Raw genomic sequence first — 115,343 nt, forward strand, 5'->3', positions numbered from 1 at the left:
GCAACTTCCTATTACGGTTAATCATTACCTGGTATTACTATTAAATGCACTCCTTCCATTCTTTGCTACCATCATGGCATACAAACTGGTGGATATATTAGGTGAGTACCTGCTGAAGATGGCAGAAAAAACGGAAAGCACAATGGATGATCAAATTGTGCCAGTACTTAAAAGAGTGTTAAAAATATTTGTAGTGGTCGTAGGCTTTCTGTTTATACTAAGTAAACTTCGATTTGATATCACGGCCCTTTTAGCAGGTATTTCCATCGGTGGTTTGGCAGTAGCACTAGCTGCTCAGGAAACTATTAAAAACTTTTTCGGATCCCTGATGATTTTCTTCGACAAGCCTTTTCAGATTGGCGACTGGATTACGGCTGGTGACATTGATGGAACAGTTGAAGAAGTTGGTTTTAGATCAACCCGAATAAGAACTTTTAGAGATTCTGTCATCACTGTACCAAATGGTTTCCTTACTGATCAGGCTATAGATAATCATGGCCTTCGCCATTATAGAAGATTTTATACTACCATTACAGTGACTTATGACACCCCTGTTCATGTAATGCAGGCGTTTGTGAAAGGCTTACGCCAGATTGTTGAAGACCATCCTAAAACCAGAAAAGACTTTTATAATATCTACTTCAATAATATGTCTGCTTACTCACTGGATGTGATGTTCTATGTGTTTTTGGAAGTACCTACCTGGCAAGAGGAGTTAATGCATAAAGAAGAACTTTTGGTAGAAATTATGAAATTAGCCAAAACATTAGGGGTACAATTTGCCTTTCCTACTCAAACATTGCATATGGAGAACTTCCCTGGAAAACCATCATTATCTCCGGAATATGAAGACTCCAGTAGCATTGAAAATAAGATTAAGACATATTTCAAAAACGAACAGTCAGAAAGTTCTTAATTTAATAAGTCGATAGAATTTATGAGCGATAATAAAAATTACCGTTTCGGCACCAAAGCTATTCATGCAGGGGTAACACCTGATCCTGCTACAGGAGCTATCATGACGCCCATATATCAGACTACTACATATGCCCAGTCTGCTCCTGGTGAACATAAAGGTTATGAATATAGTCGTTCACAAAACCCGACAAGAACAGCATTAGAAGAGAGTATGGCTGCTCTGGAAAACGGTAAATATGGATTTTGTTATGGCTCAGGATTAGGTGCTATCGATGCAGTCATCAAGATGCTAAATCCTGGTGATGAAGTTATCAGCACTAGTGATTTGTATGGTGGTTCTTACAGAATATTTACAAAGATATTCGAGAAGTACGGGATCAAGTTCAAGTTCATCGACATGAGTGAAGTTGAAAATATTGAAGCCTGTATCACCAAAAACACAAAGCTTATTTGGGTTGAAACGCCTACCAACCCAATGATGACTATAATTGATATTGAGGGAGCTGCCAAAATTGCCAAAGCCCATCATATCACCTTGTGCGTTGATAATACGTTTTCCACACCTTATCTGCAGAATCCGCTTGATTTAGGAGCAGACATCGTCATGCACAGCGTTACTAAATACATTGCTGGTCATTCCGATGTAGTTATGGGAGCTTTAGTAACCAATTCAGAAGAGATAGCTGAACAGCTAGGTTTTATACAGAAAGCAAGTGGTGCCATTCCGGGCCCTCAAGATTGCTTTCTTGTTTTAAGAGGTGTAAAAACCTTGCACCTACGTATGCAAAGACATTGTGAAAATGGTGCTAGTGTAGCTAATTTTCTGCAAAGTTGCGATGCTGTTGACAAGGTGTTATGGCCAGGTTTTAAAAACCATAAAAATCATGACATAGCTTCCAGACAAATGCATGGTTTTGGTGGAATGATTTCCTTTTCATTAAAGGAAGATACCAAGGAGGCCGCTATAAAAGTATTGAAGAAGTTTAAATTGTTTACTTTAGCTGAATCACTTGGTGGAGTAGAATCTTTATGTGGGCATCCTGCAAGTATGACACATGCCAGCATACCCAAAGCAGAAAGAGAAAAAGTTGGACTATCAGATTCACTCATTAGACTCAGTGTAGGCGTTGAAGATATTGAAGATCTTATCGTTGACCTAAAACAGGCGTTATCTTAAAATTTAAATAATGCAGCTTAAGTCTTATCAAAGTAAAAGAAAATACGACCCGATTCTTCCAGGATCAGAGGATTGGCCAGTAGTTCAAATTAGCAGAAATAGGAAAGAATTTATTCAGGAAGTAAGTGAAGCTGCTATTAGTAGAATAAAGGAATTAACTCGTAACAAAACCGCTCTTATTGAAGAGTTGGAAACTACTTTATACAAAGAAAAAGCCAGAATTAAGGAAAACCCTTGGAAGGTTGATCCTGATGATGATTATTCCTTTTGGAGCAAAGTGAAAGCTCAACTGGTTGACTTAAGTCAGAAAAGAAATAAGGATCAGGAAGAAGTTGATGAATTACTGGAACGTATTGTATTGCGCTATGCTACTGAGGTAGCAGGCAATTTTAATCCTAGCTCATATCGTTTTGCACGAGCAGTAGCCACTTTCGGATTTAGTCGATTGCTCAACGCAGCCCGGCTTAAGAAATTTGGGGCCTTCTGGAGAAATGAACTTACGCTGAATGATAAAATCCATATTAATGGAGAAGTAGAAAAATTAAGAGCAATGGCTAAAAAAGGAACTATCGTAATAGTGCCTACCCATTCCAGCAACCTTGATTCTATTCTGATTGGTTGGGTTATTTACACCCTTGGCTTACCACCTGTTATTTACGGTGCGGGGCTCAACCTTTTTAACATAAGCCTTATAGCTTATTTTATGAATAGCCTCGGTGCCTATAAGGTCGACAGAAGAAAGAAGAATGTAATTTACCTTGAAACACTAAAGGCCTATTCAGCATTAGCCCTTAAAAAAGGTTGCCAAAGCTTATTTTTCCCGGGTGGTACTCGTTCCAGAAGTGGTAAATTAGAAAAAGATTTAAAGCTTGGCCTTTTAGGAACTGCTGTTGAAGCTCAGCGCATTAACATTCAGGAAGATGGCGATAAAGCCGAAAAGATTTTCATTGTTCCTGTTAGCCTTAATTACCACTTTGTGCTGGAAGCTCCCAGCCTCATCAGGCAATATTTAGAAAGAAAAGGTCAGGAAAGATATTATGTAGAAAATGACGAATTCTCTTCCTCCTATAAAATCTTAACCTTCTTATTTAAGTTCTTTACAAAGGGTTCCGATATATCCGTTTCCATAGGTGAACCAATGGATGTTATGGGCAACCCTGTTGATGATGATGGTTACAGCCTGGATCCTAAAAACAGGAGAATTGACATCAAAGATTACTTTATTTCGCAGAATAAAGTAACCATTAACAAACAGCGTGAAGAAGAATATACTCGCATGCTTGCCGGGAAAATCACTCAACAGTACAGCAAAATTGCCCGGGTCTTTTCAAGCCATTTAGTGGCTTTTTGTGCTTTTGAAATTCTGGCAAAGCGCAATAAAAGATTAGATTTCTTCTCGCTGTTAAGGTTACCAGATGAAGATTTAATTATTCAATTTCCTGAATTTAAAAACACCTGTAAGCTAATCAGAGAAAAAATATTTGAGCGGGTAGAGCAAGAAAAAATGACTGTTGCCAACCACATGCTCGAAGATCTGGACAGTGTTATAGAACATGGCCTGCATAATTTAGGAATGTATCATGCTAAACGTCCGCTCATTAAAACTGATGATGGCAACATTACCACGATGGATATTAACCTATTGTATTTTTACAGAAACAGACTAGATGGATATGGCCTCGAAAAGTACATTTAAGAAACCTATCGGTGTAATTGGCGCGGGTAGTTTTGGGCTTTCTGTAGCCAATTTACTCGCTGAAAATAATCGTGTGTTATTATACGCCAGAAATCCTCAGGTAGTTGATGAAATAAATAAGCAGAAGGTATACGATGGTTTTGAAATAGATGACCAGATTGAAGCCATTAATGATATGAAGTTATTGGCTGAGCAATGTGATATAATTTTCCCTGTAGTCCCCTCCTCTAATTTTAGAGAGATGATACAGACGCTTTCACCCTATTTACATCCTTATCATATCTTAATTCATGGTACTAAAGGACTTGAATTAAGTCTGGGTGAAGGAAAGAGCCTTTCAGATTATGAAGTACTCGAAAGAAAGCATATCCGTACCATGAGTGAGGTTATTAGGGATGAAAGTGTGGTAGTAAGAGTAGGCTGTTTGGCAGGGCCAAATCTTGCAAGAGAAATTAGTCAAAAGCTACCTGCAGCAACAGTTATTGCCAGTCATTTTGATGAAGTCATTCAGATTGGTCAGCAGCTGTTAAGAAGCGATCGCTTTCAGGTATATGGCAATAAAGATTTAATAGGCGTTGAACTTTGTGGTGTATTAAAAAATATTATCGCTATTGCATCAGGTGCACTTGGTGGGCTTAAACTAGGCGAAAATGCCCGCTCTTTATTAATAAGCCGAGGCATTGCTGAAATTATTTTCCTGGGAAGAGCAATGGGTGGCAAAACACAGTCTTTCATTGGCTTAGCAGGTATTGGTGATTTAGTGGCTACCTCCCACTCTACTCTTAGTAGAAACTACACCGTAGGCCGCAGATTAGCTGAAGGAGAAAAGTTAGAAGATATTTTAGCCGATATGAAAGAGGTGGCTGAAGGTATCAATACCGTGAGGATAGCTTCCAAAATTGCAGAAAGTTTTAAAATCCGTGCTCCTATTACAGAAGCACTACATAGAGTTTTATTTGAGGGAACCACCATAGATGAAGCCTTACAATACTTAATGAAATATCCGCTGAATGCTGATGTTGATTTTATGTAAACCTTACAAAACCTCAGGAAATTGTCATTCAATTTCTCATTAAAAATTCTATCTTTGTGGTTCGCTAAAAATCTGAAAACCCAATTGGGCTACGGTTCATTTAGTTATGCTATTTTATATTTTAGCATAGGCGAATTTTAGGGTTAAAAATATTTTTGAGGTAAAAAAATCATTATAGCATGGGCAAAGTAATAGCAATTGCTAACCAAAAAGGTGGCGTAGGTAAAACAACATCAGCAATAAACCTTGCAGCAAGTTTAGCTGCTTTGGAATACAAAACGCTCATTGTTGATGCCGATCCACAGGCTAACTCTACCTCTGGTATTGGTTTTAATCCAAAAGAAATTGAGAGCAGCATTTACGAATGCATGGTTGACGAGGTTGATGCGCAAGACATCATCATTGAAACAGAGCTGGATTATCTTCATATTCTTCCCTCTCATATTAACCTGGTAGGTGCTGAAGTAGAAATGGTCAACATTGATGACAGAGAATCTCGCATGCGTACTGCTTTGAAAAAAGTGCGCAAAAAATACGACTTCATCATCATTGATTGTTCCCCTTCATTAGGTTTAATAACTATTAATGCGCTTACCGCGGCTGACTCAGTAATCATCCCTGTTCAGTGTGAATATTTCGCATTAGAAGGTTTAGGCAAATTGCTTAACACTATTAAGATTATCCAGACACGTTTGAATACTAAACTGGAAATTGAAGGAATTTTATTAACCATGTATGATGTTAGACTCAACCTTTCAAACCAAGTGGTGGATGAGGTAAAGCAACATTTTAATAAAATGGTATTTAGCACTTTAATACCAAGAAACATCAAGTTAAGTGAGTCACCAAGTTTTGGCCTACCTGCCATTGTGCACGATGCGGAAAGCAAAGGGGCCATTAGTTACTTAAACTTGGCGAAAGAAATAATAAATAATAACGGATTAGGAAAATAGCAGATGGCGGCAAAGAAGTCTAGAAAAGCATTAGGCAGAGGATTAGGGGCTCTTTTACAAGATTCAGAAACATCTAATAAGAAAGAGCAGAATGAAGAGTTAGTACCAGCTAGCGGAGATAAAGCTAGCATCAATGAAATTCCTGTTGAACAGATTGAGGTCAATCCGTTTCAGCCAAGAACTCACTTTGACAAAGAAGCACTTGAAGAGCTTGCCGAGTCAATCAGAATTCAAGGCATTATCCAACCTATTACTGTTAGAAAGCTATCTGATGACAGCTACCAGTTAATATCTGGTGAAAGAAGAACTCAGGCTTCTAAATTAGCTGGTTTAAAGGCAATTCCTGCTTACATCCGAACTGCTGATGATCAGCAAATGCTTGAAATGGCATTGATTGAAAATATTCAGCGTGAAAACCTGAATGCAATAGAGATTGCGCTAAGCTATCAGCGTTTACTTACTGAGTGTGACCTTAAGCAAGAACAATTAGGTGATCGTGTAGGAAAAAACAGAACTACTGTTAACAACTACCTTCGTCTATTAAAACTTCCACCGGATATTCAGTTGGGTCTTAAAGAGAAGAAAATAAGCATGGGACATGCCCGTGCCATTATTAATATCGATGATATTGATAAACAATTGAGTGTCTACAAAAAAACCGTTGCTGATGATTTATCAGTAAGGAAAGTAGAGGCACTTGTGCGTGATTTAGTTAGTGGAAAATCAGAAACTAAAGAAAAGAAAGAATCCAAAGAGTTGCCACATGAAGTTAAAAGTGTGCAAAACAAACTTTCTTCTCACTTCGGAACAAAAATTGGCTTAAAAATTGACGACAAGAACAAAGGAGAGATTAAAATCCCTTTCCTATCTAAAGACGATCTCAATCGTATTTTAGATATTTTGGACGTTGAGCTTTAAACATGCATTTATTTAGAACTGCCTTTATTTTACTTTTAATGAGTCTGACCATTTCTGTTCAGGCTCAAGATTCCGATACTTTAGCTGTAACCGAATCTGGTGATGTAAAACTCTTTGGTAAATCGGCTGATATTGAGTCTTTTAATGTAGAAGACACTACCCACTCACCCCGACTGGCAGCACTATATTCAGCCATCGTACCAGGCTTAGGCCAGTTTTACAATGAGAAATATTGGAAGATACCGTTGGTTTATGCTTTAGGAGCATTTACCGCTTATCAAATAAAGACTAACCATCAAAGGTATATGACGTTTAGGAATGTGCTCTTTAACATAAGAGATGGAAATCCTAATAACAATGATGACTTTGACATTTATACCCAAAGGGGATTTACTGAAGATGCAGTAAATAGAAGGGTTGATGCTTACAAAAGAGATAGAGATTACTGGATTATTTTGGCCGGTGTGTTTTATGTATTAAACATAGTAGATGCTACGGTAGATGCACACTTAAGAGAATTCAACATCAATGAAAACTTAAGCATGCGCGTTGAGTCAAGTTTCCAGTCAAATCCTTATCAGAATATGCAGGCTGGCCTGATGTTAAATTTTAGAGTAAAAGGAAAAAATACATATTAACAGATGAGAATACTTTTAATTGGTCATGGTAAAATGGGAAAAGCTATTGAACAATATGCTATTCAGCGTGACCATACCATAGCCGCAACTGTTGATCTTAACGATCCTTTAATGCCAACAATAGCTGAACAAGCAGATGTAGCTATTGAATTTACTCATCCTGATGCTGCTTTCGAAAACATAAAATTTTGTCTTGAAAATAAAATACCTGTCTTATCCGGAACTACAGGTTGGCTGGATAAAATGCCTGAAATTGAGAAAATCTGTAAAGAAAATGATGGTACTTTTCTTTATGCATCAAATTTCAGTCTGGGTGTAAACTTATTCTTTAAGCTCAATGAGCAACTAGCAGCGTTAATGAACAGGCAGGAAAAATACAAACCTGCTATCACTGAAGTACATCATACTGAAAAAAAAGATGCTCCTTCAGGCACTGCTATAACACTTGCCGAAGGTATTATTGAAGGATTTGACAAAGTGACTGAGTGGAAGCTGGGCAAATCAGAAAAGGAAAATGAACTTCCCATTTTTGCTGAAAGAATTGGTGAAGTACCTGGTACGCACAAGATTACTTATAAGTCTGATGTAGACATGATCAGCATTGAACATGAGGCATTCAGCAGAGATGGTTTTGTGGAAGGTGCAGTATTAGTTGCCGAGTGGTTACCTCAACAAAAAGGAATTAAAAAAATTGATGACTTTCTTAAACTATAGTCAGTTTAAGCAAAATATAAACGAGCATGCGATTACCGTTTTTTAACAAGAAAAAGAAGAAAGAAAAGAAAAAGGAATCATGGGGTGAAGCCCTACTTTTTGCAATAGTAGCAGCTACTATCATCCGTTGGGCAACAGTTGAAGCCTTCGTTATTCCTACCCCTTCAATGGAGGGCACTTTATTGGTAGGAGACTACCTTTTTGTAAGTAAACTTCATTACGGTCCAAGAACACCAATTACGCCATTGCAACTTCCTTTAACGCACAGGAGATTCTATTTTACAGAGAACGTGCCTTCCTATCTTGATTGGATTCAACTGCCACAGTACAGAATACCAGGTTTTAGTGAGGTAAAAAGAAATGATGCAGTAGTATTTAATTACCCTGAAGAGTTACAATATCCTCTGGATTTAAGAGAATATTATATCAAACGATGTGTTGCCATTCCTGGCGATAAACTACAGGTAAAAAATGCTGAACTCTACATAAATGATGAAAAAGCCTATGTACCTGAAGATATTCAGTTTAGCTATTTTATTAAAACTACTCAAACCATAAGGGACAGAGTTTTTGAAGATTATAACATCTGGGATAAAAATTATGTAGGTGGCCAGGGGTATACTGTTCATGCCAAGCCAAAAGATGTAGAAAAAATGAGATCGCTATCTTTTGTAGAGGATATCATCTTCTCTCCTACTCTCCGAAACGGTGAAATTGTTAGCCTGGACTCAACTGATTCAGAGCCATCTACTTTCCCTAAAACACCAGAAACAAGCTGGAATAAAGATTTCTACGGACCCATTGTAGTACCTACCGAAGGTCAAACCATACAAGTGAATCATGAAAACATGCTGATGTATGGCGATGTATTAAGATATTACGAGCATTTGGAAGATGTTAAAATCAGTGATGACAGATTATATATCAATGGCGAAGAAGTAAGTGAATACACCTTCAAACAGAATTACTACTTCATGATGGGTGATAACCGTCACAACTCATGGGATAGCCGCTATTGGGGATTTGTACCTGAAGATCATGTAGTGGGTAAAGCACTATTCATCTGGATGAGCCTAGACCCTAATAAGTCATTATTTAGTTTAGATAAGGTTAGATGGGACAGACTATTTAATGGTATAAACTAAAGTAGCCTTACAATTATTTAAAAGAGTGGAGCTTGCTTCACTCTTTTTTTGTTTATAAAAAGAACAATTACATCCTCTTACTTATTTCTATCTTTGTAGTAAGAAAATACTTATGCAGAAAAAGAAACAATCACCAATCAATCAAGACATAAAAGAATACACGGTTGAAGCTGACCATGAATTACTTAAATACTTACTTGATACATTTAAAAGTAAGAAAAGGCCTGTACTAAAATCTGTGCTTTCTGGAGGGCAAATCAGGGTTAATGGTGAGCTTACTACACAATTCAACCATCCCTTAAAAAAGGGTGATAAATTGAGTATCAACTGGGCCAAGCCAGGTAAAAAACTGAAGCTTAAAAAGCTTAATGTCATCTATGAAGATGCTCACCTTATTGTAATTGAGAAAGAAGCAGGACTCCTTTCAGTTGCTTCAGCGAAAGAAAAGAGCAAAACAGCCATCCAGATTCTGAAAGAACACATGGCTGCCACCAATCCTAACCAAAAAGTATTTATAGTACACAGGCTGGAAAGGGAAATGTCCGGCATATTGGTATTTGCCAAATCGCCTGAAGTGCAATCTACTTTACAAAACGACTGGAATAATTTTGTGGTAGATCGTAGATATGTTGCAGTTACGGAGGGAGTGGTAAAACAAGAAAGTGGTACGCTCAAAAACTACCTCACTGCAAATAAGAATAATCGAGTATTTGTAGGCAAAACAGCTGAAGGCTCAACATTAGCCGTAACAAATTACAAAGTACTAAAGCAGAACAAAGCTTATAGCATGCTGGAACTCAATACTGAAAGCGGATTTAAAAACCAGATTAGAGTTCAATTAGCCAATATTGGGCATCCTGTAACAGGAGACAAAAAATATGGCGCCAGAAAGAATCCTTTAGCACGTGTGGCAATTCATGCGCATCTATTAGAGATATTACACCCTATCACTGGTGATAAACTTAAATTTGAATTGGTGCCTCCATCAAGCTTCAGGAATTTAGTAACCAAAGCATAATGGCTCAGCCTGACACATATCATATCCTCACCTCTGCCAGACATGGAGAGACATTCGAGCAATATGTGAGACAGCATCATCCTGAACTAAAATGCACATATGCTCAATCTGAAGAAGAAGCCTTAAGTATATTGTCCGAGGTTAATGCCTTAGCTGGTTTTAACTTTTTACACAAAACAGATTTAAGTCACTTGAAATGGGTGCACAGCTTTGGTGCAGGAATCGATGCTTTTTTAAGGCACAACTTTTCAGCAGACTTGCTCTTCACAAAAACTGAAGGTGAGATGGGTAAGCGAATGGCTGAATATTGTCTCGCCCATGTGCTAACCTCACTACAAAAGATCAACTATTTTCAGCAGTTACAGCATAACAGAGAATGGATTCAGACAGAAACTGATGCATTATTTGAGCGAGACATCTACATACTAGGAACTGGCAATATTGGTAGTGCTATTGCGAAAATATTTAAGCCTTTGGCCAATAAAGTTGTTGGCATAAATACTCGAGCTAATTTGATCGATGGTTTTTCAGCATGCATTACCATTGAACAGTTAAAGCGCCTCAAATTAGACCAAGCTATTTTTATCAATACACTTCCCTTAACAGCTGCAACAAAAGACTTAATTGATGCATCCATTTTCAACAATAAAAAGGATTTGATTTTTATAAATGTTGGTCGTGGTGCAACACTTAACGAAGTTGATCTACTGCACGCCATCGAAAAAGGACAAGTTAAAAAGGCTATTCTTGATGTTTTCAGAAAAGAACCACTGCCAGAGGACTCTGAATTGTGGAATAATAAAGCCATTACAATAACACCTCATATTTCTGGTTTAACAAGCTTTGAAGATGTAATCAGCAGCTTTGAACAGGTTTATACAGCCATAAAAAAGGGAACCGAAGTTCCCTATCAAGTTGACATAAAAAGACAATATTGAGCCTGCAGCTAGAGTTTAGTTCTTCGTTGATAATCAAGAGTCTAACTACAAAAACGCTTAAAAATTAATTCATCAATTGTTCATTGCCAATTACCAATTGTTAATTGACTAGTTGTCTTTAACTTTTAACTGAATAACATTTTTAGGTTTGCTGTTCACATTCAAATCAGATTTTTCAGTTACCTCACCTATTTCACTATTCTGGGCTTTGTTGCTACTACTGTAATATTGCTTCGCCTCACTCATCCATTTATTTAGGTTTGATATTCTGGTGTCATAATCTGGGTGAGTTGACAAAAACTCAGGAGGAGCGCCTCCACCTTTGGCTTTCATACGCTGCCAGAAATCCGGAGCAGTTTCAGGATTGTAACCTGCCATCGCCATAAAGGTAAGTCCTAATCTATCTGCTTCTGATTCCTGTACTCTGCTAAACTTTAAAATTCCCAATGTACTGCCACCAGTATAAGCAGCCATTGCCAAGGCTTGCGTTTGCTCAGGTTGTTGCTGTAGTGCCACGCCTAAAGCAACACCACCTAATTGCTGTACCAGGGCCTGACTCATGCGTTCACCACCGTGGTTAGCCACAGCATGCGCTACTTCATGCCCCATTACAACCGCTACACCTGCTTCATTTTTACAAATAGGCAGAATACCTGTGTAAAAGGCTACTTTGCCTCCAGGCATGCACCAGGCATTTACTATATCATCTACAATGAGATTAAATTCCCACTTAAAGCCTTCGGTTAGGTCGGATCGCCCTTTCTGATCAAGGTATTTCTCTACAGAGTTTTTAATGTTGTTCCCTACTCTTTTAATCATTTGCACCTTCTCCTGATCATTAGAAAGTTTATTTTCTTTCAGTACCTGATCGTACGAATCAAAGCTGGAAGCCATTAATTGGTTATCACCGATTAAATCGAGTTGCTTTCTGTTAGTGAGTGGGGCTTTACTGCACCCAACGAAAATGATGGTAAGTATAAAAAATTGAATAAGTCTGTTCATAGTAAATTGTGTTTAAAAGTAAACAACCAAATATGTATTATTTGTTTAACAATTTACAGCTAATACTGAAAATTTCACGGCATTATTAGCCTTTTGTCTTCAACAGTAAATTTGGCAATAATACTTCTTAGATACTCGTCTGATCCTAATAAGTTTATCAAACTTAATAATTCAGAAATCTGAGACTTTAATTGTATATTCTTAATTTTCTCTCCATAGTTATAACAATATTTCCTTTGGACTTCATAATCATTAAACTTAAAAACCATGTTGATAAAAAATATTGCATGTTTATTTAAACTTGAATAGAAGGAATAAATAGTTTCTGAGTTAATAAATATCAGACTCGTTGCATTGATATTATCTTTAATATCATTCAAGTATTGTAAAGCGATCAATATTTTATAGATATTATAGCCTTCAATTAATGCATCAAAAAAGTTAAAATGTGACACCTCCTCATTTTCGTTTTGGGAATATAAATCATCATAAAGTGCTCCCAATAAAATAAAACATTCTTCTAAATTAGATGAATACCTATTATCTAGCAACGAATCATATTTCTGATTTAACTTATCTATTTTTTGTTTTTCGTATAAAAGAAGGTTTAGATCATTAATGCGCGAAAATTCTTCTTGTTGTTGTCTAAAATTAACATAAAGTAAAATGATCGTAGCAGCTGATAGCACAATACCTATTGGAGTATATATATTGCTAATATGGTTAAAGTAATCAGGATTAATTGTACCATCATATATAAACCATTGAACAGTAAATATTGAACCTACACCAATTACGAGAATTAAAATAACTATTAATCCCAGATACTTGTAAAGGAATTTATTGGTTGAAAATTTCATGTCAATTATTTACTCCTAAAGTATATTTTATTAATCTTAATTGAAAGCGAAGCATAAGATAAATAGAGTATTTAATACCAATTAAAGAACACTTATCTATTGCCAAAAAATGAAGTATTCAATGTTTATTTATCAATTTACTACAAATGGGTTTCTAGTGTAAAAAGAAAGGCTATTTTTGCGTAAAAGTTTTCAGCATGAAGATTTTAGCAATAGGAAGAAACTACGCAGACCACATTAAAGAACTCCACAACGAGCGTTCTGAGGAGCCTGTAATCTTCACTAAGCCTGATACGGCCCTGCTCAAAAACAACGACCCTTTTTACTACCCTGACTTTAGCAATGACATCCACCATGAGCTGGAAGTTATTATTAGGATTTGCAGAGAGGGAAAGCATATTGAAGAGGAACATGCACACAAATATTACGACAAAGTCGGTTTAGGTATCGATTTCACCGCTCGTGATTTGCAATCAAAAGCCAAAGAAAAAGGTTTACCATGGGCCATCGCCAAAGGCTTCAATGGATCTGCCCCTATTTCAGAGTGGAAAGAAAAGCAAGATATTGCTGACCTCAACAATCTTAATTTTAGCTTAAAAGTGAATGGTGAGGAGAAGCAAAATGGTAATACTTCCTTCATGCTTTTTTCGTTTGATTACATTGTGGCTTACCTCTCTAAATTTTTCACCCTTAAAACCGGAGACATTATTTATACAGGTACTCCCAAAGGAGTTGGGCCTGTAAAAATTGGAGACAAGCTGGAAGCATTTTTAGAACAAGAAAAACTACTTGATTTTGAGGTTAAATAAATTCTTAGCACTTTTTATATTATCACTATGCATTCAACAGACGGTTGCTCAAACCGTTGAAACCTACCTTTTCCCGGTTAATCCGGACAAAAAGAATTTCCTGGCCGGCACAATGGGCGAACTTCGCTCCTCTCACTTTCACGCTGGCATTGATATCAAAACTGGCGGACAAGAAGGCCTACCAATATTAGCTACTAAGTCAGGCTATATTACCAGAATTAAAGTTTCCACTGGTGGCTATGGCAATGCTCTTTACATGCTGCATCCTGATGGAAATACTTCAGTTTATGCGCACCTGAGAGAGTTTGCCCCTGAAATTGAGCAATGGGTAAAAGAAGCACAATACGAGCAAAAGACTTTCGAAATAGAGTTATTCCCCGAAAAAGATCAATTCTACTTTAAGCAGGGAGAAGAAATTGCCAAATCAGGTAATACGGGCGGATCAACAGGTCCACATTTGCATTTTGAAATTAGAGATCCTGAGCAGAAGGTGCTTAATCCGCTACACTACGGTTTTATGGAAGTCAAAGATGATATTCCTCCCATCGTTCAGGATTTAGCCATCAGACCAAGAAATGAAGCTTCAAGGATCAATGACCAATATAAAAGAACAAATGTAGACTTGATTAGGTCCGGTTTTAATTATCAGGCAAAAGATACTATTCATGCTTCAGGTGAAATAGGACTTGAATTATTGGCTCATGATAAGCTGAATGGTGCAGCCAATAAAAATGGTGTGAGTATTATTGAAATGAAAGTGAATGATAGTTTATACTTTCTACAAAGTATCGATAGCATGTCTTTTTCGCTGCAAAGACATATTTTGGTGCATTATCCGTATGATGTGAAAATAACCCAAGGCAGCCGATATCATAACTTATACATTGATAATGGGAATGCATTGGACTACTATAAGAATGTTGTAAACAGGGGTTGGCTAACTATTGAAAAAGATAGCATTTACCATGTGGAAATTAACATGTATGACCCTTATGAAAATCAGAGTACGCTTAGATTATTGATAAAAGGCAAAGAAGCAGATACGGTTTTATACAAAAACACAGCTTTTGAGCTGGATGAAATAGATTATGAAATTGAAAATGGCATCATTAAGTTTTATGCCCTTTCTGACTGCATTGAAAAGAATAATACTGAATTATCGGTAAGATTAGCTGATGGCATTGTAGGCCTGCAGCCTAGCTATTATTTACAAAAAACAGCCGTTTATTTATGGAATACCAATAAAGGCATGCCTGAGTCAGCTTTAAGCTGTGGGCCGGGTGTTGAGGTGAATGAAAAGATGATTCTTCCCGGAAAAAATACTAGCCTAACTGCTGAAAACTTCACCGTAGACTTTCATTCATACAGTCTTTTTGACACCATATTTGTCAGTACCGATTATCAGTTTGAAAGTACCGATTCGCTAGAAATATTCTCATTGCAGCCTCAAATATATCCATTGAAGAACAGCATAGATATTAGCCTTAATCCTCAATTGGTGTATCCAAATAAAGATAGAACTGCTGTATATGCAACGAGTGGTGAAGGTGATTTCGCTTATGAGGGTGGTGAATGGCAAAGTGATGGTACTATTGAATTCAGGACTCGAGATTTAGGAGATTATACTTTATTAACTGATACAATTCCACCATCAATTAACAGAATTAACCAAACCCTGTATTTCAAAATTGACGATGATTTATCAGGAATAAAAACCTACAATGCCTATTTAAATGGTGAGTGGATATTATTAAAATACGAGCCTAAGCAGAACTTAGTCTGGGTAGAATGGCTCAATAATGAACAAAACAAAAAAGGAGAATTTGAATTAATTGTAGAAGATCAGGCTGGAAATACCAACAGTATCAAATTCAATTTATAACCTTATAAAATTTACAAAATGGAACTAAATATAGGCGATAAAGCACCAGATTTCACCGCAAAAGATCAGGATGGAAACGACATCTCACTTGCTGATTTTAAAGGTAAAAAGGTAGTACTATACTTCTATCCTAAAGATAGTACACCTGGCTGTACAGCTCAAGCATGTAACTTAAGAGACAATTATCAAGACTTACTTGACAAAGGTTATGCAGTTATTGGAGTAAGTCAGGACAGTGAAAAATCGCACAAAAAATTCATAGAAAAGCAATCATTGCCTTTCCCTCTTATTGCTGATACCGATCATACAGTTCACAACTTATATGGCACATGGGGTGAGAAAAAAATGTATGGTAGAACATATATGGGAACATTTAGAACTACTTTTGTGATAGATGAAGAAGGCAAGATTGAGGACATCATTAAAAAAGTAAAAACAAAAGAACATACTGCTCAAATATTAAACTAATTATGGCAAGTCAGGCAAATATTCAGGAATTAGAAAAAGTAGCATCTCAGGTACGTAGAGATATTGTAAGAATGGTGCATGCCGTGCAATCAGGCCACCCAGGTGGTTCATTAGGTTGTACGGATTTTATGGTAGCATTATATTTCCATGTACTTAAGCATGATAAAAGCTTCAATCCTGATGGTAAAAATGAAGATCTATTCTTCCTATCTAACGGACATATTTCTCCTGTATGGTACAGCGTATTAGCTCATGCCGGATATTTTGAAGTAAGCGAATTAGCTACTTTCAGAAAAATCAATTCTCGTCTGCAGGGTCATCCTACGCCTGAAGAAGGTTTGCCAGGCATTAGAGTAGCTTCCGGCTCATTAGGCCAGGGCTTATCGGTGGCATTAGGCGCAGCACAAACTAAAAAGCTTAACAAAGATAATTCCCTGGTATTTGCACTTCTGGGTGATGGTGAATTGCAAGAAGGTCAGGTTTGGGAAGCAGCCATGTATGCCGCACACCATAACGTTGATAATATCATTGCTACAATCGACTTAAATGGTCAGCAGATTGATGGTTCGACTAAGCAGGTAATGGATTTAAAAGACATTAAAGCTAAGTGGCAAGCTTTTGGTTGGGATGTGATAGAAAGCGATGGCAACAACATGGACGAAATTGTTAAATGCCTTGAGCATGCCAAAAGCTTAACAGGCAAAGGCAAACCTATTGTTAACTTGATGAAAACTGAAATGGGTGCCGGTGTTGACTTCATGATGGGCTCTCACAAATGGCATGGTATTGCACCAAGCGATGAGCAGTTGGCAGATGCTTTAGATCAGTTGGAAGAAACAATTGGCGATTATTAAGTCTTTTTGAAAAGTTTTAAAACCATATTAATAGTAATTCTTGTCTTCATTGCTGGCAATTTGCGTGCTCAGGAAGTACAGCAAAGTCTACCAGAGAAGACAAGAATTCTTTTTCTCTTTGACGCATCAGGTAGCATGCTGGCTCCTTGGGGAAATCAGCTCAGAATAGATGCCGCAAAAGAAATTTTATCTGACTTGGTTGATTCATTACGGGTTAATAACAAGGTAGAAATAGCATTGAGAGCTTACGGACACCTCTCTCCTGCTAAAGAACAAAATTGTAAAGATACCAAGCTGGAAATACCGTTTTCAGCCAACAACCATGATGCCATCATACAGAGGTTAAAGTACATCTACCCTAAAGGAACCACTCCAATTGCTTATTCATTAGAAAGGGCAGCAAATGACTTCCCCGAGAATGATGAGTACAGAAACATTATGATCATCATTACTGATGGAATAGAGTCATGCGATGGTGATCCTTGCGATGTATCCTTAGCCTTGCAAAAGAAACGCATCTTTCTAAAACCTTTTGTAATTGGTTTGGGCATGAAAGAACAGTTTGCCAATCAATTCGACTGCATGGGTAAATATTTCAATGCAAAAGACATTGAAGCATTTAGAGCAGTATTGAATGGCATTCTGGATCAATCATTGAGCAAAACTACAGCCAGCGTTGAATTGCTTGATGAAAATGGCAGACCAAATGAAACGAATGTAAATGTCTCGTTTATCAATAATTTCACAGGCATTTCAGAATTTGATTTTGTTCATTGGAGAGATAGCCAAGGAAGACCAGACACCGTTGAGGTAGATCCTGTACTTACCTATGATGTAGTAGTGAATACGATTCCATCTGTGAGAAAAGAAAATATTTTTCTTAAAGGCGGTACTCATAATGTAATTAAAATTAAAAGCCCACAAGGTGGATTAAAGATCAATCAGGATAATAGTTTTGAGTACGATGAAGCAGTGATAGCACTCGTGCGAAAGGCGAATAATCCTGAGATAATTTATACGCAGCCTGTTAAATCAACTGTAAAGTATTTGATGGGTTCATATGATATTGAGCTACTGACCTTACCAAGAACCTACTTAAATGATGTGAAAATCAGGCAAGGAAAGCTCAATGAAATTGATATTCCCGCTCCTGGGCGATTGAATATAGCCTACAGCAGTAAAGGCGTTGGTAGCTTGTATCAGCTTGATGACCAAGGCATACAGCGTTTAATCAAAAGAATTGATCCGGATGGCGGTAAGATTAGCTTTGGCATTCAGCCAGGCAATTATAAGCTTGTTTACAGGTCGGATAAAGCATTAGGAAGTAAGTATACTCAAATAAAAACTTTTAGCATCACTTCAGGTGCTACCCAAACAATTAGAATTTATTAAACTAAATGGCAGCAACTAAATACACTTACACAGAGCAAAAAGATACCAGATCAGGTTTTGGAGATGGTTTGTTAGAAGTAGCTAAAAAGAACGAAAATGTGGTTGGCCTTTGTGCCGATCTTACTGGCTCCTTAAAGATGGGAGACTTCCAAAAGGAGTTTCCTGAAAGATTTTATCAAACAGGAATTGCGGAAGCCAATATGATGGGATTGGCCGCAGGTATGACTATTGGAGGAAAAATACCTTATACAGGTACTTTTGCCAATTTCTCTACTGGTAGGGTTTATGACCAAATCAGGCAATCAATAGCCTATTCAGAAAAAAATGTTAAAATATGTGCTTCACATGCTGGGCTTACTTTAGGAGAAGATGGTGCTACTCACCAAATCCTTGAAGACATTGGCATGATGCGCATGCTCCCAAACATGACGGTTATTAACCCATGCGACTATAACCAAACTAAAGCGGCCACCATTGCCATTGCAGATCATCATGGACCAGTTTACTTAAGATTTGGAAGACCAAAGGTTCCAATTTTCACAAGTGCTGATCAACCTTTTGAGATTGGTAAAGCCATAAAAATGATTGAAGGTAGTGATGTAACTATTTTTGCTACTGGTCATTTGGTTTGGGAAGCAGTAGAGGCAGAAGCCATCTTAAGAGAAAAAGGAATTAGTGTTGAATTAATCAATATTCATACAATAAAGCCGATAGATGCAGAAGCTATTATTGCATCTGCTAAAAAGACTGGTTGTGTAGTTACAGCTGAAGAACACCAGAAAAATGGTGGTTTAGGTGATGCAGTTGCCAATGTATTAGCTGAAAACCTACCTACTCCTCAACAATATGTAGCAGTAGATGACCAATTTGGAGAAAGTGGTAAACCGGCAGAATTAATGACCAAATATGGCTTAGATGCTCAGCACATTGTTATAGCTGCTGAGAAAGCTATTGAGAGAAAGAAATAAGGAATAATGTTAACTTAAAGGCATCTGGTATCTTTATCAGATGCCTTTTTTTGTTTCAAATTAACAATGAACTATGATTATTAGAATTGTCAGAATGACCTTTCGGGAGGATAAAATTTCAGAGTTCCTCGCCATATTTGACCAATATAAAGAGGCTATTAGAAAGCAACCTGGCTGTACACACCTAGAGCTATTGCAAGATTATAACCATACCAATGTATACAGCACTTACAGCTATTGGGACAATGAAGAGGCCTTAAACAATTATAGACATTCAGAAACTTTTGGGAAAGTATGGCCTGCAACAAAAAAGCTTTTCTCTGCAAAGCCAGAGGCTCATTCTTATTTAGTTAGGGCAAAAATAGACTAGACAACTTCACATTTCCATAACAAGCTCTTCCCATTTTTTATTTAGCTCTGTAATTTGAGTGTTTACTTTTTCAAATTGTTGATTTACTTCAAATAACTTGTCAGGATTACCATAAACAGAAGGTTTGGCCATCTCCTCTTCTATCTTTGATTTCTCAAATTCGAGCTTTTCAATTTGGCTTTCCAACTTATCTACCTCTTTTTGCTTCTGTTTAGTCTCTGCATCATCCTTTGGCTTTACATTCTTAGGCTTCTGGCTTTTTTCTGCGTCTTTATTTTTTACTTTGTCTCCTTCATTGGTGCTTTGTTGAGATAATCTTTGTTCATACCAATATTGAAACTCATCATAACCTCCGGGATACTCAACAACCTTGTGATCTTCAATAAACCAAATCTTATTAGCTACACCTCTTATGAAGTTTCTGTTGTGCGAAACAGTAATAAATGAACCTTCATAATGCTGCAAGGCCTGTATCAGGATATTTTCAGACTGCATATCAAGGTGGTTAGTAGGCTCATCAAGTAGCAAAAAGTTTGCATTGGAAATCATGGTTTTGCAAAGTGCTACACGCGATTTCTCCCCTCCTGACAATACTTTTATCTTTTTGTAAACTTCCTCATCCTGAAATAAGAAGTTACCTAATAAATTTCTTAGCTCCTGCTCTGTTCTATCACTACCCGCCTGCTTGAGCTCATCAAGAATTTCATTATTTATGTTTAAAGACTCCAATTGATGCTGAGCAAAAAAACCAAATTCAACATTATAGCCTTCTTCTCGCTTTCCTTCAATATGCTCATCACCTGCAATAATTCTTAATAAGGTAGATTTACCTTTACCATTAGCACCTATCAGAGCAATTTTATCTCCCCTTTCGATATGAGCAGTTGTATTTTCGAGAATCTGATTGTCTCCATAAGCCTTCGACAGTTGATCTAGTCTCACAATATGCCTACCAGACTTATTATTGATTTTAAAGCTAAAATTGATGGTAGCATTGTTATCCACCACAGCATCAACCTTATCCATTTTGTTGAGGGCCTTAACTCTCGACTGCACCTGTTTAGCCTTAGTTGCTTTAGAACGAAAGCGCTCTATAAATTTCTCAGTTTGCTTAATTTTCTGCTGTTGGTTTTCAAAGGCATTCTGTTGAAGTTCCGCTCTTAATGACTTTTCCTCCTGATAGAAAGAATATGATCCCGCATAATAGTTTAACTGAAATTGGTCTACCTCTACAGTTACCTCTATAGTTCTATCCAAAAACTCTCTATCATGAGAAACAATTATATATGCACCCTCATAGGTCTTTAAATAATTCTCAATCCATTGTATAGAAGGTAAGTCTAAATGGTTGGTAGGTTCATCAAGCATTAATAAAGAGGGTTTTTCAAGAAGAAGCTTAGCGAGCATTACTCTCATTCTCCAACCACCTGAAAATTGCTTCAATGGTTTCTGTAAGTCATCTGTAGAGAAGCCTATTCCTTCCAGAATCTCTTCCGCTTTAGCTTGAATGCTGTAGCCCTCTAGCATCTCAAACTGCTCCTGAGCTTTAGTTAATTTATCAACTAAGTCATCGGAATAGTTCTCTTCCATTTGCTTTAATATCTCATCAATCCTTTTTTGAAGCTTTAAAGCATCTTTAAATGCAGTCATTGCTACGCTCAAAATACTTTCATCAGTCTGATAAGACAGTAGATCCTGATTGAGGAAGCCTATGGTACAGTCCTTACTCTTCTGTACTTCCCCGCTATCTGGTGTAATATCACCATTTATTATTTTGAGCAAAGTAGATTTACCCTGTCCATTTAAACCTATTAAGCCTATTTTATCTTTTGGTTTAATGTGTAAGGAAGCTTCTGCAAATAAAGGTCTGTCGCCTATATAATAACTAAGATTGTTGATCGATAACATGCTGCAAAACTACGAGAGAGTGAACAGAAAAAAAATAAAAAGGCCATTCGTAAATAACGAATGGCCTTACTTTCAATTGATATTATATTTAACGAATTGCCAGGCGTACCTGCTTCTGCGTATTACCTTGTACTACTTCTACGATATAAATACCTGATTTTAAAGAAGTATTAACTGGCAGTGGTCTATTCCATAATTCATCAGGGCTAAACTGTCCTCTAAACATGCTTGCGCCTTGTAAATTGAAAACGTTAACGCTAATTGTTTGCTCTGGATGGAAACCATCAAGCTTCAAATATATCTGTCGCTCAGTTGTAGGATTAGGAACCACATTTAAGCTAGAAACTTTGTTGATTTCAATGGTAACTATTTTACTATACTCGTAGTCACCATCATAATCTACTTGTTTTAATCTGTAGTATGATTTACCACTTAATGGTGAATAGTCAGTGAAATCATAAACTACATTTGTCAGTGTAGTACCATTTCCTTCTACCAATCCAATCGACTCATAGTCGTCTCCATTATATGATCGTTGTATTTCAAAGAAATCATTATCTTTTTCAGAAGCAGTTTCCCACTCTAAATACACATAGCCATTGCTTAATTCAGCATCGAACCTTACCATTTCAACTGGTAATGGATTAGCTGCATCACCAGAGCCCACTACAAATATATTCTCACTAAAGGTAACAGCAGAAGTAGACTCAAAAGAACCTTGGTCTTTACTATTACCTCCACTAAAGCTTCCACCACCATAGTTGTCCCAACTTGAGCTTCCGCTATTCCATGCCATTACTTCGAGTTCTTGTCTATCTAGTGAGTTGCTAGAAACATCAGTTTCGGTACCCCAGCTTAAGCCTACATTGGCTGTCACTCCTGAAGGAGCAGCAGCGCCATCAGATACTATCCAGTATTCACCTTGCTGCAAAGTAGCTATATCTCCTGAAGTAGGATTCATATTAGAACATGTAGTGTTTGTTACAACGTCACGTCCCCAGAACTGCGCTTCCCAGGTTAACCCTCCTGTAGACACATTTCTAACTTTCGCAGGTCTCCAATAATTGGCATCACCAATTGGAAAGGTAAAGTTTCCTCCTGCAGAGTTTATTACTTTGGTAACTTTACCAGTTATGTAAGAATTGCTTCTTCCAGCTGCTGGAGAAACTGTGGCTGACGCACCAAGAATGACAGAATCCTGTTGATTGACCAAAAGTTTCCCATCATTTAAATCTAGACGAGTAATTATTTCTATATTTCCATCTAACATAAAATCCTGTGTTCCATTTCTATTGTCAATTGTTAGAATATTTAAAGAGTTAGACCCTGTTATTTCTCCAGAAATTGTTTGAATACTCGTATTACTATTTAATATTAAAGTTGAATTACCACTTAATATATTACCTGATATAAAGTTAAAATCTCCTTTAACAAAAGTTCTTGTACCATTTAAATTTAGAACACCACCATTAATATTAACATTTCCTCTCAAATCAGAGGCGGAATTGGTGCCAGATGCACTGTTTAAGCTCCCACCTAATAATTGTACATTATCAAAAACTCTTAATCTCGTTGTGTTACCTGAACTAACGTAAATATTACCATCATTTACAATTAAATCCCCTTGAATCTCGAGAAATTTATTAGCTAAAATCGTAGTCTCAGGGCCATCAACAATGAAATCCTCACAAACGGTAACATTATTATTCGGGAAATTTCTATCTCCAGATCCACTTAAAGTAAGGTTTCTTAAAGAAGAAATACCTGGTAATACATTATAACTACCAGTACCCGCATATTCTAATCCACCACCTGAACAGGAGAAGAAATCACCATAGTCAGCAGCTGGTAAAGGAGCACTAGAAGTATTACTCGTAATTTTAAGAGTTCCTGTACCCTCTAAAATACCTAGTCTATGACCATCAGTATTATCAACATTCAAAACTCCTCCATCCTCAATAATTGTTTTGTATAATCGAACACTATTAACATTGAAGTTAACCTCTGTTCCATTTGACACCACTAATACGGCTCCGCTTGGTGCAGTACCAGGTGTTGGCAATGACTCAACATAAGTTGCATCATCAGTAACGAGACCTCCTAGACCAGTTGAAGTATAAGTAGCAACATTGTCAGGAATTGCTAAATCTAAGCCTGCGAAATAGTCGCCAGCTATACTATTGCTGTTAACAGCATCAAAAACGACAGTATTGTTGAAGTTAACTTCATTGGCTCCCTCATCTACTAAATCGTCACTTGAGTATTTATTAATGTCATTAGTCGGATTATTAAAGTTCAATATTCGAGCCGCGATGTAATCTGCCTCAGAGTAACCTCCATCAGCTACACTTACTAAAGATTGATCATAAAATAATTGAATATCACCTTTAAAACCAGTTAAGCCTGTCGACTTAATTGTCCAATAATACTGAAGAACATTATTAATATCTCCACCTGCCAACACATCATTCCCATCATCAATTGTTGGATGGTATTCATTAGCCGGTTTTGCTGAAATACTTCCTACGCTAGAACCAGTAGTTCCTCCCGCAACACTCATATCTGCAATAACAGGAGTATAAAGTACTTCACCAATTGGAAATGTAAAAGTTTGGTTATAACCTGCATTAAATATTTTAGTCAAACCATTATCTGAGAATGAGCTATTGGTTTTAACCATATTTGTTACTGAGAAAGTACCTGTCGTGGTAACTTCGGCATTTTGACCCAGCGTAACGGATGAACTTCCAATATTGAAAACTCCACCATTCATTTTCAATTCACCGTTTATATCAAAATCATAGCCTCCTCCTTCAGGAATTACTATTCCTGCAGTGTTGGCAATAGTCACTATACCCAAGGAAGATGTACCAGACGATGAACGTTGTAACTGTTGCTGTGAAGTCCCTGAAAATTGTATTCCATTTCCAGATCCTAAATTAGAGTTATGCTCTCCATCTATTACAGCATTTCCCTTTATATCAATGGTAAAACCGTTATCGTTTATCAGTCCATCTGTGAAAGAAAATAAATTATTAACAGTCACGTCATTATCATTGATTTCAAGTGTACCTAATTCATTCTTTTCAAAGTCATAAAAGGTAGTCGTACCTGAACCTGCAATAGTCTGAGTAGTTGTTGAACCGAATATAGTGTTATTTGAAGACGGAATGAATGTACCATCATTATTCAAGTCTGCATTTAGTATTAAGTCGATTCCATTAGCATCAAATGAAGCGCCCGAATTTATGATTAGGTCACCATCAAGCTCTAAAGTATTTACCTGAATAACCGCAGTAGGGTTATTAGTTCCGTTTACTACTATCCCTGCTAATGGTACATTTGCATTGATACCAAAATTTGATTGGTTTGTAGGAGTATCACCATTACCAATATAAATTGGTTGTGTAACATTAGATGATGTTGGTAAAATCCTTAAAGCAGCCACACTTGGAGAAGCTGTATTTTGCCTTACTAATGTAAGTGTTCCACCTGTGTAGGTGAAACTACTTCCTAAGTTAGAGATTTCAAAAACTCCGCGAGAAGCCTCAGGTGTAACATTTTTCCCTACGACAACGGTACCACCAGTTTGTGAATAGCTTAATTTACCTTCAGTAGTTATTAAATTTCTCCTAATCTGTGAACCTACTGTAAGAAAGCCCCCTGAAACATTTAGTTGTGCATTACCAGAAGCAGAATACTCTATGTAATTATTTCCATTACCAACAGCATCATCCATATTGAGAGTACCTCCATCGATGGTTAAACTTCCATCTAGTCTAATACCAGAATCATCACCGCTAACATTTGCAGTACCCTGGGATATTTGCAAACCACCTGTTGCGGAAATATTATAGTCATCATCGCCTGTTGTTAAGTCAACATCGATATTGGCATTATTAAGAATAAGCGTTCCATTAATGATTTCCAGTGCTTTATCTACACCAACTCCTGAAGTTGGACCCATAAGATCAAAATCAGAATCTATCTGCATAGAATTAGCAACACTAGCACCCTTATTCATCTCGATTCTATAGAATTCAGGAACTAAACTTGAAGCATTGGTAAAGGTATTATTACCAGGATTGATGAATTCAAGTATGGCGTTATTGTTTGGTGCAGCCCCATTGTATAAATCAAAAGATGATTGCGATTCATTAAAATCTTCCATTACAATATTACCGCCTACTCTGATCCTATGCACATAACCGTTTTGGTTATCATTCTTCACAACTAGATTGGCTGGTCCATTTCCGTTACCATCTTCTAATCTCAAGTCTCCTTCAACGGTCAATGTAACTGCCCTGTCATCTCCTAGCTCAACTGTTGTACTATTATTTTCTTGCCAGGTAATCCTTAAATCTTCTTTAATAGTTACGTCATGATTCATTCTAAATCTAGGACCTCTATCCATCCTAACCCAACCGTTTATTGTAATAGGTACGGAAGTTTGTAGAATTCTATTATTATCACTTCCACCTCCCGCTTCAATTCTAAAGGTAGGATATTCTTCAAACTGAGAAGGTAAATTTACAGTTGAGTTATTATCAATCTTCCAAGTAAAATTACTATCTGTTTGTCTGGAAAAATCATTAATATCAGTCAAACTGGAGAAAGTTGGCTGACTTGCACTAGTAATTTCTAAATATATAGACCCTGTACCTGATACAGGACCTAAATCTAAAACGGCATCATTTTTTGTAACCCAAAGTCTTGGTAACCAGCCACCGCCACTATTACTGAATTCAACACGTGCAACAGAAATATCAATATTAGCATTTACCCAGCTATTCTGGTTTTCACTGCCATAATTATAAAGAAGAGCTATATCACCAGCCTGAGGATAGTCATTAACACCATCGTCTGTACCATCAGTATTAGTTGTCCACTTATTACCGTTATTCCAGTTTCTCCTACCTGTGTTCGTATTATAGAATACTTGAGGAGCTCCAACAAATTTAGATGGATCGCCAGCAGTATAAGCAGCATTAATTAAATCAAATCCTCCAGCAGGATTTCCAGACCCCTCATTACCCCAGAAGAAAATTCTTATATTATCAGCGCTGGCATTATCAATACCGGATGAACCTGGAGCACCTGCCTCAACTTCAGCTGTTCTAGTAAACGGAGTGTCCTCTAATACATATCCTGGCACATAATTACCTGGGAATCCATCAGCACCGCCATTAGGGTCATCTTTCTCAACAGCTCTAAACCATATTCTTTCTACTTTTGGCACAGAGCTGAAATTCTTATAATCAACTATCCAATATCTGTCAGCAATATCATTCCCAAGCGGATAAGGACCTGCGGTTGCCAGTTTTTTAGTAACAGGAATTACAGTTATATAGCCCTCATCTGATGCTGATGCTAATCTTATATTTACAGGTGTATACTCAGAAGTGGCATTGTCTCCAGTATTTCCAGTACCAACAGGAAATAAAAATACTGTAGGATTACTACCTGAATTGGCCTCATCACTATCAATAAAGCCTGGATTAGTGCCATCTGCGTTTACTTTTAAACTTAAGCCTCCATCTGAAGCGTTACCAGCTGTAATGAACATATCTTCTACACTAAACTGACTACTTCCATTTGGTCCATTAGCTTCTCCTGTTAACACCTCATTTAATACATCAATGGTTAAATTATTCGTACCAATATCAATTCTACCGTGTCTATATTCCAAATAATCTATTTTAACATCACTGACTAATTCTATTATTTCATCAGCACTATTAAGTTTAATACCTCCAAAACGAGAGGTGTCTGCGGTGATAAAAATAGTAGCAGCTCCCCCATCATCTCTTAATTTAAGCAGGTCGTTTTCTCCATTAGCATCTGAATCGGCTGTAACAGATGGATCAAAAACAGTTAATTCATCATAATTCACTAAAGTATCTGCATACATTCTAATACTGTGTGTTCCCTGATCAACTGTACCACTTAATACTTTAAGGAAATCTCCATCTACTCGAAGTAAATTATTATTATTTCCGTTTCGGTTAGTCTTTCCAGACTCAAACGACAAAGTCTTACCCGCTGGTCTGTCAACCACAAAATTCCAAAAGCGTTGCTCGTCTCCTGTTCCACCAGTTCTATTTAAAAAGGTTAAGGTTGCATTATCAGTACCAATAAATGAAGTTGTATTTCTTTTTCCACCCGCATATACATAGTCACCACCGGCCTCAATGGTGAAATCACTACCTATAGTTACATCATTACCATTATGGTCAAAAGTAACTCCTGATTCAATAGTGAAGTTATTTAAGATGGTCAAATCAGGATTTACGATAGTATTTGTGCCAGAAGTACGCGTAATAAGGTCAATTTCTGATGCATCACCCGCCTGATCTCTGGCTACTTCTAAATTCCAAAAAGGAACAGTAGTAGCAATGGTTGCTATATTGCCATTTCTATTTTCAACTCTTATAGTACCCCCGGTTACGCTGTAATTACCTTCAGCACTGTTAATAAATATGGCATTGCTTCTATTTCCATAGACAGTCAATGTTCCTCCACTCATGTTGAACACAGCATCTGGTAAATCAAGACTAAATAGGTCATAAGTACCACTTGTTTCTCCTGGTACACCTTCATTGGCTCTTACAAGCACATCACCACCAGACTGAGTGTAGGTATAAGTACCTGTTCCACCACCGGCTGATCTAAACTGAGATACATTTAAAGTACCTCCCTCAATTATAACTTCTCCTGCTGAGGCATTCCAGAAAATAAAGCCTGCACTAGCTCTTGTGCCAAAATATCCATCTGAAATCCTGAACCTCCCGTAAAGTGAAAGTGCCTGATTACCTCCTCCAGTATTAATGCCTGAAGCACTAACCGGAACCTGACTCAAGTTATCTGCAGTGGTGTATACACTTACATTGGCGCCATCTATCCATAGACCTCCATTTTGACCTATAGGATAATCACCATTTCCTCCAGCTACATTACCCTCAGATAAAGTTGGTATTTCTAAGCTCCCAGATAAATGAAGTGTTCCATTATAAATCCAAAGCGCCTTTCTTACTTCTGGGTTTTCTGCCGTAAAACCATTGTTAGATACTCTTCCAGCATTATTAGGACCATATAATCCGAAGTTTGCCAGATCATCAGAATTAATCTCTAATTCGTAAGTATTATCTGTTCCTTTATCTATTATTAAATTATAGAAATCAGTAGTTCCAAAAAGTGAAGCGATGTTATTTGTAGCCCCTTTGAATATAACTGTTGCAGCTCCGGTTGATGTAAACTGATTATAAACAGGAGCACTTTGATTTGTAAACCTTACAGAACCTTGATTAGTGAAATCTCCAAAGAATGTTACTTGATGAAAAATACTGTGGTAATTCCCTGCAGCTGGCATAGTTCCTGGTATAGAGAAGGAACCAACAGTATTACCTTGACCTACCGCAATACTTCCGTTAGAATCAACGAATGTATCACCCTGAACATTTAAATTTCTAATTGAGGTTGAAGAATTGTCATTAATTTTAAACACCCCGCTAGAAACTGTGAAATCACCGTTAATGTCCAAATCAGCAAGTAATACTAATTCGTCTGTAGGATTATCAAGAATTATATTGACATTATTGAAGAGTCTATTATCCGATACTGTTAATCCAGAGCCGTAATATTCAACGGTACCGCCAATAAAATTATCGGCAAAATTACTTGTGTTACCAGCAGGGAAATTACCAACTCCTCCTGAACCTGATAACCTTACAATGCCATTACCTGATATATCAACAAAATTGTGGCCAGATGTTGCTCCAATATCAAGAAGACCATTAACTTCTAAACTTGACACCACAATATCATCAACCGCTAGTGTAATATCTCTACCACTAAGAATAACTACGTTATCTGTTGCATCAGGAATACCTCCCCCTGAAGGAATTCTATCACTTCCCGAACCATCAGTTGTCCATGTCAAAGGATTAGTCCAATCACCTGTGGTATATGAATACCATGTTTGATTCGGTTGTCCATCTAATGGGCTATCGGTTGAATTAGTAGTACCTAACGTATAAATACCGTCAGTTAAATCAGCATCAGAAACAGTAAATTCTATCGAGCTGCCTAAAATAGCTTTGTCCGCATCTGCAATGGCAACTATATCATAAGTACCTGCATTTTCACGCAGTAACACATAATTATCTTTATCTCCTGAAGGAAAATCACCTGAGATACCTTCCTGAATATCGAAAGAAATTTTGGCACCTAATGAACCTCCCGATGTTTTGTCAAGATACCATGTTTTGGACCATCTTGCCTGAACACCTGTACCAAGATTTGCCGTAGAAATAGCGTTAGTGGTATTATCAGAGCCAAAAAGTATAAATTCACCATCTGTATCAAGTGATGCATCGGACTCTAACACAAATCCTTCTGACGAAGCCACTGTTAACTGAGCACTATTAAATTGACCAATACCTGTGACATTAAAATCATAATTTCCGTTCCCCGGAGTGTCACCAGCATAATAGTCATTATTGTCCATTGCAAATCCATATTTCGATGCCAAATAGTTATTCACGATAATTATTTCCGCATCAGATAAGGCGTCTGAAAAAATGATTATTTCTGCAAGATCTAAGGTGCTATAATCGGAGATAGCATCAATTAAACCGAAGGCTGAACCGGTGTATGAGCTAAGCTGCGCATTATTATTTCTTGAACCAATTTGAGAGCCATTTTGAAACATAGCTCTTTGTGCCGAAGCAAGATTGGCATCTAATCTAAAACTAAAAACCCCGAAATCAGGCGTAGTAGCATTTACCGTACTACCCGCTCCACCTGTGTAAGGTGCATTATGATCATTACCCCAATGTTGAGAATGTAATGCATTTGTATTAAAATATGGATGGAAATTTTGATTAGTTGTTCCGGTACTTCCACCCATAAATGCATTTCGTCCATTCGATCTTCGCGCAGCAACAGCGATAACTGTATAATTTGTATTCACTAACACACTACCATCGAAAGGAATGAAATCATCTGTTCCATCAAAACGAACAGATGAAAAAGAATAATTAGCATCTGCTGCATCTTTGTATGTAGGTCTTGACGAGCCCGTCTGAGAAATAATAATACCGTTTCCGGATTTATCAGCCCAGTTAGAAATAAAGTCATCATTGACCAAACCTAAATCAGTAGCATCAAACCACATCTCAAGTTTTGGCTGACCATTACTTCCGTCAATATTACCAACGCCTGCTGGACCAGTTTGCCCGAAAGCGACTGAACCAAATGTTAGTATACTAAAAAGTATTACAAAGAATTTATTGTTATAAAAATCGGTTGCCATGTTTTTCATATGCATACAGTTCTTTTAATCAACTTCAAAAATAACACCTCTTAACTTCATTTCCATCAGTAAATCACCTAAATATCAAATATTTAGAGGAAATTCATATAATTAGTTATCAAACAGTGATTTATGGGGATAAATTTTACCAGAATTCGGACTGAAAATGAGATTTAAAGGATTAACATCAATCAAAAATCTTCCGTTATTAAAATTAAGGCTTTATTTTGCACTGCATGACTAATGATTTAAAAGCATTTTTTGATTCACAAAATAAGTTCGAAGCTGGTTGCGATGAGGTGGGCAGAGGCTGTCTTGCCGGCCCTGTGGTAGCAGCAGCAGTAATTCTACCTAAAGCTTTTGAACATGAATATCTGACTGATTCCAAAAAGCTTAACCAAACAAAAAGGAAGCAACTTGTTAAGGAAATAAAAAAAGCAGCAATTGCATGGGAAATAGGCATTTGTGATCACGAAGAGATTGACGCTATTAACATCTTGAATGCCTCTTTCCTGGCAATGCATAAGGCCTTGGACAAGCTAAGCGTAAAACCAGATTTTATATTAGTGGATGGTAATAAATTCAAACCATACCCTGAGGTTAAACATGCCTGCATCATTAAAGGTGATAGTAAATACTTTAGTATTGCCGCAGCTTCTGTTTTAGCTAAAGAATATAGAGATGATTTGATGAGAGAGCTTGCTGAAAAATATCCTTACTACGGATGGGAAAAGAATGTTGGCTACCCTACCAAACAACACAGAGAAGGAATAAGAGAACACGGAGTATCCCCATTTCACAGAAGAACTTTTCAGCTATTACCTAAGCAACTTGAGTTGTTTGATAAAAATTAAGAAAACCTTGCCGCCATCAACAGACTCAATTCCTTATAGTTAAGATTAAACTTTTTAGCGATATGCATATTGGTAAGCGTACCTTTGTAGGTATAAACACCTTTCATAAACCATGAATTGGTAAAAACCATGTCTTCAATACCTCCCATATCACCAGCCTGCAGTAACATAGGCGTTAAGATATTACTTACCGCATTACTAGCCGTTCTCGATACTCTTGAGGCAATATTTGGCACACAATAATGAATAACATCAAACTTCTTGAAAATAGGCTCATCATGCGTTGTTATTTCTGATGTTTCAAAACAACCTCCCTGATCTATTGAAACATCTATAATCACTGCGTTTTTACGCATGTTCATCACCATTTCTTCAGTAACGATACACTTATTCCTACCTTTTTCAGCACGTATTGCACCAATCACAACATCAGCCTCAGTTAGTGATTCACTCAACATAACTGTATCAATTGTTGATGTGTGCACAGGCTGAGCTAGTGCATGCTTTATTCTTCTTAATTTATACAGGTGATTGTCATATATTTCAATGCTGGCACCTAAACCTAATGCAGCCCTGGCAGCGTATTCACCAACTGTACCTGCACCTAAGATAACAACTTTGGTAGGTCGCACCCCGGTAATACCTCCCAGAATCACTCCTTTTCCTCCATTTAAATTATTAAGTAATTCTGTAGCTATCTGGATGGCGGAAATACCGGCAATTTCACTCATAGCTCTTACAACGGGCATACCGCCTACTTTGTCTTCAATCAACTCAATGCCTATGGCATTAATCTTTCTCTCATTCAATTGACTGAAATAACTTTTAGTAAGTTGACCAATTTGGAGCGCAGAGATCATGAAACTGCCATGTCTCATCAATTTGATTTCTTCTGATGTGGGTGGTTCTATTTTAACTACAAAATTAGCATCAAATGCTTCTTTAGCCGAATAAACCACTTTAGCTCCCGCATCACTATATTCATTATCAGGAAAATTACTTGCTTTACCAGCCCCGCTTTCAATGATAATCTCATGGCCATTATTGGACAGTAAAGCCACTGCTCCTGGTGTCAGTGGTACTCTTTTCTCTTGAAGGGATATTTCTTTAGGAATGCCAATTTGAAGAGCTCCCTTCTTTCTTTCTACCGCTAACAACTCTTCTTGTGGATATAATGCCGACTTACGCGCTAATAATTCAAAACCTTTATGAGAAACTTCTTTAGCCATTTTTCCTTACTGTAAAATCTCTTGACTCTCCATTTTGAGTTATTGAAATATTAATACTCAAATATGCATCAGGTAATAGTGATGGAATCATTCCGGGCCACTCAATCAAACATAGATTCCCTGAATAAAAATAATCTTCTGCCCCTATGTCCAGAGCTTCCTCTTCTGACTCAATTCTATAAAAATCAAAATGATACACCTCTCCAATCTTTTCAGAAGCATATTCATTTACCAATGCGAATGTAGGACTACTAACATGATCATTCACCTCCAAAAATTTGCACAAAGCTGTTATGAAGGTCGTTTTACCTGCTCCCATTGGTGCATCAAAAAGCCAAATCTTGTAAGACTTGCCAAAAGAATAAATTTCTTCAGCAAGTGCATTAAGATCTGACAATGCAACTGTATTAAAATGCTTCTCTGAAACGGCTTCAGCTTCCATTTTTCGAAGATAATGAAATTATAGGAATTATCATTTCTTCCATTGACACTCCTCCATGCTGAAACGTATCTTTATAATAATTAACATAGTAGTTGTAATTATTCGGATAAGCGAAAAAGCTTTCACCTTTTGTAAAAACATAAGATGTGCTCACATTTATTTTAGGCAGATGAAAACGCTCTGGCTTAGGCACCTCAAGCACGTCATTATTAGCTTTATAGCCAAGGTTTTTACCTTGCTTATATCTTAGGTTACTATTTACGTTTCTGTCCCCCACTATTTTGAAAGGCTTCTTAACTCTAATAGTACCATGATCAGTTGTAATAACAACTTTCACCTTTTTTGAAGCTATTTTCTTTAATAAATCTAGCAAGGGCGAATGCATAAACCAGCTATTTGTTAATGATCTATAGGCTGATTCATCTGGAGCCAATTCCCTAATCATTTTCATATCAGTTCTGGCATGGGAAAGCATATCCACAAAGTTGTAAACTAAAACATTGAGAGGGTGATCCATCATGTTTGACACCTGATCAATTACCTGCTTACCCTGATTAACATTTACAATCTTATTATAAGTAAACTTATCCTCATAGCCATGTCTTCTTAACTGCCTGCTAACCCATTTATCTTCATTGTTATTTTTTCCATCTTCTTCGTCCTCATTTACCCAAAGGTCTGGATGTTTGGCTGCCATTTCATCAGGAAGCAAACCCGAAAAAATTGCGTTTCTAGCGTAAGCTGTTGTTGTTGGTAATATTGAATAATAATTATCCTCTTCATCCAGATTAAAATACTTCAGTATTTCAGGCTCCATCAATTTCCACTGATCAAATCTGAGGTTATCAATAACAATGAAGAATACTGGCTCATCTCCTAAATTCGGAAAAACCTTTGAACGCATCAATTCGTGACTCAATAGAGGCCTATCTTCAGTCTCATCATTAATCCACTGTTCATAATTATCATCTATAAATCGTGCAAAATTATTATTCCCTTCCAAATGCTGCATTGACAACACTTCTGCCATACTTTGATCCTCGGTCTGATCAATCTCTAAATCCCAGAATACAAGCTTCTTGTACATTTCAGCCCATTCCTTATAATCAAGATCGTCACCAAAGGCCATACTGATGTTTCTGAAGTCTTGTTGATAGGTTTGATTAGTCTTTTCGCTTACCAAACGCTTATTATCCAATATCTTTTTTACGGAAAGTAGAATTTGATTAGGATTTAAAGGCTTGATAAGGTAGTCTGCTATTTTTGAACCTATAGCTTCTTCCATAATAAACTCTTCTTCACTCTTGGTTATCATGACTACGGGTAAATTAGGTTTAGCGCTCTTTATTACGCTCAAACTTTCAAGACCACTCATACCCGGCATATTTTCATCTAAGAAAACAATATCGAATTGCTCTTCCATACATAAATCAACAGCTTCGGAGCCATTATTTACAGCCGTAATTTTATAACCTTTATTCTCTAAAAAAATGATGTGGGGTTTTAATAGGTCAATTTCATCATCGGCCCATAAAATGTGATAGTTTTGCATAAAATCGATTTCTGCCTTAAACTTATTTGATTTGAAAAAATTCAGAAAAATAAACGACCCAATTTACGGATTCATTTCCATAAAGAGTGATTTATTATTTAAGATATTGAATCATCCTTACTTTCAACGCTTACGCAGGATTCGGCAATTGGGTTTGAGTGAACTGGTTTATCCAGGAGCTACCCATACACGATTTCATCATGCTTTGGGGGCAACTCATCTGATGGGTATAGTATTAGATCAACTATTACAAAAAGGTATTGAAATATCAGAAGAGGAATATGAAGCTGCACAGGTAGCAATTTTATTGCATGACATTGGTCATGGACCATTCTCGCACGCTCTGGAATATAGTTTACTAACGGGTATCACTCATGAAAATATTTCATTACAGTTTATGAAAGAATTGAACCGACACTTTAACGGTGAGCTGTCAATGGCTATTTCAATGTTTAAAAACACCTATAAAAGGAAATTCTTTCATGAGTTAATTTCTAGCCAATTAGATGTAGATAGACTGGACTATTTAAATCGTGACTCCTTTTATACGGGCGTCTCAGAAGGTAATGTAAGTGTCGACAGAATTCTGTTTCATCTCAATATTATTGATGATCAGGTTGTAGTAGAAGAAAAGGCCATCTACAGTATTGAGAACTTCCTAAACTCAAGGAGGCTAATGTACTGGCAAGTTTATTTGCACAAAACTGCTTTAGGCGCGGAAAGGATGCTCGTTAATATTATGAACCGCGCAAAAGTTGTTCATGAAACAGAAGGTATATCGCCTGCTTTACGCTTCTTCTTAAATAAAGAATACAGTCTGGATGATTTGCAAGAAAACCCTGATGTGATTAAGCAATTTGCCGACCTTGATGATGCTGATATTTTACATGCCATAAAACTATGGGCTAATAATAATGACAAGGTGCTTAGTGCACTTTCTAAAAGTATGATCAACAGAGATTTATTTAAGATAAAACTAACAAATGAGCCACTTGAAAAATCAGCAATAAAAAAGATAAAACAACAAATAGCTGATCAATATGGCTTCCTAAATAAAGAAGCTGCTTATTTTTTTTCTCATGGCGAGGTAACTAATTCAGCATATATCGTTGGAGGAAAAAGTATTAAAATTTTAGATACTAAAGGAAAAGTGATGGACATTGCACAGGCGGCAGATTTACCGAATATCAAAGCTATGAGTAAAATAGTCAAAAAATATTATCTCTGCCTGCCGAAATCTTTATCTTTGTGACCGATTAAAATTAAATCTAATGGAGTTTAGCGTTAAACAGATTGCTGAGTTAATAGGTGGTAAAGTAGAGGGTAATGAAAACGGTAAGGTGACCGACCTCGGTAAAATTGAAGAAGGTAAACCAAATACCTTAAGCTTTCTGGCTAACGATAAATACGAAAATCACATCTACACCTCAGATGCCGCGGCTATTATTGTAGGTCAAGAATTTCAGCCCAAACAAGAAATTAAACCTGCTTTGATACGGGTAGAAAATCCTTATTCGTCTTTTACAGTTCTGTTAGAAGAATATAACAAGATAATCTCCTATGCTAAAAATGGTATTGAAGAACCTGCCTTCATAGGGCAAGACTCTAAAGTTGGTGAGGGTATTTACAGAGGAGCATTTAGCTATATAGGCAATAATTGCATCATAGGAAAAAACGTTAAGATTTATCCTCATGTTTATATCGGTGACAATGTTGAAGTAGGTGACAATACAATAATATTTGCTGGAGTAAAAATTTATGAAAACTGCAAAATAGGAAGTAATTGTAACTTACAAGCAGGGGCAGTAATAGGTAGCGATGGCTTTGGGTTTGCTCCCCAGTTAGATGGTACGTATAAAACAATTCCTCAATTAGGCAATGTTGTATTGGAAGACAATGTGAGTATTGGTGCTAATACAACCATTGACTGCGCCACTCTCGGATCCACTATTATTAGAAAAGGTGTCAAAATAGATAATCTGGTACAAATAGCTCACAATGTTGAAATTGATCAAAATACAGTTATTGCAGCCCAAACAGGAATATCAGGTTCTACGAAAGTAGGAAAAAATTGCATACTAGCTGGCCAGGTAGGTATTGTAGGTCATATTAACATCGCTGATAAGACTACCATTTCGGCTAAAGCGGGAATATCTAAATCTATTAAGACCCCAGAAACAATTCAATCGGGTCTAGTTGCCATGGATCATAGAAAATTTCTAAAAATTAACAGCATACAAAGGAATCTTCCGGATTTATTAGAACGTGTTAAGACATTGGAAGAAAAAATTATAAATTTGTCGTCCGACAAGTAAAAATACATGCATACCAAACAGCATACAATAAAAAGTCCGATCACCATTTCCGGAACCGGATTACATACAGGAGTAAAAGTTAACCTTACCTTTCGGCCTGACGATATTGATTCAGGTATACGCTTTAAACGTATTGACTTACCAGATCAGCCCATAATTGAAGCAGATGCCGATTTGGTTACAGATATATCCCGAGGTACAACACTATCAAAAGGTGAAGCCAAAGTTTCAACTGTTGAACATGTTTTAGCAGCTTTGGTGGGTTTGCAGATTGATAATGTAATGATTGAACTGGATGCTGCTGAAACTCCTATTATGGATGGTAGTTCTATTCTATTTATTGAAGCACTGGAAGAAGTAGGACTGCAAGAACAAAATGCGCTTAGAAACTTCTTTGAAGTACCTGAGGGTATTTTTTACTATGACGATGCCAAGAATGTAGAAATGGCGGCATTGCCGGTTGATGACTACAGAGTGACAGTAATGATCGACTATAATTCAAAAGTACTGGGTAGTCAGCATGCATCTCTAAACAATATTACAGATTTTAAAAGAGACATTGCCTCAAGCAGGACTTTCTGCTTTTTGCATGAATTACAATACCTATATAATAACAACCTTGTAAGAGGTGGAGATCTAAATAATGCCATTGTTGTAGTAGATAAACTTATTGAGCCAAAGGAGCTAGATGAATTAGCTGTTCTATTTAATAAGCCAAAGATTGAAGTTAAAGAAGAAGGAATACTTAACAATATTGATCTGAGGCATAAAAATGAACCTGCAAGACATAAGCTGTTAGATGTAGTAGGTGATTTGGCCTTAGTAGGTCGACCAATAAAAGCACAAATTCTTGCTGCAAGACCAGGCCATTCAACAAATGTTGAATTTGCTAAAAAGATCAAAAAAGTTATCAAGCAGACTGAAAAGGCTGCTCCAAAATACAATCCTCTTGAGGCACCTGTTATGGATATTGAGGGGATTTCGTCTATGCTGATGCACAGATATCCTTTCCAGTTAGTTGATAAGATTATTCACCAGGATCACAAAACTGTCATTGGTATTAAGAATGTAACAATTAACGAAAACTTTTTTCAAGGTCATTTCCCAAACAACCCAGTAATGCCTGGAGTTTTACAAATTGAAGCTATGGCTCAGACAGGAGGTATTCTGGTACTTAGTACAGTAGAAAATCCTTCTAATTACTGGACATACTTTTTAGGGATAGATAATTGTAAGTTTAGAAGAATGGTTAAACCAGGTGATACCATGGTTTTAAAGTGCGAACTTATGGCGCCCATTAAAAGAGGTATTGCAAAAATGATTGGTACAGCTTATGTAGGTAACCACATTGTAAGTGAAGCTACATTAACTGCCAGAATTGTTAAAAAAGAAGAAGTCTAGCTATATTACCTTTTGAAAGGAAATATACCTTCTTAAAAAGAAAAGCTTTCATAGCATGATCAATAAAAATATGTCATTTATTCATCCTGAGGCTAAAATTGGTAAGGATGTTACAATAGAACCTTTTTCATATATTGATAAGAACGTTGAAATTGGTGATGGCACCTGGATAGGACCTAACGTTACTATTAATGATGGGGCACGTATAGGTAAGAACTGTAAGATTTTCTCTGGCTCAACAATTTCGGCCATACCTCAGGATTTAAAATTTGAGGGGGAATCAACAACTACTGAAATTGGTGACGGTACTGTAATCCGTGAATATGTTAACATAAGTCGTGGTACAGTTGATAAAAAAACCACAAAAATCGGAAGTAACTGCCTGGTAATGGCCTATGTACACATAGCACATGACTGTATCATTGGTAATCATTGTATCTTAGTAAACTCCGTACAAGTTGGCGGACACGTCTCTATAGACGATTGGGCCATAATTGGTGGTGCTTCGGCCATACATCAGTTCGTGAAGATTGGCAGCCATGTAATGATTTCAGGTGGTTCTTTGGTCAGAAAAGATGTCCCTCCTTTTGTTAAGGCAGCCAGAGAGCCTCTTACCTATTGTGGTATTAACTCAGTAGGTTTAAGAAGAAGAGGATTTACAAATGAACGAATTAACGATATTCAAGAGATATATCGTAATTTATATTTAAGTGGACTCAATAATGCAAAAGCACTTGAGAAAATTGAAACATTAATTACCTCAAGTGAAGAAAGAGACACGATTACCTCTTTTGTGAGAAACTCTGAAAGAGGCATAATGAAAGGATACGGTAATTAATTCAGTTCATATATATGAAGCTTGAATTAAGATCACTTTCCAAAAAATTCAATAAAAATCATCTGTTTAAGAATCTCAATCTTTCCATTGCTGAAGGAGAGACGGTAGCCATAACAGGTGCTAATGGATCGGGCAAGTCTACTCTTTTAAAAATAATTTCAGGTTTAATAGCACCTCAAAAAGGTGAAATTATAATTAGTATAAACCAGCATACTATAAATAAAGAAGACTATCACAAGCATATTAATATATGTGCACCTTATGTTGACTTAATTGAGGATTTTACTTTAGAAGAGCATTTAAATTTTCATAGCCAATACAAAAAGCCAATTGATATAAATTTCTTACTAGAAGAGTTGAAAAATTGCGGTCTTGAACCCCATCGGCATAAGCTTGTGCGAGAATTTTCATCAGGAATGAAGCAACGTTTAAAATTAATTTTAACTTGCTGCTTCAATGGAGAAATACTTTTATTAGATGAGCCAGGTTCTCATTTAGATGAATCTGGAAAAAATTGGTATAAAAGAATCATTAATAAAAGGGTTAACAATAGCATAACACTCATTTTCTCCAATGATGTTAACGAATATATTAGTTTTACAGAAAAAATAGTTAACATTGAAGCTTTAAAACATTAGCTACACTATTGTTTTAAATAAAACTTTAATACTTTTACACCGAATAAATAAAACACTTAATTATGAAAAAACATCTTAGCCTCCTAAGTTATGCGCTTTTAGCTATCACAATTATTTTTGCATCATGTAAGCCAGATGATAATATTCCTTCTGAGGAAGAACAAAAACTTAATGATTTAGCGGGAAGTTATGCTCTAACGGGAGCTTCTGTTGATACAGAATCATTAGCTGGTATTATTTTTACTTTTACTACAGATGCGGATTATTCAATAACTGGGTATGAAGAATTTGTTGCTGCTAACTTAAATCATGATGATGTATTTGCTGCATCTGGTACTTTTTCATTAAACGACAACCTTGACGTAGCAACTTTAAGCCCTGGTGGTGAAGTAACTATCGTTAGTATTAATACAGAAACTGGAATGTTAGTACTACTATATTCATCACCTTTTCCTAAGTCGAGTGATGTAGCACAAGACATTACTTTAACTTTGACCAAACAATAAGAAATTATTTGTAAATAATATCAAAGCCGTCTTAATCAGACGGCTTTTTTTATGCTATTTTTTGTACAGTGAAAGGATTGCAAAAACAATTAGGCCAATATTCTCCTACCTCTATAGAAGAAATAAGTTATAAGCAGCGCATGCTTTATCTGTTAGAAGATTCTAAAGAAAGAGCCTTTATACGGGAAAATCTAAATGCTCATTTTACAGCCTCAGCATGGATTCTATCTTCCGATAAAAGTAAAGTATTATTGCTTCACCATACAAAACTAGACAAATGGCTACAACCTGGGGGGCATGCTGATGGTGAATTCGATTTATTGAAGGTTGCATTAAAAGAAACGCAAGAAGAAACTGGTTTAGTAGACTTACAGCTTCTTACTCCAGAAATATTTGATATAGACATACATATCATACCTCAAAGAGAAGAGGTACCTGAACATGAACATTTTGATGTTAGGTTTGCCTTTAACACCAAAAATGAAGGTGAAATTCAAATCAACAATGAGAGTAAAGCTTATAAATGGATTAAATTGCAAGAAATTAATCAAATAACTCAAGAGCAGTCTATTCTGAGAATGCAGCAAAAATCAAAAACCCTATAAAATGGAAGAAAGTATACTGATTTACGGAGCAAATGGATATACTGGTAAACTCATTAGCCAAGAAGCATTTAAACAGAAAATAAACGTTCACTTAGCTGGTAGAAATAAGTCTGCAATTCAAGAAATAGCAAAACAAACTGGTTTCGACTATTCAATAGTCTCGCTTGAGGAGAAAGATAAACTAAGGAACTTACTACAATCATTCCATACGGTTATACACTGCGCTGGGCCATTTACAGAAACAGCGAAACAAATGGTAGATGCGTGCATTGAAACAAAAACAAATTACCTCGACATTACAGGTGAAATTTGGGCTTTTGAGGAAGTTATGAATTATTCCAACCAGGCTAGTAAAGCAGAAATTAAATTAATTTCAGGGGTAGGATTTGACGTGGTTCCAACTGATTGCCTTGCAGCGATGTTAAAAGATAGAATGCCCGATGCAAATTCAATTGAAATGGCCTTTGTTGGAGATAAAACTGCAATGTCAAGAGGAACAGCAGTTACCATGGCTAAGAACATCTCTAAAGGAGGCTTTATTAGACAAGCCGGCAAGTTAAAAAATGTGCCTCTGGCCTATTCTGTAATAGAAATCGATTTTCCTCATAAGAAGCGTACCGTAATGTCTATCCCATGGGGAGATTTGATGACCACCTATCATCAAACGGAAATACCGAATATCACAATATACTCAGGCGCTAGCAAAAAGCTTATAAAGCGAATAAAACGATTCAGAGCTTTTAAATTTTTATTAGGCATTTCATGGATTCAGAAAAAGGTCCGAACAAAAATTGAGCAATCCATTACAGGACCTAATCAGAATAGTCTCAAAACCAGCCATACGTATATTGTTGGTACAGTAAAAAATAATAAAGATGAGGCACTCACCTTAAAAATGATTACCCCTGAAGCCTACAAGTTAACGGCTTTAACAGCACTTGAGGCTGCGAAAAGATTGATTAATGATAATTCCAGAGGTAAAACAGGCTACCTCACTCCTGCTCAAGCTTTTGGTAAAGATTTCATTCTAAGTTTTGAAGGAGTTGAACTTATTGAGTAAAGACATAAAAAAACCCCGGTGAACCAAACCGGGGTAAACTATCAACCTTAAAATTACGCCCATTTGAATAAATGAATCGTAAAGCTTGATACAAATGTAGGGCAGGTTTTTAAAACCTTTTTTTCGCATTATTGTATTTCCTTATTCATGTAAGGTTTTTCAATTATTTTAAACAATTATTGTACATACATATGATTTACCAATTCAAAAAAGTAATTCTAATTTTCACCCTAATTCTACTTGGTTGTTCAGCATCAGAAGAAGATTTAATTCAGGCAGCTAAGCGTAAAATGGACACTAAGGCTTATCCTGAGGCAATAGAATATGCTTCTCAAGCCCTATCTGAGAATAATACTAACCCAAACACTTTCAATTTGAGAGGTGTGGCTTACTTCTTGGAAAAGGATTATTCTAAGGCAATAAAGGATTTTTCATCTGCAATAAATTTAGACTCCACCAATTACAAGCCGTATTATAATAGAGGAAATGTATATCTAGAACAAAAAGAATACGAAAAGGCCTTATTTGATTACAACCGCGCCATTAGTCTTTTACCTAACAATGCAGATTTATATATCAACAGAGCAATAGTCTTATATGAGCTTAAGCAATTTGAAGAAGCACTTGCTGATAATGATTTTGCCATTAAGCTAAGTCCTGAAAATTATTTACCCTATTTAAACAAAGGTAAAACATTAGTGAAACTAGGTAACTTCAAGGAAGCCTCAGATATGTTAACCAATGTGGTAAAAATCAATGATGAGTTAGGCGAAGCTCATTATTGGTTAGGCTTCATCAGTATTAATACTGGCAAAAAAGACATTGGTTGCGATTATTTGATCAAGGCAAAAAACAGGGGATTTGAACAAGCTCAGGAGGCGATAGATAAATTTTGTACGAATTCGCTCTAGTAAATCTAACTTAACAACTTTTTTACCATTTAAATAAAAAAACCATCTTCTTGCGAAGATGGTTTTTTTGTAGCCCGTAGGGGAATCGAACCCCTGTTTCCAGGATGAAAACCTGACGTCCTAACCCCTAGACGAACGGGCCATAAAATATGGTAATCATTGTAAACCAATAAGTTGAAAAAGTAGCCCGTAGGGGAATCGAACCCCTGTTTCCAGGATGAAAACCTGACGTCCTAACCCCTAGACGAACGGGCCATTTTCAAATGGTGACGCAAATATAGAGGGTCAGTTTTTAAATGCAAAATTAACCCCAAAAAAAACATAGAAATATTTTCAGCGTTAAAGGAATGCTCACCTTATTTGATAATACTACCTAGGTGGTTTATATTTACTGAAATTTCTAAAACAACAACAAAACTAACTTCAACATGTCAAAAGTAAAAGTTGCTATTAATGGTTTTGGCCGTATTGGTAGGCTAACATTCAAAGCCCTTATGCAAAAAGATAATGTAGAGGTCGTAGCCATAAACGACCTTACTGACACCAAAACATTAGCACACCTGCTAAAATACGACTCTGTTCATGGTCGTTTTCCTGGTGAAGTATCTCATGATGATAATGCAATCATCGTAAATGGTAAGAGCATCAAAGTTCTAGCTGAGCGTGATCCTGCCAACCTTCCTTGGGGTGATCATGGTATTGAGATCGTACTTGAATCAACAGGTTTATTTGTTGATGAGGCGAGTGCAGGTAAGCATATACAAGCTGGCGCTAAGAAAGTAGTAATTTCTGCTCCAGCAAAAGGAAATATCCCTACAGTTGTATTAGGTGTTAATGATGATACAATGACAGGCGAAGAAACTATTCTTTCCAATGCGTCTTGTACAACCAACTGCCTTGCTCCTATGGCAAAGGTATTAGATGATACTTTTGGTATTGAGAAAGGCTATATCACCACGGTGCATGCTTACACTGCAGATCAGAGACTGCAGGATGCACCTCATAAAGATTTAAGAAGAGCTAGAGCTGCAGCTTATTCAATTGTACCAACTTCTACTGGTGCCGCGAAAGCTGTTGGTTTAGTATTACCTCACTTACAAGGTAAGTTAGACGGTATTGCTATGAGAGTTCCTATTCCTGATGGTTCTTTAACTGACTTCACACTTGAGGTGAAAAAAGAAACAACTGCTGAAGAAGTGAATGCCGCTATGAAAAAAGCAGCTGAAGGAAGTATGAAAGGAATTCTTGAATATGAGACGGATCCTATAGTTTCAATTGATATCGTAGGAAATACGCACTCTTGTATATTTGACTCTGCATTAACATCAGTTTCAGGTAAACTTGTAAAAGTAGTAGGATGGTACGATAACGAAGCAGGTTATTCAAATAGAGCTGCTGACTTAATCGCTAGAATAGCTTAATAAGTAAATTCTCCATATTTAGAAGCCCGGTTATTTTTTTGGAATAGCTGGGCTTTTTTTATAAACATTAACACCTCATTTTGATACTCACCGAAAATATTAGGCCACTTGTCTAGTAATTAGCTTGAAAATAAATTCAAATCAATTTCGATTTGTTTTAGTTAGTTTTATTGAACTATCTTATGTTTTATATGAAGATATGTAGTTTTCAAGCCCTATTAATAAGTCTTTTAGTTGCGTTAATGACATCTAATTTAAATGCTCAAGACCAAAATCAAGAGTTGAATGAATTATTTGAACTTGAACTTGAAGAGCTATTTAACCTAGAAGTAAGCGGTACCAGCCGAATACTAAAAAAGAGTGTTGCCAATGCTCCTTCTAAAATCATTACAGTTACAAGAAATCAAATTCGTAAAAGAGGTTATTCCTCATTGGTAGAAGTACTTGAAGATTTGCCTGCTTTTAAAATAGACCGTTTAGCCGATCCCCGTTACTATAATGATGTCTCTATTCGTGGTCTTCGCTATTCAGATAAATTTTTAATTCTAATTGACGGAGTAAGAGTTAGTTCACCAACCAATGAAATATTACCCATACTTGAAAACTATCCAGTTCATTTTGCCGAGCAAATAGAAGTCATTTATGGTCCATCATCTGCCCTATATGGTGCTGATGCCTTTTCAGGTGTAATTAATATAATTTCAAGAAAACCTGAGGAAGTAGACGGAACGGAAATTAGAGTTGAGGGTGGTCAGTATGGTTATGGTAATGCTAATTTAATAATGGGTAAAAAAATATCTCCTAAAACCAGTTTTATTGTCAGTGGGCAATTTATGTATGATCAACAGCCCGACCTATCAGACTACTATCCTAATGACTATCAATCTGGTGTGCAGGGGTTGAGAACTGGAACCTTTAATACCATTTTTGGTCCAATAACTCCTAATAATAGGGTTATACCTCTTGAAGAGCATCCGGTATCCACCTATGCCATTCATACCAGATTGAATGTGGGTAAGTTTTCGATAAACTATTTCGGCAATTATGCCAGAATCCCATCAACTACGGCTAATAGTCCAAATAACAGCGTTTATAACAGAGAATCATTTTTAGGACAATACACTAATACAGCAAATGCCAATTACACTTTCAGTAAAGGAAAATTAACATCTACCTCCTATTTAATTGGCAGCAGATATGATTTAGATCCATGGTCAAACTTTAGGAATGTATTTACTGCCATGGAGCCAGCCTATCTCTATTCATATAGTTGGAAGTTAAAAGCAGAGCAAATATTTAATTATCAGATTTCTGATAATGGATCGGTTACGGCAGGAGCTACTTTTGAACAATTTCTATCAGTACCTAGAAGTAACGATCTAGAATACCCTTTAAAAAAATTCACCCCTCATAATCCGATTGTAGCTAATACAATTAATAGCGACTACCCAGATGGTTTAGAAACCACTATTAAAAAAGTTCGCTACGCTAACTTTGGAGTTTATGCTGAGTATGATCAGAACATTTCAGATTATTTTACAACAACTTTAGGGATTAGATATGACAATAATACCAGATTTGGATCTACTATAAATCCACGTTTAGGCTTGGTTTGGAAACCGAGCAAGCAATTATCAGCTAAACTTATTTATGGAAGAGCATATCTGGAACCTTCTCCTCAATATACTTTTGATCAATATGGTTTATTGGAATATGATGAAGATACTCAGACGTTCTCAGCCGGCTTTGCTCAGTTGCCAAACCCTGACTTAAAGCCGCAGACTATTGGAACAACTGAGGCTGCACTAAAATATCTTTTTAAAGACATTTTTATTCTTGATGCTAATGTATTCTATTCCGAAAGCACAGGACTTATCAATCCTGTATTAGTACCTAGTGGTCCTAATTATACTTTAGAAGGATTTCCTGTTGAAACACCTCAGATATATCAAAACCTTGGTGTACAGCAAAATTATGGCTTCAATTTGCAGGCCACTTATCAAGCCAACCTAAATCAAAATTCTTCAGTAAGTCTATATGGTAGTTATGGATACCTCGAGGGCACTTTAGATCATGATGAATCAGAAGATGATATTAGAAATCTACCAGGAATATCTAATCACACAATTAAATTTGGTGGCTCTTATCAGTTTAGAAATTTATCAGCTTCTTTAAGATTTATAGGAATGGATGCTCAACGGGTGATTAACGTTGGAGCTGTTAAACCAAATGATATCACTCAATATCAATCGATCCCGGGCTACTTTATTGGTAATATGTTCATAGAATATCAGCTATCGGTATTCAGTATCTTTATAAAAGCCCATAATTTCTTTGATGTGCGTTACAGAAATGTGAATCTCGGAGCTGCTCCTCAGGGAAATGAAGTAGGGACTGCTTCGGCTGAATTTAGGAATGGAGCACCTCAAAATCCAGCGAGATATATAGGAGGAATCAGAATTAAAATTAATTAATGGTAAAAAGGCTCACCATATTGATCTTTTTCACCTTAATAATTACTCTCATTAACAAGAGTCAAGCTCAGGTTGATGATAGTCAGTTAAAATCCGTACTTATTGAACGTTTCTCTCGCTTTATGGAGTGGCCTGAAAACATGATTGATTCTGTCTTTGTGATCGAGGTATTAGATAATAAAGAAATGTACGAAATCATAAAAAAAACATATGCCAATAGAAAAATAAATAATTTACCTGTACAAGTCACTTTACTTTCATCCCAGAAAGAATATGATCACCCCATGTGCCATGTACTTTATGTAGGAAACTGCTATAGAGAAAATTCAACTAGCATTATTGAGATTTATCAACAATCAGGTGCCTTAGTATTAGGTCATGAAGATAGGTGTTTGGAAAATGGTGTTACGCTGGCCTTTATTAGTGATGGTAAAAAAGTTGTTTTTGGCTATGATGAGTTAGCACTAAAAAGGAATAAGGTTTCAATAAGTTATAAACTACTACAACTCGCTAAAAATCAGTAATTTGAACTTAAATTTCTATAATATATCTATAAGAAATAAACTGATAATAGTTATTCAGCTAGTTACAATAACAGCGCTGCTGGTAAGTTTTTTGAGTTATTTTATTTTCACCTCAGAGCGCGACAAGCAAAACCTTATTAACAGAATGGAAATAACAGCCAAGCTTGTTGGTGAGTATGCAGTAAGTCCTTTGGTTTTTGGCGATGCAGAAGGCGGAACTGAAATAATTACTCGCTTAAAAAGTATGCCTGAAATAGAAGAGGCATACATCCTGGATGATGATAAAGATATCTTTGCGAGCTACGTTAATGATTCTTCATCACATGAATATCATCCTTTTAATCCCAATAACAGTAGAGTTGAAGACCTATCGATATGGGATGATGCTTACTTCCATATTCTTCAAAAGATAACCTATAAAGGAGATGACTACGGAAGTATTTATTTAGTAGTAAGCTTAAGACCTTTCAAAGAAAGATTAATTAATGATCTAAGAGTATTGTTCATTAACATGCTTCTAATCATAGGTATTTCATGGGTTTTGAGTGTTATCATACAGCAGTATATTTCAAAACCAATTAAGAAGTTGGTAAAAACTACCAATGAGATTGTTCAGGAAGGTAATTACGACATTAGAGTAAAAAACCAAGGCACTGATGAGATAGGCCAATTATACGCTTCGTATAATAAAATGCTGGAACGTATTAAGCTCGAGAAAGAGCAACAGCAAAAATATTCCAAAGCACTTGAAGTTAGCGAAAGAAACTACAGAACAATTTTTGAGAATTCCATTGTAGGTATTTTCAATATCGACATTAAATCTGGCAAACTACTTCAGGCAAATGAGCGCTTTTATGAAATACTCAAATTAGATCCATCAAGGCTAGAGCAGTATACAATTGATCAGTTCCTGTCAAAAAAAGAAAGAGTTATTTTCCTGAAAACTATTGAGCGAGAGGGACAGATTGAGAATTTCGAAATCAACCATAAAGGCGACATCTGGATATCATTCTCAGGAAAAAGAATTAAAGGTCAAAACTCGATTGACGGAGTAATTCAGGATATAACTGACAGAAAAAAGAACTATCTGGAGCTTAAAAAGGTAAATTTCGAACTAGACAATTTTGTATATCATGCTTCACACGATTTACGATCACCTCTAAGATCTATATTAGGATTAACAAATCTGCTCAAGCATGATAAGCCCAGTGAAAATGGCATAGAACTAATTCAAAGAATAGAAAACTCTATTCTCCGACTAGACAACCTGGTAACTGATTTACTTACATTCTCAAAAAATAGTAGAACCAAAAGAGATATTGAAGAAATAGATTTTAAAGCCTTAATGGAAGAGTCACTTGAAGGTGTTCCTTACGAATACAAAGGAGATATTGAGGTAAGCGTAGAAATCAACGATAAGAATATTTTCAAAGGAGATAAAACAAGAATCTCAGTTATCATTAATAACCTACTGGTTAATGCCCATAAGTACCAAAGCTCAAAAAGAGATAAAAAACATATCCATATTAAAATAAAGACCAATAAAAAGGATATGCAATTTATCATATCAGACAATGGAGAGGGCATATCCGAAGAAAACCAAGAAAGAATCTTCGACATGTTTTATCGCGCTTCTGAATCTAGTGATGGTTCAGGTTTAGGCTTATACATCGTAAAAAATGTTGTTGACACATTAGGGGGTAGAATCTATTTAACCAGTACTGTTGATAAAGGGACTACTTTTGAAGTGATTATTCCGAATAATCAATCTATCTAGTAATTCGCAACTGATTTTATTGAGAAACAATAGCTATTATTAAGGGCCACAGGATTGAAAGAAATTATCTACTATCTGCATTGCAACTAACTTTTCATTATCTTCAACATCATGTTAAGTCACCTATTTAATAGCTACTCCCCTATTTATGAATTAGAAATTGGAGAAAGACCAATTCCTGAACCGAATAAAGACGAAGTACTTATTAAGGTGCATTGTGCTTCCTTGAATGATTGGGATCTGGAACTACTACAAGGTAAACCCTTTATCAATAAAATACTTTTTGGCCTTTTTAAACCTAAAATTGAAAGTCTTGGGATTGATGTAGCAGGTGAGGTAATTGCGCTGGGAGAAGATTGTAAAAACTTTCAGATTGGAGATAGGGTATTTGGCGATTTATCATCAGGAAAATGGGGTGCTCTTGCACAATTTACTACAGCCAGGGAAAAAGAGCTCCATAAAATACCTGATAGCATGTCATTTGAAGAAGCAGCAGCAACCCCACAAGCTGCTTTGTTAGCACTTCAAGGCCTGCTTGGTTTTGGAAATTTAGACAAAGGAAAAACAATACTGATCAATGGCGCTGGTGGGGGCGTTGGCACATTTGCAATTCAACTGGCCAAAGCAAATGGATTACATATTACCGGGGTTGATAAAGAGAGTAAATTTGAATTAATGAAATCACTTGGTTGTGATGTAGTGATAGATTATCGAAAAGAGAACTTTACTGATAGAGAGGATTCATTTGATTATATATTAGATGCCAAATCATTTCTGAAACCCAAAGATTATTTAAGAGCACTTAGAAAAGATGGAATATATGCCACAGCTGGTGGATCAATTCCGCTATTGCTAGAAATTGCTTTTAAAGGTTTTATGGCCAGCACCTTTGGTAGTAAAAAACTCAAGGTTATAGGATTGGAGCCTAACAAAAACCTTGACATTATCATTGCTTCTTTTGAAGAAGGTAAGTTAAAACCAGTTGTGGATAACAATATTTTCTCGTTGAATCAATTGGCTGACGCTTTTGATTATTTGCAGAAAGGTGAACACTTAGGAAAAGTTGTTATTAACATCCCCCATTAAAACTCTAGAATATAAATGCACAACAATAAACATGAGCAACACTAGTAAAATTGAAATTAAACAAGAGGCTTATCTCCCATACTCCTTCAAGCTTGTTGGCTTAACCATCAGTTTAATTTCATTCACTTTTATAGGTGTTATCATCAGTTCTTCGGGTACATTTGATCTCCTCTTAGGGCTTAAAGTATTAGGTCTTGCTGTACTGGCTATTTCAGGACTCATATTATTGACTGCTCATTATCGCCTGTTAATAGAACCAAATAAACGCAGCTACCTCGTTTACGTATGGGTTTTAGGCTTTAAATCAGGAAAGTCTGAATATTTTAACTATATAGAAAAAATATACATTAATGGCGTGAAGCTTAGCTCACGAAAAACGAGTTACTCAGGGCATGTTGTTGATCATAAGGATTATGTTTACAAAGCATTCATGAAACTTGACAATGGTGAGAAAATTCATCTGGATACTGACCATGATAGGGAAAAGCTGGATAAAAGAGTGAATTCTTATATCACACAATTAGGAAGTTTATATCAAGCAAATAATTAATGCAAACAGCGCTTCAGCAAACAATTAGTAACTTCTTTGGCATTAACAATCAAGCTACCAGTAGCATGTTGAGCTTTTTTAAAGAAGAGCATTTAACAAAAGATCAGTTTTTTGTAAAAAAAGAGCAATACTGCGACAGATTAAGCTTTATTCAAGAAGGCTATTTAAGGGTTTATGCAGAATCAGGGAATAAAGAAATTACTCAGTGGATTTCTGTCCCCAATTATTTTATTACCGAATTATCCAGCTATATTTTCGGTATGCGCTCCAGGTTTCATATCAGAGCAATTTCAGATTGCGTACTTTACACCATAAAAAAATCTGATTATGCACAGCTTAGTAAAGTAATTCCTAATTGGCCAGCTATAGAAAATAAGTTTATATCAAGCTGCTTTATCACACTGGAGAATCGTGTCTTTAATTTTCTTTCTTTAAGTGCTGAAGAGCGTTATGATAAACTCTTTGAAGAAAACAAGGAGATTTTTAATCAGGTGCCATTGCAATATTTAGCTTCCATGCTTGGCATGTCGCCTGAAACATTTAGTCGAATCCGCAATAAAAAGCTTTCTTGATTTAAGTCAAGAGCAAGCCCTGCATTAGAAGCTACCTTTATTCCATAATAAAAATAACATTATGGAAAAGCAGATTAAAACAAGCATTCATATCCAGGCATCACCAGAAGCCGTATGGAAAATTTTAACCGATTTTAAGAAATACCCTGAATGGAATCCTTTTGTGAAAGAACTAAGCGGAGAAGTAAAAGAAGGCAATCAGATTGTCGTGAAATTACCCGGCATGAATTTTAAGCCTATTGTTCAGTCATATGATGAAAACAGAGAGTTTAGCTGGCTAGGCCATTTATGGTTTAAGGGACTGTTTGACGGACACCACCAATTCAAACTGATTTGGCAGGATGATAATTCTACTTTATTCGAGCACAAAGAAGATTTCCGAGGGATATTGGTAAAACCATTATTAAAGATGGTGGCAAAAGATACAGTAAATGGTTTTCAGGACATGAATAAAAAACTGAAATATTTAGCTGAACAACAGTAAGTTACTTACAAATATTAAGTAAATTAAATCACGAAGAACAATCAACTTAATTAGATCAATATGAAAAATGCGCTCAATTGGTTTGAAATACCAGTGCTCGATTTTGAACGTGCCAAAGCCTTCTATGAAGAGGTTATGGACACAAAAATGGAACTAATGGAAATGCCAGGTTTTAAATGCGCCATGTTTCCTGCAGATTTAGAAAATGGTATTGGAGGATGCATCATGCAAGGTGAAGGCTATGAACCAAGTAATCAAGGAAGCATCATCTACTTGAATGCCGGAGATGACCTAAACGTTCCACTTAACAGGATAGAATCTGCCGGAGGCAAAGTAACGCAAGCTAAAACCGATATTGGTGAAAATGGCTTTATGGCCTATTTCGAGGATACTGAAGGCAACAGAGTAGCTTTACACTCAAATGGATAGTACATTTTTAATTACTTAAAGCTGACTACTCAACAGTCAGCTTTTTTAGGCCTTCTTCACAAATTCTGATTTCAAAGCCATTGCTCCAAAACCATCCACTTTGCAATCAATATTGTGATCACCCTCAACCAATCTGATATTTTTTACTTTGGTGCCTGCTTTGATAGGCTTTGGGGCTCCTTTCACAGGTAAGTCTTTGATAATCGTTACAGCGTCCCCATCATTTAGAATGTTGCCATTTGAATCTTTTACAACTAAACCTTCTTCTTGATTTTGTTCTTCAGGATTCCATTCATGACCACATTCGGGACACATTAATAAACCATCAGAAGGATAAGTATAAGGAGAATTACAGTTTGGGCAAGGTGGAAATTCAGACATATTTCATTAAAATTAATGGTCAAAAGTACTAGTTTTATTTTATTAAAAGCCAAAGGTACTAAGGTGATTTACAAACAAGATGATAATGAATTTAAAACCTCTACTCAAAAATAAACTAATCACAATCGAACCGCTAAAAGAAGAGGATTTTGAAGCCCTTTATGAAGTCGCTAAAGATCCGTTAATTTGGGATCAACATCCTGCAAAAAGATACCAAAAAGAAGTATTTTCAGAATTCTTTCATCAGTCATTAGCGTCTGGCGGGGCTATGATCATAATTGATAATGAAACAGCTGAGGTAATTGGTAGTTCGCGCTTTCAAAGCCTAGAAGGTTTTGCCAATGGCATTGAAATAGGTTGGACTTTTCTAGCCAGAAAATACTGGGGTGGTAAATACAACGCCTCTATCAAAAACTTGATGATAACGCATGCTTTGAAACATGTAGATTATGCTTTCTTCATAGTTGCCAAAGAAAACGAACGCTCGAAAAAGGCTATGGAGAAAATTGGTGGTAGACTTGTTGAGCCTAATGAATTCACGCAACTTCCAGACAAGGGAGATCAAAAAGTAATCTACGTGATTGAACGCTCATCTTATTATTAATGCCAAATACTGCCAGAACAAAAGCTGTTGATTTCTCGTATTAACAATGACATTCACAATTAAGAAATTACTCCATGCTAGGAATCTGGTTAAATAAAATAGGGCAAACTAAAACGCTCTCAATATTCATAGTCGCCTCTATACTAACTTTAGGAATTGGCTTTTTAATAGCGCTTTGTCTTTAATAAAGCTCCTGCCATTAAACTATCTGCTATTCATTAGCCCCTAACTTTTTATTTTGGTTTAAAACAATCGTTTTATTATATACGTAAGTAGTAAATAATCACTAAACAATCTATACTATGCTCGGTATTTGGTTACACAAAAAAGGAAAAGTAAAAAAACTTTACGCATTTTTAACAGCCTCCTTACTATTGCTCGGAGCAGGAATTGTAATGGCCTTGTAAAGAGACCTAGCTGTAAACTATCGCTCAAGTTGGCTGTTTACTTCCTTTAACAAAAAATCGGACCAATACAGAATGAATGTTTCAGAGCAATTACTTAAGATATTAGAACAAGAAGGCGTTAAACATATTTTTGGTGTAGCAGGTGACGCACTCAACCCTCTGGTTGCAGCAATGGCAAACCAAAGCACCATCAAGTGGATAAAAATGAAGCATGAAGGTAATGCTTCTTATGCAGCGTTTGCCCAAGGTGAGTTAGGTCAAAACTTTGGAGTTTGTGCCAGTACTGTTGGTCCCGGAGCCCTTCATCTTGTTAATGGCTTATATAATGCTAAAAAAGAACGCTCCCCTGTTTTGGCAATCACTGGTCAAATTCCAGTTGCTAATATTGGTACTTCCTACCATCAAGAGGTAGATTTAACAAAAGTTTTCGATGACATATGTGAATACCAGGCCGTAATTCGTTCGGCTGAAGAAGCACCTAAAATCATTCTGAGGGCCATAAGAATAGCCATCAACAAAAAATGTGTCTGCCGAATTGAGTTACCGGCAGATTTAGCTCATGCGGCAGCGGCAAATCAAAATTTTGTACAAAGAGTTTTTAGATCTGATTCGGAAATTCATCCTTCGCAAGAAAAATTAGAGAATGCAGTTCAGCTTATTGATGGAGCTAAAAAAGTAGGTATACTGGCCGGAGCTGGTTGTCGCAATGCCAAAGAGGAAGTGATTGCTTTTTCCAAATTACTCAACGCACCAATCACTCACACCGTTCGCGCTTCAGATATATTTGATCACTCCACGGAAAATGTAGTGGGTTTAACCGGCTTAATAGGTAATCCATCAGGATATAAAGGCGTGATGGAATGTGACTTGCTCATTATGTTGGGCACTGATTTTCCATACGGACCTTATCTGCCTGAAAAAACGAAAACTATTCAGATAGATATAAGACCTGAAAACATAGGTAACCGAACAGCAGTAGATTTAGGAATACACGCTGATTTAAAGTTTGTGCTACAATATTTAAATGAAAAGTGTAAACTTAAAAAGGATGACTCCTGGGTAAATAGCCTAAATAAGGAGTTTAGATCGTGGGTTGCTAATAATGGTGAAGATGCCTCCACAAAACGTGATTTTAAAATACTTCATCCGCAAATAATGGCCAAAGCTATTAGTGACCAGGCAAGTGATGATACAATTTTTGTAATTGATACTGGCACCTCAGCCATCTGGGCTACGAACTTCATGAATTTTCATGCAGAAAGAAGAATGATAGGTTCGTTTAATCATGGTTCAATGGCCGTTGGGTTACCTGCTGCCATTGGTGCACAACTACAATATCCTGAAAGGGAAATATGGGCGCTTGTTGGAGACGGAGCATTTAATATGACGCTTCATGATTTCTCAACGGCAGTAGAATACGGCTTACCCATCAAAATAATTGTATTGAATAATAACGAGCTAGGTTTTGTTAAAATTGAAATGGAAGAAGCAGGTCTGGTACCAAATTATGATGCCTTAGAAGTTAAAAACTTTGATTTTGCACAATATGCCAAGCTCGTTGGTGGCGATGGCATTAATGTGACCAATGTGAAAGAGGTCGATAATGCTGTTGAACTTGCCAAACGATCTGACAAACCATTTATAATCAATGCCAAGGTCACAGGTGCTGAACTATCTCTACCTCCACATATTAGTTTTGGGATGGCGAAAAACTTTGCAATGTCCAAAATAAAAGAAGCACTTAGCGCTTCAAAAGGTGATAAAAAGAATTGGGAAAACATCAAAAATGAAATTAAAGCCTTCATTGATAAAGAAACGGCAAATTAAAAAGGATTATGAATAAACAGCTGCAAATGATACCGGTTTTACCTTCCAATGATATTGAAAGGGATATAAAATGGTATCAGCAATCTGTAGGTTTCAAATACGCTTTCGGAGACAAACACTATTGTGGTTTAACCAGAGACAATCTGGAAATCCATTTACAGCTTCATAGAGGAACGGAGGAAGACCCTATGCTGGATGGTTCAGTTATCAAAATATTTGTACCCGATTTAAAACCCTATATGGATGAGTTTCTAAAAAGAGGAACTATAACAGCTGAAAAGATCAAAGAAAATACAGCTTGGGGTACAAATGAGTTCGGCTTTTACGACCTAAACAATAATTCTATCTTCTTTGTGCAGGATGTGCATTAATAATTGCCTTTCGTGTAATACGCCTTGAAGTGCTAACTTAATTTCATGAACTTTTAATAAAAAGCATCATGAAAAGAAGAATTCTATTTACCTTTTTGGCCTGTTTCACTAGCCTGCTATATACAAAAGCCCAAAACGAGCAAAAAACTGATCAAGTATTAGTAGCAGAAGCCTGCATGGATTACCTAGATGGATTTTATACAGGTGATACCACAAAAATCATCCGAAGTATAAAGCCTCGTTTACACAAATTCGGCTTCTGGAAAAATAAAGAAACGGGTGAATATAAGCTAGATAGCTACATGACTTTCGATGAAGCTGTTGCTTATGCGAAAAAGGTAGCTGAAAAAAACAGAACCCTTCCTGAAGGCATTCCAAAGAAAGTAGAAGTATTGGACGTAATGAATCAAATAGCCTCAGCCAAAGTAACTGCATGGTGGGGAACTGACTACATTCTACTAGCCAAGGATAATGGTAAATGGATGATTGAACAGGTTATCTGGGAAGGTCCTTTAGACAGAAAACCTTCAAACTGATCATACCATTTAAATAAACCCCTCAATTTGGGGGATTGCATTGGTTTTTAGCTTGCTGACATTTACGGATATCAATTCCAAAAACTATGTCAGCTATGCTAAACCTGAAGACTTATTTCATTATTCTGTTTACGATTTTTTATGTTAATCAAGCCAGAGGTCAGTATGCTTATGAAAGCTCCCCAGAACATCCGTATGGTCAATTAAATCCTGAAGCACCTGAGCAATTGGCAGATTATGAAAAAATCATTGGTATCTGTGACTGTAAATCGGAAAGACGGACTCAAGATGGTGGCTGGACAGAACCTGTTGATATGACATGGGAATTCCGATACATTATGAATGGTATGGCTGTACAAGATTTAACACTTAAAGCAGACGGCATACATTCCGGTAGTATCAGGCAATATAATGTGGATAGTGCGAGCTGGTATGTGCATTATTATTCTACCGCTGTCGCAACTCCAAGCTTAGCCAGCTGGCATGGTGGCAAACAAGGTGACAACATCATTCTTTATAAAGAACAAAAAGCTCCTAACGGGATGGATGGTTACTACAAAATCAACTTTACCGATATCACCGACAAAGGCTTCTATTGGCTAGGTGAATGGGTAAGTACTGATGAGAGCTTTAAACATGAAACCTGGCGGATCAGTTGTGTAAAAAGAGAAGAATCTTCTAATTAATAAGTAATTAGAGCGTAGAATTTAATATACCTGATGTTGACTAATTATATTTCCAATATATTAAATATTTTCTATTGGTTATTTTCTTGATTTTATAACATTAACTCTCGAGATTATGGAAGCGAAGCAATTGAACAAGACTCAATTCACTAACTAAGAAATAAGCTATTATACTTTAGCAACTGCACTTGTAACTTTCTTGCTCTTCTTTATTAATGAAGGTTATTATGATTTGTGTTGGATGCAAAGCCTTGTCAACTGGATAATATTCACTATCTATACTGTTTGATCAATACATACCTAACGCTAAGATGGTAATCATACCCGATGCAAGACACCAACTCTATTTATATCAACCAGAACTGGTAAACAAAACTATTAAGCGTTTTATGGAGAAGAATTGAAACATCTATTTTGGATAAGTCGAGCATTAAAAACTACCACCAGATTATAATGTGTATTAAGCCTATAATGTCTGGGTTATCTGAATGGGTATTTCACTACGGAAGACCAGATAGCATCTTTAGGCACTGTATTTATTGCAAGAGTGAGTATTATTCTCTTTCTTGAGTTGTTTAACCTAATCAACCTTAAAATGAAAAGACTTCTACTTTTACTTGCTTTTTTATGCTTTACTGCCACTTCGCAAGCACAAACCATCAAACAAGCTACAGCCCGAATTTTTGAGTCTCAGTCAAAAGAATTGTCACGTATCGTTTTGGTATATGAAACGGGAGAAAGTGAAATAATTGAATTAGAGAATTTCAAAATGTTGGCAAGCAGCTCTTCTACTAATGAAGTGCTGATAGAAAATCAAAAGAAGATCAACAAGCTCTTCAATGATATGGCTGAAAAAGGTTATGAAATATCCAAAATGACTACTACTGGCGAAGTATTCCTTTACACTTTTGTAGTTTTCACCAAAAAGGTTGACACCCTTTTTGAGATGGGTGACAACTAACCATCAATAGTCAATTAAGCGTTTGCAATATGCTGATATAGAAAGAAGTTCAACAAGCCGTTCTATTGCTATTCAATAAAAAATTTCAACAAGGTGTAATAATTATTGACTTTAGCCACTAAACAAGTAAAACTATAGTGAGTAGCGATTTTTATAAGGCCTCAATTTTACCCTATGCAGCAATCATCATCAAGATTTGCAGGGCTTACACCAACTCGCAGGAAGATTTTGAAGACTATTACCAGGAAGTTTGTCTGCAAATATGGAGGAGTAGAGAAAATTTTAATGAACATGCACAGTGGTCTACCTGGGTGTACAGGCTGTCCTTAAATGTGTGCCTTACTTTATTAAAAAAGAAGAAAAACACTTACCAGCATTTTGCCTCTGACATGCTACCTGAAGAAGCCGCAGTTGATAGCCATGCTTTTGCTGATGAATCGCTCAACCAATTGTATGATGCTATCAAACAATTATCAGAAGTGGACAGAGGGGTAATTCTACTTTACTTAGAAGAGAAATCGTATCAGGAAATCGCTGACATTATAGGCACCAATCCTAATAACATTGGTGTACGCATCAAAAGAATTAAAGAACGCTTAAAAAAATTATTAGATGGAAAAGTCAATTGAAACAATCTGGAAAAAAGGATTTTTAGAAAGTGATGCCCTTGTTGCTCCCAAAATAAATAACCTGTATGGTCAAAAGTCGAAAACGATTATTGACAGGCTAAAACGCATGATGAAAATTAACACCTATGTAATTGCCATCTTTGCTGTGCTCAACACTGGGCTTTATGCATTTTTAGGAACTCCCTACACAGGTCTATTCTTGTTTTTTCTTTTTATGGTTGCCTGCTGGGTAAGCATCAGGCAAGAAAAGTCACTCAAAAATATCGACATTAACCTTAGCAGTTATGAGTATTTGAAATCATTTAACGACAGATTGAAGTCAGCCATATCAGGGAATGCAAAAGCCATGCGTTTTTTATACCCGCTGGCATTTATAGCTTGCCTGATGCCTATTGTTCACTCCTTAAAAAAGGTAGATGTAACGCGTGAGGCTATCCTCAATTCCGGGCTACACCTCACTTATGGAATACCTACGGTTGCCTGGGCAGTAGCCATACTCATCGCCATTGTGATGTACATTTTCGGTAAAAAAATTTATTATTGGGATGTAAACCTTGTCTACAATAGGATTTTCAAGAAAATTGAAAGCATGATCAATGAAATGGAGGAGTTGAGGAAGTAAGCTTAAATAATAAGCTCGCAGTTTAACTACGAGCTTATTAAAGCTATATGTTGCAATTATTCTATAACAACCTTCACCCTGCCCTGCTGTTTAGATCCGTCAGCTTGTAAAAAGTAAATACCTGAGCCCAAACCTGAAAGATCAATCTTCTGATTTGATGCTTCAGTCAATTTAACTCTTTTTACTACTTGTCCGTTGGATGCCACTACCTCTATTTCTTGTGCCGGGCCTTGATAGCCATTAACATAAACAATACCATTTGTAGGGTTAGGATAAATGCTAAGATCAAATACCGGCTTTTCATTGCTTAATATGGCGTCTGTTTCTACGTTTACAATGCCACTGTTATTAAGGTAAATAGTCAGATTAAGTTCACGCATTAAGCTTTCAATCGGTAAATCAAAAGTACTTGCAGATTGATCAATGCCCGGGATATCTAAACGCAATTCGTAGTCTCCTTCAGAAATCTCGAGCATCTCAAAACTACCTGTACTATCAGTAACATCTACATGAACTATGCTATTGGTTTCCTTTTCTATTAGGTAGATAATCAACTCCCTAATACCTTCACCTTCAGCCAAATCTTCGACTGCCATACGAGAGTTGTTGCTACCTTCAGCTTTCACAACTTTACCCTTGATATTACCTCGACCAACTTCTTGTTGTGGTGAAGTCCTTTTAGGTAGCATGTACATATCTGTATCTATGTTGTCGTTAATATTTAGCACCGTGGCACTTCTATGAAAATGTGTGTCAGCATAATAAGTAGGAAATAAATCAGCAGAACTGCTTCCTATAGGTATAACTTGAATGATGTAAGCACCATCTCTGATACCTGAAAAACTCAAATCTCCCTTAGTAAAACTACTACGTTGGTATAATCCTCCTTCTAAAGAAAACAGTTTAGCCAGACCTACTTCTACAGGATCATCATTAGGTCTTAATACATCGAATGAAAGATTATAAATCCCCAATACCTCCACGCTCTCTTTAGTCTCTGCATAGTTCAAACTGTCGTTTCCTTCAATAAATGCAGTTACAGTTAGATTGGAAGCACCGTTTAATATGAGTTGATTATTGTTAATAGATGCATTTCCACTTTCAATGGCAAATTTAACAGGAAGCCCACTTGACGAGGAAGCAGATAACTGGATTGGCGATTGATCTTGATATAAAGTGTCAGGTAGCGCAAAAGAAATGCTTTGATTCCCCTTCATTGTAACTTCTACATTCCAAACTTGTGAGGTTTCACCATCTTCAGCGGTTACCATGAAATCAACCACTTCTGTAAAATCAATGGATTGATTGGCACTTGGTTGGATACTTGCACCAGCAGATAGTTCTATGATTGGAATAAGGCTGGTTAAGTCTGTTCCTGTTGCTACCTCTATTTTAATTTGATGATCAATACTATCAATTACAGCGGCACTCAATTGCTCATTTATTACAAATGAAGTGATATCCGTAGCTGTATTAAGATTCTCATCAATTTGCACATTCAAACTTGCTTTACATCCAAATGTTAAATCCTGAACCTCTACTGAATAATTACCTGAAGACAGATTGCCTACTTCAACTACTTTGGTGTCAGCACTCAAAACACGATATGATGTTCCGTTTAAAAAGATTTCATATTGTTCGCCAGAAATATTAGTCTCCATGGTAAAACTTCCATTTCCCTGATTACCATAATCTTCGTTAGTAATATTTAGAACTGAAGGCGTAAATTCGTATTTAGACCCTATATTTAATGAAAGCGTGTCAACACAGCCCAATAGTAAATCTTCAACAATCACCTCATACAATCCAGGAGCAAACTGTTGGTTTAATTCTATCATTAAACCATTTCCTGGGTTCTTCACGGTTTCAAAATAGTTATCTGTTTCGTCAGAATAAACGACAACTGATAAGCTATCTGTATGACTTACAGAGTCTGCTAATAAGTAAATGGAGCCATCTTCAGTGTTACTACAGCTAGCACCTTCAGTAATGCCTGTAAGCTTCATAGCATTGCAATCAAAATTTGTAAAATCAAATTCCACCCGCACTGAATCAACTACTGAACAAACAGAAGTACCATTGATCAGATAAGCGAATGAATAAGATCCGGAAGCTGCTGCTTCGAGATTAACAATTCCAGTCTCTTCATTGTATGTTGGTTTTGTACCAAAGTAATTATTTGAAGACCTAAATATCCACATACCCACTGTGTCTTCATTATCTAGTAAATCAAAAAGGTTGATTTCAGGTGTATTTTCAATGTTAAAAGTAGCTTTAGGTGCAGCATTGAACTCCCCAGTATATGGTGGACGTTGATAAGTAAACTTTAGCTCGTCAAATGTTTCATTGCATATACTATCATTATCGGTGATCGTCCATCTAATAATATAGTCTCCTGACACAGCAGAGTCTCTGACATTAAAATAAGCCGATGGTAATGTATCAATGCTAAAAATAGGCCCATAGGCAATCCCTTCCGGAGCACTTAAAACACTCCAACTCCCCTTTTCATGATCGTTGGGACTGTTAGCATTCAATTGGTATGATTGCGAGCAGGTTTCAATATCTGCTCCAGCTTCAGCAATAGTTACATTTCTTTGAATATCAACAACCTCTACCTGCACCGTATCAGAGCTGCAGCCTACCGAGTTATTAATGGCAAAAACAGTGTACGTTCCGGCCGCTAAGCCGGCATAAACTGGTTCAGTAAAATCTGGAGATTCCTTTACACTATCGCCATCAAACCAATAAAAGTCATAATCTGCAGTAACTGCGCTGTCACCAACTAAAGTGTAAGCACTGGCTGTACCATTAGCAGCTGCACTATCTGTACTGCAATAAAGGTTATCAGTTACTTCCGTTGTTAACTGAAATGGAATTGGATTAACTTTTATTGAATCGACATTATTAGAGTAGTCACATTCAAGAAAGTTGGTATTCGGAAGGCTTATAGGTGTTGGATTAGTTGAGCCGTAATCGTTTAAAACTGCATAAAGTTTAAAAGATGCACCAGACCCCGTTAATTCGAGTGTTAAAGTATCTTTACTTCCAACACTAAAGTTACTCAAAGCTATATGCTCGGTAGCCAATTTCACGCTGCCTTCCTGAAGTGGCGAACCATTATAGAAAGTAACAGGTATATCACCTGAAAGTGCTACATCGCCAATATTTTCATAAAGGAAACTAACGGTAAATTCTTGTTCTGGGCAAGTAGGCTGTATAATGGTAAAAGTAGAATCTATAATGGCTAAATCTGAAATAGGATTGGTAAGGCAGCCATCAGAACTTAAAAAGGGTGATTGGTTTAAAAAACCATTTAGAGGCCTGTTAGGACCGGGAGTACAAACTCCATCTGACCAAACCAAGTGATGTTTTTGCTGCGTTCTTGGTACAGTTAAATCATCATTGATATTGACATTAAAATAAGCGTGCTGATTCCAAACTTTTCTTGCTGGCAGCCAGGGTTCTCCAGCTGATTTATAAACCCTAACTTCAGCTGGTGCATCAAGGCTGAGATCTTCGCCCCTTGTACCAGGCCTGTAAGTTTCACTGGTACAAGTCACGCAAATCTCTGTACTGCCATCAGCATCAACATCAGCGATAATTGGGTTTTCAGTATGTGACCTGGAACGGCAATGAACAGAAATATTAATTCTACCATCTCCATCAATTATATACATATAATTCTCATCGCGGTAAACTATTTCCATTTTACCATCACCGTTGAAATCGAACAGAGTAGGTGCAGTAATACCAGAAGTTTCATCAAAAATAAAAACTGGATTAGGATCACCAAATTCATCCTTCCAAAATGGCTCCCAGTTCTCATCCAAGGCATACAAAAAACTTCCTGAAACAAACACTGCATTGAGCTCACCATCTCCATCTATATCCCCTATATTCACACGACCTGTTCCTCTTCTCCATCCAAATTGATAATTGTTAGCTTGCATGGAAGGGTCACTAAAAGTCTTAACCTCATTATTATACACATCCCAAAAAAAGACAGTAGTAACATTTCCACCATCTGCACCTGAAATAATCACATCTAAACGTCCATCTTGGTTATAGTCAGCTACAGAGGTCATTGCACTCATTCCAGATGGAAAACTTCCTCCTTTCGGTTGATAACTAACAGGCATAGTCGCCAGCAAAGTAAGTACACCTGAATCTTGAGTTCTACTTCCTAAATTCACCGAATAGATTTTATTGCCTAATACTAACTCCAGGTTTTCATCTCCAAGAATGTCAACAGCAACACCGCTACCTGGAAATCCATTCCAATCAGCATTTGAAGTTTCCACTAAACGTATACCCGTTAGTGGGTCTCTAATTTCATCTTTATAGTATAATTCTGCTTGCCCATCACGATCAAAATCTGCCAAACCTAAAGCGACAGGATCATTTTGAAGAATCTCGGATTGCCATAATGCATTTAAGCTACAATCAAATGCGTTAATCCTAAAGTTTCCAGTGCTTCTATTTATTACAAAAACCTCCCCACAATTATCATCTTCAATATTAGCCATAGCCGCACCAGACCATTCTGGATAATCTAATATTACTTCAGATTTAATAGAAGCATCATCTCCGTTTAGCAAATAGATTTTATCTTCATACTTATTCACTGTTAATATCTCCGGTATGCCATCCCTGTCTAAATCTCCAATAGTTGGGCTTACCACATTATTGGTTACATGATCTTCAGATTGATGACCTAATGATAAAGAAAACTGTGGAAAATCAGTCGGTTCAGCTTCACATGATACATCATTACCCATGTAAAATCCATCACAATAACCATTCGCTGAACAGTCAGAATCATAACAGTCAACAAAACCATCTCCATCGTCATCTATGCCATTATCGCAAATTTCCTGAGCCTGATTGAAACCTAAAAACAGAATTGAGATACCAAAAAACAGAAAAAACCTCTTCAATACACTTAGTTTAGCGGTGACTATTATTTTTAATATGCAGCAAAGGTATCATTTATTTGAGATAACGGCATGCTTACATTTATTAATTAACTCGTATGTAATATTATGATTAAGTTAACATCAAATATGAAGTAACTCAGAAATCTGTAAACGGTTAAACTCACCCAAAATGACTCTTCTTAAATGTTTTCGATAAGAGGATGAGCAGGCCTAAAAAATATAGTAAAGCAAAAGATAAGTTTACAAAAGGAAAGTTACCAAGCAGTATTTGATCTGTAGCCTGAAAAAGCCAGTGCGTTGGAAATACACCAAAGGCCCATTTAAACTGCTCCGGCACAAAAAAGGCTGCAAAAGGAATAAGTACTATGATGTTGAAGGCTTTGGCATATACCATCCCTTGCATACGGTTTTTAACAAACGAGTTAATGCCTAAAGCATAAACCGGTACAATTAAAGCTGTAATAGCTGAAAGCACCACATTCTGCCAAATGGCAACAGTATAAAACTCCTGTACTTCCAACATTATAAAGTTTAGTAAAAAAGTGAACACATAAGGAAATAAAAATCTGCTTATGACAAACTCTGTTAAGCTTAAAGGAACGATTCCATAAACTTTTGCTACTTCAGTCTCTTTTTCATCGAGCAAAACCATGCTATTGATAAAGCAGAACATTTGCGTATTTTCTACTAAAATAACCACCATAATCAAATTGAGATACGGTTTTACCACCTCAAATTCACTTACTAAATAGGGCAAGCCAAAAATAACAATGGCAAAAAGTATTAAGGGTAAAGCCAAAAACGACTTTAAAGAAGGATCTCTGAATATTAGCTTGAAATCTGTCACTGCAAGTTTAATAAGCTTTTGCATGCCTTATAATTTTAATGAAATAGCTTTACTGAATCTATAATAGGCCATCCTATAAAAGGCCAATACAAAAAATAATGTAGCAGGTACTACATACCAAAGTTCAAAAGGTGTTCCGCTTATGCCATAATCAATCAAATCTATGCTCGATTGAATCGGCACTAAGTAAGCCAACCAGCCCAAATCAACTATTTGAAAATAGTGAATAAGCGGTAGCGCTACCAAAGTGAGAAAGACAGGAACAGATCGCATAGCAAATTTCAAAAACTCATCCGTATAGCTCAACATGAAAACACCCAAAGAGGCTGAAATTAGGCAAATGGCCATGCACCCGATAGTGAATGCTAACATATTAAAGTCGAGGCCTAATATGGCAAAAGCAAGAATAAGCGCACATATTGTTCCAATTAAACTCAGAGCGATTATTTTAGCTAAGAGATAGTGATGAACCTTTAAAGGACTCACAAAAATAGCCGACAGTATGTCGTACTTCATTTCAGTATAAATCGCCAATGCCACGAAAAAGTAACCAATAACTGTAGGGTCGTTTAATATAATGACCACCATAAGTCCTTCCAGATTTTCCGTATCTTTCAAAAAGAAAAGTAGCAAACCATAAATCAAGGTAACAGCAAGACTAACATTGATAATATTATTTTTCTGAAGGAGCTTAAACTCCCAAACCAACTGTTTAAAAAATGCCCTCATCCTTTTAAAGATTTACCAGTTACCTCGATAAAAACCTCTTCCAAAGTAGCATCTAAGGTTTCCATTCGCTTTACTTCTCTTTCCTTAATGAAATTCAGAAATTCACGATTATCACCTATTTGAGCTAAAGGAAACTCCTGACTTTGCCCATTACCTAACTCTACATTAACGGCTTCTCTGCCATATTGATGTTTCAAATTCTGAGGTGTATCAGTGGCTACCAGCTGGCCTTCAACTATGAATGCCACCCTATCACAAATGTGATCTGCCGTTTCCATGCTGTGCGTGGTTACAAAAATGGTTTTACCTGCTTCTTTTAGACTCAAAATATGCTCTTTGATTTTGTGCGCATTAACAGGATCAAGTCCTGAAGTAGGCTCATCAAAAAATAGGATGTCAGGATCATGCTGGATAGCCCGAATAAAATTGAGCCTCATTTTCATCCCCTTTGAGTAGGACTCCACCGTTTTATTCATTGCATCTGACAGATCAACCATCTCAAAAAGTGATTCAACAGATCGACTTTTTCCACTCGGATAAAAAGAAGCAAAAAGCTCCAGGTTCTCCTTGCCTGTTAGCTTCATATAATGGTTAGGTAGTTCAAAGCCTACTCCTATTTTCTCGAAATAGCTATTATCCCATTTTGTTAAGTCTTTGCCAGCAACCTCAACCTTACCACTAAAACCTGTCAATATTTTATACAATACTTTCTGTGCGGTACTTTTACCCGATCCTGAAGGACCTAAAAAACCGAAAACCTCTCCATTTTTGATTTCAAAATTTAAGCCCTTTAGTGTTGGGGCTTCGTTTGAAGGATAGGTATAAACTAAATTTTCAACTTTTATCATGATCAGATGCGTTAAATGCCGGCTTTACTAAATTGATATAATGTTGTACATGCTCCATGAGCAGTTCTTCTTTATGATGATATACTGGTAATTGCTCTGCTATACTTTTCTGAGGATTTACCAGACCAATAAATTGTAGATGTTCCTGCATATCTCGGCCCGTATGAAAAAGTGAATAGGCCATTATATTAGTCGGAATATCATTTCTAAAAAGTCCCTTTTCAATTTCGGCTTTTACAAGCTCCTCGAAAATCTGTACCGCCTGCTGCATCATGTTATCAAATAAAGGTTTAACCGATGGTGAGTGCAAGTTCTGAGACAATCCAAAAAGGAAGTGACTTTCTAAGTGGTGCTCAGTATCAAAATTGAGTCCTACTTTGAAGAGCTCAATAAAATAAGACCAGAAATCAGGATAATCGTCTCTCTTAATCTGTGCTATGTAGGCTGCCTTTACCGCATTGGCTTTTTCGATTAGATAAAGAAACAAATCCATCTTGTCTTCAAAGTATTGGTAAATGCTTCCCTTGGCTATACCAAGTTGTTTCACCACCTCTGAAATAGATGCTTCATCATAAGGCTTTACGGCAAACTCTCTGAGAAAAGCTTTTGTAATTAGCGCTTTCTTTTCAGCTTTCAGTTTGTTAAATGTAGCTTTAGGCATATTTATGACTTATCAGTCACAAATATAAAATAAATTATGACTAGTTAGTCACTTTAATTTAAAAAAGTTTTAAGAATGTTTTTATAAAATAAACTGCATATGGCATTTACGCTACTATCACTTAGTTGTAAATACCCTAATCAGGGTATGTAATAAAGATTAAAGAACCCATACTTTTGAAAAAAAACATATACAGTTATGAAAAAGCTAATTATTCTTATTCTAGTTTGTACACCCTTCATGTTATCAGCGCAAGTACTCACTAAAAAAGACCTTAAAGACCGCAGTTACGGTGCAAAAAAACTTAAGAAAGCACCCAGAGAGATTTATATAAACAGCTTCTACATTGATTATCAAACCTATAAAGCAGTTTCTGCCTCTGCAGCTTCAGGGTTTAATAAATCCACAGCAAGTATAGCAGTAGGGATGATAAGCGAACTAAGTCCTGAAGATTTTCAACAGATTACCGACAAAGCATATGCAAGAGCTGAAAAAAAGTTAAAGGAAGCAGGCTTTAGAATTGTTCCTGCAGAAGAAGCCAAGGACATAGACATGTTTAAAAAATTAGATATGATTAAAGGAGGTACTAATATTACCGGTACTTCAGTAAATACCATCCCTTCAAATAAATCATTTTTTTATAAGCCAAGCACTTTAGATAATAGTCCAAAGCTTTCAAAACAACTGGGTGATATACCTGTATTTGAATTAGCTATTCAAGTTAACTTCGTTGAGCTAATGAGAGATAATATTGGCACAGGCTCAACCTCTGTTAAAGGTAAAGTAGACCTTACTTTTTTCCCGAGTATAAGCAGAGTTGTTTGGTCTAATGGGGGCATAATGGGTGCTGCCAAAACAATGGTGATTTTTGACTCAAAGGGAAGACCGATTGAAATACCAGGCGTAATTAAATCTCAGAAATTAAAAGAATACGCTAATGCTAAGGGCAAAACAGATTATATAACTGGTACCAAGTACAATGTAAAAGAAAAGATAGAGGTAAGCCATCCTGTGAATATCGATAGAGACCTTTACATAAAACAAGTTGACACCTATATAAATGCATATGTAGATATTCTAGTTGATGAATTCTTAGAGTATGCCGTTAAATAGTTAATTATTATTAAATAAAAAAGCGTGCATAGTAATGCACGCTTTTAACCTTCTCAAAAACCAACTTACTTAATTTGCAGGAGTAAGCACTACCGTTCCGGCATCACCGTAGGTATTGCTCCACTCCAAATTGATAGTGCCATCCGCATTTACTGTTCCACTAATGGTAAAAGGATCTCCATATCTATCAGCATCCCCGAGGTCAGATAAACTATTGCATATATCTCTAACTCTTCCAGAAGGTGGAGTATCATCATAGCCTTGAGGATATAAACCAAAAGACATATCGTCAATTGAGTAAACACCATCTGTCTCAGTTGGCGTTAATTCCACTTGAGCCGATAAACCTGCGTAAGGAGCGGCTTCCCCACCGGAACCATCTCCGAATGAACCTGAAGCAGTAGTATTATAAATACCACCAATATCAGATGGACAAGAGAAGTTGATGCTCCATTCAGGATTGCCAAGAGGTGTTAATTCTCGGCCATCCTCCATCATAATGCTAATACCAAACACCCACTTATCTCCTGGTGATAAATCAGCCTCAGTTAACACATTTCCATTTACAGGAACATCTGCAAAAAGGTCATTGGTAGAAATTACCAAATCACCGGATTCAGTAATAGGACTTAATGAAACTACTTCAGAATTACCTTCAGTAGTCATCAATTGCTTAGTTATCTGAACTTCATCAATTGATGCGCTAGATGTTTCCTGTAAATCAAATGATAAAGTTACCTCACTGGTTTCACCATTTAGGTAGCTTGATGTTCCTGACACTACAACATCTCCACCTTCTGATACATTATCTATCAATAGTTCTTCCTCTAAACATGCGGTAAGAGAAAGCACCATTAAAAACAAACTGATTCTATATATTATATTTTTCATGATATTGTCGTTTTTAGTTTACATCCCATTCTACCGGATCATTAAAAATATTCACCGCTGGTGGATTGCCTGGGTTATTCGTCAACTCAGCATTCACATAAGGGTATCTTAATGGAATGATGCCTCCGGATATGTTATTCTGAGCTGGAGTGAGAGCCGGTATACCTGATCTTCTCCATTCATTATAAGCTTCTACACCTCTGGCAAAAAGAGAGATATATCTTTGAGTCATCAACTGGTCATATGCATTGTTAGCGTCATATGCCGCTGGTTGACCTGAATCTAAATAATTGCCTACTGCCACACCATAGTAATCAAATGCTGCGGTTACCGCTTCTTCATAGAGCTGTTGTGCATTTGCACCATTCACCCAACCTCTGATAGCTGCCTCGGCCTCTACGAATTTCACATCATAATAGGTTAAAAGTGGTACTGGTGAAGTCTCCTGAACAAATACAGTCCCGATACGTGATACAATGGTATTTCCACTGCCATCCTGAGGTAAATTAGTCGGGTTACCATTAGGCACTCCTGAATAATCACCGTTGACATCTCTCCTGAGTAATGTACCTACTCTAGGATCATTCAAATCTTCCAGAATTGCTACAAAGGTATCCGAAGCACCATAATCTGTGGCTCTGTTAAACTCCTGCTGAAAAAGTGGATTAGCATTGGTTTCAAGCCTTGAACCAAAGATTAATTCTACATCATCTCCACTTTCCAGTATAGGAGCACCACTATTGAGAATAGCTGACACACCATCTCGTGCTGCATTTTCATCAACCTCAGAAAGCCTCATATAAGCCACCAGCTTGATAGAATTAGCGAATTTTATCCATAGAGCCATGTCTCCTCCTGCAATTAAATCTTCTGTTGCTATTACGGCAGATTCCTCATCAACCTCATCAATAGCCAGATCTAACTCGGCAATTATGTCACTATAAACATCTCTCTGCTCATCATAAGCAGGAGTGATATTACCTGCTACTCCATTTAATGCTTCAGTATAAGGTATATCACCAAACAGGTCAGCCATCATTTGGAAATAATAGGCTTTCATGATCCTTGCTTGTGCTCTATAATTAGGCAGCTCTTCTGACTGATCAATAATAATTTGCAAGTCGTTCAGAGCTCCAGCATAAATTTGAGCCCATGCATTATTAAAAGTAGCATCCGTTACATCGTATCTATCAATACGCTGATACTGGCCACCAGTAGTTGCCCAATGCTGCACCCAAAATGAAGCGGCTCTATTCAATTCACCACCTAGATAGTAGGTTCCCTGTACCTGAGCAGATGGTAAAAGAAAGTTTGATGGTACAGCCTCAGGATTATTCGGATTTTCATTAATCTCCGTAATATCCTCCAAACATGCTGAAAGTGTTGCTGAAAACAGCAAAAGCACAAACAGTCTGATTATATATATATTTATGTTTTTCATGATTTCTTCGCTTATGTTAGAATGTGAACTTTAAGTTGAATCCCCAACTTTTAGTGCTTGGAATAGTGGCATACTCATACCCCTGATTGTCCGCAGCACCAAACATGCTTACTTCCGGATCTATATAAGGATTAGGTGTGCTTAACCATAGGTTTCTACCAACAGCCGAAACGTATACACTGCCAAATGGTGTTTTATCCAGAATAGACTTAGGTAAACCGTAACCTAGGGAAACCTCTCTCAGTTTAATAAATGATGCATCTACTAAACCTAGCTCCGTATCTCCGAAAAGACTGAAGCTACTCCAGAAACTCTCATTATCTACTACGAGGCTATTTTTAGTATATGTTGTATCGCCTTCTGTACTAATACTTTCGGCAACACCATTAAACACTATACCTGACTCACGACCTAATTCGGTTTCTTTCGCAAAGCCATTAACACGATAATGTGATACAGATGATGAATATAAATTACCACCCTTTCTCATCTCAAACAGAATAGACAGATCTATACCCTTATAAGAGAAGTTGTTTCTTAATCCACCATTCCAATCAGGAATTACCTTCGCTACAGGTCCTTGCTCATTAGTTAATACTGGTAAGCCTGTGCTTTGACTAACAATCACCTCTCCGGCATCATTTCTTCTCCATGATCTTCCATAAATTACCGGATAAGGCTGACCTAAATATGCAACTGATGAAACACTGGTGAAACCTGCCCTACCAACATTAAGCTGCTCCAGATCACCAAATAGTTCTTCCACTTTATTATCAACCTTTGTCCAGTTAGCTTGAATATCCCATCTGAATCCACTCTTTGTCCTGATTGGTGTACCTGTTAAGAGTAGTTCGATGCCCTTATTGGTCATTAAACCGGCATTTCTTGTAACAGTAGTATAACCAGACGAAGGCGCAATATTAACATTGAATATTTGATTCGAAGATTGTGAATCAAAGTAAGTCGCATCTAATGTTAAACGATCATTCCAAAAACCTATCTCAGCTCCGATTTCCCAAGAAGTAGTGATTTCAGGAATAAGATCAGGAGTTCCTATTCTGTTACCTGCTGAAAAACCAGTCACACCATTAAATGGGAAGTTGATACCATTAAATAATCCGTCAAAAGTTCCTCCCTGGCCATATACTGAACTGAGTACGTAAGGGTTAGCATCATTACCTACCTGCCCCCAGTTACCTCTTAACTTAAGGTAGGTCATATAATCATTCTCTAAAGATGGAATGGCTTCGGTTAAAATAACTGAACCCGATACCGATGGATAGAAGAATGTATTAGCATCTGCTGGTAAAGTTGATGACCAATCGTTACGTGCAGTAAAGTCAATGTAAGCCCAGTTTCTAAATCCCAAGTTTAAGTTACCATAAACTCCAAATAACCTGCGCTCATTCAAATTATTGGTAGCTGTTGGCTGACCATCAATGTTAGAGTAGTTGTACAAATCAGGCACTACTATAGCAGGTGCTGAAGAAAAAACATTCTGAACTCTTCTTCTATTATCATTTATACCTAGTACACCTGAAATTGAGAAGTCGGAACCTATTTCTTTATCAACATTTAAGAATAGATCGCTATTTAGCTGATTGTAAACAAATTGATCTTCATAGAAAGCACCATCAACATTGGCTACTGTGTTAATAGCAGTTCTACCCTTTCTGGCATCTACATATACATCTGTACCAACCCTAGCTATTAGTTCTATGCCTTCTGCAAATTTATAGCCTAATAAAACTTTACCATTTACCCTATCTCTTCTTTGCGAAGTCCTGTTTTTATTTACTACCCAATATGGGTTATTCCAAAAACCAGAGCCATACTCTAACTGTGTACCATCTGGCGCTTCATAATCCTTCCAGGGGCTTATATCTAAATCTACACCCGTATAAAGGGCCTGCCACATAAATGAAGTCTGAGTTTGACCAGCTGGTGGAATATTACCTGATTGAGTTAAGGTATAAGTAGCTGATATTTCCGATCTGAAATTATTAGCCAGTTGAGTACCAGCCTTTAGTGTAGCTGTAGTTCTGGTAACATCTGTGCTAGGCACAATGCCTTCAGATGTAGCATTAGAAAAAGACATTCTATAATGCGTATCTTCTTTTCCTCCACTAACAGATATACTGTTATTAAAAGTAGTACCAGTCTGTAAAAACTGCTTTAAGAACTGATCCTTAGCAGTTAAAGCTACAGAATCTGGTTGTCCTTCCCACTCATCATTAGGGTTGTAAACAGTTTGACCTTCAAATTTTGGACCCCAGCCTGAAAAACCTGTTGGGTTATACACCCCACCACTTCCTGTGGCATATGTTCGTTGAAATTCTGGGTAGCGCAGTACATTATCAAAAGTAACGCTTGAATTAACTGTAATAGAAGTTTTTCCCTTTGCTCCCTTTCCTGATTTAGTCGTGATTAAGATAACTCCATTAGCCGCTCTGGAACCATAAAGTGCTGCAGCTGAAGGCCCCTTTAATACTGTCATAGAAGCAATATCATCAGGATTAATATCAGCACCAGAATTTGAAAATGATGCTCCGGATCTTAAATCTGTCGATTGACGTTGGGTGTTATCGATTGGCACGCCATCAATCACGAATAAAGGTTGGTTACCATTTGTTAAAGAAGTTGGTCCTCGAACAACTATCCTGGTGGCACCACCTACAGCTCCTGTAGAATTATTGATTTGAACACCGGATACTTTACCTTGCAAACTGCTGAGTAAATTGGTATTTGCTGCTTTGGTAATCTCATCTGAATCTAAATTTTGAGTAGCATAACCAAGAGATTTTGCCTGTCGCTCAACACCTAAACCAGTCACTAATACTTCCTGAAGTTGCTCTACACTCAACTCCATTTGAACATCAACTACTGATCGGCTTCCTATAGCTTCTTCCTTTTTCTTCATCCCGATGAAGGAAAAAACAAGCACCCCTCCTTCTTCTGGAACAGTCAGCTTATAATTACCTTCAATATCGGTTGAAGCTCCGGTTCCCGTTCCTTTTAATAAGACATTGACCCCGGGAATGGGCTCTCCGTCATCTGCTCCGGTAACTTTTCCGGAAACAGTCCTGCTTTGCGCCCACAGCATTTGCGCGAGCAGCAAACAGCCTAATAATGCGTAAATCTTTTTCATACATTAGTGTTTAGTGTTAAAAATTGATTAGCAGCATGCGACATAAATCCTCTTTGAAAAGATTTAGTCGTAGCCTTAAATCAAATTTGGCTAAACACAAGGCCGTATCATTCACGCAAAATAGAGTGAATAATTAGGTTGATTTTACCGCATAATGGGTGAGTAATGAAATTAAATCAGGTGATCTTTACGTGCTCTATCAATAGCTTCCGACTTTGAATTTACATTGAGCTTCACGTAAATATTCTTGATATGAGAGCGAGCTGTTTCTTTAGAGATAAAAAGTTCTTCGGATATTTGCGTATAGCTTTTACCTTCAGCAATAAGCTTAAGTACTTCTGTTTCTCTGGATGAGAGCGGTGAATTAGGGTTCACATGAAAATTCTGAATTACCATCCTGGCAATTTGAGAACTCATAGGCGCCCCTCCTTTAGTGATTTCTTCTAAAGCGCTGATAATTTCCAGGTAATTCGCATTCTTGATAATATAGCCACTAGCCCCAGCTTTCAATCCCTTAAATACAAGTTCGGAATCCTCGTATACGGTAACTATAACACATTCTGTTTTTGGACTTTTCTCTTTTATCTGGCTAATAGCTTCTATACCGTTGATACCGGGTAGTTCAAGGTCAACCATAGCAATATCAGGCTTGCTTTTGGTAATCTCTTTTATGGCACTTTCTCCATCAGGATAGGTTTTGCTAACGAAAAAAGAGCTTGAGCCATTAATAATGAGCTCAAAGCTATCTCTAAGGTCTTCCTGATCTTCAATTATGATTACTTTCTTCTTAAACATAATCTTGCTATTTAATGGTAATTAGGATAGTGCTTCCTTCACCTACCTTGCTTGTAATATCTAATATAAAACCAGAACGAGAAGCTCTTTGGGCCATATTTTTCAAACCATTTTTCTTAAGCACCTCATCCTGATTAAAACCAACTCCATCTTCTTTAATACTAAAACAAGCTTTTGCTCCTTTACATTCATTTAATTCTACCGTTATATTTTTAGCTTCAGCGTGCTTATAAATGTTGGTGAAAGCTTCCTTCATAATCAGGCTTAAATCTCTGCTTGCCTTAGGGTTAAAAGTAAGATGACTAAAGTTTGCATCTTTGTAACATCTTAAGTTAATAGCTGAATGATCAAATAACCGCTCTGCAAAATCTTTGATATAAAAGAACAACTCTTCAAGGTTATTATTCTCCTTCTTTAATGACCAAATCAGGTCTTTGGTGGATACGAACAATTCATTAGCAGATTTCTCAATCTTCTTAACGGCAGCTTCTTGCGTTTCTGATAAGGCCTGCATCTGAGCAACGCCTGAAAAGTTGATGATTTTGGCTAAATGGTTTCCCAGCTCATCATGGAAATCAATAGCCATGTCCTTTCTCAAAGCATCCTGAGCTTCTTCTTTGATGCGTTGCTCTTCAGCCTGTTTTTTCACCTTGAGTTTACCAGTGTACCAAATACCAAAGAATATAATGGTTAAGGCAATACCCACAAAAATGGCCTGATACAATTTATTTAGATAAAAGGGAACTGTAATAACAAAGTCAATAGTGGCAGCCGAAGCCTCGTCATTCTCATGCCATACTTTGAAGGTATAATTGCCAGATGGTAACTGCTTATAAACAGCATATTTATTTTCATTAGCATCATTTGTATGGTTATCATAGCCTATTAACTGATACCTTAAAGCCGCATGCTTATTGTTATATTCAGCTACATTAAAGTTAATTCTTAAACTGTTATGCTGATATGGAATTTCAATTGACTCTTTATCTAAATTAATTACGGTTGTATCATTAAAAGTGAGCGGTTCAACGCCTTCTATTTGGATTGGATAATACTTTTGGTCATGATACTTGTCAACTATATTTCTTGGAACCACCACAGTACCAGCTATTGTGTTAACCCAGACTTCATCATCCAATGCAATCATAGAATTGTAAAATGTCTCAGCTCCCGCAATTTTATTAAATTTTCTTAACTGACTGATTTCATCTGTTTCATTAAGGTCAATAACATCTATACCTAATGAACTCCCTACCCAAAGCTGGTCATCAATTAGTTTTAATACATAAGTGTAATTTGATGACAGTCCATTTCTATCATGGTATTCGTGTAAAATTGTATTGGTTAATACATTATATAAAATTACTCCTCCGGGCGCATAACCTAAAGCAAGTACTGAGTCATTAACATGCACGATGCTGGTTATAGGCGTACTATTTAGTAACGCTAATGCTTTCGGTTGGTAAACTGATCCGTTTTCAATTATATTGAAGCCTGCCTCTGTTCCTACAAATAATTTATCGCCAATAGCAACAACACTATAAATTGAATTTGAACTTAGTTCACCAGTAAAAGGCACCTTTACCATATGGTTAGCGTCCCATTTAAACAAGCCATCTCTTGATGAACCAATGTATATATTACCATCAGAGGTTTGTATGGATAGAATTGGCTTTTCATAAAGTTCATAGTAAGTAAAGCCTTTATTTATTTTATGTATCTTCATTAAGCCGCCATTGGAGGCTGCCATAATACTATCATCACCTAGCTCTACAAAACTCCGGCAGTTATTGTAGCTTGGGTATTTCGATTTTATCTTTTGCTTTAATTCTCCACCTTCGAAAATATGAATTCCGTCATTTACAGAAGCTCCCCAAACCTCCTCACCAACTTGATGAAAATCAAAATAGCCTGAATTATAATTATCGTTATCAGCCTGAAGTAAATGAATGTCTTCTTCCTGGATTTGAAAAAGGCCTTTCATGGTGCCTAGCCACATAAAATCACCTGAGATATAAAATGACATTATTGGATAACTCAAATGTTTTTTAACCAAATTCAATGTATTGCCCTCTGCTTTACATTGAAAAAGTCCTGACTCGCCCATTAACCAATAGTACCCTTTAAAGAAAGCTGCCTGATAGATATTAACTTTTAAATCATGAGTGAGGTAGCCCTTTTTGTTTAGTTGTTTGTCATATTTTATGAGCGAATCATATTTCAACACTAAATAACTATTACCTGACTCACTCAATTGATAAGGTTTAAATTTCTGCTCTGAATTATAAATTGAAATGGTATCTATTGCTGAGTTGACATAATTTAGTTTTAGGGTTTGAGAAGAAGTAAAAAGTGTAACGGTATCTCCCTCTACTGAGGCCTTCGGAGAAAATTTTTGATCTGAAGCATATAAACTGCTTGTAATTATTGAGAAATCTGATTTACTAATGATGCTAAACCGTCCTTTACTAGAAAGCAGTAAAATGGCATCATCTAGCTCATATATTCGCCTAACCATATCATCACTTCCTTCAGTATATTTGTTGTATGGAAGCTCTGTAATTTTCCCGTTTTTATAATGGACTAGCCTGTTGTAGCTAAGTAACAAATGCTCTTTCGGACCAAGTGGAATGAGGTCGATAATAAGGTCATATTTTAACTTATCAGCTAAAGGGTGGAGCGCTTGTCCATCCCACTTATAGGCACCTCCTCCTTGGGTACCAATCCAGATAAAGCCGGCTTCATCCTGTTTAATTACAGGTACCTGACTATTGGACATACCATAAGAATAATCGATATGTTTAAAATCGAATTCCTGTGCTGGCAATTGGTTACATATGGTTAGGCATAGCCCTGTTAAAACAAGACTTAAAATCTTTGAATAATTATTTTGCAAAAGTTTTATTCTATTTAAAGCACAATATTCACTATAATTTAGGAATTCTATCTCACGCAATATGGGGGAAAAGATGGAATTATAATAAGTAAAACGAATAGGGCTTGTGCTATTCAGACGGTAAACGCCAATGATTAACGGTAAAAAATTGCAGAAGTCACCAGAAAAAAGCCTTCAAAAATTCCCCAAAAAGAGGTGATAAAAAGGACTAAATGAACGTCTACCTTTGAAATAGGTTAAAAATTAAGCGCCCCGCATAAAGTAGAATCTTCTTCAAAATCTTCTTCCTTCGGGGCCTTTTTTATTTTAGTTACCATAGTTATAAAGTTTACACTATTATTGTAGCGAAGAAAAACTTAGATTCGCCAGCTATGGAGCAAATTCAATTCCCTCTCAATTTCGAATTCAAAATAACCACGTTTTCCAATGACTTTACTGTAGCCGATGCCAAAGGACAAACTTTTGCTTATGTAAAGCAAAAGATGTTTAAATTCATTGAGGATGTGCAGGTTTATTCATCAGAATCGAAACAACAACTGATTTATAATATAAATGCCGATAGGTGGCTAGACTTCAACGCTGCCTACAGTTTTACCAATACAGCAGGCCATGAATTAGGTAAGTTGGTTCGTAAAGGCTGGCGTTCTATGTGGAAGGCGCGTTATCATATCATCGATGAAAATCAGCAAAACCTGTATGACATCAACGAAGAGAGTGTTTGGGTAAGGGTAATGGATAATTTTCTGGGTGAAATTCCAATCTTAAATTTCTTCACAGGTTATCTTTTCAATCCTACATATCTGGTAACTGATAATCAGGGAAATTTGGTACTCAAGCTCATCAAAAAACCTTCCTTTTTTGGCCGTAAATTCGAGTTGGTGAAAACAGCTGAATTTGATAAAGAAAATACCGATAAGGTAATACTTGGGTTGATGATGATGATACTACTTGAAAGAAGAAGAGGTTGATTTCAGGAAGCCTGAAATTCTTTTAAAATTTCCTGCATTTGTTTATAGTCTTCTAGCAATTCACTGTTCAGCATTTTAGGATTGATCTCACTTAATAATTGTTGTAGCTTTTCAATGCCTGCCTCTTTATGTGGTAACTGATTGTCGTCTATGCAATTAATTAGATCAATGCAGCAATCATACTTTAGTGTATTGCTTGTTGGAACAAGCTCTACCCCTGTGCTTAAAGATTGCATACTGGTGAGCTGACCAAAAGTATCTCTTAAGTAAGTAGATAAATCAAGGATTAAACTCTCTAATGAAGCTGCGCCAAAATTTGGTAACTGCTCCATAATTATTTCTGTGGCTTTACTTTGAGCAAAACTGGTATCTACTTTAGGTGGTTTATCGAAATAGCCAACAAGTAAGCCTCTCACTAAGTGAATATGGTTTAAGCTAACAGCTTCTTGCTTCTCAAATTTCTCCATTTCCTCACCATCAATAAAATATGGCAAACTGAAATCGCTCTTTGCATCCAGATGCTTTCCAATTTCTGATGATTTCTCAAAATGCTTCCAAATGATTTTATACTCCATTCATCATATTTTAGGTCAACTAAATATAATAAAGCTAGGCTTAACTATCAGATTTTGTTTATTTATGAATTATTATTGTATCCATTTCGGATTTCGTCATTACATCATATAGCTTACACTTATTATTTTAACCTAATGAATAAAATTATTCTTGTATTTTCAATTTTGCTAATCTCAAATTTTGGAAAAGCCCAATATTCAATAGATAGTTTTAGTCTTAAAGATACTTCTTCCGCTTGGTTAGATCGGAGGATTGACTTGTCAAATACCGAAATCTATACTGCGTCTGAACCAAAGGTTGAAAATTATTCATGGAATTCCACTCCCTTCTTAAAGATTGAAGACGGACGTGAAGGCACTTTGATGTATAGAGGAGAGAAATTTAAAGGTGTTAGAATGCTATATGATCTATACGGACAACAATTATTAGCTGAATTATTAATTAATAATGAATATTATAAAATAGTACTTTTAAATCAAAAGCAAATCGAATGGTTCAAAGTAGGTTCGTATCATTTTAAAAGATATAGTGAAGATACAGAAAATCGACCTCCAGGTTTTTATGCTGTTGTTTTTGAGGGTCTTCATATCGATATCATTATAAAAAAAGAAAAACGCAAAAGAATCGAAAGAGGAGATTTTGTTTTTATTGAGGACGATAAAGTCCTTATAAAATTAGGTGATCAATATAACCAAATAAATAATCGAAGATCATTATACAACCTAATGAAACCCTACAAGGATAAAATTAGAACCTATTTAAAAAACAGAAACATTAAGAGATTTGATAAAGCAAGTTTAGAAGAGCTTTATAATTTAGGTTCTTTTTGTGATCAACTTATTATAAACAAATGAAGAAAGCCTTACTTCTTATAGCAACATATTTAATCCTTACCAACGCGTTCTGCCAGCAAAAGAAATATGTCAGTTTTAAAGAATCTAGTTTAACACTTACTGAGTTCTTGGAAAAAGTTACAAGTGAATATGATGTAAGGATTTACTATAAGAATAGTTGGACCGATACGGTTAAAACAAAAGTTGATTTTACTAACCTTTCAATCGAAGAAGCTCTCGATTCTGTTCTAAATAAATATAACATCTACAAATTTCGATATAATGATGATTTTATTTTAACCAAGGATGTAATAATCATAGAACAACCGAAAATTCTACAGAGCATTTATGAACCTCAATCTAATGTAAATGGTGCCAAAGGAATGGTTTTTCAGAAAGATTTGGAAAAGATTCAATCTGAAAATAGAGACCTTAACTTAATAGAAGTAGGAAATAGAGCAAAATATAAAGAAGGTGGAAAATCCACTCTTGTTGGTTACATTAAGGAAAGAGTATCTAAAAATCCTATACCAGAAGTATTAATTTATACTGAAGACAAGAAGACTTTCTCAAAGACGGATGAAAATGGTTTTTATGCATTAAATATTTCAAACGGCAAGAACCTTTTGACCTATCAATATTTGGGAAAGCTAACAAAGCAAAAATTTATACTTATGCTTTCTGACGGGCAACTAGATGTAGAGTTAGATGATGATATTATTACATTAAAAGAAGTAACCGTAAAGGCAGATCAAAGAGATAATATTGAAAACACAATAATGGGTATCGAGAAAATTGATGTTCAGGACACTAAAAATATGCCGGTTGTATTAGGTGAAAAAGATATCATTAAAGTAGCAACAAGCACAGCTGGTATTCAAACTGTTGGTGAAGGAGCAGCAGGTATTCACGTAAGAGGAGGGAAATCTGATCAGAATTTAATGCTTCTAGATGGTGCTACAATTTACAATAGCAACCACTTTTTTGGCTTTTTCTCGGCTTTCAATTCAGATGCGTTAGATGGTATGAAAGTTTATAAGAGTAGTATGCCAGCACAATACGGAGGCAGATTATCTTCCGTCTTCGATATTGAAACCAAGAAAGCGAGTAAGGAGAAAGCTAGCTTTATAGCAGCCTTTTCTCCTATCACAGCTAAAGCAACTGCAGAAATACCTATTATTAAAGAAAAAGCAGGTATTATGTTAGGAGGTCGAATCACTTACTCAAACTGGATACTCCAGAGAATCAACAATGCATCTTTTAAAGAAAATGAAGCTTCTTTCTCAGATCTAACAGGACGATTTGATTATGACCTAAATGAAAAAAATTCCATTAAACTTTCAGCATATATTAGTAATGATAAATTTAGACTTAATTCAGACACAATCTTTTCTTTTTCTGATTTCAGTTATTCGAATATGCTCAGTTCATTAGAATGGAGGCATATACACAATAAGAATTTCGAATCAAAGATTAGTTTCTCATCGTCTAATTATGGATATAAACTTTTGAGTAATTCGGTGCCGGAGAATTCATTCAAGCAAGATTTTGATATTTCGGAACTTACAGGAAAATACCTTTTAGATTTTTTCATTAATGAAAAGCATACTCTTAAGGCAGGTATTGAATCAAAGTTCTATAAAGTAAACCCAGGAAGTTTACAACCAACTAATTCAGTTTCTGAAATAACAACAAAAAATATTCAACGAGAAAAAGGAATTGAAACAGGTATATTTTTATCAGATAAATACGATTTAAATAAAAAGATTAATTTAGATATAGGACTAAGGTTCAATAATTTTGTGAGTCTCGGAGCTAAGGATGTATTTGTCTATGAAGAAAATGCTCCAAGAGTAAGGGCTTCAGTTATTGATACGCTTGACTTTTCAGAAAATGAAATTATTAAAAATTTTAATGGCTTGGATTATCGTTTTGCAGCACGATATAGCCTCAATAAGAAATCATCCATCAAGGCATCATATAATAAAGTTAGACAATATCTTCATAGCCTTTCAAACGCTGCATCCGTTTCACCTACGGACATCTGGGTTATTTCAAATTATCATATTGATCCGCAAACTTCTGATCAGTTATCATTAGGATACTTTCAGAATTTTCTAGATAATAGTCTCGAAACAAGCGTAGAATTCTACTACAAACAATTAAATAATTTAGTTGATTTTAAGGTTGGCGCTGATTTTCTTTTAAACAATCAGATAGAAGCAGATGTCTTACAAGGAGAAGGCCGGTCATATGGAATGGAACTCTCACTCAAGAAAAAAGGTAAATTAAATGGGTGGATCAATTACACTTTTGCGCGCTCCTTGTTACGGTTAAATGGCGATTTTCCTGATGAAATCATAAACCAGGGAGATTATTTCCCAACTAATTATGATAAGCCACATACTCTTAATGTTGTAGCTAATTACAAATTAACAAAAAGAGTAAGCTTTTCTTTAAATAGTAATTTCACCTCTGGAAGACCAGTCACCTACCCCGTAGGAACATATAATTTTAAAGGATCAGAGGTAGTACATTATAGTGACAGAAACTCCTTTAGAATACCTGATTACTTTAGAGTTGATATTGGTATTAATTTAGAGGAAGGACATAGAGTTAATAAATCTTATCATTCCTATTGGTCCTTTTCAGTATATAATCTATTAGGTAGAGATAATCCTTTTTCAGTATTTTTTGATGTGAGAGATGGTGAGGTTTACGGCTATCAGTTAATAGTGTTTGGCAACCCTATTCCTATTGTTACATTTAATTTAAGATTCTAAGGATGAGAAAGATTATAATAATATACCTGTTTGTCTGTTCAATTTCTTGTATTGAACCTTTTGACTATAAAGTAAATGACTATGACCAGAACTTAGTTGTTGAAGCGATATTAACGAATGAAGACAAACATCATCAAGTTAAACTTACATACACTTCCCCTATCAATGATCAGGAAGAAATTTTTGCTACTGGGGCTAAAGTTAACATAACTTCAAGTAACAATGAGACTATTTCTTTTGAAGAAATTGAACCAGGTATTTACCAAACTATCAATAAAGTGAGAGGGCAGATCGGTATTGAATATAAATTAAATATTAATACAAAAGAAGATCGTGTTTATGAATCGTCTCTTGAAAAATTACCAGAAAGCGCTCCTATTACAAGTTTATATGCTAGGTTTGAGAATGTGCCTTCAGCCGAATTAAACAGAAATGAAGGAGGAATACAGTTTTTTATTGATACAGAATTGAATAATGGCCCTGGTTACTTTAGATATGAATGGGAGGAAACTTACCTTATTGTTGTACCCTATCCTTCTGAGCTATCTTTTAACTTAGCAGATTGTACATTCGTTGAAAGAGAAGAAATAATTAGTCGCTGTTACCAAAATAGATATTCAGAAGGTTTATTAATTGCAAATTCAAATTCAAATGAATTAAATAACATAAGAGCTTTCCCTTTACATTTTATTGGAAACGAATCTGAATCTGATGCTCCTTATAGACTAAGACATAGATATTCCTTGCTAGCCAAACAATACAACATTAACAGTAGCACCTATGAATATTATAGAAAATTAAAAGCAGCAAATGAATCAGGAGGCTCTCTTTTTGATGAGCAACAAGGAGCAATTACTGGAAACATAAATTCAGTTACTGATGACGGAGAAGCTGTTTTAGGAAATTTCGAAGTTTCAAGTGTTACATCAAAAAGAAACTTCTTTAATCCAGAAGATTTTAATGCACCTTTTGAAAGACCAGACAACCTCTTCGACTGTCCCTTTGGGCAAGAAATATTTCCTCCAGGAGATAGTTTGCTTTATTATATAACAACTGGTTTCTATGATGTTTATAAAAGGACTGAAGGCTTTGGAGCAACACTTTATATAGGCACTAAAAACTGCGTAAGATGTGATCACTTCGCAAACCCTGACAAACCTGATTATTGGATAGATTAATGGATAAAAAAGCAACTTTAATAATATTCTTTTTCCTATTTGTACAATTAACTTTTGCACAGAATAGTGATATTAGGGAACGTGTTTATATACAGACCAATGACAACACTTTTATCTCTGGTGAAACGCTAAGCTTTTCAATATTTGTTATTAGTCATAAAACACAACTGTTAAGTAGTCAAAGTAACATAATATATATCGAATTAATCGGTAATAACGGAAGCGTATTTAAACAAAAGCTTCTATTAAAAAATGGAAGAGCATCAGGCTCCTTCTTTATCAACTCATTAATTCAAACAGGGCACTACAAATTAATAGCCTCTACTAGATGGATGAGAAATTTTAATGACTTTTTCGAGTTGCCAATAGAAGTTATAAATCCCTTTGAGGATTATAAATTAAAAATCTCCGAAAAAAACTTAAGCTTTAAACTTTTACCAGAGTCTAAAGAAGTCGTGGCTAATATCCCAAATAATATATGCTTTAAAATAAGTAACACCGAATATCCTGCGGAAACATATGAAGCAAAAATAATTGGAGATAACTCTGAAGAAATAATAAATTTTAACTTCAATGATTTTGGTTTTGCTTGTCAGCAATTTATTCCAGAAAAAGATCAAAAGGCTATAATAACAGACAGAAACGGTAATATCTCTATATTCCCTTTAAAATATACAATAGAAGAAGGTACAAAATTAGTCATCGAAGAAGATGATATCGAGATTAAGGTAACGGTCAAATCGTCCGATTCTAATAATTTATTTTTTAATCTTAATATCATCAATGATGAATTACTAAGACAAGAAAGTCTTAGAAGTAATCAACCTGTTACATTCAAAAAATCTGACTTTAAGCCCGGGCTTATTAAATTAATTTTAAGGATGGACGAAGTACTAGTTGACAAACGTCAACTATATATCTCAGATGATGAATATTCAAGTCCTATTTTGGTGAAAGAAAATTACTTAAGTAATGATAGCGTTACAATTTATCTACCAATACCAAAAGGAAATTATAGTATATCGGTAAGAAAGGTCTATGACAATTTTCAATGGCATTCTTTAACAGCAACCGATAGCAAATTATGGTTTATGCTCGACACTTTAAAGTTTGAAACAATATTTCTAAAAAACACAACTTTACTGGCAAAGTTAAATGCCTTTAAAACTCTGGATAATAATGTTAAAGAAGTAAATTATTTACCTGAATCAAGAAATGAGCTTATTCAAGGAAGAGCTTATTATAAAAATGGAAAAGAATATTCGAATAAACCTCTTATTTTATCCTTCCCGGGTAAAAATTCATTTCAAAATAATATAATTAACACAGATGACAAAGGTAATTTTCTTTTTCATTTTAAGCCGGACAGTTATGATCGGACGGCATATATAAGTAGTATTAATATAGCCCCAAATATTAGCTTTGAATATGAATCTAAGTATATTAGTATCGATTCGATAAAAACCATATTTCCAGAAGTTAATTTAGATTCGTCTCAAATTTTAGACGTCAAAGAAAGGAGCATAAGGAATCAAATACTTAATGCTTATAATATCACCAACTCAATTAATAAGTTGAACACCAGTTGGCAACCTCAAATAGACAATTACAGACTTTCCTATGATTTTGATAATTATAAACGCTTCGATAATCTTGAGCAACACATAATTGAATATATAAACCTAATTTCAGTTAAAAACAATAAAGTATTCATTGGAGAGTTAAATGTACCCATTGACAGTACTAACCAGTTGATTCTGCTAGATGGCCTTCCTGTTGACCCAGAAAAAATTCTAGAAATAAATCCATATCTAGTACAAAGCATACACATAGAAAACTCTCCAATTTATTTGGGAAAGGGTGTATTTTCTGGAGTTATGCTTTTGAAATCAAAAAATGAAATCTTAGCAGATTACAACACTGAAGACTATGCTAAACTTGTAATTAAAGGATTATCAAATTTATTGGAGGTAGATGATAACTGGTATATTCCAAATAGTGATAATAATCAACCTGATTTACGCGAACAACTTTATTGGCAACCAGAACTTAGACACAGTAATGATAATTCTGCTAAAATAACTTTTAAGACTTCTGATGTAAAAGGAAAGTTTTTATTAAAAATTGATGGTTTTAGCGATGATGGAAGAGCTGTAAGTAAGAATGTAATTCTAACAGTACAATGATCATATATTAATTCAAGTTAATTTGATCGATATTCTTTTGAAAATGAAGTTCAAGGGAATCAAGATTTAGACAGCATAAATTACCCATTCCTTCCTGCTCCATTTTAAAACAGCCATTGTCAATATCCATCACCTGGTTCTTGTCAAACTGATCTCTCATTTCAATAATTCTTTTTTTGGTAATAGGTTCATGACCGTGAATAATCTTCCTATCTCCCAGCCATTTGTAATTGATAGTTTCATACCAGCCTCTTATCCACATCAGGTTATGGCTATCCTCTAAAGGATTTGCTTTGGAAAAGTCGAGTCCGGCATGTACAAAAATATGCTCCCGATCATCCTTATAAAGCTTTAGGTTCTTAAACCAATCAATATAATGATTGTCCAACTGATTTAACTTCTTAACACCAAAGCTATCTAAAGTTTCAGTAAATATAGAAGGTGGATTACCGCTGTCAAGATAATCCAAAAGCATATCTTCATGATTTCCCTGAATGGTGTGAATCTGATAGTCATTTTGCTGAAGATACATGATTTTATCAATCACCTCCTTGCTTCTGGGCATCCTGTTGATGTAGTCACCAAGTATGAATAATTCATCTGATTTATTCAATCCTATTGAATTCAAAAGCTCCTCAAAAGTAAGTCCGCATCCGTGTATATCGCTGATAGCGTATTTTGGCATATTTTTAAACTTTGGTATTTGCTTTATAAATAAATATATCGATCGGATGTTTAATTAGTAAACCTTGAGCTCTTATGATTCAAGCCTTAACAATACGTAGAACTTGTTTTAGCAATTATTCAATAGTACATAATTATGAAATATAGAAGCCGCATTCAATGTATTATTGCTGTCATAGATTAGTGATTCTTCTCAACTTTAAGACATCAGAAACGTGTAGTGGATTATAAAAGAATTTATAATTCGTATACAATCCCCATTAATTAGATGAAATCAAATATACCTTACTCCATATTGGAATTAGCCACCGTTTCTCAAGGAGAAACTCCTGGAGATTCTTTTGAAAAAGCTTTAGACTTAGCGCAAAAGGCTGAAACAGCAGGCTATCATCGCTTTTGGTTGGCAGAACACCATAACATGAAAAGTATTGCCAGCTCTGCTACTTCGGTATTGATTGGTCATATAGCTAGTGGCACAAAAAAAATACGTGTCGGTTCCGGAGGTATAATGCTCCCTAACCATTCTCCTTTAATTATTGCTGAACAGTTTGGTACCTTAGGGAGACTATACCCGGATAGAATAGATCTAGGCCTTGGCAGAGCACCAGGCACGGACCAGACCACTGCTCATGCCATCAGATCAGATAGAATGCAATCTGTATATCGCTTTCCTGATGAAGTGAACCAAATTCAACAATACTTTTCAGCTGACAATGAAACCTCTACCGTGAGGGCAACAGTGGCTGAAGGGGTAAATGTACCATTATATATTTTAGGCTCCAGCACTGATAGTGCTCACCTTGCGGCCAAGAATGGATTGCCTTATGCTTTTGCTAGTCACTTTGCCCCAGGTCAATTGATGGAAGCTTTATCGATTTATCATAATGAATTTGAACCATCGGAACAATTGGAGGAGCCCTATACCATTGCCTGTGTTAATGTAATAGCTGCTGACACAAATGAGGAAGCAGAACAACTCTCAACCTCTTTAATTAAAATGATGTTAGGTGTGATGACCAACAACATAGATTATATGCAGCCTCCTACAGCTATGACGCCTGATTTAAAGGAATTAGCTATGAGCCCAGCTTTTCAGCGTATGCTAAAATATGCCTTTATTGGTGATAAAGCAGATGTTAAAAGGAAGACCAAAGAGTTTATTAATGCTACACAGGTAGATGAGCTCATGGTAGTTTCTCATATTTACAATCATGAGGCGCGGTTGAAATCTTATGAAACTTTTGCTGAAATTATGCAGGAATTAATGAGTATGGAAGCCTAAAGTCATTCGTTTTCAGAATTTACAATATCAATAAAAAATCCGTAGTGTTCAAAGGAACACTACGGGTATAACTAAACTAAAACGAAGCTCTTTTCTAATCCACCAATTCAATTGTCTGGGTTAATTCTCCAATTATTAATTCAAATTCTCCTGCCTCTATTACTGCTTTTCCTGTAGCATCGAAATATTTTAAATCATCAGCTGTCAGTTCAAACCTTACAGTTTTTCTTTCACCAGCAGCTAAGCTAATCTTTTCAAATCTTCTCAATCTTTTTACATCAGGTGTAATTTTACTCGCATATAAATCACTGCTAAATAAATGTACCACCTCTTTTCCTGCTACTTTTCCTTTGTTTTTAACCTCCACACTTACCTCAATTACCTCTCCATTTCTGAAAGTAGACTTATTCAATGTGAAATTGCTATACTCGAAATCGGTATAGCTTAAGCCATGACCAAAGAAAAACTGTGGGTTATAGTCCGCCTCATAATTATAAACACCTTCTGCTTTCTTTTGCTCTTCCGAGGGCTTATGTATATAAGAAATGGTAGCATTAGGATAACGAGGGTAAGTATAAGGCAGCTTACCACTAGGGTTTACATCTCCAAAAAGGATATCAGCTAAAGCATCCCCTCCAAAATTCCCCGGCAAATAAGTTTGTACTATAGCCTCCATTTCCAGCTCAAAACGGCTGATCACACGAGGCCTTCCTTCATTTAATATTAGAATGATTGGTTTGCCCACTTTAGCTAAAGCCAAAGCAAGCTCTGTCTGATAAGCCGACATGTACAAATCATTCATATCTCCTGGCTTTTCGGTATAAGTATTTTCTCCTAAGCACAACACTACAACATCTACCTCTTCGGCCAGCTTTAGGGTAGCCTCCATCTGATCATATTTTTCTTCATAGTATTTTCCTCCCATGATGTAGCTCACTCCGGGACTGTACATCACATTGCCATCTCCAATTTCATTTTGAATGGCTTCTAATATGGTATTGTATTCACTAGCATATTCAGGCGTTTTTTCCCCTTGCCAGGAATAAGTCCATGCTCCATTGAGCGTTCTCATAGAGTTAGCATTAGGACCAGTTACTAACACCTTTTTATCTTTAGAAAGTGGGAGGATATCATTTGAATTCTTCAATAAAGTGATTGACTCACTAGCCATATCATAAGCTGCTTTCTCAAAAGCTTTACTTCCAAAATCAGGATAATCTTTAAAGTGAGTAGTAGGGCGGTCGAATAAATTTAAGGCAAACTTCACTCGCAACACTCTTCTTACGGCATCATCAATGCGTTCCATTTTCACAGCCCCCTCTTTAACCAATTCGATCAGACCATCGCAAAAAGTTTCATAATCATAAGGTACCATGGACATATCAATGCCTGCATTGATAGCTAATCGGATGGCTTCTTTATCTGTTGGAGCAATACGATCACGTCTGTGAAGGTTTTCAATATCTGCCCAATCTGTTACTATTAGTCCTTTAAAATTTAACTCCTCTTTCAAAAGCTTAGTAAGTAAGTCATAATTAGCATGTACAGGTACACCGTTTATTATACCAGAATTAATCATAATGGTATGTGCACCAGCCTCTACAGCCGCCTTAAATGCAGGTAAATGATATTCGCGTAATGCTTCAGGAGAAATATAAGAAGGTGTTCTATCCTTTCCTGAAACTGTAGCATGATAACCTAGAAAATGCTTTAAACTTGAAGCCACATGTTTAGGATCACCTATATTATTATTGATTCCCTCGTAGCCATTAATCATTTCAACACCGAGCTGTGCGCCTAAATAAGGATCTTCGCCAAAAGATTCCCACATTCTTGAAAATCTTGGATCTAAGCCTAGATCTAAGACTGGAGAAAAATTCCATGGAATACTACTAGCACGAGTTTCATAGGCTGTAATCTCTGCACCCTTGCGTACCAAATCTCTATTTCTGCTTGCTGCCTGACCTATCTGCTGTGGAAACATGGTAGCTCCTACCGTATAAGTGGCTCCGTGTATTTCATCTACTCCATATATAATAGGTATCTTTAAACGTGTATCGTTGGTAGCTACATGTTGAATTTCACTGATGATACTATACCACTTTTCAGGAGTCAAAGCTCGGTTGTTAGCAGTATTCAGAACAGAACCGATGTGGTAATCTACCAAGGCTTTTTTTAATGAGTCTTTATCGAGTGACAGTGGCTCAAAGCTGGAGAAACGATCTTCTCCTTTTCCCACTACATCCAGGGTAATTTGAGTCATTTGACCCACTTTTTCCTCCAGAGTCATCTTTTTTAATAACTGCTCAATTTTTTGTTCATTAGCTTGTGCCTGTGTCCAATGGATTGTTACAAAAGAGAGGCATATAAATAATATTCCTTTTTTCAAGATCATGTTAGTAGTTAATTATACTTACTTTAAATTACAATTGTCATAACTTCACCAGCAGACAACTCTACTGATAAATGTTTTTCATTTTGCTGAAGAGCAACCTTCTGCGCCTTTTCCTGGTCATTCAAAAGAATGACTACAGTTTGTCCTTTTGGTGTTTTAAAGGCTACATTAGGCACTCCTTCTATCTTATTACTTTTGATTCGCTTTGAGCCAGGTCGCACATATTTTGAGGCATGACCTATGATATAATAAGCGGGATTTCTTTCTATCTTATTTCCCTTAACAGTAATCGCTCCTAGGCAACGATCACAACCTCCCCTGTCTGTATGAGGATCTTGATTTTCATCTGCTGCAAGATTCCATTCCAAAACAGTACGGCTCCAATTTCTGGTAGCTCCAATGATCAGTTCTCTGGTATGCCATGAAAGGTTGTTAGGGAAGTCTCCCGGAGCACCTATCCATTGTTCAGTAAAATATAAATTCTTATCTGGGTGTGCTTTATGCACTTCAGATAATGCCTCAATCTCACCTCCGTATAAATGAAAGGCTGACCCATCGATATATTGATTAGCCACGGAATCATTTAATATGCTAATGGGGTAATCAGGCCTGTCTGCATTATGGTCGTAGATAATTATCTTTGTCTTTAGTGCAGCATTCCTAAAAGCCGGCCCTAAATAGCTTTTAATAAATTCTGCTTGGGCCGTTGCCGGCATAAATAAACTCGGGTTATTACCTGGGTGCAAAGGTTCATTCTGTACTGTAATGGCATCAATAGGAATACCATTATTCTCCATTGCTTTAACATATTTCACTAAATAGTGCGCATAGGTTTGGTAATATTGAGGTAGCAAAGATCCTCCTCTGGTATCTTGATTACTTTTCATCCAGCTTGGTGGCGACCATGGTGATCCAAGGATTTTTACGGCTGGATAAATAGAGATAATTTCCTGAAGCACTGGAATCAAATATTTTTTATCATATCCTAAATCAAATTGCTTAAGCTGCAAATCCTCAGCACCCTTTTCTACATCATGATAAGAGAAAGGTGCTTGATCCAAATCAGAGGCTCCGATACTTAAACGTAAATAACTAACACCTATACCATTGCCTTCCGGACTAAATAATTCTTTGAGTACCTCATGTCTAGCTTTCGGATTCATTGAAGCTAGATGCATAGCACTTCCTCCTGTTAAGGTATAGCCAAATCCATCTATCTCTTGGTAAGTGCTATCGGGATTGATTTGAATAAGTGGAAGCTCATCTGCAGCAGCATCTGCAATTACCTGATTCTTCTCTTCTAATAATTTTGTTTGATCAAGGGTTGTACGAACTATAGTTACTTGATAATTCGATTCAGATTTATCTTTTGAGCTAGACTGAGCACAGCCAATAATCACCAAGAAAATAAAGCCAGCACATAAAAGGCTTCCATAAATATTTTTCATGTGTTTAAATATTAAAAATAGCGACTGTGCTACTTTAAAGGATAACTATTTTTTTGATGGCTTGAGATGTTTTGTTGAACAACATGACAAAGTACATCCCTGACTGTAAATTATGTTCAACGAGCATTTGGTTTCGGCTTCGAGAAATTTCCATTTCCTGAATAATTTCACCTCCAAGTGAGTAAATAACCAGCTTATCAGGAGAGAAGGAGCTTCCAAAATCTATGTTAAAGTGATTTTTACCTGGATTTGGATAAATATTTACTTCCTCATTGACTATTCTTTTTTTTGTTGAAGTAGGGTTCACATCGGCTACTTTCTTAAGTTCAAACCAGTTTAGATTGAATAAGGAGGAAGTAGCTGTTAAACGAAAAGTGTAAATACCCTTATCAAGGAAAGCACCGGAGCCTTTGGCTGTTTTCCATGTTTGCCACCCACCTGTTGCCTCAAAAGAAACCTGAGAGATAGCTATAGCAGTGCCTACTTCATTAAAGTATTTTAAAGATAGAGAACCTCCACTACTTTCAGAAGCTACTCGGTAGTTCACTTCATAATTAGACGAATCAGTAACATTTACCATATATTCTACATAATCGCCATTATCGATATAGGAAAGGTTAGAGCCTCCTCCATTGTCTTCAGCATCTTCTAAAGAGAAACCATTATTAAGTACAAAGTCTTCAGCCTGAATACGACCTGGAATTTCATGAGGAATTATTCCTCCTGCTAATACAATATTTACCGGCTCATCAGAAAACGCTTCCAATGCTACACCCGACTGTGTCATAATCTCAGTGCCGTTATAACTGATCAAAACTTCATCGTAATAATCTAAACTTTCTTCAAGCTGTACATTAATCAGTTGTAAGGTATCTTCAGCTAAGGATACGGCAGAGATGGCGACTGCCTCGCCATTTCTTGTTACTGAAAAACCATGTGTATCAGGTATGGCTTCAAAGGTTTGGTTAAAAAGGAGTTTTATATTTTTTTTTTGATGAGTGCCTTCTTTATTAAGTATTTTCGGTTGCGCTACACTGGCAGAAGGACCGGTAAACGAAAAGTAATTTATGTTGAAATCACCTGTTTCAAAGTAAAGTTTAATCCTGTTAGTTCCTTGTTTAAGTACTACATCAGATACCGTTGTAGTTTGCCACGCTTGAAAATCACCTGTATTTGGCAGCTCAATGGATTCCGTTGCCTGTATACCATCTACCTGTACGATTAATCTTCCATTTGCATTGGTGGAAGCTGTTCTTAGATTTAGGTCATAATTTCCGGCTTCTTCCACTTGAACAGTAAATAATAACCATTCACCCTGCTCTATCCATCCCACATTAAAGCCATTGCTTAGTTCGTCTTCACATGCTTCAATGTCTACCCCATCATTTCGGTAAGCATAGCCATTGTTCCAGGTGGTACCACCTGCACTACCACTTGTATTAGAAGCCACATTATCGAAATAAGCAAAGCCATTTTTACCTAAATCATAATTCACCGCATAAATTATATTTTCATCTTCCGGAATAATAGAATGAGCAACAAAAGGCTTAGTAGCATCTGTATGAGGTTGTCTGATTTTGGCATCAACCACATCTTTATGGTAAATATTATTTTCTAATTTCAGATCTTCGGCTAATTGCATTAAGCCTGCATAGGCATCAGCTTCTGATGGTTTTTCCGCTCCATTGTTCCAATAATCCAATATAGCCTGATATTGATCATTTCTTTTGATTTCCAAAGGATTATTAGAACCCAATTTCTTTAATGGCCACCAGCACCAGCCCATATTATTCTGCTCAAATAAGGTAATAGCATTTGTAAACCATGTATTGGAATTTTCACCAGTTTCTCCAAGCCAAATAGGTACATTACGTTCATTTCTCATATCCAGCATTCCTTGAATGGCTCCCTGATCATTGCCATTCCAATATTTATGATAGCTGATGACTAAGTTATCATCCCATAGTGTGGGTAATCCGCTATAGTTATTTCCCCAGCAGTTCCCTTCTATCACTACAAAGTGGTTTTGATCTACCTCTCTAATAGCTTCTGTAATGTCTTTTTGTAAATTCCATAACAAAGTATTTTGCGACTCAGCACAGCCATTAGGATCATTATTAATATCCTGAAAACCCCAATTAGGTTCATTTATTAAATCGTAGCCAGCAATATTAGGCTCATCTTTATAGCGGTCAGCTAATTTTCTCCAAAGTGCAATTGCTTTTTCCTGATTGGCCTCACTTTCCCATAAAGATGGTTTGGTGTCATCATAATCACTGATATCCGCATTTTTTCCCTGACCACCAGGTGCAGCATGTAAATCCAAAATCAAATACATATTGTTTGCTTTACACCACGACAATAAGCTATCAGTCATAGCAAAGCCCTTCTCTCTCCACGTAATTTCACCTTCTATAGGTTCTTCTTCTATTGGTGGGGTAAATAATTTGTAATGCATCGGCAAGCGAATGAGATTATAACCCCATGCTGCCATAGAGTCAACATCAATTTTTCGCATGTGGTTGGCCAACCAGGCATCATAAAACTCCTCCTTCTTTTCAGCACCTACTAATTCCTCTATGCGTGCTTCTAACTCATGTTGTGGGCCACCAGTACCAAGCATATAGCCTTCCTGCAACATCCAGCCACCAAGTCCTATACCTCGAAAGATAATTTCATTTCCATTCTCATCTTTTATTTGTGTGCCATCTGCTTTTAAAAAACCTTGCGATTTGACATTTAGGTTGCCAAACAAGAGAAATAAAAGTATCAGAAATATTGTTCTACTCTGTTGCGGTATGCTATTCATCTATTAAATATTTACTAACCATTAATCATTATTAAAAAATTGTTGGCAGAATATTCCTGCCAACAATTTAATTAACCTAAACTATTTCTAATTCATTTCTACTAATTCAACATCATCTACAGTAACCCCATCAGCACCTAGGTTACCATCCCAACTTCCTACTTTAATTAATACGTATACAGTTCCAGAGTCAGAAAATGAGGTGGTATTCCCTATTTCTATTCTACCCGTGGTATAATCTACGCCATCTTCAGGAGCTGTGCCAGATACATAGTATTCATTCCATGAGCCTGTAGCTCCGGCATTATTTACTAATGCTTTAAATTTGTAAATCTGACCTGCAGTTACATCAACAGCTTGCCATACACCAACATTGGTTTGTACTGAGCTTGTTCCATTACTAAATTTCATTACTCCATCTGTAAATTCTACATCAGTTAATGCCATTCCCATATCAGTAACTGTCCAAGCAGCAGGATTTTCCATGTCACTACCTTCCAAAATATTATCTCCTTCTAATAAGCGAGGCTGTGCTACAAACTGAATATCATCAAGCCACAAGCCATTTTCTCCGAGGTTTCCATCCCAACTACCTGTTTTAATAACCAGATAATAAGTACCATCAGTTGCTATATTCACTTTGCCATCTCCCAAACAGGAAAGTTCACCTAGCGTAGTATCAAATGCATCATTACCACAGCCAGTCCAGGTATTAAGTCCGGTAAACACATCTCCTGAAGGATCACTTCCTTCTTCAGGCTCATCTTGTAATAATATTACTTCCAGCCAAGAATTAGTCATCCCTGAACCCTTAACAGACGCATCGAATTGATAGGCCCTACCTCCTTTTAACTCAACAGCCTGCCAAATAGCTAAAGTTGACTGAGCCGGATTTCCATTAGTTACATTCAAAGCTCCATCAGAAAAGGTATAATTAATTTCCGTATTACCTGAAGCTGTAAAAGACCATGCTTCCTCATTTTCCATGTCACCACCACTAACAGCACTTGACCCTGTGACAGCATCATTTGCTACGTCTACAGTTTGAGTAGCTGTTGAATAGCCTCCTGCACTTAGCACAGTAAGCGTCACTTCATAAGTACCTCGATCATCATAAGTTACTGTGTCAGTGGCTTCACCTACAAATTCATTTCCATTTCCTAAATTCCATTTATATGAAAAGCCCTTCTCTGTTGTACTCTGAAGAACATAAGTATTCTTACTATTTTGTGTAGAAATATCAGTGATAGTAAAAGCAGCTTCTGCTTTAGGTCCTAAGCCTAACTCCTCATCGTCTGGAGTACAACTTATACCACCAAAGATCATAAGAAAACCAGCCACAATGCTGAATGAATTTATATTGATAGATTTCATAATTTTAGATTTTAATATTAAAAATTAATAAGCCGGGTCTTGCTCAAGCTTGGTTCCGTCAAATTCAAGTTCTGATTGTGGAATAGGTAAGGCATCATGTTTTCCTTCAACAAAACCTCTATCTTTCAATACCTCCTCAGCTTTTCCTGTTCTTATTAAATCGAACCATCTATGACCTTCACCCGCTAACTCTAATCTTCGTTCTTGCATAATGCTTTCCATAGTAGCTGGTACAGGGCTTAATCCTACTCGCTCACGTACAGCATCCAGAAGTGCTTGCGCTCTGGCAGCATTTATACCACCTCTTACCAATGCTTCTGCCTCCATTAGGTAAGTATCGGCTAATCTGATTTCATACTCATTGGTAGGGAAATTAATTTCAAATGGAGCTGTATTATCTTCCGTTTTATTCTCTTCCTTCCCGGCAAACTTTGCTAAAAAGTATCCTGTATTTTCATGTGCTTTTTCATAGGTTAAAACTCCTGCCTGCTCCAGGCTGTCTATATTGGCAATAGTAGTTGCATACCTAGGATCATTGACTCCTCCTTGAACGAAGGCATTGACTAAACTTGGCGTTACTGTATTAAAGCTCCAACCAGATACAAAAGAAGGTGCAGCACTTTCATCAATTATTGTATATCCTCGAGGGGCTACCATAATACTTAAAGGATTTCCTTCAGAACAGGCTATACAATCCCACTGACCTTGCGAAGTAGAATTATGGCTGATTTCAAAGATTGATTCTGCATTAAATTCATTGTCTAGTCTAAAGAGATCCGCATAGTTATCTAAAAGGCTATTACCAAATTGACTACTACCTCCAGGTGTACCATTTACCTCACTAAATTGTGTAGCAGCCTGATCAAACTTTTCTTGCTGTAAGTAGACTTTACCTAACATGGCAATACCAGCAGCTTTTGATGCTCTACCAGCTTCTGTACCTAAATCAACACTTGCAGGTAAATCAGGAATGGCAGCCAATAAATCTGCTTCTATTTGCTCATAAACTACAGGCTTATCAACTTGCTCTACCTGAAATATCTCAGAAGTAGGCACTGGTGCTGTAATTAAGGGTATTCGTTCAAAAAGCCTTACCAGATCAAAATAATAATATGCTCTTAAGAATTTAAGTTCCGCCATGAATCTTGCCTTTAAAGCGTCATCCATTGGTACCTCTGGTAACTTCTCAATCAAAATATTAGAACGGAATACTCCGGAATAATTCCTGTTCCAGAACTCATATTGTGGTCCAACAACCGGATTTAGTGTATACTTGTCCCAAACCTGCATTTCATTGATGTCAGTAGGGCTACCACCACCAGCGAAAAAATCATCTGAAGCAGCATTTAACAAACCTGTTTTCACTACATAAGAGTTATTCCATCCGAGCGGATCATATGCTGCAATAAGTCCATTGTAGGCCTCTTCAGCATTTTTATAATAGTTATCTTCTAAGGCTGTTCCCTTCGGATCAACCTCAATAAATTCATCTGTACAAGCAGTGAAAACGAAGCATATCAAAGAAAGTATCGCTATATTTTTATATGTAATTTTCATAATCTTATTCTTTAAACTATAATTAAAAACCTAGACTAACGCCTATCATGTATGATCGAGCCTGTGGGTAAATCCCTCTATCTATTCCAAAAGAACCTCCCCCTATTTCAGGATCATATCCAGTATATTTGGTGAAAGTCAGCAGGTTCTCAGCCATGACGTAAATTCGTGCCTTATTTAAGCCACTTCGCTCAACAATAGAGAGAGGTAAATTGTAGCCGACTTGCACCACTTTGAATCTGAAGTAATCACCATCTTCAATGTAAAAGTCTGAAGGGTTTTGGAAGTTTTTATTAGGATCAGTATTTGTTAATCTTGGGTAATCATTTGAGGTACCAGGACCTGTCCACCTACCTAAAGCAGCTGATTGATAATTAGCTGTTGAAATATCTAAGCGTCTCAAGCCCTGAAAAATCTGATTGCCCGCTACGCCCTGACCTAGTACATACAAGTCAAATCCTTTATAATCGGCATTTAAACTAATACCAAACGACCAATCAGGAATTGGACTTCCTAAGAATGTTCGATCATCCTCATCAATTACGCCATTTCCGTCTAGGTCAGCCCATTTAAAATCACCTGGCTGTGCATTGGGCTGGATAAGGCCTTCACTTCCAGTATAGTTGTTAATCTCCTCTTGTGTTTGAAAAACACCTAGCCTTTCATACCCATAAAATGCATTGATTGGTTGGCCTACTTGCATTCTGGCAATTGTACCCATGGTTTGGATAGATGAGGTATTGTAATATTCAACATCACCAAGGTTAGTAACCTTATTCTGTAAATAGGAAACATTACCTACTACTGAGAAATTTAAGTCTCCAATATTTTCTCTATAGCCAAGTTCAAGTTCTACGCCTGTGTTTTGCATGTCTCCCACATTGGCCTCAGGCTGACCTATTACTCCCAGGTAACCAGGTATAGGTTGTCCCCGCAAGATATCAGTAGTCTGCTTTTTATACCAGTCAAATGTGATATCAAGATTATTTAATACTGTGGCCTCAAAACCGATGTTTAGCTGACTAGTTTCTTCCCATTTTAAATCTGGGTTTGCAGGTGCATTTGGGCTATAACCATTGGAACTTGTATTAGCATTTCCGAAGGTATAATTTCTACCTCCTCCAATAGTTGATAAAAACCTGAAGTCTCCTATGTTATCACTTCCTACTACTCCGTATCCACCACGAACTTTAAGAAAGTTTAGCACATTATTAGAAGGCCAGAAAGACTCACTTGTGGCTACCCATCCTATTGATCCAGATGGGAAAAATCCATACTTATTATTTGAGCCAAATCGAGATGAGCCATCTCTACGCAAAACTGCTGTTAAAAGGTATTTCTCACCAAAGTTGTAGTTCAATCTGGTGAATAAAGAAGAAACTGTATGTATTGTACCCTCTCCTGCTCCTCCAGTAATATCATCTGAAGGGACATTAAATGAGAAAGACGCATCATCATAATTATCTGCAGGAATATTTGCCTTGGCTACATCGAAGCTAAGTACTTGATTTTCCCGATAAGCACCTTGCCCTATTAGTACTGTGAAATTATGTTTATCTATTGAATTAGAATAGCTCGCAGTATTTTCTAAGTTCCAATCAAACCTTCTATTAAGGTTACCACTAACATTTGTCTTTAAATTTTGATTGGTCGTGTTTAGGTAAAAAATGGGGGTAAAGTACTTACCTCCATAAAAAGCTATTTTGCTTCCTATTGTTGATCTTAGGGTTAATCCTTCAATTGGCTTAACCTCAGCAAAAACATTGCCTACGAAATTATCTCCAAAATTGTTATTTCCTAATCTTGTTTGGATATAAGCTAAAGGATTAATCATTTCTTGCTGAACAATACTTGATATTCCATAAGGTCGGCCCGCAGCATCTCTTACCACCGGATTGGTAGCATAAGGTGCACCATTGGCCACATCATTATCTGTAATAACTGCTGGTGTTATCGGATCTAGATTTATTGCTGAACTTAGCGGACCGCCAAACTCACTATTTGTATTTCCTAAACCAACAGATTTATCATGCGAGTATCCAATGTTTTCACCAATAGTTAACCAATCTTTTATTTTATGGGTAGAGTTAAGTCTTAAATTGGTTCTTTGGTATTTTGAAATATCAGTTGCTACAATACCTTCTTGCTCTAGATAACCAAAGGAGAAATAGTAAGTAGACCTATCGTTTCCTCCACTTATACTAAGTTCATGATTTTGTCTTTTTGCTTCATTGTTAAATATTAAATCCTGCCAATCAGTTCCTTCTCCAAAAGATTCAGGATTTTCGAAAACCACCGCATTTCCGTCTGCCAAAGAAGCCTCATTTCTTAATGTTGCATACTCAGTAGCATTTAATAAATCCAATTTTCTTGCCGGCTCCGATACGCCCAAGAAACCATTATAAGAAACATTCATACCACCTGATTTACCACTTTTAGTAGTTACCAGTATAACACCTGCAGCAGCTCTTGCACCATAAATAGCTTGTGAAGCGGCATCCTTCAATACCTCAATTGAAGCAATATCCGATTGATTCAAGTACCCAATACCTCCATTATCAACTACAACGCCATCTACAACCCACAAAGGATCATTATTATTTAAGGTTGTAATACCTCTTACACGAATAGTAGCTCCCTCACCAGGTTGGCCAGAGTTAGAGGCAATTGTAATACCTGAAGCTCTACCTTGTAAGGCCTGCCCTACATTATTAACAGGTAAGGTTTCTAATTGATCAGAAGAAACACTAGAGATAGCTCCTGTTACCACTTTTTTCTTCTGTTCACCATATCCCACGACTACTACTTCAGAGAGTGTTTCTATATCTATATTCAGGCTAGCAGTAATCGAAGATTGGGTACCAACAGGAATTTCAAGTGTCTTATATCCAATAAAAGAAAATGCCAGGACATCATTCTGAGAGGCTTCAATGGTGTACTCACCATCTAAATTTGTAATGGTTCCACGAGAGGTACTTTTAACAGAGACATTCACACCGGGTAATGGTTCGTTGGTTTCTGCATCAATTACTTTTCCAGTAACAGTTTTAGATTGAGCCAAACCCCAATTTGAAAGTAATAAAAGACCTACTAGTAAGTAAATTTTCATTTTCATAATAGTAAAGTTTAAGTATAGGTCGTTAATAATTTTAATTGTTTGTTTACTCATCATGCAATCGTTTGCAATCCGAAGTTTAAACATAGACGCCTAGAAAACTATTAGCAAAATCCACCTTACACTTCCATTACACCAGAAACCAAAGGCATTACGTCAACATTACTTCAATCTATCTAACAAACTGAATGTCAAATATTTATTTATAATAAAAATGGGTTAAAATTGACCTTTTTGAGTTGTTTTTATTTTGAGGTAATGTAAATTATCTATATGTTGCTTAAATATTTGGGACTTAACACTGTGAAAATAAATCAATTCTTCATTTTATTTTTGGTGATCGTTTGCTGGCAAGAAGCAGCTAGTCAACATATTTCTACAAATGAGTATTCAGCACTCAGGGGAATCCCTCAAATAATTCATTATAATAGAAATGACTTCCATGCAGATCCTCAGTTTTGGTCAGTCTGCGAAGGGCAAGATGGTGTGCTTTATTTCGGCAATAATGACGGAGCAATTATTTTTGATGGTGAGCAGTGGCAAAAAGTCTCCTTACCCAACAATTCTTCAATACGTTGCCTAGCAGCTGATAAATCAGGCAACATTTATGCCGGTGGATTTAACGAATTTGGCTTAATTAAAAGAGATTTGACAGGACAGTACTTTTATAGTTCTATTAAAGACTCCTTAAAGTTCACTGATCCTAAACTGGAAAATCTATGGCAAGTACATATTCTTGACAACCTGATTGTATATAGAAGCTTTAGTAAGCTTATTACCATTGCAGGAAAAAAGATTACTAAACTTCCTGCAGGCTCTAACTTTATTCGATCTTTCGTTATAGATGGCCAATACTATGTTCAAGACCAGTTTGAAGGCATTTATAAGTTGAATAAGGAGAAGTTAAAGCTTGAACTAGTCATATCAAGTGAAAAATTATATGGAGAAGAAATAATTGCTGCTTTTCCAGCCGAAAAAACAAAAACCTGGTTAGGAATTGGTATCACTGGTAAGGTTTTAGAAATAAACCTTGAAACCAAAACCTCTACTGTATTGAGGGAATTATTTGACCCTCACCAGATTAATAGAGTTGAGTGTGCACTAGAAGCGAAGGAAGGAACGTATTATGTCGGCACCATTAGTTCTGGAATAATTACACTCAACAAAAAAGGAGATATATTAAATGATGTAGATACCTACAACGACTTACAGGACCAAAGTGTGCTAAACCTATTTCAAACTAATCAGGGCAATATATGGGCTTTATTAAATAATGGTTTGGACTGCATTACTGCCAACTCACCTGTTCGTACAATCTTTGAAGGGGCCTCATTGTATGATGTGCATATTAAGAAAAACGAGGTTTATCTAGCAACAAATCAAGGAGTATTTTATTCTGAAGATGTATCAAAGGTACCTCCTAAATTTTCTAAAGTGAAAGGATTAGAAGGACAAGGTTGGTCATTACAAGAGTACGAGGGTGATATTTTAGCAGCACATGATAAAGGACTGTTTGAGATTAAGAAAAATAGAATTACTCAAATTAGTAACATAACTGGGGTATGGAAAGTAATTCCTATTCATGAGAAAGAAGGCTACTATTTAGTGGCCACCTATGGTGGCCTTTTTTTACTGAGTAAATCAGCTGATAAATGGATGGTACATAATAAAATTGAGGGCTTTGATGAATCAACAAGAGATATACTGGAATCAAAATCACCTGGTACTTATTGGGTTTGTCACGGCTACAAAGGAGTCTTTCGCATAAAAATCAATGATAATTATACCAAACTGATTTCATTAGAGCATTTTACTACCCAAAATGGCTTCGCTTTTCCTTACAGCATAAATGTTTTTGAATGGAATAATGAAATTGTGTTCACTTCAAATCAAGGCATCTATCAATATAAGGCTGATGATAACCAGTTTATACCTTATAAACCTCTAAATTCTGTACTGGATTCAACAAAAAATACGCGCACGCTTTTTCAACATTTAGATAAAAGCTGGTTTGTTCAAGATGATGAAGCCGGATTTTTTTATAATTCGGATCACACAATAGAAAAAGGCTATTTTCTTCAATTTAAAGGCGCATTTAATAGAGGAATGGAATGCATTATTCCTCTTGATAGTCAAAAAGTATTGCTAGGCACGAAGACTGGGCTTTATTTATTTGATTTAACCTATAAGAATTCGCATCAACAGTCAAATACCTTGATTACAAGTGTGAGTTATAAATCAGATCAAACGGATCAATATTTACCTATCTCGCCAGAATCACGTATTCAACTTCCGTATAATACAGCTTCATTCAGTATTAAATTTGCAGCACCTGAAATGCAGAATGATGCTGACATTCAATACGCTTACAAGCTAGAAAACATTGACAAAAAATGGTCTTCATGGCAATTAGATGCTCACAAGGAGTATGCTCATTTAAGACCTGGTAAGTATACCTTTAAAGTTAAAAGCAGAAGTCTATTAGGTACTGTTGGCAATACAAGCAGCCTTAACTTTGAAATCATGCCACTCTGGTACCAAACCAAATGGATGATGTTGGTTTATGTTATTCTTGGAACTAGCTTAATTCTTATCACCATACGCCTGGTAAAGCGGAAAATTAATAAAGAAAATGCAAAGACAAGAGCCGAGGCTGCAAGGGATAAAAAATTACTAGAGCTAGAGTTAGAACAGCTTAGACTTCAAGCTGAAAAAGATAAGATCAATAAAGACAAAGTGCTGCTGGAAGAGGACGTTCTTTATAAAAGCAAGGAGCTTGCAAATTACACCATGATGCTGGTGAAGAAAAAAGATATATTTTCGGAAATCAGAGATGATATTTTGGAATTAAGGAGATATGTAAAAAATGAAATCTCAAAAAAGAAAATCCAGAATATGTACAAAAAGCTAAATCAGCATGCTATTGGAGAGGAATACATGCATGTTTTTGAAACAAATTTTGAGCAAGTACATCATGATTTCTTTACCTCTTTAAAAACCCATTATCCAGATTTGTCACAGAGAGAACTCAGGTTATGCGCTTTTATAAAAATGAACCTGACGAATAAGGAAATTTCCCCTTTACTAAATATCTCCGTAAGAGGTGTTGAAACTGCACGCTATAGATTGAGAAAGAAAATGGACCTAGAGCATGATGCCAACCTTACTGAATACTTAGAAAGTATTGATTACGAAAAGGCATAAAATTCTTTGCTCTACTTTACAAAAAAAAGATTTCTCAAAACAAGGTGTGAATCTTGATTTAAAAAAGGTATTTAGAGTTAATCTACATCCGTTATATCGCTGATAGCGTATTTTGGCATATTTTTAAACTTTGGTATTTGCTTTATAAATAGATATCTCTAACTGATGTTCAATTAATATCCTTCACGCACCTGAAACCGGTATGATTCAAGCCAGAATCCTTACTTGAGCTCATTCTACGAGATACTCTATAGCCACTACAGTAACTATCATTACAAAGAAAAGAACCTCCACGGATTACATGTTTTGGAATAGTTGGCTCTTGTGGGTCATGGTATTTATTGGCTCCTTCGGGGTTTGTTACTTCACCTTGCATTGCATATTGGGCATAAGTTTCAGCATTATATTTATCCTGCACCCATTCCCAAACATTCCCTGCCATATCGTATAGTCCATAGCCATTTGGTGCAAAGGATTTTACAGGTGCCGTTCCAAAATAACCATCCTCCTCTTTGTTTTCATATGGGAAAAAGCCTTGCCAGAAGTTTGCCTTGTCAGAAGCTTTCTCTGCCGATTCATTGCCCCAGGGATATTTAGCACCTGCCTTACCTCCCTGAGCAGCCCATTCCCACTCTGCTTCAGTTGGTAAACGTTTACCGGCCCACTTAGCATAAGCTTGAGCATCTTCCCATGAGATATGCACTACCGGATGATCCATTTTGTCTTTAATGTTACTATCTGGCCCAAGTGGATGTTGCCAATTTGCACCAATAGTCCATTTCCACCATTGGCTATAATCCTGCATATCTACTGGTCCTTCAGTTGGGGTAAACACTAAGGCACCAGCTTTTAATACAGAATCCGCTGGTTTTGGTGTTCCAGGAGGTAATTGCTTTTTCATTTCATCCCAATTGATATCTCGTTCAGCTATTGTTTTATATCCGTTAGCCTCAACAAATTCAGCAAACTCAGCATTGGTTACTTCAGTAGCATCCATGTAAAAGGCAGAAATACTCACTTCATGCTTAGGAAACTCATCCCTATAAGCTTGTTCACTTCTTCCACCCATGGTAAATTTTCCAGATGGAATTAAAACCATGTCTTTTAAACTTTTCGCATTAGAGTTTCCTTTCTCGCTCCCGTCATTATGCGGTTGACAAGCCTGAATTGCTAAATAAAATAATATCAACAGTATTAAATGATATAGCGGGTTTAAGTTTCTTCTTAACATTGGAGCCTTTATTAATCAGGATTTAAGTTCCTAATTCTTATTTAAGCGTCAAAGTGAAACTTTCAGAAGAATTTATAACTCATTCACAAAACTTATCTATCTTTGCAATAGTTAGTACACTAACTATTATCAATGCAAGAAGCAAAACTATACAGCAGGTACTCCTTTCTACTCGACAGAACAGCTCGAAGGGTAAAACAATATGCCAAGCAGCGGTTTAGAGAACTAGGTTGGGCCATCACGGTTGACCAATGGGCCATTTTAAAGCAATTGGCAGATCATGGTCCTCAGAACCAGCGTGAACTAGGTGATAAAACTTTTAAGGATAACCCCACCATTACCCGAATATTAGACTTATTGAATGACAAAGACTATGTGGAAAGAAAGCCACATCCTGATGATAGGAGAAGCTTTTTGATTTCCTTAACTAAAAACGGGGAGCAGCTTGTAAATGAATGTTTACCTGAAGTACAAAAAATTAGAATGAAGGCTTGGGAAAATCTTTCTCAAAAAGACTTCAAAGAGTTTAAAAGAATACTCGATAGTATTTATGACAACCTAAGTATTTAATTGAAATTCATATTTAAAAATTAGTTAGTAAAACAACTATAATTATACGAACTTTGTAGCCCTAAAGGCGTTGTAAAAGAACAACTTTAAAAGCATGATACAAACAGATATTTGCATAATTGGAGCCGGACCTGTTGGTTTATTCTCAGTTTTTGAAGCCGGTTTATTAAAATTAAGATGCCACCTGGTAGATGCACTACCACAGGTTGGCGGTCAGTTATCAGAGATTTATCCCAAAAAACCTATTTACGATATTCCAGGATTTCCTGAAGTAAAAGCACAGGAGTTGGTGGATAATCTGATGGAGCAAATCAAACCCTTCAACCCAACTTTCACACTTGGAGAAAGATTGGACACTGTTGAAAAAACTGCTGAAGGTTTTCATCTGACTACCAGTGATGGTACCAATATTGACTGTAAAGTTGTGGTCATAGCAGGCGGACTCGGTTGCTTTGAGCCACGTAAACCGCCTTTGCAGGATATAGCCAACTTTGAAGGTAAAGGGGTGAGCTATATGGTGAAAGATCCTGAATTATTCAGAGATAAAAACGTAGTACTTGCCGGTGGTGGTGACTCTGCACTAGACTGGACGATTGAGCTTTCCAAGATTACTAAAAACCTAACTTTAGTTCACAGAAATGAGACTTTTCGCGGAGCACCTGATTCTGCCGAAAAAGTATTTGAACTCGCCAAGGAAGGTAAAATCAATCTCTTATTAAAGAGTAACCTTGCAGGCTTATCAGGTAACGGCAAGCTTAACGCTGTAAAGATCACAGGCGCTGATAAATCAGAACTTGAGCTTGATACAGACTATTTAATTCCACTTTTCGGATTAAGTCCTAAATTAGGGCCTATCGCAGATTGGGGGTTAAGCATTAACAAAAATGCAATTGAAGTTAACACTACTGATTACAGTACCAATGTTCCCGGCATTTATGCCATTGGCGATATTAACACCTACCCAGGTAAGTTGAAATTAATCCTTTGTGGATTCCATGAAGGAGCCTTAATGGCACAAAGTGCTTTCAAGCATATTTATCCTGATAAGCACCTAAGCTTTAAGTATACTACTGTAAACGGAATTGAATCTTTCTAAAATATGATCAGAATAGCTGTAAGAGATTACAACGATGAGGTAAAGGAGATTGAAGCTCCAACTGATATGAATCTAAGCCTCATGGAATTGCTGAAGGCCAACGAATATCCGGTATTAGCTACTTGCGGTGGAATGGCTTTATGTGCCAGCTGTCATGTAAAAGTTGAGGCAGGTTTAAATCACCTGAAGGAAGCAGAAGATTTAGAGATGGACATGTTAGACACACTTCCTAATGCAGAACATAATAGCAGGTTGGCTTGTCAGCTCAGACTAACTGATGCTATGGATGGCATGCAAGTAAGACTTGCCGCGGATGAGGACTAATAATTACATTAATTCTATATTCATTGAAGCACTGTATTTTATACAGTGCTTTTTTCTTTCCTCCTCACAAAAGCAGCAACTATAGCCGCAGTAAATACACCAACAACCAGCCCAAAAACACTACTCTGTATAATATAGGCTGTTAAATTAAAATAACTTTCAGCTTCTTCCTGTGTAGCATTTCCGCTCTCTACAGCATAATTTATGGCATTTGTAAAATAATCGGGCGTGATTACCGCATGTGTAATCCATTGAGAAAGTGGAGCCAGAACCGCAATTATTATGCTTATTATAACACCACTTACAAATCCCTGCTTCCAGGTCATAATACCATTATAGTAATTGTTACGCTTATCTATCAAGGCGAATACATAAACCAGAATAGCTACTATAGAGAAGAAATTAGTGTAGGTAGCATGCTGAGCGATCAACTCATCGTGCCAACCCATGGCTTTTTCGAAAACCATCCATAACAAGGCAAGCACTGTAAATATAAATGCCCATTTAAGTTCTATCCGATATTTTTTCATGGCAATGTTTATTTAGTTCTTTTACTAACTAAATATACACCAAAAAATATAATGGATGCATAAAGCATCTTTTGCCATTTGAATCCTTCCAGACCTAATGCTACTGTAATAAGTGTGGCAAATACAGGTTGCAAATAGATGTAATAGCCTACAATAGTAGAGGTTACATGTTTCAACGCAGCAGCATTTAATAGATAAGCCAGAAAAGTTGTTCCGATGATTACATAGGCTACGCTGCCCCAAATACCTGCATCAAGTTGCGATAAATCAGACTCCATTAAAGGCACTAAACCAAATGGCATGATCATAAAAGTACCAAAAAGAAAGGTCCATTTAATAACAGTTATTGGCTCATATTTATGCATCAAAGGTTTTACCAACACTAAATAAATAGCATAAAAAGTGGCGTTTAGAAAGATGAAAATATCTCCTTTGAATGAGTCATTATCAAAACTGATTTCTTTATTTGACACCAACAAAATAGCTCCTATCAAACCCAGCAAAATACCAATCACCTTCCGCCTTGTAATTCTTTCCTTTAACCACCAGGCTGATATTAAAAGTACAATGATCGGGTTCATCGTCATGATGATGCTGGCATTTACAGGATTACCTAAGTTCAATCCATTAAAAAATATAAGCTGATTAGCCATTACGCCAAAAACCGCACACTTGGCAAAGTGCAGATAATCTTTCTTGTCTTTAACTTTTTCTTTAGAAGTAAGGAGATGATAAATCCAGAAGAGCACTGTCGCCACAGAAACACGAAGCATAATAAAAGCATTGGGCAACAAATAATCAGGCATCACCCCTTTAGCGATGATATAATTTGCGCCATAAATAAGCCCCACAAAACCTAATGCGAGATGTACCTGCCAGTTTTTTTGCATCTGGCAAAAGTAGTAGATTATCCCCATATTGCACGCGCTAAAAATAAGTTATCAGTCATGTTTGGAGATGAAAAACCACTAGCAGAAAGAATGAGACCCAGCAGCCTGGAAGAACTGGTTGGTCAGTCTCATTTAATAGGAGAAAAGGGCGTGTTGCGCTTAAGCATTGCACAAGGCAAAGTGCCTTCCATGATTTTCTGGGGACCTCCGGGAGTAGGCAAAACCACTATTGCCAATATTATTGCCAATCAGGTAAAGGCTCCTTTCCAGACTTTGAGTGCTATCAGCGCAGGCGTAAAGGATGTACGTGAAGTAATACAGCGTGCCAGCAGAGGTGGTAAAATCATTCTTTTTATTGATGAGATTCACCGTTTCAACAAATCACAGCAAGATGCGCTTTTAGGGGCGGTAGAAAAAGGGGTTATTACCTTAATTGGTGCTACAACCGAAAACCCTTCATTTGAGGTAAACTCTGCCCTACTCTCTCGCTGTCAGGTTTATACTTTAAAGTCTTTAGAACTGGATGAGCTTAAAGGCCTGCTTCACAATGCTCTTAAAAAGGATGAAAAGCTGAAAAAGCTTTCCGTAGAAATTAAGGAATATGAAGCCCTGATCAACCTTTCTGGTGGCGATGCACGGAAATTACTCAACCTGCTTGAGTTGGTGATTGATTCTATGGACAGCACCAAAAAGATAAGCATCACCAATGATGGTGTGTGGGAAATAGCGCAGCAGCGCATGGCCATGTACGATAAAGGAGGTGAACAGCATTATGACATTATTTCGGCTTTTATCAAATCTATAAGAGGCAGTGATCCTAATGCAGCAGTGTATTGGCTTTCACGAATGATTGCCGGAGGTGAAGATGTAAAATTCATTGCCAGGAGGTTATTAATTTTAGCCTCTGAGGACATAGGGAACGCCAATCCGACAGCTTTAGTGATTGCAACAAATACCTTTCAGGCAGTGACTATGATAGGATACCCTGAAGGAGAAATTGTACTTTCTCAATGTGCAGTATATTTAGCCTGTTCACCTAAAAGTAATGCCTCTTATTTAGCCATCAAAAAGGCCAATGAACTAGTTAAGTCAACGGGGGATTTATCGGTTCCCTTACACATAAGGAACGCCCCAACCAAGCTTATGAAGGACTCAGGCTATGGAAAAGGCTACAAATATGCGCACGACTTTCCAGGAAATTTTGTTGAGCAGGAATTTTTACCAAAAGAAATATCAGGAGAAAAATTATACGATCCTCAAAATAATCCAAGGGAGGCAGAATTTCGTAAGCGATTAATAGCATATTGGTCGAAAAGATACGATTATAAATAATCTAAGAATGTTGGTATTTTTTTTATTGATTTAATTCCCTACCTTTATTCCGAACGGAATACTAACATTAACTTAAATTGAACATGGATCCAAAATTGGAAAAATGGAAAGAGATAGAATTTAACGTTGATTTACCCCATGCGAAGTATGAGATTTCCAATTATGGAAGGGTAAAGAGTTATTCTACTCGGGAAACCGGTAAAATTATCAAAGGTTCCAACGTAAATGGCTATCAAGCCATTATGATCAGATTCGACAAACGAATCACGCAGAGTTATTATGTACATAGGCTGGTTGCCGAAGCTTTCATTCCGAAAGAAAGAGATGACCAACATTATGTTACGCATCTTGACTACGACAAGTCAAACAATCACGTAAGCAACCTTAAGTGGGTTTCTGAAAGAGAGTTAGCTGACCATAACAACAAAAATCCTCGCGTTATGAAGAAGAGGGTTACTGGTTATAAGCTGACTGAATCAGATGTGAAAGTGATCAAGAAGATGTTAAAAAATGAGAAAACACGTTTCAGCCAAATCGCAAGACAATTCGGTATTACCCATACCCAATTAAACAGAATAAGAAAAGGCCAGAACTGGGGTCATGTAACTATTGATGACTAATTCTTAATTTAAAGACATTTAATAGGGGGAACAGAACCTGTCTGATAGTAATTAGGCAGGTTTTTTCATGTTTATTAATTCAACTTATGAAATTTCAGATCCCCGTTTTCACGGGGATGACGCCTAGGATTATAAAAAGTGCTTATTAGAACAACACTCCCTTGAACATTCAAAGGAAGCCTCTTAACTATACTTCTTGCCGAGCTCCCAACTTTCTTTTAACATAGAAAGAAAATTTTCCATATCAGCTAGAGGTACCATATTAGGTCCATCACTTTTAGCCACAGAAGGATCAGGATGTGTTTCCACAAAGAAGCCATCAACACCTGCTGCCGCTGCTGCCCTACCCAGATAAGGAGCAAATTCTCGCTGACCTCCTGAACTACCACCTGCACCACCAGGCTGTTGCACGCTATGAGTAGTATCAAAAACCACAGGAGCAAATTGACGCATGGTAGGTAAAGCGCGCATATCAACTACTAAATTATGGTAACCAAAAGAAGCTCCTCTTTCGGTTAAGCACACATTTTCATTTCCACTTTCCTTCACCTTGGTTACCGCATATTGCATATCTTCAGGTGCCATAAATTGGCCTCGCTTAACTTTCACACATCTACCGGTTTTAGCAGCAGCCACTAGTAAATCGGTTTGCCTGCAGAGGAAAGCAGGTATTTGCAATACATCTACTACTGAAGCCACTTCAGCAGCTTGTTCAGGGATGTGTATATCTGTTATTAAAGGTAAATCATATTGTGATTTAATGGCATCAAGCATTTGTAAACCTTTTTCCAAGCCAGGCCCTCTGTATGACTTCAAGGATGTACGATTAGCCTTGTCAAATGATGATTTAAAGACCAAGTCAATATCCAGCTTAGTGGCTATTTCCTTCAGAGCTGCTGCTGTTTCCGAAAGTATCTCGTTACTTTCCGCAGCACATGGGCCTGCAAAAATTACAAGCCTATCAGCACCCATTTCTATTTTAGTAGCAACCTGAATAGGTTTATCAAATGTCTTCATAATTTAAACTTCTTGAGATTTAAACTGGATCAATATTTTCTCCAATTTGTTCTGAGCAGCCAAAATCAAATCTGCTACTTCGCGTAAAACACCTTCACCTCCATTTTTTGAAGTAATGAAATCCGCCTCTGCCGCTACATAAGTCAAGGCATCAGCAGGAGAAACACCAAGGCCTGCTTTTAACAAGCAAGCTATATCCGTTAGGTCATCCCCCAGATAACAAACTTCTTCTTCCTTTAATTGGAAAGTTTCTAAAATTTCATCAAAATAATTAAGCTTGTCTAATTTACCATGAACATGATAATCGAAATTCAATTCCTTTAGTCTTCTCTTAACTACTGCGGAATCTCTACCCGTAATCGCGGCTACAATAATTCCGTTCTCTCGCAAAGGCTTTACGATTTGACCATCCTTTACATTAAACTTCTTAAGCTCAGCTTCACCCCCATCGTAAATTATACCTCCATCAGTTAAAACCCCATCAACGTCAGTTATGATGGCTTTGATTTTAGTTGCTTTACGCACAATTTCATCGGGAAATTTTTCTATAATGTGTTGCATTGGTTTTCAAAGATAAGTAAACACTAATATTTATTGACCATCATTATCATTCAAATCCATTTTTTTATACATTAGAAAATCAATTCAAAGCGTTCTAAAGTATGAATTTCATAAAATTTCTATTTTCATTGCTCATTGCTGCTGCCCTGGTAGTGGGTTTAAATGAAAAATGGGGCCAAGTACCACCTCTAGGCAAGTTTTTAGATCCCTACAACGGTTTTTGGGCTAACGGCACATCCGGAGAAGTTCCTTTTCAGGAATCTAACAATATTCCCGAATTAAATAATAAGGTAGAAGTTTATTATGACTCACTACTAATTCCACATATCTACGCTGAAAGTGATGAAGATTTATACAAGGCGCAAGGATTTGTAACCGCACAGAATAGATTATGGCAAATGGAGTTTCAAACTCATGCCTCTGCAGGAAGAATTTCCGAAATTATTGGTGGTGGAGCGCTTGAATTTGACAGGTATCAAAGAAGAAACGGTTTATTATATGCCGCAGAAAAAGCCATTAAGGCAATGGAGGATAATGATGTAACCAGCAACATCATCAACAGCTACACTGAAGGCGTGAATGCTTACATCAATGGACTAACCTATAAAGAACTACCAATTGAATATAAACTATTAGACTATAAGCCAGAAAACTGGAGCAACCTTAAGTCTGCTTTATTATTGAAATACATGGCTAATGATTTAGCCGGTGGAGATTCAGATGCTGAGAATAACTACCTGCTCAAAACTTTGGGGAAAGATAGATTTGACTTCTTATTTCCTGATCGTTATGAAAATATGGATCCAATCATCCCTAAAAGTAAAAAATGGGAATTCGAACCGCTTGAGGTAAATCGACCAGATTCTGTTAGTTTCCCACTGGTTTTTAGTGATAAAAAGATGCCTCAGCCCGATCCGCAAAACGGAAGTAACAACTGGGCAGTCAGTGGTAGCAAAACTAATACCGGTAAGCCTATGCTAGCCAATGATCCCCACTTGGGATTAAATCTTCCATCTATTTGGTATGTAATGCATCTTAACTCTCCTGAAGTAAATGTTTTAGGCGCTACCCTACCAGGTGCATTAGGTGTTATCATCGGCTTCAATGACAGCATTGCATGGGGCGTTACTAATGCCACTCGTGACGTGAGAGATTGGTACCACATTCAATTTAAGGATAAGGATAAAAAGGAATACCTACATAATAACAAGTGGCTAAAAACTCAGAAAGTGGTTCAAACTTTTAAGATAAGAGGAGAAGAAGCTTTTAATGACACCATCTATTATACACACCATGGCCCTATCGTTTATGATGAGACGTTTGGCTCTGAAAATAGTAAAGTGAATTTAGCTTTAAGATGGACTGCACATGATCCTTCAAATGAACAGTTAACTTTTCACCAACTTAACAGGGCAGCTAATTATGATGATTATAAAAATGCACTCACACATTTCGATTGTCCTGCTCAGAATTTTGTATTTGCCAGTACACAAGGAGATATAGCCATATGGGTCAATGGAAAATTCCCGCTACGATGGGAAGAACAAGGGAAATTTATAATGGATGGCACAAGGGCTGATATGGACTGGGCTGGTTTTATTCCGCGAGAGCACAATGCTTTTGTAAAAAACCCACCACGAGGATTTGTGAGTTCGGCCAATCAAATACCTGTTGATAGCACTTACCCTTACTACCACTATGACAGAGGTTATGAGCACTATAGAAACAGAAGAATTAATAACCGATTAGCAGAACTGGAAAACATCACCATTGAAGATATGAAGCGTCTCCAAAATGACAACTATCATATGCTAGCTTCGGAAATTTTACCAGCTATGTTAGATAGCTTGGATAGAAGCAAACTATCAGAACCACAAAAAGAAGCTTATGATAAATTAAAAAACTGGAATTACATAGCCAGTGAAGATGCCGTAGCCCCTACTTATTTTGAAATCTGGTGGAACAAACTTTATCGTAACCTGTGGGATGAATTCTATGTAGAAGGTAAACCATCAAGAAGACCAGAGCTACCAGTAACAGTACAAATCTTGAAAAATCATCCTGATGAAGCTTATATAGATAATCAGTCCACAACAGAGAAAGAAACTGTCTCTAGCCTATATGAGCAGTCTTTTAAATTTGCAGTAGACTCTGTAAGTAACTGGACAAAACAATCAGATTTAAATTTGACCTGGAGCAATTTTAAGAACACCACCATACAGCATTTAGCCAGGTTGTCACCTTTTAGTCATGATCATGTGCAAATCGGTGGCAATAGACATATAGTAAATGCTACTTCGGGCAGGCATGGCGCCTCATGGAGAATGATAGTATCCTTAGAAAAGCCAGTAAAAGCCTTTGGTGTATATCCTGGTGGTCAATCCGGAAATCCTGGAAGCTACTTTTATGACAACTTAATTGATGCCTGGGCTTCGGAATCTTACTATCAATTAGATAATTCAAATGAGCCTGATTTATTAGGTCAGGTTATTTTCAAACAAACTTTAACTCCTACTGCTGAATGAAATTTATCATCAGAACTATAATCATTGCAGTTGCTGCGCATTTTTGTTTATTGTACTTCCCTTGGTGGACAATCGCAGTCTGTGGCTTTTTAGCAGGCCTTTTAATTAATGGAACTAACCTAAGCACCTTTTTTAGTGGCTTTCTTGGAATTGGTATCCTATGGTTAATACAAGCATACAATATTCATTATAGAACAGACGGACTACTTTCAAATAGGGTGGCAGAATTATTTACACTTTCTGAAGGTTTCTATCTTGTTTTAGTAACAGCTCTGGTAGG

General features: G+C 36.5%; 91 protein-coding genes and 2 tRNA genes (2 of these 93 running past the window's edge). 60 read left to right on the plus strand and 33 right to left on the minus strand.

Features of this window, described 5'->3' with window-relative positions; genetic code table 11:
• The 11 genes from JKP34_RS13745 to JKP34_RS13795 form a co-directional block, all read left to right on the plus strand.
• On the plus strand, positions 1–916 hold the 3' portion of the coding sequence (locus JKP34_RS13745; protein ID WP_201922586.1) for a mechanosensitive ion channel family protein. Its footprint begins 713 nt before the window's first position; 916 of the gene's 1,629 nt are visible here — the last part of the coding sequence; its start codon lies beyond the left edge, outside the window; its stop codon occupies positions 914–916.
• 21 nt (positions 917–937) lie between these two features.
• A complete protein-coding gene (locus JKP34_RS13750) occupies positions 938–2,095 on the plus strand; it encodes a cystathionine gamma-synthase (protein WP_201922589.1) in 1,158 nt (385 codons plus the stop codon).
• A 10-nt stretch (positions 2,096–2,105) separates the two neighbouring features.
• Positions 2,106–3,791: a 1-acyl-sn-glycerol-3-phosphate acyltransferase gene (locus JKP34_RS13755; RefSeq protein WP_201922592.1), complete on the plus strand. Its 1,686-nt coding sequence runs from the start codon at positions 2,106–2,108 to the stop codon at positions 3,789–3,791.
• Positions 3,769–4,824, plus strand: coding sequence for an NAD(P)H-dependent glycerol-3-phosphate dehydrogenase (locus JKP34_RS13760; protein ID WP_201922594.1), 1,056 nt, complete (start codon positions 3,769–3,771; stop codon positions 4,822–4,824). The genes JKP34_RS13755 and JKP34_RS13760 overlap by 23 nt, the downstream gene beginning before the upstream one ends.
• A 179-nt stretch (positions 4,825–5,003) precedes the next feature.
• Entirely contained in the window at positions 5,004–5,777 is a 774-nt protein-coding gene (locus JKP34_RS13765; protein ID WP_201922597.1) for a ParA family protein, read from the plus strand.
• Positions 5,778–5,780: 3 nt separating this feature from the next.
• Positions 5,781–6,695: a ParB/RepB/Spo0J family partition protein gene (locus JKP34_RS13770; protein ID WP_201922600.1), complete on the plus strand. Its 915-nt coding sequence runs from the start codon at positions 5,781–5,783 to the stop codon at positions 6,693–6,695.
• 2 nt (positions 6,696–6,697) lie between these two features.
• The gene (locus JKP34_RS13775; RefSeq protein WP_201922603.1) at positions 6,698–7,333 is read left to right on the plus strand and encodes a DUF5683 domain-containing protein; all 636 of its coding nucleotides are present in this window, start codon (positions 6,698–6,700) and stop codon (positions 7,331–7,333) included.
• Positions 7,334–7,336: 3 nt separating this feature from the next.
• Positions 7,337–8,047: a 4-hydroxy-tetrahydrodipicolinate reductase gene (dapB, locus tag JKP34_RS13780; RefSeq protein ID WP_201922606.1), complete on the plus strand. Its 711-nt coding sequence runs from the start codon at positions 7,337–7,339 to the stop codon at positions 8,045–8,047.
• Between the two features lie 26 nt (positions 8,048–8,073).
• Complete coding sequence (gene lepB, locus JKP34_RS13785; protein ID WP_201922609.1) at positions 8,074–9,192, plus strand: signal peptidase I; 1,119 nt, start codon at positions 8,074–8,076, stop codon at positions 9,190–9,192.
• A 112-nt stretch (positions 9,193–9,304) separates the two neighbouring features.
• Positions 9,305–10,210 carry an RluA family pseudouridine synthase gene (locus JKP34_RS13790; RefSeq protein ID WP_201922612.1) on the plus strand — a complete coding sequence of 302 codons (906 nt, stop codon included), beginning with the start codon at positions 9,305–9,307 and terminating at the stop codon, positions 10,208–10,210.
• Positions 10,210–11,148, plus strand: a complete 939-nt coding sequence (locus JKP34_RS13795) for an NAD(P)-dependent oxidoreductase (RefSeq protein ID WP_201922615.1) — start codon at positions 10,210–10,212, stop codon at positions 11,146–11,148. Before JKP34_RS13790 ends, JKP34_RS13795 begins: the two co-directional genes overlap by 1 nt.
• A 108-nt stretch (positions 11,149–11,256) precedes the next feature.
• Here the strand turns inward: JKP34_RS13795 and JKP34_RS13800 are convergent, their stop codons facing one another.
• The gene (locus JKP34_RS13800) at positions 11,257–12,150 is read right to left on the minus strand and encodes a M48 family metallopeptidase (protein ID WP_201922618.1); all 894 of its coding nucleotides are present in this window, start codon (positions 12,148–12,150) and stop codon (positions 11,257–11,259) included.
• 74 nt (positions 12,151–12,224) lie between these two features.
• Positions 12,225–13,010, minus strand: coding sequence for a hypothetical protein (locus tag JKP34_RS13805; protein ID WP_201922620.1), 786 nt, complete (start codon positions 13,008–13,010; stop codon positions 12,225–12,227).
• A 197-nt stretch (positions 13,011–13,207) separates the two neighbouring features.
• Here JKP34_RS13805 and JKP34_RS13810 point away from each other — a divergent pair, with 197 nt between their 5' ends.
• The 7 genes from JKP34_RS13810 to JKP34_RS13840 all read left to right on the plus strand — a co-directional run bounded on the left by JKP34_RS13810 (position 13,208) and on the right by JKP34_RS13840 (position 19,753).
• A complete protein-coding gene (locus JKP34_RS13810) occupies positions 13,208–13,819 on the plus strand; it encodes a fumarylacetoacetate hydrolase family protein (protein WP_201922622.1) in 612 nt (203 codons plus the stop codon).
• Complete coding sequence (locus JKP34_RS13815; protein WP_201922625.1) at positions 13,806–15,701, plus strand: M23 family metallopeptidase; 1,896 nt, start codon at positions 13,806–13,808, stop codon at positions 15,699–15,701. Before JKP34_RS13810 ends, JKP34_RS13815 begins: the two co-directional genes overlap by 14 nt.
• Positions 15,702–15,719: 18 nt before the next feature.
• Positions 15,720–16,169, plus strand: coding sequence for a thioredoxin-dependent thiol peroxidase (gene bcp / locus JKP34_RS13820; protein WP_201922628.1), 450 nt, complete (start codon positions 15,720–15,722; stop codon positions 16,167–16,169).
• A 2-nt stretch (positions 16,170–16,171) separates the two neighbouring features.
• On the plus strand, positions 16,172–17,023 hold the full coding sequence (locus JKP34_RS13825) for a transketolase (protein WP_201922631.1): 852 nt from the start codon (positions 16,172–16,174) through the stop codon (positions 17,021–17,023).
• A gap of 6 nt (positions 17,024–17,029) precedes the next feature.
• A complete protein-coding gene (locus tag JKP34_RS13830; protein WP_201922632.1) occupies positions 17,030–18,415 on the plus strand; it encodes a vWA domain-containing protein in 1,386 nt (461 codons plus the stop codon).
• A 5-nt stretch (positions 18,416–18,420) separates the two neighbouring features.
• Complete coding sequence (locus JKP34_RS13835; RefSeq protein ID WP_201922636.1) at positions 18,421–19,383, plus strand: transketolase family protein; 963 nt, start codon at positions 18,421–18,423, stop codon at positions 19,381–19,383.
• Between the two features lie 73 nt (positions 19,384–19,456).
• On the plus strand, positions 19,457–19,753 hold the full coding sequence (locus JKP34_RS13840; protein ID WP_201922639.1) for a putative quinol monooxygenase: 297 nt from the start codon (positions 19,457–19,459) through the stop codon (positions 19,751–19,753).
• Positions 19,754–19,759: 6 nt separating this feature from the next.
• Here the strand turns inward: JKP34_RS13840 and JKP34_RS13845 are convergent, their stop codons facing one another.
• The gene (locus tag JKP34_RS13845) at positions 19,760–21,661 is read right to left on the minus strand and encodes an ABC-F family ATP-binding cassette domain-containing protein (RefSeq protein WP_201922643.1); all 1,902 of its coding nucleotides are present in this window, start codon (positions 21,659–21,661) and stop codon (positions 19,760–19,762) included.
• A gap of 88 nt (positions 21,662–21,749) precedes the next feature.
• A complete protein-coding gene (locus JKP34_RS13850) occupies positions 21,750–30,983 on the minus strand; it encodes a T9SS type A sorting domain-containing protein (RefSeq protein WP_201922646.1) in 9,234 nt (3,077 codons plus the stop codon).
• Positions 30,984–31,210: 227 nt separating this feature from the next.
• Between JKP34_RS13850 and JKP34_RS13855 the strand changes: the two genes are divergently transcribed.
• Positions 31,211–31,828: a ribonuclease HII gene (locus JKP34_RS13855; protein WP_201922649.1), complete on the plus strand. Its 618-nt coding sequence runs from the start codon at positions 31,211–31,213 to the stop codon at positions 31,826–31,828.
• Here JKP34_RS13855 and JKP34_RS13860 read toward each other — a convergent pair.
• Genes JKP34_RS13860 through porX form a run of 3 tightly spaced genes read right to left on the minus strand, consistent with a single transcriptional unit; the run spans position 31,825 to position 35,051 of the window.
• Positions 31,825–33,057 carry an alanine dehydrogenase gene (locus JKP34_RS13860; RefSeq protein ID WP_201922652.1) on the minus strand — a complete coding sequence of 411 codons (1,233 nt, stop codon included), beginning with the start codon at positions 33,055–33,057 and terminating at the stop codon, positions 31,825–31,827. The two genes, JKP34_RS13855 and JKP34_RS13860, sit on opposite strands and share 4 nt — an antisense overlap.
• Positions 33,050–33,499 carry a tRNA (adenosine(37)-N6)-threonylcarbamoyltransferase complex ATPase subunit type 1 TsaE gene (gene tsaE / locus JKP34_RS13865; protein WP_201922654.1) on the minus strand — a complete coding sequence of 150 codons (450 nt, stop codon included), beginning with the start codon at positions 33,497–33,499 and terminating at the stop codon, positions 33,050–33,052. Before tsaE ends, JKP34_RS13860 begins: the two co-directional genes overlap by 8 nt.
• Positions 33,489–35,051: a T9SS response regulator signal transducer PorX gene (porX, locus tag JKP34_RS13870; RefSeq protein WP_201922657.1), complete on the minus strand. Its 1,563-nt coding sequence runs from the start codon at positions 35,049–35,051 to the stop codon at positions 33,489–33,491. The genes tsaE and porX overlap by 11 nt, the downstream gene beginning before the upstream one ends.
• 31 nt (positions 35,052–35,082) lie before the next feature.
• Here porX and JKP34_RS13875 point away from each other — a divergent pair, with 31 nt between their 5' ends.
• The 9 genes from JKP34_RS13875 (at position 35,083) to JKP34_RS13915 (ending at position 43,325) form a co-directional block, all read left to right on the plus strand.
• Positions 35,083–36,303 carry an HD domain-containing protein gene (locus JKP34_RS13875; protein ID WP_201922660.1) on the plus strand — a complete coding sequence of 407 codons (1,221 nt, stop codon included), beginning with the start codon at positions 35,083–35,085 and terminating at the stop codon, positions 36,301–36,303.
• A 19-nt stretch (positions 36,304–36,322) separates the two neighbouring features.
• Positions 36,323–37,366 carry a UDP-3-O-(3-hydroxymyristoyl)glucosamine N-acyltransferase gene (lpxD, locus tag JKP34_RS13880; RefSeq protein ID WP_201922661.1) on the plus strand — a complete coding sequence of 348 codons (1,044 nt, stop codon included), beginning with the start codon at positions 36,323–36,325 and terminating at the stop codon, positions 37,364–37,366.
• A gap of 6 nt (positions 37,367–37,372) precedes the next feature.
• Positions 37,373–38,767: a bifunctional UDP-3-O-[3-hydroxymyristoyl] N-acetylglucosamine deacetylase/3-hydroxyacyl-ACP dehydratase gene (locus JKP34_RS13885; RefSeq protein WP_201922664.1), complete on the plus strand. Its 1,395-nt coding sequence runs from the start codon at positions 37,373–37,375 to the stop codon at positions 38,765–38,767.
• A 55-nt stretch (positions 38,768–38,822) separates the two neighbouring features.
• The gene (gene lpxA / locus JKP34_RS13890; RefSeq protein ID WP_201922666.1) at positions 38,823–39,605 is read left to right on the plus strand and encodes an acyl-ACP--UDP-N-acetylglucosamine O-acyltransferase; all 783 of its coding nucleotides are present in this window, start codon (positions 38,823–38,825) and stop codon (positions 39,603–39,605) included.
• Between the two features lie 14 nt (positions 39,606–39,619).
• Entirely contained in the window at positions 39,620–40,243 is a 624-nt protein-coding gene (locus JKP34_RS13895; RefSeq protein WP_201922670.1) for an ABC transporter ATP-binding protein, read from the plus strand.
• 62 nt (positions 40,244–40,305) lie between these two features.
• Complete coding sequence (locus tag JKP34_RS13900) at positions 40,306–40,749, plus strand: hypothetical protein (RefSeq protein ID WP_201922672.1); 444 nt, start codon at positions 40,306–40,308, stop codon at positions 40,747–40,749.
• A 68-nt stretch (positions 40,750–40,817) separates the two neighbouring features.
• Positions 40,818–41,354 (plus strand): NUDIX hydrolase, encoded by a 537-nt coding sequence (locus tag JKP34_RS13905; RefSeq protein WP_394368677.1) that lies wholly within the window; start codon positions 40,818–40,820, stop codon positions 41,352–41,354.
• 1 nt (position 41,355) lies between these two features.
• Positions 41,356–42,414, plus strand: coding sequence for a saccharopine dehydrogenase family protein (locus JKP34_RS13910; RefSeq protein ID WP_201922675.1), 1,059 nt, complete (start codon positions 41,356–41,358; stop codon positions 42,412–42,414).
• A gap of 191 nt (positions 42,415–42,605) precedes the next feature.
• Complete coding sequence (locus tag JKP34_RS13915; protein WP_201922678.1) at positions 42,606–43,325, plus strand: tetratricopeptide repeat protein; 720 nt, start codon at positions 42,606–42,608, stop codon at positions 43,323–43,325.
• 70 nt (positions 43,326–43,395) lie between these two features.
• On the opposite strand, the gene JKP34_RS13920 is transcribed toward JKP34_RS13915, so the two are convergent.
• Positions 43,396–43,467: transfer RNA gene (locus tag JKP34_RS13920), tRNA-Glu, on the minus strand.
• A 41-nt stretch (positions 43,468–43,508) separates the two neighbouring features.
• Positions 43,509–43,580 (minus strand) — tRNA-Glu (locus JKP34_RS13925).
• A gap of 173 nt (positions 43,581–43,753) precedes the next feature.
• On the opposite strand from JKP34_RS13925, the gene gap reads away from it, so the two are divergent.
• The 9 genes from gap to JKP34_RS13970 all read left to right on the plus strand — a co-directional run bounded on the left by gap (position 43,754) and on the right by JKP34_RS13970 (position 52,642).
• Positions 43,754–44,746, plus strand: a complete 993-nt coding sequence (gap, locus tag JKP34_RS13930; protein ID WP_201922680.1) for a type I glyceraldehyde-3-phosphate dehydrogenase — start codon at positions 43,754–43,756, stop codon at positions 44,744–44,746.
• 242 nt (positions 44,747–44,988) lie between these two features.
• Complete coding sequence (locus JKP34_RS13935; RefSeq protein WP_201922683.1) at positions 44,989–47,220, plus strand: TonB-dependent receptor plug domain-containing protein; 2,232 nt, start codon at positions 44,989–44,991, stop codon at positions 47,218–47,220.
• Positions 47,220–47,744 (plus strand): YfiR family protein, encoded by a 525-nt coding sequence (locus tag JKP34_RS13940; RefSeq protein WP_201922685.1) that lies wholly within the window; start codon positions 47,220–47,222, stop codon positions 47,742–47,744. The genes JKP34_RS13935 and JKP34_RS13940 overlap by 1 nt, the downstream gene beginning before the upstream one ends.
• Before the next feature lie 91 nt (positions 47,745–47,835).
• Complete coding sequence (locus JKP34_RS13945) at positions 47,836–49,521, plus strand: ATP-binding protein (protein WP_201922689.1); 1,686 nt, start codon at positions 47,836–47,838, stop codon at positions 49,519–49,521.
• Positions 49,522–49,632: 111 nt separating this feature from the next.
• A complete protein-coding gene (locus JKP34_RS13950; protein WP_201922694.1) occupies positions 49,633–50,607 on the plus strand; it encodes an NAD(P)-dependent alcohol dehydrogenase in 975 nt (324 codons plus the stop codon).
• 31 nt (positions 50,608–50,638) lie between these two features.
• Positions 50,639–51,157 (plus strand): hypothetical protein, encoded by a 519-nt coding sequence (locus JKP34_RS13955; protein WP_201922696.1) that lies wholly within the window; start codon positions 50,639–50,641, stop codon positions 51,155–51,157.
• Positions 51,157–51,729: a Crp/Fnr family transcriptional regulator gene (locus JKP34_RS13960; protein ID WP_201922699.1), complete on the plus strand. Its 573-nt coding sequence runs from the start codon at positions 51,157–51,159 to the stop codon at positions 51,727–51,729. Before JKP34_RS13955 ends, JKP34_RS13960 begins: the two co-directional genes overlap by 1 nt.
• Positions 51,730–51,790: 61 nt before the next feature.
• Positions 51,791–52,213 (plus strand): SRPBCC domain-containing protein, encoded by a 423-nt coding sequence (locus JKP34_RS13965; RefSeq protein ID WP_201922701.1) that lies wholly within the window; start codon positions 51,791–51,793, stop codon positions 52,211–52,213.
• A gap of 60 nt (positions 52,214–52,273) precedes the next feature.
• Positions 52,274–52,642, plus strand: a complete 369-nt coding sequence (locus JKP34_RS13970; RefSeq protein WP_201922704.1) for a VOC family protein — start codon at positions 52,274–52,276, stop codon at positions 52,640–52,642.
• A gap of 45 nt (positions 52,643–52,687) precedes the next feature.
• On the opposite strand, the gene JKP34_RS13975 is transcribed toward JKP34_RS13970, so the two are convergent.
• Complete coding sequence (locus tag JKP34_RS13975; RefSeq protein WP_201922707.1) at positions 52,688–53,023, minus strand: zinc ribbon domain-containing protein YjdM; 336 nt, start codon at positions 53,021–53,023, stop codon at positions 52,688–52,690.
• Between the two features lie 85 nt (positions 53,024–53,108).
• Between JKP34_RS13975 and JKP34_RS13980 the strand changes: the two genes are divergently transcribed.
• The 8 genes from JKP34_RS13980 to JKP34_RS14015 all read left to right on the plus strand — a co-directional run bounded on the left by JKP34_RS13980 (position 53,109) and on the right by JKP34_RS14015 (position 59,666).
• On the plus strand, positions 53,109–53,627 hold the full coding sequence (locus JKP34_RS13980; RefSeq protein WP_201922710.1) for a GNAT family N-acetyltransferase: 519 nt from the start codon (positions 53,109–53,111) through the stop codon (positions 53,625–53,627).
• Positions 53,628–54,106: 479 nt separating this feature from the next.
• Positions 54,107–55,861, plus strand: a complete 1,755-nt coding sequence (locus JKP34_RS13985) for a thiamine pyrophosphate-binding protein (RefSeq protein ID WP_201922713.1) — start codon at positions 54,107–54,109, stop codon at positions 55,859–55,861.
• Between the two features lie 8 nt (positions 55,862–55,869).
• A complete protein-coding gene (locus tag JKP34_RS13990) occupies positions 55,870–56,232 on the plus strand; it encodes a VOC family protein (protein WP_236665005.1) in 363 nt (120 codons plus the stop codon).
• A 68-nt stretch (positions 56,233–56,300) separates the two neighbouring features.
• Positions 56,301–56,768, plus strand: coding sequence for a nuclear transport factor 2 family protein (locus tag JKP34_RS13995; protein WP_201922716.1), 468 nt, complete (start codon positions 56,301–56,303; stop codon positions 56,766–56,768).
• 86 nt (positions 56,769–56,854) lie between these two features.
• On the plus strand, positions 56,855–57,454 hold the full coding sequence (locus tag JKP34_RS14000) for a hypothetical protein (RefSeq protein WP_201922718.1): 600 nt from the start codon (positions 56,855–56,857) through the stop codon (positions 57,452–57,454).
• Positions 57,455–58,049: 595 nt separating this feature from the next.
• Entirely contained in the window at positions 58,050–58,415 is a 366-nt protein-coding gene (locus tag JKP34_RS14005) for a hypothetical protein (RefSeq protein ID WP_201922721.1), read from the plus strand.
• Between the two features lie 137 nt (positions 58,416–58,552).
• Positions 58,553–59,044 carry an RNA polymerase sigma factor gene (locus JKP34_RS14010; protein ID WP_201922725.1) on the plus strand — a complete coding sequence of 164 codons (492 nt, stop codon included), beginning with the start codon at positions 58,553–58,555 and terminating at the stop codon, positions 59,042–59,044.
• Positions 59,028–59,666: a hypothetical protein gene (locus JKP34_RS14015; protein ID WP_201922728.1), complete on the plus strand. Its 639-nt coding sequence runs from the start codon at positions 59,028–59,030 to the stop codon at positions 59,664–59,666. The genes JKP34_RS14010 and JKP34_RS14015 overlap by 17 nt, the downstream gene beginning before the upstream one ends.
• Before the next feature lie 56 nt (positions 59,667–59,722).
• On the opposite strand, the gene JKP34_RS14020 is transcribed toward JKP34_RS14015, so the two are convergent.
• From JKP34_RS14020 to JKP34_RS14040, 5 genes are all read right to left on the minus strand, one after another.
• On the minus strand, positions 59,723–64,606 hold the full coding sequence (locus JKP34_RS14020) for a T9SS type A sorting domain-containing protein (RefSeq protein WP_201922732.1): 4,884 nt from the start codon (positions 64,604–64,606) through the stop codon (positions 59,723–59,725).
• Between the two features lie 160 nt (positions 64,607–64,766).
• Complete coding sequence (locus tag JKP34_RS14025) at positions 64,767–65,477, minus strand: hypothetical protein (RefSeq protein ID WP_201922735.1); 711 nt, start codon at positions 65,475–65,477, stop codon at positions 64,767–64,769.
• Between the two features lie 3 nt (positions 65,478–65,480).
• Positions 65,481–66,182, minus strand: a complete 702-nt coding sequence (locus JKP34_RS14030) for a fluoroquinolone export ABC transporter permease subunit (RefSeq protein WP_201922738.1) — start codon at positions 66,180–66,182, stop codon at positions 65,481–65,483.
• Positions 66,179–67,030 carry an ABC transporter ATP-binding protein gene (locus JKP34_RS14035; protein WP_201922740.1) on the minus strand — a complete coding sequence of 284 codons (852 nt, stop codon included), beginning with the start codon at positions 67,028–67,030 and terminating at the stop codon, positions 66,179–66,181. Before JKP34_RS14035 ends, JKP34_RS14030 begins: the two co-directional genes overlap by 4 nt.
• Positions 67,017–67,691, minus strand: coding sequence for a TetR/AcrR family transcriptional regulator (locus JKP34_RS14040; RefSeq protein WP_201922743.1), 675 nt, complete (start codon positions 67,689–67,691; stop codon positions 67,017–67,019). The genes JKP34_RS14035 and JKP34_RS14040 overlap by 14 nt, the downstream gene beginning before the upstream one ends.
• A 198-nt stretch (positions 67,692–67,889) precedes the next feature.
• On the opposite strand from JKP34_RS14040, the gene JKP34_RS14045 reads away from it, so the two are divergent.
• A complete protein-coding gene (locus tag JKP34_RS14045; RefSeq protein WP_201922746.1) occupies positions 67,890–68,804 on the plus strand; it encodes a hypothetical protein in 915 nt (304 codons plus the stop codon).
• A 69-nt stretch (positions 68,805–68,873) separates the two neighbouring features.
• Here the strand turns inward: JKP34_RS14045 and JKP34_RS14050 are convergent, their stop codons facing one another.
• The 5 genes from JKP34_RS14050 to JKP34_RS14070 form a co-directional block, all read right to left on the minus strand.
• Positions 68,874–69,695: a hypothetical protein gene (locus JKP34_RS14050; protein ID WP_201922749.1), complete on the minus strand. Its 822-nt coding sequence runs from the start codon at positions 69,693–69,695 to the stop codon at positions 68,874–68,876.
• A gap of 13 nt (positions 69,696–69,708) precedes the next feature.
• On the minus strand, positions 69,709–71,136 hold the full coding sequence (locus JKP34_RS14055; protein WP_201922753.1) for a SusD/RagB family nutrient-binding outer membrane lipoprotein: 1,428 nt from the start codon (positions 71,134–71,136) through the stop codon (positions 69,709–69,711).
• Between the two features lie 16 nt (positions 71,137–71,152).
• Positions 71,153–74,284 carry a SusC/RagA family TonB-linked outer membrane protein gene (locus JKP34_RS14060; RefSeq protein WP_201922757.1) on the minus strand — a complete coding sequence of 1,044 codons (3,132 nt, stop codon included), beginning with the start codon at positions 74,282–74,284 and terminating at the stop codon, positions 71,153–71,155.
• A 171-nt stretch (positions 74,285–74,455) separates the two neighbouring features.
• Positions 74,456–75,079, minus strand: coding sequence for a response regulator transcription factor (locus tag JKP34_RS14065; protein WP_201922760.1), 624 nt, complete (start codon positions 75,077–75,079; stop codon positions 74,456–74,458).
• Positions 75,080–75,086: 7 nt separating this feature from the next.
• On the minus strand, positions 75,087–77,906 hold the full coding sequence (locus JKP34_RS14070; RefSeq protein WP_201922763.1) for a sensor histidine kinase: 2,820 nt from the start codon (positions 77,904–77,906) through the stop codon (positions 75,087–75,089).
• A gap of 440 nt (positions 77,907–78,346) precedes the next feature.
• Here JKP34_RS14070 and JKP34_RS14075 point away from each other — a divergent pair, with 440 nt between their 5' ends.
• The gene (locus tag JKP34_RS14075; RefSeq protein WP_201922766.1) at positions 78,347–78,943 is read left to right on the plus strand and encodes an LURP-one-related/scramblase family protein; all 597 of its coding nucleotides are present in this window, start codon (positions 78,347–78,349) and stop codon (positions 78,941–78,943) included.
• Positions 78,944–78,945: 2 nt separating this feature from the next.
• Here the strand turns inward: JKP34_RS14075 and JKP34_RS14080 are convergent, their stop codons facing one another.
• Positions 78,946–79,518 (minus strand): hypothetical protein, encoded by a 573-nt coding sequence (locus tag JKP34_RS14080; protein ID WP_201922769.1) that lies wholly within the window; start codon positions 79,516–79,518, stop codon positions 78,946–78,948.
• A gap of 135 nt (positions 79,519–79,653) precedes the next feature.
• On the opposite strand from JKP34_RS14080, the gene JKP34_RS14085 reads away from it, so the two are divergent.
• From JKP34_RS14085 to JKP34_RS14100, 4 genes are read left to right on the plus strand one after another with little or no spacing between them, the layout of a single operon-like run.
• Positions 79,654–80,373 carry a hypothetical protein gene (locus tag JKP34_RS14085; protein WP_201922772.1) on the plus strand — a complete coding sequence of 240 codons (720 nt, stop codon included), beginning with the start codon at positions 79,654–79,656 and terminating at the stop codon, positions 80,371–80,373.
• The gene (locus tag JKP34_RS14090) at positions 80,370–83,135 is read left to right on the plus strand and encodes a TonB-dependent receptor (RefSeq protein ID WP_201922775.1); all 2,766 of its coding nucleotides are present in this window, start codon (positions 80,370–80,372) and stop codon (positions 83,133–83,135) included. The genes JKP34_RS14085 and JKP34_RS14090 overlap by 4 nt, the downstream gene beginning before the upstream one ends.
• Before the next feature lie 2 nt (positions 83,136–83,137).
• Positions 83,138–84,313: a DUF4249 domain-containing protein gene (locus JKP34_RS14095; RefSeq protein WP_201922778.1), complete on the plus strand. Its 1,176-nt coding sequence runs from the start codon at positions 83,138–83,140 to the stop codon at positions 84,311–84,313.
• Positions 84,313–86,499, plus strand: a complete 2,187-nt coding sequence (locus JKP34_RS14100; protein WP_201922781.1) for a hypothetical protein — start codon at positions 84,313–84,315, stop codon at positions 86,497–86,499. Before JKP34_RS14095 ends, JKP34_RS14100 begins: the two co-directional genes overlap by 1 nt.
• 7 nt (positions 86,500–86,506) lie before the next feature.
• Here JKP34_RS14100 and JKP34_RS14105 read toward each other — a convergent pair whose 3' ends face one another.
• The gene (locus JKP34_RS14105; RefSeq protein WP_201922783.1) at positions 86,507–87,184 is read right to left on the minus strand and encodes a metallophosphoesterase; all 678 of its coding nucleotides are present in this window, start codon (positions 87,182–87,184) and stop codon (positions 86,507–86,509) included.
• A 267-nt stretch (positions 87,185–87,451) separates the two neighbouring features.
• On the opposite strand from JKP34_RS14105, the gene JKP34_RS14110 reads away from it, so the two are divergent.
• Entirely contained in the window at positions 87,452–88,465 is a 1,014-nt protein-coding gene (locus tag JKP34_RS14110) for an LLM class flavin-dependent oxidoreductase (protein WP_201922785.1), read from the plus strand.
• Between the two features lie 94 nt (positions 88,466–88,559).
• Here JKP34_RS14110 and JKP34_RS14115 read toward each other — a convergent pair whose 3' ends face one another.
• The 6 genes from JKP34_RS14115 to JKP34_RS14140 all read right to left on the minus strand — a co-directional run bounded on the left by JKP34_RS14115 (position 88,560) and on the right by JKP34_RS14140 (position 101,157).
• The gene (locus JKP34_RS14115; protein WP_201922787.1) at positions 88,560–90,860 is read right to left on the minus strand and encodes a glycoside hydrolase family 3 N-terminal domain-containing protein; all 2,301 of its coding nucleotides are present in this window, start codon (positions 90,858–90,860) and stop codon (positions 88,560–88,562) included.
• A gap of 23 nt (positions 90,861–90,883) precedes the next feature.
• Positions 90,884–92,308 carry a glycoside hydrolase family 30 protein gene (locus JKP34_RS14120; RefSeq protein WP_201922792.1) on the minus strand — a complete coding sequence of 475 codons (1,425 nt, stop codon included), beginning with the start codon at positions 92,306–92,308 and terminating at the stop codon, positions 90,884–90,886.
• A 34-nt stretch (positions 92,309–92,342) separates the two neighbouring features.
• Complete coding sequence (locus JKP34_RS14125) at positions 92,343–95,117, minus strand: carbohydrate-binding protein (protein ID WP_201922795.1); 2,775 nt, start codon at positions 95,115–95,117, stop codon at positions 92,343–92,345.
• Between the two features lie 87 nt (positions 95,118–95,204).
• Positions 95,205–96,491 carry a PKD domain-containing protein gene (locus JKP34_RS14130; protein ID WP_201922798.1) on the minus strand — a complete coding sequence of 429 codons (1,287 nt, stop codon included), beginning with the start codon at positions 96,489–96,491 and terminating at the stop codon, positions 95,205–95,207.
• Between the two features lie 24 nt (positions 96,492–96,515).
• A complete protein-coding gene (locus tag JKP34_RS14135) occupies positions 96,516–98,048 on the minus strand; it encodes a RagB/SusD family nutrient uptake outer membrane protein (RefSeq protein WP_201922801.1) in 1,533 nt (510 codons plus the stop codon).
• A gap of 22 nt (positions 98,049–98,070) precedes the next feature.
• A complete protein-coding gene (locus tag JKP34_RS14140; RefSeq protein ID WP_236665006.1) occupies positions 98,071–101,157 on the minus strand; it encodes a SusC/RagA family TonB-linked outer membrane protein in 3,087 nt (1,028 codons plus the stop codon).
• Between the two features lie 309 nt (positions 101,158–101,466).
• On the opposite strand from JKP34_RS14140, the gene JKP34_RS18365 reads away from it, so the two are divergent.
• Positions 101,467–104,367 carry a triple tyrosine motif-containing protein gene (locus JKP34_RS18365; protein ID WP_201922809.1) on the plus strand — a complete coding sequence of 967 codons (2,901 nt, stop codon included), beginning with the start codon at positions 101,467–101,469 and terminating at the stop codon, positions 104,365–104,367.
• A 169-nt stretch (positions 104,368–104,536) separates the two neighbouring features.
• Here the strand turns inward: JKP34_RS18365 and JKP34_RS14150 are convergent, their stop codons facing one another.
• Positions 104,537–105,598: a formylglycine-generating enzyme family protein gene (locus JKP34_RS14150; protein ID WP_201922811.1), complete on the minus strand. Its 1,062-nt coding sequence runs from the start codon at positions 105,596–105,598 to the stop codon at positions 104,537–104,539.
• Positions 105,599–105,730: 132 nt separating this feature from the next.
• Between JKP34_RS14150 and JKP34_RS14155 the strand changes: the two genes are divergently transcribed.
• The 3 genes from JKP34_RS14155 (at position 105,731) to JKP34_RS14165 (ending at position 107,588) form a co-directional block, all read left to right on the plus strand.
• Positions 105,731–106,168: a MarR family winged helix-turn-helix transcriptional regulator gene (locus tag JKP34_RS14155; protein WP_201922813.1), complete on the plus strand. Its 438-nt coding sequence runs from the start codon at positions 105,731–105,733 to the stop codon at positions 106,166–106,168.
• 94 nt (positions 106,169–106,262) lie between these two features.
• A complete protein-coding gene (locus JKP34_RS14160; protein ID WP_201922816.1) occupies positions 106,263–107,264 on the plus strand; it encodes an NAD(P)/FAD-dependent oxidoreductase in 1,002 nt (333 codons plus the stop codon).
• 3 nt (positions 107,265–107,267) lie between these two features.
• Positions 107,268–107,588, plus strand: coding sequence for a 2Fe-2S iron-sulfur cluster-binding protein (locus JKP34_RS14165; protein ID WP_201922819.1), 321 nt, complete (start codon positions 107,268–107,270; stop codon positions 107,586–107,588).
• A 38-nt stretch (positions 107,589–107,626) separates the two neighbouring features.
• Here JKP34_RS14165 and JKP34_RS14170 read toward each other — a convergent pair whose 3' ends face one another.
• Both JKP34_RS14170 and JKP34_RS14175 read right to left on the minus strand, forming a co-directional pair.
• Positions 107,627–108,118: a DUF4199 domain-containing protein gene (locus JKP34_RS14170; protein ID WP_201922822.1), complete on the minus strand. Its 492-nt coding sequence runs from the start codon at positions 108,116–108,118 to the stop codon at positions 107,627–107,629.
• 8 nt (positions 108,119–108,126) lie between these two features.
• Positions 108,127–109,008, minus strand: a complete 882-nt coding sequence (locus JKP34_RS14175) for a DMT family transporter (protein WP_201922824.1) — start codon at positions 109,006–109,008, stop codon at positions 108,127–108,129.
• Between the two features lie 57 nt (positions 109,009–109,065).
• Here JKP34_RS14175 and JKP34_RS14180 point away from each other — a divergent pair, with 57 nt between their 5' ends.
• On the plus strand, positions 109,066–110,340 hold the full coding sequence (locus tag JKP34_RS14180) for a replication-associated recombination protein A (RefSeq protein WP_201922897.1): 1,275 nt from the start codon (positions 109,066–109,068) through the stop codon (positions 110,338–110,340).
• An 83-nt stretch (positions 110,341–110,423) separates the two neighbouring features.
• Positions 110,424–110,960 carry an HNH endonuclease gene (locus JKP34_RS14185; RefSeq protein ID WP_201922827.1) on the plus strand — a complete coding sequence of 179 codons (537 nt, stop codon included), beginning with the start codon at positions 110,424–110,426 and terminating at the stop codon, positions 110,958–110,960.
• Positions 110,961–111,143: 183 nt separating this feature from the next.
• Here JKP34_RS14185 and kdsA read toward each other — a convergent pair whose 3' ends face one another.
• Together kdsA and JKP34_RS14195 are read right to left on the minus strand one after the other, a co-directional pair.
• Positions 111,144–111,977 (minus strand): 3-deoxy-8-phosphooctulonate synthase, encoded by an 834-nt coding sequence (gene kdsA, locus JKP34_RS14190; RefSeq protein WP_201922832.1) that lies wholly within the window; start codon positions 111,975–111,977, stop codon positions 111,144–111,146.
• A gap of 3 nt (positions 111,978–111,980) precedes the next feature.
• Entirely contained in the window at positions 111,981–112,538 is a 558-nt protein-coding gene (locus tag JKP34_RS14195) for a KdsC family phosphatase (protein ID WP_201922835.1), read from the minus strand.
• A 101-nt stretch (positions 112,539–112,639) separates the two neighbouring features.
• Between JKP34_RS14195 and JKP34_RS14200 the strand changes: the two genes are divergently transcribed.
• Entirely contained in the window at positions 112,640–115,063 is a 2,424-nt protein-coding gene (locus JKP34_RS14200; RefSeq protein ID WP_201922839.1) for a penicillin acylase family protein, read from the plus strand.
• Positions 115,060–115,343, plus strand: the 5' portion of a protein-coding gene (locus tag JKP34_RS14205) for a hypothetical protein (protein ID WP_201922842.1). Its footprint extends 91 nt past the window's final position; the window shows 284 of its 375 coding nt (coding positions 1–284); the start codon lies at positions 115,060–115,062; its stop codon lies off the right edge, out of view. The genes JKP34_RS14200 and JKP34_RS14205 overlap by 4 nt, the downstream gene beginning before the upstream one ends.

The organism is Marivirga atlantica (assembly GCF_016734805.1).
Classification (GTDB): Bacteria; Bacteroidota; Bacteroidia; order Cytophagales; family Cyclobacteriaceae; genus Marivirga; species Marivirga atlantica.

What these genes read in the sequence shown, in the direction of transcription:
- JKP34_RS13750 (WP_201922589.1), top strand. Translation starts at nt 938, where the DNA reads ATGAGCGATAATAAAAATTACCGTTTCGGCACCAAAGCTATTCATGCA.
- JKP34_RS13755 (WP_201922592.1), top strand. Translation starts at nt 2,106, where the DNA reads ATGCAGCTTAAGTCTTATCAAAGTAAAAGAAAATACGACCCGATTCTT.
- JKP34_RS13760 (WP_201922594.1), top strand. Translation starts at nt 3,769, where the DNA reads ATGGCCTCGAAAAGTACATTTAAGAAACCTATCGGTGTAATTGGCGCG.
- JKP34_RS13765 (WP_201922597.1), top strand. Translation starts at nt 5,004, where the DNA reads ATGGGCAAAGTAATAGCAATTGCTAACCAAAAAGGTGGCGTAGGTAAA.
- JKP34_RS13770 (WP_201922600.1), top strand. Translation starts at nt 5,781, where the DNA reads ATGGCGGCAAAGAAGTCTAGAAAAGCATTAGGCAGAGGATTAGGGGCT.
- JKP34_RS13775 (WP_201922603.1), top strand. Translation starts at nt 6,698, where the DNA reads ATGCATTTATTTAGAACTGCCTTTATTTTACTTTTAATGAGTCTGACC.
- dapB (WP_201922606.1), top strand. Translation starts at nt 7,337, where the DNA reads ATGAGAATACTTTTAATTGGTCATGGTAAAATGGGAAAAGCTATTGAA.
- lepB (WP_201922609.1), top strand. Translation starts at nt 8,074, where the DNA reads ATGCGATTACCGTTTTTTAACAAGAAAAAGAAGAAAGAAAAGAAAAAG.
- JKP34_RS13790 (WP_201922612.1), top strand. Translation starts at nt 9,305, where the DNA reads ATGCAGAAAAAGAAACAATCACCAATCAATCAAGACATAAAAGAATAC.
- JKP34_RS13795 (WP_201922615.1), top strand. Translation starts at nt 10,210, where the DNA reads ATGGCTCAGCCTGACACATATCATATCCTCACCTCTGCCAGACATGGA.
- JKP34_RS13800 (WP_201922618.1), bottom strand. Translation starts at nt 12,150, where the DNA reads ATGAACAGACTTATTCAATTTTTTATACTTACCATCATTTTCGTTGGG.
- JKP34_RS13805 (WP_201922620.1), bottom strand. Translation starts at nt 13,010, where the DNA reads ATGAAATTTTCAACCAATAAATTCCTTTACAAGTATCTGGGATTAATA.
- JKP34_RS13810 (WP_201922622.1), top strand. Translation starts at nt 13,208, where the DNA reads ATGAAGATTTTAGCAATAGGAAGAAACTACGCAGACCACATTAAAGAA.
- bcp (WP_201922628.1), top strand. Translation starts at nt 15,720, where the DNA reads ATGGAACTAAATATAGGCGATAAAGCACCAGATTTCACCGCAAAAGAT.
- JKP34_RS13825 (WP_201922631.1), top strand. Translation starts at nt 16,172, where the DNA reads ATGGCAAGTCAGGCAAATATTCAGGAATTAGAAAAAGTAGCATCTCAG.
- JKP34_RS13835 (WP_201922636.1), top strand. Translation starts at nt 18,421, where the DNA reads ATGGCAGCAACTAAATACACTTACACAGAGCAAAAAGATACCAGATCA.
- JKP34_RS13840 (WP_201922639.1), top strand. Translation starts at nt 19,457, where the DNA reads ATGATTATTAGAATTGTCAGAATGACCTTTCGGGAGGATAAAATTTCA.
- JKP34_RS13845 (WP_201922643.1), bottom strand. Translation starts at nt 21,661, where the DNA reads ATGTTATCGATCAACAATCTTAGTTATTATATAGGCGACAGACCTTTA.
- JKP34_RS13850 (WP_201922646.1), bottom strand. Translation starts at nt 30,983, where the DNA reads ATGAAAAACATGGCAACCGATTTTTATAACAATAAATTCTTTGTAATA.
- JKP34_RS13855 (WP_201922649.1), top strand. Translation starts at nt 31,211, where the DNA reads ATGACTAATGATTTAAAAGCATTTTTTGATTCACAAAATAAGTTCGAA.
- JKP34_RS13860 (WP_201922652.1), bottom strand. Translation starts at nt 33,057, where the DNA reads ATGGCTAAAGAAGTTTCTCATAAAGGTTTTGAATTATTAGCGCGTAAG.
- tsaE (WP_201922654.1), bottom strand. Translation starts at nt 33,499, where the DNA reads ATGGAAGCTGAAGCCGTTTCAGAGAAGCATTTTAATACAGTTGCATTG.
- porX (WP_201922657.1), bottom strand. Translation starts at nt 35,051, where the DNA reads ATGCAAAACTATCACATTTTATGGGCCGATGATGAAATTGACCTATTA.
- lpxD (WP_201922661.1), top strand. Translation starts at nt 36,323, where the DNA reads ATGGAGTTTAGCGTTAAACAGATTGCTGAGTTAATAGGTGGTAAAGTA.
- JKP34_RS13885 (WP_201922664.1), top strand. Translation starts at nt 37,373, where the DNA reads ATGCATACCAAACAGCATACAATAAAAAGTCCGATCACCATTTCCGGA.
- lpxA (WP_201922666.1), top strand. Translation starts at nt 38,823, where the DNA reads ATGATCAATAAAAATATGTCATTTATTCATCCTGAGGCTAAAATTGGT.
- JKP34_RS13895 (WP_201922670.1), top strand. Translation starts at nt 39,620, where the DNA reads ATGAAGCTTGAATTAAGATCACTTTCCAAAAAATTCAATAAAAATCAT.
- JKP34_RS13900 (WP_201922672.1), top strand. Translation starts at nt 40,306, where the DNA reads ATGAAAAAACATCTTAGCCTCCTAAGTTATGCGCTTTTAGCTATCACA.
- JKP34_RS13910 (WP_201922675.1), top strand. Translation starts at nt 41,356, where the DNA reads ATGGAAGAAAGTATACTGATTTACGGAGCAAATGGATATACTGGTAAA.
- JKP34_RS13915 (WP_201922678.1), top strand. Translation starts at nt 42,606, where the DNA reads ATGATTTACCAATTCAAAAAAGTAATTCTAATTTTCACCCTAATTCTA.
- gap (WP_201922680.1), top strand. Translation starts at nt 43,754, where the DNA reads ATGTCAAAAGTAAAAGTTGCTATTAATGGTTTTGGCCGTATTGGTAGG.
- JKP34_RS13935 (WP_201922683.1), top strand. Translation starts at nt 44,989, where the DNA reads ATGACATCTAATTTAAATGCTCAAGACCAAAATCAAGAGTTGAATGAA.
- JKP34_RS13940 (WP_201922685.1), top strand. Translation starts at nt 47,220, where the DNA reads ATGGTAAAAAGGCTCACCATATTGATCTTTTTCACCTTAATAATTACT.
- JKP34_RS13950 (WP_201922694.1), top strand. Translation starts at nt 49,633, where the DNA reads ATGTTAAGTCACCTATTTAATAGCTACTCCCCTATTTATGAATTAGAA.
- JKP34_RS13955 (WP_201922696.1), top strand. Translation starts at nt 50,639, where the DNA reads ATGAGCAACACTAGTAAAATTGAAATTAAACAAGAGGCTTATCTCCCA.
- JKP34_RS13960 (WP_201922699.1), top strand. Translation starts at nt 51,157, where the DNA reads ATGCAAACAGCGCTTCAGCAAACAATTAGTAACTTCTTTGGCATTAAC.
- JKP34_RS13965 (WP_201922701.1), top strand. Translation starts at nt 51,791, where the DNA reads ATGGAAAAGCAGATTAAAACAAGCATTCATATCCAGGCATCACCAGAA.
- JKP34_RS13970 (WP_201922704.1), top strand. Translation starts at nt 52,274, where the DNA reads ATGAAAAATGCGCTCAATTGGTTTGAAATACCAGTGCTCGATTTTGAA.
- JKP34_RS13975 (WP_201922707.1), bottom strand. Translation starts at nt 53,023, where the DNA reads ATGTCTGAATTTCCACCTTGCCCAAACTGTAATTCTCCTTATACTTAT.
- JKP34_RS13980 (WP_201922710.1), top strand. Translation starts at nt 53,109, where the DNA reads ATGAATTTAAAACCTCTACTCAAAAATAAACTAATCACAATCGAACCG.
- JKP34_RS13985 (WP_201922713.1), top strand. Translation starts at nt 54,107, where the DNA reads ATGAATGTTTCAGAGCAATTACTTAAGATATTAGAACAAGAAGGCGTT.
- JKP34_RS13990 (WP_236665005.1), top strand. Translation starts at nt 55,870, where the DNA reads ATGAATAAACAGCTGCAAATGATACCGGTTTTACCTTCCAATGATATT.
- JKP34_RS13995 (WP_201922716.1), top strand. Translation starts at nt 56,301, where the DNA reads ATGAAAAGAAGAATTCTATTTACCTTTTTGGCCTGTTTCACTAGCCTG.
- JKP34_RS14000 (WP_201922718.1), top strand. Translation starts at nt 56,855, where the DNA reads ATGTCAGCTATGCTAAACCTGAAGACTTATTTCATTATTCTGTTTACG.
- JKP34_RS14005 (WP_201922721.1), top strand. Translation starts at nt 58,050, where the DNA reads ATGAAAAGACTTCTACTTTTACTTGCTTTTTTATGCTTTACTGCCACT.
- JKP34_RS14015 (WP_201922728.1), top strand. Translation starts at nt 59,028, where the DNA reads ATGGAAAAGTCAATTGAAACAATCTGGAAAAAAGGATTTTTAGAAAGT.
- JKP34_RS14025 (WP_201922735.1), bottom strand. Translation starts at nt 65,477, where the DNA reads ATGCAAAAGCTTATTAAACTTGCAGTGACAGATTTCAAGCTAATATTC.
- JKP34_RS14030 (WP_201922738.1), bottom strand. Translation starts at nt 66,182, where the DNA reads ATGAGGGCATTTTTTAAACAGTTGGTTTGGGAGTTTAAGCTCCTTCAG.
- JKP34_RS14035 (WP_201922740.1), bottom strand. Translation starts at nt 67,030, where the DNA reads ATGATAAAAGTTGAAAATTTAGTTTATACCTATCCTTCAAACGAAGCC.
- JKP34_RS14040 (WP_201922743.1), bottom strand. Translation starts at nt 67,691, where the DNA reads ATGCCTAAAGCTACATTTAACAAACTGAAAGCTGAAAAGAAAGCGCTA.
- JKP34_RS14045 (WP_201922746.1), top strand. Translation starts at nt 67,890, where the DNA reads ATGAAAAAGCTAATTATTCTTATTCTAGTTTGTACACCCTTCATGTTA.
- JKP34_RS14050 (WP_201922749.1), bottom strand. Translation starts at nt 69,695, where the DNA reads ATGAAAAATATAATATATAGAATCAGTTTGTTTTTAATGGTGCTTTCT.
- JKP34_RS14055 (WP_201922753.1), bottom strand. Translation starts at nt 71,136, where the DNA reads ATGAAAAACATAAATATATATATAATCAGACTGTTTGTGCTTTTGCTG.
- JKP34_RS14060 (WP_201922757.1), bottom strand. Translation starts at nt 74,284, where the DNA reads ATGAAAAAGATTTACGCATTATTAGGCTGTTTGCTGCTCGCGCAAATG.
- JKP34_RS14065 (WP_201922760.1), bottom strand. Translation starts at nt 75,079, where the DNA reads ATGTTTAAGAAGAAAGTAATCATAATTGAAGATCAGGAAGACCTTAGA.
- JKP34_RS14075 (WP_201922766.1), top strand. Translation starts at nt 78,347, where the DNA reads ATGGAGCAAATTCAATTCCCTCTCAATTTCGAATTCAAAATAACCACG.
- JKP34_RS14080 (WP_201922769.1), bottom strand. Translation starts at nt 79,518, where the DNA reads ATGGAGTATAAAATCATTTGGAAGCATTTTGAGAAATCATCAGAAATT.
- JKP34_RS14085 (WP_201922772.1), top strand. Translation starts at nt 79,654, where the DNA reads ATGAATAAAATTATTCTTGTATTTTCAATTTTGCTAATCTCAAATTTT.
- JKP34_RS14090 (WP_201922775.1), top strand. Translation starts at nt 80,370, where the DNA reads ATGAAGAAAGCCTTACTTCTTATAGCAACATATTTAATCCTTACCAAC.
- JKP34_RS14095 (WP_201922778.1), top strand. Translation starts at nt 83,138, where the DNA reads ATGAGAAAGATTATAATAATATACCTGTTTGTCTGTTCAATTTCTTGT.
- JKP34_RS14100 (WP_201922781.1), top strand. Translation starts at nt 84,313, where the DNA reads ATGGATAAAAAAGCAACTTTAATAATATTCTTTTTCCTATTTGTACAA.
- JKP34_RS14105 (WP_201922783.1), bottom strand. Translation starts at nt 87,184, where the DNA reads ATGCCAAAATACGCTATCAGCGATATACACGGATGCGGACTTACTTTT.
- JKP34_RS14110 (WP_201922785.1), top strand. Translation starts at nt 87,452, where the DNA reads ATGAAATCAAATATACCTTACTCCATATTGGAATTAGCCACCGTTTCT.
- JKP34_RS14115 (WP_201922787.1), bottom strand. Translation starts at nt 90,860, where the DNA reads ATGATCTTGAAAAAAGGAATATTATTTATATGCCTCTCTTTTGTAACA.
- JKP34_RS14120 (WP_201922792.1), bottom strand. Translation starts at nt 92,308, where the DNA reads ATGAAAAATATTTATGGAAGCCTTTTATGTGCTGGCTTTATTTTCTTG.
- JKP34_RS14125 (WP_201922795.1), bottom strand. Translation starts at nt 95,117, where the DNA reads ATGAATAGCATACCGCAACAGAGTAGAACAATATTTCTGATACTTTTA.
- JKP34_RS14130 (WP_201922798.1), bottom strand. Translation starts at nt 96,491, where the DNA reads ATGAAATCTATCAATATAAATTCATTCAGCATTGTGGCTGGTTTTCTT.
- JKP34_RS14135 (WP_201922801.1), bottom strand. Translation starts at nt 98,048, where the DNA reads ATGAAAATTACATATAAAAATATAGCGATACTTTCTTTGATATGCTTC.
- JKP34_RS14140 (WP_236665006.1), bottom strand. Translation starts at nt 101,157, where the DNA reads ATGAAAATTTACTTACTAGTAGGTCTTTTATTACTTTCAAATTGGGGT.
- JKP34_RS14150 (WP_201922811.1), bottom strand. Translation starts at nt 105,598, where the DNA reads ATGTTAAGAAGAAACTTAAACCCGCTATATCATTTAATACTGTTGATA.
- JKP34_RS14155 (WP_201922813.1), top strand. Translation starts at nt 105,731, where the DNA reads ATGCAAGAAGCAAAACTATACAGCAGGTACTCCTTTCTACTCGACAGA.
- JKP34_RS14160 (WP_201922816.1), top strand. Translation starts at nt 106,263, where the DNA reads ATGATACAAACAGATATTTGCATAATTGGAGCCGGACCTGTTGGTTTA.
- JKP34_RS14165 (WP_201922819.1), top strand. Translation starts at nt 107,268, where the DNA reads ATGATCAGAATAGCTGTAAGAGATTACAACGATGAGGTAAAGGAGATT.
- JKP34_RS14170 (WP_201922822.1), bottom strand. Translation starts at nt 108,118, where the DNA reads ATGAAAAAATATCGGATAGAACTTAAATGGGCATTTATATTTACAGTG.
- JKP34_RS14175 (WP_201922824.1), bottom strand. Translation starts at nt 109,008, where the DNA reads ATGCAAAAAAACTGGCAGGTACATCTCGCATTAGGTTTTGTGGGGCTT.
- JKP34_RS14180 (WP_201922897.1), top strand. Translation starts at nt 109,066, where the DNA reads ATGTTTGGAGATGAAAAACCACTAGCAGAAAGAATGAGACCCAGCAGC.
- JKP34_RS14185 (WP_201922827.1), top strand. Translation starts at nt 110,424, where the DNA reads ATGGATCCAAAATTGGAAAAATGGAAAGAGATAGAATTTAACGTTGAT.
- kdsA (WP_201922832.1), bottom strand. Translation starts at nt 111,977, where the DNA reads ATGAAGACATTTGATAAACCTATTCAGGTTGCTACTAAAATAGAAATG.
- JKP34_RS14195 (WP_201922835.1), bottom strand. Translation starts at nt 112,538, where the DNA reads ATGCAACACATTATAGAAAAATTTCCCGATGAAATTGTGCGTAAAGCA.
- JKP34_RS14200 (WP_201922839.1), top strand. Translation starts at nt 112,640, where the DNA reads ATGAATTTCATAAAATTTCTATTTTCATTGCTCATTGCTGCTGCCCTG.